A 115,343-nucleotide genomic window follows, 5' to 3' on the forward strand; every position below is an offset into this window, starting at 1 on the left:
GAACAACAAAAACCTGTAGGTAGTGGTTCTGATGATGTAGCTGGTGAATCAATGGGTGCATGGGCTATGCCATACTATAATCAAGCTGTTCAGAAGGGTGAAGGTAGTGTTGTTGGCTATAAAACGAAATCTGCTGGTGGAATCCTTGGTTTCGATGCTTTAGCAAACGAAAATCTAATGATCGGTGCTGCTGTTAGTATTGTTAGAACTGATATGAAATACAAAGATTATAAAATTGGAGAGAAAACAAACATTAATACTGTGATGCTCTCTATTTATGGATCACAACAACTTGATAAAAATTTCTTTGTACAAGGTTTGGTTTCTCTTGGTTCAAATAAAATTAAGAATAGCGATCCTAGAAAAGTTCCTACTTCTCGTAATGCTAGTGGTCAGCAAATTGCTAAAGCTAGTTATGATTCTCTGTCTTACGGTGGTCAAGTATTATTTGGTTACAATGCTAAAATGTCTGACTCAATGTCATTAATACCGATGGCTGGAATTCGTTATACAGGTTCTAGCGATGAAGGTTATAAAGAAACTGGTACAGACAACGTAAATAAGGTCGTTGCTAAGAAGACTAACAATAAAGTTGAAGCTGTGCTTGGTACTAGATTTGCAGTTTCTGTAGATACTAGTGGTATTACAGTGATGCCTGAAGCCCATGCTTTTGTTTCTCAAAAGTTATTTGGTGATTCAGGGAAAGTTAGTGCTAAATTAGATGGTATGACTAGTTCGTTTGCTACTAGATCTGACAAAGAGGCAAAAACATTATTTAACCTTGGTTTAGGCGTTACTGCTAAAGCTGGTAATATGGAGTATGGAGCTGGTTACGATGCATATTTAGCTAGTAAATATGTTGGTCACCAAGGTACTTTAAAAGTTCGTGTAAACTTCTAAACTAATCTTTTAAGTTTACTTATCTATTACTTCAAACAAAAGGGTTTTCTTTTAAAAAAGAAAGCCCTTTTTGTTTAATAAGAGTGCTTACGAATTGATTCTTCCTGATAAGCTTATCGTCAGAATTTGCTTTCTCTCCTTATATAATGGGCTAAAAAATTTAGACAAAAAAGCATGTAGTTTTGTTTCGTAATAAGATAGAATAAAAAATTATACTTAGGATAAACGAATGACAAAGAAACAAAGTAGAAATTTTAGTGCAGAAGCAAAAAACTAAGATATAGTCAATTTACCCCAATTCGGGATAAGAATTAACTAATTCTTATCCCGAATTCGCGTAATTCAGGAGGATTGGGTAGCAGGAGCGGTGGAGTGAGTATCACAACTGTTGGAAGTTAAAAAATCGTCTATTAGCGAAGTGCTGTTGTAAGGCTTAAACCGTCATTGCGAGGAGTCGCTGCAAGCGGCGACGTGGCAATCTTATGAAGGAGGTCTTGACTATCATGAAGATTGCCACAGTGCCTAACGGCGTTTAGACGATTTTTTAACTTCCAACAGTTGTGCCTTCGTGGAACATCGAGAATGTTAAATCCATATCTCATATCGATACTTAGGTTACTTTAGCATTTTTTGGATATATATTTAGTCTGAAAGTAGGAGTTTATTCTCTTAATTTACCTTGAAATTTCTCATAAGCAGTTGTAACAACTTCTTGATTTAATAAATTTAAGTCTGCTTCATTTAACGTCCGATCATCTGCTTGAAATTGCACCTTAATTGCCACTGATTTTTTACCGGAAGGTAGTTTATCTCCCGAATAAATATCAAATAGATCAACAGACTTTATCATTTTTTTATTAGAATTCTTGATATAAGCAATTATCTTGCTAACCGGCTGCTCTAGATCAACTACAAAAGCATAGTCTCTAAAGGTTGGCTGGAAGTCAGAAACAATAAACTCGTCTCTTTTAGCAAATTTTGCTTTAGCAAATGGTATATTGGCAATATCTATTTCAAAGGCAAATATCTGACAGTCAATATCAAAATGTTTTAATATAGAGGGATGAATTTGTCCAAAATAGGCTATAACATTTTTACCAAGTTTTATAAGGCTTGATTTCGTCGGATGGTAATAAGGTAAATCAATAGGAGCAAATTGACACTTATCAATCGGTAGACCTACATAATCTAAAACATTTTCTAAGTCAGATTTAATATCAAAAACATCTACTAAGCGAGCTGCAGAATGACAATCTTTTTCATTATATAGTCCGCATCTTACTGCAGAAGCAAAAATTAATTCTCCATCTGATGTACAAGAGTTAAAGATTGGTCCCAATTCCATCAAAGCAATTTCTTTAATGGATCTTGTTAAATTCTTTTGAACTAATTTAAGTAATTTAGGCATGATGCTAGGTCGCATATAATTATTATCAACATTAATAGGATTTAGCAAAAATAACTCCTCTTTTATTGGAGCAAATAATTTTGCTATTTCACTATCCATGAATGAATTTGTTACTACCTCATCATACCCATAACTGGCTAAAATTCTTTTAATATCAGAAATTCTTCGTTGCTCTTTAGGTATAATCCTTGTTAGTTGCATTTCTGGTAATTTAATCGGCTCTAATTTGTCATAGCCGTAAATACGAACAATTTCTTCAACAATATCTTCTTTAATTGTGATGTCATGTCGCCAAGATGGTATGGTAAGTTTGAGAGTATCGCCTATATCTACTATAATAAAGCCAAGATTTTTTAGAATGTTACAAATCTCTGTTTTGCTTAAGTTTAGACCGGTTATTTTAGCTAGGCAATTTATAGGGAAGTCCAAGGATTTTTGTACAAAAGCAAACCCTTCATTATACACTATATCAGAAATTTCACCTCCACAAATAGCTAAAATCATTTTACTTGCAATATTTAAGGCTTTTAAGGTAAATGCCTGATCAATATTACGTTCAAAACGATATCTAGAATCAGTATCAATCTGTAGAGATCTCCCCGTTTTAGTAATATATTTAGCAGAAAAACACGCCGCTTCTAGCAAAATATTTTGCGTCCCAAGCTCACTTTTACTACTATCACCTCCTATAATACCAGCAAGAGTAAGTACTTGCCTATCATCTTGAATTACCAAAGATTCTTCATCTAAATCATATTCTTTGCCATTTAAAGCTAGAAATTTAGTTTTCTCTTTAAGTAGTGTAATTTGCAGCTTATCTGATAATTTACTTCTATCGTAAGCATGCATTGGTTGCCCGAAACTATACGATATATAGTTAGTGACGTCCACTAGGGCTGAAACCGGTTTTAGCCCAATATTTTGCAATAATTGCTTTAACCAATCAGGGCTTGTCTTGTTTTGTAAATTTCTTATTTCCCGAAAGCAGAATAATGGGCATGCTTCTTTATTTTCTACCTGCAAGGTTAATGTAGATTCAAATTCTCCAGCAATTGATGGCACTTCTAATTCTTTAAGCGTACCAATACCCTTGCTAGCTAGGTCTCTAGCTATACCATAGACGCCAAGAGCATCACCACGATTTGGGGTAACGTTAATATCAAAAACTGGGTCATCATACCCATAATATTGTATAAGTGACTCTCCTATCTTAGCATCGGGCATCAGTTCTATTATACCATCAGAATTAGTACCCACTAATAGTTCTTCTTCAGAACATAACATTCCGCAACTTTTTTCTCCGCGAATTACTGATTCTTTAATTTTAAATTTACCATTTGGAATTTCACAACCAATTTTTGCCAATACTACTTTAATATTCTCCCTAGCATTACTTGCTCCACAAACTATTTGTAAAATTTCCTCGTTAGTTTGGACTTGACATATCTTAAGTTTATCCGCCGATGGATGGGGTTTAGTAGATAATATGTGAGCTACTTCAAAATCTTTTAGCTCCGTCCTTCTATCTACTATTTCTTCCACTTCTAGACCAAGCATGGTCAAACAGTCAGCAATATCTGCAACAGTACTCTCAGTATCTAAGAATTTTTTTAACCAAGATAAAGTAAATTTCATCTTGTTAATCCTCCAGCTAGAGTTGGCAAGTCAAAAGCAGAGAAGTTATAGTGTTTTAACCATCTTATATCTCCTTCAAAAAATTGCCTGAGATCCTTGATACCATATTTTAACATAGCAAAACGCTCAACACCTAGACCAAAGGCAAACCCTTGATAATGATCACTATCTATATTAACATTTTTAAGAACGTTTGGATGAACCATACCACAACCAAGCACCTCAAGCCATTTATTGCTACCCTGCATCTTAATATCCACTTCTGCCGATGGCTCGGTAAACGGAAAAAAACTTGGTCTAAAACGCACTTCAATATTTGTTTGTTCAAAAAAATCTTTAATAAATTCCGTGATAAGGTATTTTAAATGCCCCATATTAATATTTTCATCGAGTACTAGACCTTCAATCTGATGGAACATCGGTGTATGCGTCATATCGGAATCCGACCTATAAGTTCTACCAGGAGCGATAAACCTAAAAGGCGGTTTATCATTTTGCATGGTTCTGATTTGTATCGGTGAAGTATGAGTACGTAACAATAGGGGGTGTTCTGCCTCTTTTGCCTTTAGATAGAAAGTATCGTGCATCTGCCTTGCTGGGTGATCTTCATAAAAATTTAGGGCAGTGAAATTATACCAATCGTTCTCAATAGTTGGACCATCCTTAATGGTTAGCCCAAATTTTGTAAATACTTGAATTAATTCTTCAGTAGCTTGGGTAATGGGGTGTATGCTCCCCTTCTTATACTGCCGAGCTGGAATTGTTAAATCTGTCTTTTCTTCAGCAAATCGTTTATTTAATTCAATTTCCTCCAAGGCTGCTTGTTTTGCTTCTAGCAAATTACTAATCTGTTCTTTAAGCAGATTAACTGCCTCGCCTAACTTTTTACGATCATTTTGCTCAAGACTACCAAGCTTTCTCATTTCTTGGTTAAGTAAGCTTTGTTTCCCAAGAAACTCCACCCTAATTTGTTGCAACTCTGATAGAGCTTGAGTTAATTCTATTCTGCTTTGTGCAGATTTTAATATTTGGTTTAGATGATTCATAACAAGTTAATAATAATATCGAGCCATAAATATTAGACTATATTTTATTATATCTCTAGATTAATTAGAAGCAAATGTCAATAACATGTTATTGACAATGACTTAGAAAAAAACTTGATTATCGAGTATTATTACTGATATAGTTATTATATTAGTAATAGTGTTTTATAATAGTTTTTATTTCGCTTTTGGTTGTAAAATCATCCACTACGGTCACCAATTTTTATTTTAAAATGATTAATTTTAAAACTCTTTCAATTTACCTACTCAGGCTATATTGTAGCTATTTCATCGGTATATTGCTTCTGCTTATCGGGGTTTTAATTCTTTCAAATATCTTTGACCTTTTGCAAAAATTTAAAGCTGTATATATCCCAACACATTTTTTTTGGAAACTTGTATTATATAAAATACCTTATTTAGTTAATGAAGTAGCTTCTCTTCTTAGCTTCATTGCGATGTTATTTTTTCTAAAAAGACTAACTAAACATAACGAACTAATAACTATTTTATGCAATGGTATCCATATTTGGAGGGTTATTGCTGTTCCAGTTTTTGCAACGGTGATTTTTGGTATAATACTAATAACTATATGCAACCCTATTGGTACATTTGGTTTACAAAAATATGAATCTTTAGAAGCAAAATTGAGTAAAAAGACATCTAATAATTTGATAATATCAAAATCTGGTTTACTATTTTTTGAGAATTATCAAGGCAATAAAAGAATTATTCAGGCTGGGTCTATTGATGTAGTGAACAATAAGTTAAATAAGATTATTATATTATTTTTAGATGACAAAAATAATTTCTTAAAAAGAATTGATGGGGAATATGCTATTTTAGTTGATAATAATTTAAAACTAACTTCTGTAAAAATCTCGGATAACTATAATGTCAAACAATATGAGCATTTTACCGTTCCAACAAATTTATCAATAAGTAACTTACTAAATAGTTTTATAAATCCTGAGATGATTGCTATTTGGGATTTACCAGATACAATTAAACATTTAGTAGAATTTGGTTTGCCAATAACTAACTATCAAATTTATTTCTATAAACAATTATTTAAGCCTATAATTATGGCTACCACAGTGATTTTAGCAGCCTGCTTTTTTAGTCTCAAGCAACGTGATAATTCTCAAGAAAAAATCTTAGTAATTGGCTTATTTCTAGGTTTTATTATTTATTTCCTATTAGAGATTTTGTTTAAAATACTCGCGTATAATGCAACCCCCCCTTTCTTAGCTATTTTATTGCCAAATATATGTATATTATTTTTCAGTAATTTTGTTATTATGCATTCTCAAGAAACCTGATGCGTTAAAATGATTTGATTTTGGAGAAATAAAAATGCTAACAAACTTTTTCAGGAAATTTGTATGTGATATGGCCATAGATCTTGGTACGGCTAATACTTTAGTGTATGTCAAAGGCAAAGGAATCGTACTTAACGAACCTTCTGTAGTTGCATTGATTAAAGTGGACGGAGCATTTAAGCCATACGCATTTGGTCAGGAAGCAAAAAATATGTTAGGACGTACCCCAACAGACATTGAAGCAAAAAGACCACTAAAAGATGGTGTTATAGCCGACTTTAAGGGAGCTGAAGAAATGATAAAATATTTCATCAGAACAGTACATAATCGTAGATCATTTACTGGTCCAATGATTATAATTTGTGTACCCTCAGGTTCTACACCAGTTGAGCGTAGGGCTATTCAAGAAGCAGCAGAGAGTGCAGGAGGTAGAGATGTATACCTTATAGAAGAACCTATGGCAGCAGCAATTGGTGCCGGCTTACCAGTAACAGAAGCAACTGGTTCAATGATTGTTGATGTAGGTGGAGGGACAACAGAAGTAGCCGTCCTATCATTAGGTGGTATTGTGTATGCTAGATCAGTACGGGTAGGTGGCGATAAAATGGATGAGTCTATTATTTCTTATATTAGAAGGCATTATAATTTACTAATCGGCGAAGCTACAGCAGAAAAAATCAAAAAGCAGATTGGAGCTGCTTACGTAGATGATAGTTTAGAACCAAGAGTAATGGAAATTAAAGGACGAGATTTAATCCATGGTATCCCTAAAGAAATGCTACTAAACGAAAGACAAATTGCTGACAGTCTAATTGAACCAATTAGTCAAATTGTAGAAGCAGTAAAAGTGGCGTTGGAATGCACTCCTCCAGAGCTTTCATCCGATATTGTAGATACAGGAATTGTTATGACTGGTGGTGGGGCATTACTCCGAAACTTAGATCATGTCCTAAAAGAAGCAACTAAACTGCCGGTAATTATTGCTGATCAAGCACTATCATGCGTAGCTCTTGGTACGGGAAAAGTACTAGAAGATTTTCAAAAATTTAAGCATGTGTTATTTAAACAAGATTAACCAATGGCATTACTTGCAAACAGAATAAAGCGTTCTAGTAAAATGGTAGAGTTTGCTAGATTTATACTTGTTACTTTGAGACGTGTTTTCGTTTTATTTTTTGTTATCGCCTCACTTTACTTATTTCTTGCTGCTCCAAAAAGATTTTCTTCCATTTCTCTTGAAGTCGTTGGACATGTTATTTTTGGTGGATTGCTAATTCATGAAAACATATTTAAGCAAATTAATTTAATAACCCAAAATTTTATTTATTTACGAGACTTAGCAAGAGAAAATATCGAACTACAATTAGAAGTGGCAAGACTAAGAAAGTTACAGAGTAATATATATTTGATCCAATCTGAGAATAAAGAACTAAAAAAACTACTATCAGTTGTAGAAGAAGAACAATATAACTATGTCAGTGCTAAATTACTAAGTGTTTCATTAAACCCCTTCAGTAGAACTGCTTTAGTGTCAGCTGGAGTAAGACATGGTGTGGAAGTTGATCAGATAGTTACCAACAGTGAAGGATTAGTTGGGCGAGTAATACAAGTAAGCAACAATTACTCTAAAATAATTTTAGTTAATGACGTAAACTCTCGAATCCCGATCACTACCGTATCTTCAAAAGAGAAAGGTATCATGAGTGGTTATGGTAATGGTAGCAAAATACTCTATTTACCAAAAACTCATCTTGTCCAAAAAGGCGAAAAAGTTATAACATCTGGTTATGGTAATATTTACCCTTACGGCATAACGGTAGGTTACGTAAAAAAAGCAAATGCAGAAAAGGTTCTTGTAAAGCCTGTAGTTGACTTATCAAAAACTGAGTTTGTCAGTATATTGCTTCCTCAATGAATCTAATAATTGGCTTTTATACTGCTATGATTTCAAGAGTTGATAGACGAATAGGTCAATTTCAAGAAGAGCTATGCAGTAGCAAAGTCGAGCAGCTAGGCGTACATGAGTAACTAGGCAGCTGAAATCTTTAGACACAACGACCTTAATTCTTGAAGTTCTACCTGAGTATATTATGTTTGGACAAAATCCTAAAAGACCAGCAATATTTAATGATGGAACTAATCTAGAAATCAAAAGTATTTTTAAGACTATTCAGGGAGAAGGGCCTTTTGTAGGTATGCCTGCTATTTTTATTAGGCTTGGCGGATGCAATCTTGCTTGTAATTTCTGCGATACCGACTTTGAAGATTTTAATATATTAACTATTAACAATATTATCGAAGAAGTTGAAAAACTGGCAATTAATAGACCTCTTGCAGAATTCGCTTCTGCTAGGGAATTTGCAGGAGTCATGGAATCTCAATCCCAATCCCCAGCGTATTTAGATCTACGTGAGGGGCAGAGTACCGGTAGCACGCACAAATTACCAGCAAAAGTAGAATTATGCAAGATATCTAATATCAAATTAGTGGTTATAACTGGTGGTGAGCCTTTTCGTCAACCTATAGAATTATTGTGCTACAAATTATTAGATTTGGATTATATAGTGCAAATTGAAACTAATGGCACATTATATCGTGATCTTCCAGATAAAGTCCATATAGTTTGCTCACCAAAAGCTGGGAAAAATGGTTATGCACTATTGAGAGATGACTTGCTATCTCATATTAATGCCCTAAAATTTTTGGTGGCTAAAAATATACCCAAATACTCTAACATACCAGAAGTAGGACAAAGCAAGTATAATATACCAGTATTTATTCAGCCTATGGATCAAAATAATCTGTTGCTAAATAAAGAAAATGAACGGTTAGCTATTGATTTGACCATTAAGTATGGTCATCGCCTTTCCTTACAAACTCATAAGATTTTGGGTATTGAGTGATTATATATTAGATATCTTTGACAAACTCGCTTATGCTGAAGAATTTAAAGAAGCCACGGAATCTCAACCCGCAGCGGACGATGATGTACGTGAGGAGCAGAGTACTGGTAGCACGAATAAATTACCAGCAGAAGTAGCAGCCAAGAATATAACAGCTGATAACCAACTAAGTAGAATAGTTAGGTTCAAACATACGGAGTTTATGGGCATAAAGTTGATATCCGCTTCCTCTTGATTAATAACATTCATAATTTACTAATGCTTTTTTATTTCTATTGCTTTTTGGTCATATCGATTTTTTGCTTGTAGGACTATTTCCTGAATTTTTTTCTCAAAGACCTTAATAGGTGGCAATTCAGTCCAATATTCTGCTACATGTATGCCACTTGCTGATACATCCAAAAGCTCAATTTGAGCATGTGATTTTTCAGTGCAGAGAATAATGCCAATTGGCGGGTTTTCTCCTTCAAAGGTCTCATACTTCTTAAGCCAATTTATATAAAGCTCCATTTGTCCTTTATATTCTGCCTTAAATTTGCCAGTTTTGAGTTCAATCGCTACTAACCTTTTGAGTTTCCGGTTATACATAAGTAAATCTAAGTAAAAATGCTCATTATCTATGGTCATTCGCCTTTGACGTGCAACAAATGAGACTCCTGTACCAAGCTCTAAAATAAATTGTTCAATTTGCTGCAAAATAGCACTTTCTAGATCACTTTCATAAGGTGCATCCGGCAAATTTAAAAATTCTAATATGTATGGGTCTTTTAACACTAACTCTGGAACTAATTCATTATTTGATTTTAATAATGACAAGATTTGTCCACTATGTTTTTCAGATTTCTTGGATAACTCGCTTCTTTCATAAATCATTCTATGGATGCTAGTGCGAAGTTGCCGTACACTCCAATTACCTTGTATACACATATATGCGTAAAATTCTCTTTGGTTTTGTTCTTTCAATGGCAATAACTCTATTATATGACTCCAGCTTAATTGGTTCGACAGTGTCGAACTAATCTCTATATTCGAAAAATGATCATAAAATTGGATCATTCTTACAAGTGATATACGAGAAAAACTTTTACCATACTCTAGAGATAAATGTTGTGCTAAAAATTGGACAACTTGCTTTCCATACTCTGCTCTTTGATCTTTTAAGATTTCTTCCTTAATTCTCTTACCTACGTGCCAATATACCATAGTCATCTCAGAGTTTGCTACTCTTGCTATTCGGTTTTTGGCTTGAGTTATCAGAAGTTTTATATCCTCTATCAAAGAATTATGGTCATTCGTTATTATTTGGTTCATTTGTTTTTCCTATCATTGCATATGGTTATTTTAATTATGATTTCTTATGCTCAGCTATTCTTGCTTGAATCAACTCGTAAACTTCATGGGGATTTTAAGTTGAAAAAATCAATCCCTGCACCTTCTATACTGGCATTAGTAGTCATTGAAATTATTCCAAGTTCAAACCACCTTTGAATAAAATTTTGCTTTAAAGTGATTTCTTTAATATCTTCGTATTTAATGTTCTTTTGTTTATAATTTATAAAACTATTGATATAAGATATTTTATCTTTGTCAATTATAAATTCATCAAATAAATAAGAAAAACGAAGAGAGCAAATAAAACAAAACACTAGTACACTATAAAAAACAAAAAATAGACTTCTTTCGAAACTAGGCAATGGTGTAGAATGGTGTTATAAATATCTGATTTGAAGTAATAATGAAATTCGAACATATTAAAGAGTTAGAGGATGAAAAATTTCGTCGATTAACAGGAGTAAGGAAGGGAACATTCTCAAAGATGGTGGATATTTTGAGGCAAGCTGATGGTCTTAGAATACCTTAGAGAATACCGTACTTATTTCCATATAGGTCAGAACTATGGGATTAGTAAAAGTTCAGCATATAAAGCTGTTAAATGGGTAGAAGAGGTCCTAGTTAAACACCCAAACTTTGCTCTTCCAGGTCGTAAAGCTCTAATGAAGAGTGATATGAATTATGAAGTAGTCTTGATTGATGCTACTGAGAGTCTTATAGAAAGACCTAAGAAAACAAAAATTATACCGCTACAACGCTGATAACTCTAGCTTCTGAAGCTTATGAAACCTTCAAAGGTTCTGAAAGCCCTCAAAAACGCAAAATGATAAATTTCGTATTTCAGAACCTCAAACTAAGGGGCAAAAAACTTGAGACCTCCCTACGTTTCCCGTTCGATATTTTTGAAAAAACGACAACTTGTACCGAATGGCGGGGCGTAGTGGACAATTTCAGAACCACGATAGACATAAAATTATTAATCATTCAAACGCTTACAGTCTATTACTAAAGCTCTGTAACCTGATATTGTAACTCCATATTCTTACCGCAAAAAGCCATGCAGATTTTTAGTATTTGTTTAACATGTTGCTGCTCTTTTATTTTAGTATCATATTTCCTATCAATAATTTGTTGTAGACCAGACCCTGCTATAGTCGTTAAATCTTCTGAAGGTTTAGCGATTTTATACTCAATCACCATGGCCTTATCACCTTTACCAACTTTAGGAATCATGATTACGTCGGCTCGACCGCTACCAGACTCCTGCTCACTTGATACTATATAGTTAGAAGCTAGCATATTAACAAATCCAAGCATAAAGCCGCTATAAAATAATTCTGCTTTTTTTTCTCCTACTTGGTGAAAACTAGTGCTACTGTGCAGCAACTCCTGCATTCTTTGTTTAAACTCCTCTATCCTGCCTGCTGGTAGCAAGCTAATTAGCGGATAATATTTGCTACTACCTATTTGTAATTGCTCGCTAACCCACTGGAGTATTCTAGCACTGTATATATGCCTTACTTCTTTATTAGGAGCCGATAACTTATATACCGATAAGTCATAAATATCTTCTTCTAATATTTTAGCAACAGGACTTAAATAACCACTAAATAATAATAAGCTAAACAATCCTGCCGGATGATGGATAGTAGCAAAATTAATATGTTTAGTAATATTAGACTCTATACTTCTGCCAGCAGCCAAGCTTTGCAAATCTTCTTGTACTTCATCTGACAACAAGACATGGTCGATCCAGCCAGTTCCTCCACTATCTAGCCAGTAATGATCAAGCTTACCTTCACTTGATAAACACATCATAATTGACCAAGGGTTATAGATGACTTCTCCCCCAAAATTATAGCCATTATACCAATCCTTAATTTCTGCTGGACTGCTAGTAAGTGGCACTTTAGTTAATAACTCATCCACTTCTGTTTGAGTAAATCCATAGCTACTTGCAAAGTTTTTATCTAATAAACTATATTCTTTAACATTATTCAAACCGGAAAATAATTCAGCTTTAGCAATTCGCAAAATTCCTGTAATAACTCCCCGTTCAACTGGTAATTCTTGACTGCCAGTTTCCTTTTTAAAGGTAGATTTCATGATCCCACGAAAAATTTCTAATACTTTCTGAAATTCTGCCTCATTAGTACCAAACCATCTGTAAGCACTATTAATGGGCGTATCATATTCATCAATCAATACCCAAGGCTTTTTATTGTAATGTTTGTACAGCAAGTGGCTTAAAATAGCCAAACTATTTTTGATATTGTCTAGAGTTACTTCCTCAAATAAATATTGGTTGAAATCAGCTATCTCACTTGTTTTCAGTTTGTTACTATCACTTAAATAGCCATGTGCCTGAAACAATTTCCGTAACTGACTTTTTACTCCTTGTTCAATATCGTGATAGCTTGAGCCTTCTACGCTTTTAAAAGTGATAAATATTACGGGGAATTGGTTTTGATAATCTAGAATCAGATCTTGATACTCAGATATTTTAAGTGGCTTAAGTAACTTTTTCTTACCACTCGCTAGTCCTAAATCTACTTCTCCCCCAACAAATAATTTATAATTTACTCGTTCTTGTGGCAGCAAAGGATTCCCCTCATTGTCTAGCTCTATTTCTAGAAAGCGTCTGACCATATCCATATTAATACTTTTCCCCCAACGTCTTGGTCGAGTAATTAGAGTCACTGCTCCATTATCCTCTAGCAATTCTTTGATCATTAGGCTTTTGTCAACGAATACATCACTGTTTAATAATAATGTTTTAAAGTCATCAGTGCCAACAAACATCTTTGGTTGATAATTAATATTATTTTTATTCTTTTTTTCTGTCATTGTTTTTACGAGTTTCTACTAACTATAAATACCATTATACACCTTTTTTATTATCCACTAATAGATTATTAGTAAAATTTTTGCTAATTATACTATTTTTTTCAATATTGAAAATCAAGCCTTAACTTTTGTATTCTAGTCAGGGTAATTTAATAATTAAAAAACTTGATTATTAAATAAAAATGATATATTTGATTTATAAAGTTAATTGCTAAATGAAATTGAAGATATAAATTAATGAATACTCAGGATATAGTTTGCATAGCTCTTTTTGCTGCAATTACGGCTGCATTAGGTATCATACCTGGTATCGTAATTTCTGTTATTGGTGTTCCTATAAGTGTACAATCTCTAGGAGCTATGCTTTCTGGCAGTATTTTAGGAGCTAAAAGAGGCGCTTTATCTCAAATTCTTTTTCTAGTAATAGTATCACTTGGTCTTCCAGTTCTTGCTGGTGGGTATGGAGGCTTAGGATCAATTTTAGGACCTAGTGGTGGATTTCTTTTAGGATGGCCGATTGCAGCGTTTGTTATTGGTTTTTTATTTAAAAAAAATTGGTCTAATTTAACTAATATTAGTGCTTTTATATATATAATAATTGGAGGCATACTAATTATGTATATTATAGGTATTTTATGGCTTAATATAATTACTAATATTCCTATAAATCAAGCTCTTATTGGAAGTATGATATTCATACTAGGAGATATTATTAAAGCAATTATTGCTACTACTATAGCAATGGTAGTAAAACGTTCTTACCCTATAATACAAGATTAAGTTTTTATTTTATAATTTTAATATTAGTGAAAGTAAAGCTATAAAGTCTATATGATAAAAATTGAAAATGTTAGTTACAGTGTTAATAATTATGACATTTTATCAAATATAAGTTTAATATTAGGTGAAAGAAAGATTGGTATAGTCGGAGCAAATGGTAGTGGAAAAAGTACATTTGCAAGACTTCTTAATGGTATTAAACTACCTACTACTGGACTTGTAACAATTGATGGTTTAGATACACGTAAATTTGGTAAAGAAATAAGACGGAAAGTTGGATTTGTATTTCAGAATCCAGACAATCAAATTGTTTTTCCAATAGTTGAAGAAGACCTTGCTTTTGGTTTAAAGAATCTTGGTTACAATAAAGATAAGATTGAGCAAAGTATAAATTCAATCTTATCCTTATATAATATACATAATTTGCGTAAATCTCCATCTCATCTTCTTAGTGGCGGACAAAAGCAATTATTAGCTATTGCCGGGGTATTAGTTATGAAACCTGATTACATAGTATTTGATGAGCCTACGACGCTTTTAGATTTAAGAAATAAAAAAAATATTTTCCAAGTAATAGAAGATTTACAGCAAGTTGTTATTATGATTTCTCATGACCTTGAATTATTATCAAATTTTGATCGTGTAATTGTTTTTGATCAAGGGCAAATAGTTGGGGATGATCATCCTTCTATTACTATACCTTTATATAAAAATATGATGATATGAATTTAGATACTTATTATCAATATAACTCTCCTATCCATCGCTTATCCCCAAGGATTAAGCTATATTCTCTAGTCGTTTTTTCAAGCGGATTATTTTTAGTATCTAATTTATTTTTGCTTAGTATAAGCTTATTTTTTACATTTTTTTTATATTTTATAGCCAAAATACCACTACAAAAATTATTTATTCAATTACGCCAGATTATTATTATATTATTAATTATTCTACTTGTTCATATATTTACCAATAATTGGATAATAGGAGTACAAGTCACCATTCGATTCGCAACATTATTACTTTTTGCTTCATTGATAACACTTACAACACGTATATCTGAAATGATTGATAGCCTTAATGAAATTTTAATTTTATTATCTTATGTTGGGATTAATCATAAGAAAATAAGTCTATCCCTATCTCTTGCCATACGATTTATTCCTGTGATTGTTAGTATCTTTCAAGAAATAAGTGTAGCTCAGCGTACCCGTGGTTTAGAACGTAATTTTATTGCAACTATAATTCCTACAATTATAAAAATTCTAAAAACGGCAGAAAATATTGCTGAAGCTATTGAATCACGTTCTTGGTAATTAACTAATTATATTTATAGAATGAAGAAGAATATCATATATTTATATAATGATTTAGGAGTGTCTATCGAATCTATTAAGCACACTATGTATACATTAAAGCAAATTGTTTTACCCAACTATAAAATACATTTCATTAGTGCCGCAGAAATTATAGAAAACAAATGGTCAAATCAAGCTGCTCTATTAATAATACCCGGAGGGAGGGATTTATATTATACTAAACAACTTAATGGAAAAGGAAATAAAGCTATAAAAGATTATGTAGAAATTGGAGGTAATTATTTAGGTATTTGTGCCGGGGCTTATTACGGTTCAGGATTCGTAGAATTTGATAAAGATGGTTCTTTAGAAATCCTAGGAGAAAGAGAATTAGCATTTTTTCCTAACAAAACTATCGGTCCTGTCCTTGCAAAATACAATTATGACGATAATAGTGGTGTACGTGCAGCATTAATTAAGTTAGCTATAGACGATAATTTTTTATCTAAAAAAATTATGATTTATTATAATGGAGGTCCTTATTTTGTAGATACTCAATTATATAAAAATATAAACACTCTTGCGTACTATCAATTTCTAGACCAGTCAGTTCTACCAGCAGTTTTAAAAATCAAATATAATAAGGGAAATGTAATTTTATCTGCCGTACACTTTGAGTATTCTTCAAAGTTATTAAATATGAATGATAAATTTCATGCTCAAATTGTATCTGAATTAGAACAAAGTGAATTTGATAAAATTAAATTCGCGGGTGTTATTTTTAAATATTTAGGGCTTAGTACACGATATAAGGTTCATTTGTAAATCGTGGTTTAGCAAAAGTCGTAAAACCTCAGATTTTGGACATTATTGCCATGAGCATAACAAAATTCTCAAAAGTAAAAAAATTATTATTAGCTCCAGTAATTTGTCTTTTTTGAATTATATGAATATTTTCTATACCAGTGATAGCATACTGCTTGTAAATGAAAAGTTGATAGACGATAGAATCAAAATCATGATAGTAGCAGGCATTACCAAATCGAGGTGCTAGGCGTACATATAGTACGTGAGCATGCGAATCCATGATATTTTCAAAAAACAATTCGTAGAAGCAGAAGAGTATAATAGCAGCAGAACGAAAACTTTTAAAACCAAGCATTGGTTTAGTTCGTTTCTTGATACAGCGGTGGTCTTATTCAACTATATTATTCAGATACTTATTTTGCAAAATTTGAATCTGTTGGTCGTTTGGTACGTCTTTATTAATGCTGTTTAAAGCTGAGATATTACTACCACTTTTATCAATTACTACTTTATCAGGACGACCATTATATTTAAATACTTTACGAAAAAATGCTTTGACCGCTGCTTTATCTCGGTATTTACGTAGTAAAAAGTCTATAGTAGCTCCTAATGAATCAACTGCTCTATAAAGGTATATCCATTCACCATTTACTTTAATGTATGTTTCATCCATTCGCCAGCTATTACCAACAGGTTTCTTGTATTTTCTAACTCGCATGTCTATTAATTTTTTGAACTTAATTACCCACCTTTGTAGAGTAGCATGCTCTATTTTCTCACCCCTGATAATTGCTTCATGTACACAATAACATAATTATTTTTGGTGAAGAACAAAATTCTTTAAAATATTTTAGCAACTCTGAAGCACCAAACAAAATGCTAAGCATTATGTAATAACATAAACAAACTGTTGGTAGTGAACTATGGTAAAAATAAAACCTTCTTTAAACCAGTTTGTTAAAGCAATATGAAATGGCATAGATACATCTTTTATTTAACCTACTTTTCTACCATTTAAAACAGATGCAAACCAGTAATTGCGTATAAGTTTATTGTATATTTGCCACTAAACTTAATATCTACGTTATTTTCTATAAAAAATACTTTGCAAATTAAAAAATATACCTTACTTTATATAAAGTAAAATAAAGAGGTTTCTTAATTTTACCATTCATATATCAACAACCTTAAGATCAGTTGATTTATAATTTGTATGATTATAAATCAACCTAATTAAAAATAGATAATTTTATGAAAAATCAAGCAGGGCTACTCCAAGAGAAAAGCATAACACAAAATACTATGATTACATATAGTCAATCAGAAACTGTATTAAATTCTAGAACCAAACTTATAAATTATCATTATGACTTAATTCCTTCTACTCAACTTTTAGCTCGCGAGCAAGTTAACAATCTTATTCCTGTTCCTGATCAGTGGTACTTATATACATCAAATGGACAATCTAGTGGAATAGGACAGCACGATAGAAAATGGGAATCACCATATGGTCTTAATGTATATGCTACTTATTGCTTTTTTTTAAAACAGGAAGTTAGCACGATGGTTTTATATATACCCCCAATCGTAGGATTATCAGTTACTCAAGTTTTAGAAAGTTATGATATCAAATGCAGTTTAAAGTGGACAAATGATATCCTAATAAATCAAAAAAAAGTAAGCGGAATTTTAAGCGAATGCACAAATGAAGATAGAGGAGGTTTTATATCTGTATTAACTGGTATAGGGATTAATGTAAATTCTGAGTACAAACATTTATCTAATATATTACAACCTGCTACTTCTATGAAAATAGAAACAGGAAAAAATTATGATTTAAAAGAAGTTATTTACAAACTATCCAATATTTTTGAAACAAATATTAATTCTTTAATTATCAACAATTTTAAGATATTTAAAGTACCTATTGAACAACACTTAGAAAAATTTGATAATTTACCTATAATTTTTGATACCACATCTGACTCATCCGATCGGTATATTGTAGGATTTATAAAAGGTATAGGAAATGAAGGAGAATTATTACTAACTATTAAAAATACGGGAGAAGAAAAAAGTTTTTTTAATGGTAGAATTTTACGGGGCAAAGAAATAGAACAAGCTCTTTCAAATACATCCGTATTAGAAAAATTAATAAGTAAAATACACTTTGACACTATAGATTCAACTCAGGTATATGCTAAAAATCATCTTAATTTAATACAAAATGATTGGAAGGTAGTAGTTGCAGATTATCAAAACAAAGGTATAGGGATTTCTGGTGATTGGATTTCTCCAAAAAAACAAAGTATTTTAGCTACTTTTTTATTACCCCATCCAAATAAACTCAATGATTTACAATTAGACCAAATTACGGCTTTAAGTGTATTAAATACACTTAAAGAATGTGGTGTAACTCAAGAAATAAAAATTAAGTGGCAAAATGATGTACAAGTGCAAGGAAAAAAAGTATCAGGAATTTTAACCGAAATTTTAGATTATAATAACCATAAAATATGTCTTATCGGAATAGGAATTAATATTAATCAGGATGAAGAATCTTTAAAGGAGGTAAATCAACCTATTACTTCTTTAAAAATAGCAGTTAATTCTGAGTCTAACCTTTCTGTAGAAGAAATATTTTTACTCTTAGAAAAAAACTTATATTTAAATATTACTACTGCTAGTCAATATGGATATGAATATAGTAAGGCTGATATAGAAAGTAATTTAGCATTTTTTAACACTGTAGTTAAAGTATTTGATGAAGATACAAAAACTAACTTAATAGGTAAATTAATTGGATTAGGCGATGTAGGAAGTTTATTGATTGATTCTGATTCAATTCATGAAGTAATTAATGGTAAAATAAGTATTGATTACAACGATTCAGTATATATGTAGTCTAGTAATATAATCTGTAAAGGATTATGTGAACTTCTGAGCTAAAAATGTTTACCGACAATATATAATTATCTACAAGTTCTATAGGAAGCAAACTCTTGATAGAAGGCTTGTTATCTAATAACTGATAGCTGATTAGGTAGGGTAACATATGACTATTAAAGTAGTTGAGATTTAGTCTCAATAATAATCTGTTTTATCTTATAAATTTTACAGGGCTAAACTATGTTAAATCACTTTGATAACAAGGATTTTAAATTGCAAAATCACCATGTTGAACACTTTAAACAACATGGTTTTGTTAAGTTAAGCAAATTTTTAAACGATAATGCTATATCATTTCTACAAGAAAGAGCAGAATCTGAAATGCAGGATAGCCATTTCAAAGATTTTGTCAGTAGAATGAGATACGAGCTAACACAGCAAAAAGATAAGATGTATCAATTAATATCTCAATCATTTTTCCAAGAAACTCTATTAACTATTACAGGGCAGGAATTGTTTTTTGCTTTTGATATGGCTGTTGAGATTGAAAAAAACAAGAGTTCGGGTTTTCCTTGGCATGTGGGAACACAAACGTTTGCCATACAAAAACTAGAAAACTTTGGTTGCACTATATGGATACCACTTAACTCAATTTACGTAGAAAAACAAGCTGGAGGAATGGCTTATGTATCACAAAGCATTATTTGTGGAAAAGTTATTTATGAAAAGATTGAACCTGCAATCGTATCGACCCTTGAAAAGAAGGAAGAAAAGGGAGTAAAAACAAGCTTAGAAGATTATTATGCCCTTAGACATGGTTTTTTAAATTCTTCCGCTATATTGGACATTTTAGAAACTCATAAGATTGAAGAGGATTATGAAGTGGGAGATGTAGTCTTGTTCAATAAAAATGTAATTCATAGAAGCTCTCGTCTTAAAGATGGACCTTTGGCAAAAAGAGCCGCTTTTATTTTACGCTTTATGGGAGTTGATTCCCGTTTTAATAAACAGCAGGCCTTAAATATTGACTATCCTGCAAGAAAATATGGTGCTACTTTGTTCGCACAAACTCATAAACAAATGAACTTAGAGGACGGACAGCTTTTTATTGAAAGTAGCTATTTTGATAACATTGATAAGCGTATGATTAAGAAAATTCATAACCTTAATTAAATTAATAATAGCCTTAAAACATGTAATTTATCAGTTTATATAATAACAATTCCTCTAGCTTGACTAGCACGCTTTAGTAAGTTATCAGAGGTCGCTAGTGGTAAGTTATAATGTAATGCTAATTCTAAATAGTCGATCCGTCAAAAAGGCTGTAGACATAAGAGATAATACATGTTCGTGGTCAAAAATCACATCAAAATCCATAAGATTTTTACCTTAATTTTGTTCAAAACCTTATGGATTTTCAAAATTTTTAAGTCTAATCATAGAACAATGCCTGTCATTCCTAGCTAAAGGCGGGAATCTAAAATGGTTTCCAAAAAGCCCTGAGGTATTATAGATTCCTGCCTTCGCGGGAATGACACCTTTTGCATTTAAATATAGTAGATGTTGTGTTTTTAGACTTTTGAAGGATTGACTATTTACTTTAACGTGAATTGCCAATTAATTGCTAACCACAAAGCTGAATTTTATCAAGCCTTTGAAGGTAACTTATAGCATAAAAAGGCTCAAAATTAGCTATATTTTAAAATATAGCTAATTTTAACGAACATTTTAACTACAACTCTTACTTGTAAAGTGCTTTAAATAAGGGTTTACCTGTATAATTAATTGGCAACTCGCGTTACTTTACCAAATTTCAGGTACAAAATCTAAAATAACCAACTCAAAAGCAGTCTTGTACAAGTTCAATCTACCTTGTCAAGCAGTTTTATATTATTACAAAAACATTAAATATTTCCAATATATCTGTAATTTTTTGCCTTTTTAAACAAAGAAGTATTTTTATTAAATTTTCTAACCAATTTTCACGTTTGAGTTATTATTACAAAAAGCTTACTTTTAATAAAGTAATTTGTAATATTTTTAACTTACTACCAGTTCAATAAAATTATAGCTACTTTTTCTTAAATTTATACCGTTCTTTTTTTACACCTAACTCATATTTTCTACCTATAGCTATTTTTTAGATAAACCATTTTCTTTTTTTAATACCCTTTCTTCTATTCCCACCCACCCTACCTAAACCTATCAGGGAGATTCTGCTGCCTATATGAAGCTTGCCAATAAAATAAACTAGGTAGTTACAAGTTAGGTTTTAGCATTTGTTTTCCTTGCACCCGCACTTGGGCAAACTAGGTAAACCTAGTTTGCCTGCACTCAAAGATTCAGTTTTTTTATTGGTGATTGCTATTACCCAAAAACTTACAGCTTATAGCGGTAATAGCAATGGCAATATATCACTGTAATAAATCAGAAGTACGAAGAAGCAAAGGACAAAATGCAGTTGCAGCAAGTAGCTATATTTCAAGAAGTAAATTGCAGTTTTTTACAACTGACCGTAAAACAGGAGAAAAACGCACTATTACCTATAATTTTAACAGCAAGAAAGGACTTATTCATAGCGTAATTCTAGCTCTAGAGGGTTCTCCTAGTTGGGTGTATGATAGACAAGAATTATGGAATAGAGCAGAAAGTAGCGAAACAAGAAAAAATGCTGAAACCGCTAGAAAGCTGACCATAGCCTTACCAAAGGAATTAACTCAACAACAGAATACTGAACTTACCGAACACTTTGCTTCTGAGTGCCTAGTTAGCCATGGCATGATAGCAGATATAAACATTCATTATGACAATCCAAATAATCCTCATGTTCACATTCAGATGACTACTAGAAAACTACTACGTTTAGAAAATGGCGAAGTAATTTTTGGTGAGAAAGGGCGTGAATGGGGAAGAAGAAATTTTTTATATTATTATCGGGAAAATGTAGCCTATTTCATCAACCAATATTTAGAAAAATATGGTCATTTAGCTAAAGTATCGCATTTATCGCATAAAGCAAGAGGAATTGATTTAATACCGACTATCCATGAAGGAACAGCGTGGTATATAAAAGACTCGAAGCTAAAATTAACTAATATACAAATACTAAAAGAAAATGCCGCAAAGATTAAAGCAAATCTAGAATTAAGAGAGATAAGTAAACAATTAGTAGTAGAAGATTTAACAACAGAAAATGTTAAGGAAAGTTCTGTCCAAGATTTAACTATTTTAGCAGATGGTAGTAAGCAAGATAGTGAGGTATCTAGCACAACTAGTACGGTAGAAGAATTTAACAATTTTAGCCACTGTCTCCAGTTCAACACTGCTATAATAAATTTTACAAAAAAATCACTAATTGTGAGCAAAAAGGTGTACTTCTCGGATTAATAAAGATATGTGTGAAGATAATACTACGTGGTGTAGTGTTAAGCACCGAGGTTAGAACAAAGATCGGAAAATTTTTAAATCTAACCTCAGTGTCTATTTCCCAAACACAAAAAACAGGGATTAATTGTATGACGAGCAATGTCAAAAATTAACAACAAAATGATTCAACAAAGCTGAATTTCTAGAAAATGATAAAACCATAAAGCAAATAAGTCTTAGAGGTAATGATATTGGTGATGAAGGGACGGATATACTGGCAGGACTTCTAACAAATAATGAAATTATAAAGCAAGTGGATATTGGTAGCAATAATACTAGCAAGATATCTAAAAAATAATAACACTATAAAGAAAATATGTCTTAATAATAATATTATTGGTGATGTTGGGATTGTCCAACTTGTTAAAGCTTTGGAAACTAATAGAAGCATCAGCCAAATAGACCTTAGCTATAACAATATTACTGACAATGGAGCAATAACACTGGTGGGACTTCTAGAGTCTAATAATAAAATTACAAGCAAGATAATAATAGATTTCACAGATTTTGACAATGAAAATATTAGTTATCAAGTAGAAGAGCTGTTAACTGAGACCCTAGAAAGCTACAACAAAAAACAGGGGGTATAATTTTAAAAATATTCATCTGTATCATATCTGATACAGAATATCAATAAGGGGATTGATGTAAACAGTGGCATTCGGTTAAGTTTTTAACTTATCTATTTTAAAGCAAACCCATATAAATAAAAAGGCCCATATTTAGACTTAGAGCGTAATAATTCAAAAACTAGGCCCCCCTACCATAATGATACTAAAAAGCCGTGTAATAGCCTTAAAATAATAAATATGGATATCTATGATAAACCACTTGATAAAGTTACTCTTGCTACGAGTTAAAACAATTATTTTTACAATAACCAAAAATTATTAATGATAAAAAAATGTGACACTTGGCTCTAATACTGAGGTTACTTGGATAATTTAATGCAAACTCAACTTGACTTGTGCGGTGTTTGATATATCTCTGCTCTTTGAGTAGATACTACTTTCTAATTAAAGCAAAATTTATTATCTAAGGAAAAAATATGCCAGACAAAGCAACAAAATCAATAATTTTAGTTCGTGTTTCAACAAGGGAGCAAAAACAATTGCTACGTCAATAAAACAGTAGTGCATCGAATGATCCAACAACCATTTTATTACGGTGAGATGAGAGTAAAAGGAGAGATGTGGTCACATGGTTATCAACCTATTATAACAAGAGAGATTTTTATGGCATGTAAAGATGTACGTTTAGGTTGGAAGAAGAAGCCATTCAAATATGGTGGGAAAGATTTTCTCTTTAGAGGATTAATCACCTGTGCAGTAACTGGCAAAATGGTAACATCTGAAATTCATAGTAAAACATATACAAACGGTAAAGTGGATGAATGGACATATTTAGCTACTTGGGATCCACATAACCTAGACAAGAAAATATATATAAGAGAAGATGAGGTTTTAAAGCAAATAGAAGAGGTTTTTAAAAGAATAGGTATAAGAGACCCGGAAATGCTAAAAGAGACTCTAGCCTATTTAAAAAACACAAATGAGCTAAAGAAAGATGAACATGGGCAAGCAACAGCTGCTTTAAAGAAAGAACATACAGAAAATGAAAATAAACTAAATTCATTAATTGATTTAAGATTAAGCAGCGAACTAAGCAAAGAAGAATTCCAAGCAAAGAAACAACAATTAAAAGATCGTCAATATGAAATTGCTCGTTTACTTAAAGTTTATGAGGAAGCAGACGATAAATTTACTGATACGGCTACAATGCTAATAACTCTAGCTTCTGAAGCCTATGAAACCTTCAAAGGTTCTGAAAGCCCTCAAAAACGCAAAATGATAAATTTCGTATTTCAGAACCTCAAACTAAGGGGCAAAAAACTTGAGACCTCCCTACGTTTCCCGTTCGATATTTTTGAAAAAACGACAACTTGTACCGAATGGCGGGGCGTAGTGGACAATTTCAGAACCAAAATTGAAATAAAAATGCTCATAACACATTATCGCTCTCAGGAATTTATTAAATGACAATTATATTAATATTAATTAATATAATTGCAATAATTAGCGTTCTGTCACCTGATATTGTAAATCCATATTTTTACCACAAAAAGCCATGCAGATTTTTAGTATTTGCTTAACATATTGATACTGTCTTATTTTTACATCGTATTGCTTATCTATGATCTGTTTTAATCCCATTTGGGCTACCAAGGCTAAATCTTCTGCATTTTTGGCTATCTTATACTCAATAATAATTGCCTTATCTCCTTTACTAGATTTTGGAATCATGATAATATCAGCTCTTCCACTTCCTGACTCCTGTTCACTTGCTATTATGTAGCTAGGTGATAATATATTAACAAGTCCTAGCATAAAGCCACTATAAAATAACTCTGCCTTCTTTTCTCCCGTTTGATAAAAACTGGTAGAATTTACCAACAATTCTTGTAACCGTTCTTTAAATTCTTCTATTTTACCTGCTGCTAATAAACTGATAAAAGAGTAATATCTAGAACTATCAATTTTTAACTGACTAGTAACCCATTGGAGCATCCTTGCTTTATATATATATCTTACTTCTCGATTTGGTGCTGACAATTCATATATATTTTCTTCTGAATTTTGAACTGTAGGGTTTAAATAACCGCTGAACAGTAATAAACTGAGCAATCCTACTGGTTTGTTAATATCAGCAAAACTAATTTGTTTAGTAATAGGTGAGACAATACTTTTTCCAGCAGCTAAGATCTGTAAATCTTCCTGCATTTCGTCTGACAATAATGCTTTATCCACAAGACCTGTGCCTCCACTATCTAGCCAATAATAATCAAGCTTACCTTTATGTGCTAAACATTGCATTATTGACCACGGATTGTAAATTACCTCTCCACCAAATGTATAACCATTATACCAATCCTTAATTTGTTCAGTATTAGTGTCAAGCGGTACTTTTGTAAGCAAATCATCTACCTCTGCTTGAGTGAAACCATAGAACTTAGAGAAATCATCATCAAGTAAGGTATATTCAGTAACATTATTCAAGTCTGAGAACAAATTAGCTTTAGCAACCCGTAATATGCCAGTAATTATGCCTTTTTCTAAGTAAGGATTAGTTTTTAGACTACTACCAAATATGCCACGAAATAGTTCAAGTACTTGTTCAAATTCTTCTGATTTATCACCAAATTTAATATATGAACTATTAATCGGTGTATCATACTCATCGATCAATATATAAACTTTTTGATTAAAGTGCTTAAACAGTAGTTTACTTAAGAAAGCTAAACTAATTTTCAACTGCACTAATTCTACCTTATCTGTACCTGTTAAATAATCTTGAAAATTCTTTTTTTCTTCTACACTAAGTTTATCACTACTTTCTAGATATTTATGATGGTCATAAGCATTTTTAACATTTATCCTTATCCCACTCTCAATTTCTTGATAACTACTACCTTTAACGTCCTTAAAATTTATGGAAATAATAGGAAATTGACCTTGACGCTTCATAGCATTTGTTATATTAGCAATTTTTAACGGTTTCAGTGTTTTAGTCTCACCAAAGCCTGAATCTACTTTTCCACCAACAAACAATTTGATATTGTTCTGATACTCTAGTGCTAATGGATTTCCCTGTCCATCTATTTCGATTTCTAAGAATCTCCTAATCATATCCATGTTCAAGCTCTTACCCCAACGTCTTGGTCGAGTAATTAGGGTGACTTTACCGCTATCTTCTAATAATTCCTTGATCATTAAACTTTTATCAACGAATATATCGCTATTAATTAGCAGATCATAGAAGTCATCACTACCCACTAACATCTTTGGTTGATAATTAATATTATTTTTGCTCTTTTTCTCTGTCATTGTTTTTACGAGTTTCTATTGACTATAATATCATTATACACCTGTTTTATTATCCACTAATAGATATTAGTAAAATTTCTGCTAATCATACTATTTTTTATCAATATTGAAGTCAAATCTAATTTTGGAAAATTAGGAGTCTATTAGGTAATTTAAACTCAAGAATTTTTTCTTTATACTTCATAATTTTAATCCTTGTTGTTTAATAAGTTTATGATCATAATTACCTTAATATTCACAATAATTCCCCAATAATTCCTGTAACAAGTTTTGGTCAGAATTACATATGTAGTTAAAATCTTTACTTCCAAATAAATTAGTGAGATAATCGCTCGCGTCTATAGCCTTATTTATGTTAATGTTTAAGTTACTAGCAAGTTTCTTAAGTAATACCGAGTTATTAAGTAATGGATTATCATACTTAATGCCCTCTAGTACATTAACTGATGTATAATCATTTTGAGTTGAAATATCTACTTTAATAGGTTCTTTTATAAACTTACTTTTAACTTTTACTAACTTTAATGCTTTTTGTTTAGCAGCAGCATCTAATTTTTTTTCTAAGAAAGTATGTGGCTTTTTATTATTAATTTTTTTGGAAGCATTAGCTTTGTTAAGGTTAACTGCTTTATTCTCTCGACTACCTATTACATTATCAGCCACTTTAGCTCCTTTTTGCTCAAAAATTCTTTGGTTTTTAGTGGATATAACAGTGTTTTCAATAGTTACATCCTCTACTAATAAAGGAGATTCAGATGCTGATATTTCTTTTATTAGATGCCATACAACTTTCTTTGATTGTGGATTGGTTCTTTTCTCCCATATCTTTAATGTTGCATCATCAGAACCTGAGGCAAGGTATTGACCATCAGGAGAATAGCTTATACAACTGATTTCAGCAATGTGTCCTGTTAGATGTTTAAGTAACCTACCATTTTTAATATCCCATATTTTTATTGCCGAAGAACCTGAGGCAAGGTATTGACCATCAGGGGAATAGCTTAGACACCTACCACTAGTAGTGGATTCTTCTAGATTTTTTAGTAAACTAAAAAATTTAACACCATACCAATCCTTAATATACCATACTTTTACTGTATTGTCATTAGAACATAAAGCAAGGTATTGACCATCAGGGGAATAGCTTACACGCTGAGGACCATTGGAGTATCCCTCTAGAGTTTTGAGTAACTTACCATTTGTAGCATTCCATATTCTTACTGTTTTATCACAAGAACATGAGGTAAGATATTTACCATCATGAGAATAGCTTATACACTCAACAGCATAGGTATGTTTTTTTAGATTATAGAGTAACTTACCATTTGTAGCATTCCATATTTTTACTGTGTGGTCATAAGAACCTGAAGCAAGATACTGCCCATCAGGGGAATAGCTTATACACTTGATACTCCAAGCATGTCCCTTTAAATTTTGTAACCTACCATTTTTAATATCCCATATTTTTACTATGTGATCCTGAGAACCTGAAGCAAGGTATTGACCATCAGGGGAATAGCTTATACACTCAACAATGTCGGGGTGTTCTCTGTTCTCTTTGAGTAATCTACTATTTTCAACATCCCATATCTTTACTGTTTTATCATAAGAACCTGAAGCAAGATATTTACCATCAGGGGAATAACTTAGACAGTATACAATATTGGTGTGTTCTTTGAAATCTTTGAGTAACCTACCATCCTCAACATTCCATATTTTTACTGTACAATCCTCAGAACCTGAGGCAAGATATTTGCCATCAGGGGAATAGCTTAGACACCTGATCACATTGGTGCTGTGTCCTGCTATATTTTGGAGTAACATATAATCCTTGATATTCCATATCTTTACTCTTGGTATATCCGAATAACCTGAAGCAAGATATTTGCCATCAGGGGAATAGCTGATACACTCGACCCTGCCTAGGTGTGTTATTAAAGTTTTGAGTAATCTACCATTTTTAGCATCCCATATTTTTACTATGTTATCCTGAAAACCTGAGGCAAGGCATTGACCATCGGGGGAATAGCTTATACACGTGACAACATACGTGTGTTTTTCTAAATTGTGGAGTAACTTACCATTTGTAGCATTCCATATTTTTACTGTGTTATATATCACACTTGAGACGGCAAGGTATTGACCATCAGGGGAATACCTTATATCACGAACTACATTGGTCTGTTCATTTAGATTATAGAGTAACCTACTACCATCCTCAACATCCCATATTTTTATAGTGTGAGCTTCACTTGAGGCAAGATACTTGCCGTCAGGGGAATAGCTTATACATTTGACACCACTGGTGTGTCCTGTTAAAGTTTGGGATAATTTACTATTCTCGATGTCCCATATTATTACTGTTTTATCCAAAGAACCCGAAGCAAAATATTTGCCATCAGGGGAATAGCTTATACACGTATGTCCCTTTAGATTTTGGACTAATCTATCATTCTTATCATTCTCAGGATTCTCAACATTCCATATTTCTAATATGGGGTTCATATAACAAGAACCTGAGGCAAGCTGTTTTCCATCATGGGAATAGCTTATATACTCTACACCATAGCGTGTATGTCCTTCTAGATTTTGGAGTAACCTACCATCCTTAGCATTCCATATTTTTACTGTGTTATCAGTAGAACCTGAGGCAAGATATTTGCCGTCAGGGGAATATCTTATACACTTGATGTACCAAGTGTGTCCTTCTAGATTTTGGAGTAACTCACCATTCTTAGCATCCCATATTCTTACTATTTTATCATTAGAACCTGAAGCAAGATATTTACCATCAGGGGAATAACTTAAACAGTATACAGGAGCATTATGCTCTAAATCAGGATGTATTGATAACTTAATATCTGTCATATTAGTACCAATAAACTTAGCACCTACTAGATTTGTATTAGTTAAATTAACTTCAGTTAAATCCGCATTGCTAAAATCTACATATTGAAAAATCCCATTTCTGATATTTGCTCCTTTGATAGATATATTACTTAAATCTTCTTCAGAAAATGAATATTGTGATGCTACAAGTAATGTTATGCTATTGGCGGCTAAAGTCACTGCTTTAACAGATTTGTCTTGCTTAGTTACATCAATGGATTCCCTTAAAAAAATTTGTAATTCTTTGTTATAAACCAAGTCATCTGCTATTAATTTGATTAATTCAACATCATTAACTATGCTTTTATTACTAAGTATTTCACTTTTCTTTGATCTTGCAATTTCATCTTTGATTGCTTCAAATAAATAATAATTTTTAAATATAACATGGGCAAATCCTATTTCTACTTCTTGCTTTATTTGAACTTTAGACCCTGAAGTTTTAGTTTCAATTTTTAGCGGCAGAAGCTTTAGTATATGATATAATGCTTGTTGCGTGAATAAAGTTGATTCTTCATATCCAAAAGCCTTAAATAACTCACTGTCATCTTTAATCTTAAATTCATTTGGTAAATGTAGCTGCATAGCTATGTATTTACCTAGCTCTTTTAACAGTTGATTTAATTCTAGTTCCTGAGGGGTTTTTTTATGGTCTATATTAAGGTCTAGCAATAATTTGACCATTTCGTCTTGTTGATTTTTGTGTAGTTCTTTTACTCGCGTGCCTTGCTGAATTTTAAGATATTCATCATAAATATCTTGTCTGGTAATAGGTTTTTCTTCCGTTGAAGGTATATGTATTGAAGGTATTGTTTGCATCACAATTGTAAACATAAAACCAGTATCAATCATTGGCTCCATTTTTAATTTAGCAATTCTATCTAAATAATATTTTTCATCATGAGCTGGATCATTGTTACACTTATCAACATATTTAACATATTGGCTTACATAGTCTTCTAATTTTTGTTCATCACTATAATTAATAGGAGCAATATAACAAACTTCAAGTTGCTTTGACTCAGGCATAAACCAATTATAATCATTATTACTTGGTAAGTAGTCTGTTCTACAAGAAATTAATATTTTAGGATTTTCTAACTTTTTAATATAATCCTTAATTAATACTTCACGACTAGTAGCAATTCCTAATCCTTCGTCAAAACTATCAATATACAAATGGGCATTTTGAAGAACATTAAGTTTAAGATTAGTACCTAGTGCATTATTAATAGAATCTATGATTTTAACTAAATCAATATTACTAGCCAAATTAAAATATATTGGAAGTGGGTCACCAATCTTCCAGTTTTTTACTGCCTCAATAAACTTTAATTGTAGAGTGATACTTTTACCAGCACCAGCTACGCCAAGCAGTAACATTACCTCTTTTTGACTGCCCCAAAAACTATCTATTTTACTGGATAAAATATCGGTTTTTAACTTGGCATACCTATATGGATCAAGTCCGGTACTATAAAGTTCTATGTATAAATTTTCAGTATTTTCTATATTTTGATTGCTGACTAACTTTCTTACCTCTATATCACTTATTAAGTTTTCTATATCTTCATTAATACTTATCGATGATTTATTACTTTTAAGTCGTTCTTTGATTTTATTGATATAGTGGGTAAAAATAATATTTTTTTTATAATTGTCATCACCAACTGCTTTTATTTGTACTATGGCATCTGCGATTGAAATCCTTTGCTTTGGGTCTAGATTTGTTAAACCGCTACTTAACTTTTTAACCTCCTCTTTACTAACATCTGTGCCACCTTGTATAATACCTTCTATAATTTTACCGCAAGCAAATGACAAGGCTTTCTCAATATCAATAATTCCTTTGTTTTGTTGTAATTCTGGAGCACTAAACTCTTTTGTGTGTTGAAAGGAATATTTACGGATATTAAATTTTGTTTTCTCTTCTTCTTTGTCAATTTTAACTATTCCACCAAGATCAATGATTGTCGCCTTCCTTATATCTGTATCATAAAGAGTATTATCTGCCTTTAGATCTGTCATTGCAACATTCTGCCCTAATAAATCTTGTGTTTTTTGAAACACATCTAATAGATAAGGTTTTTGATATTCCCACTTTTGGTAGTTTGGATTTGCAAACACTTTAGTTGCTGTATTTTGTGGTAGCACTTCCATCATCAAATATCCTTTACGATGATTCTGCCCTACATTTCTATCAGTAACCAACGCCATATCAAAAACACTTGGTGCATATATTATATCTGCTACATCACTGGTAAAATAATCTCTAAGGGTTGTGTCAATAATTTGTTCATAAGATGGCTCTAGAGAGTTAATACTTTTAGTCTTTTTGATACAAATCAAATCACTAGGCTTGGATTTAGCATCAAATAAGCTTAAAGCAAACCTTACTGTACCAAAACCACCTTTACCAATTGTAATCTGTTGTTTTCTTCCTTGTAACTTATCTTTTAGGTAATCACTGCTAGCAACTTCTTTAATAACTTGTTCATTATTACTTAGGTTATTTAACAGCAAATACATACCACCATCTTCACCCATAATCACTGTACTAGGTAAATTAAACTCCTCTTTATCAAATCTGCTAGTTAAAATTGCTTCCTTCAGTTGATTAAATTTATTCTGATCACTAAAATGATTTTTTAGGGTTTTTAGTACATCAGTAGTTAGCTTAGTACTATCAACAGCAATGTTTGGGTCTTTCCATAAAAGAAACTCAATTGCTTTTTCTATTTCGGCTTTAATTGGCTTAAATAAATCTTCTTGTAAAATATCTATTGCATCTTCTTCAAACAAGATATCGCCTACTTCAAGCATTTTCTTTGCTATTCGCCAGTCTATTTGGTCATTTTCATTCTCAAATAGCAATTCTTGTACTAGTATACTTATACCACTTATGAATATGTTACGTTCTGCTCCTTTTATAGATTCTGCTTCAACCTTACATGATACATCAAAATAACATACCCATGGTTTATATAATTCGTCTCCCTGAAAAGCGTTATGCAACTCTCTCATGATCCTATTTGAATCAGATATATACTTTTCAGCCTTAGGATTCTTTAAATTATTTAGGTATTTTATTCCTAAATCCAGTCTCTCATACTTATCTAGGGATGGAGCACTTGGTACTTGTTCCAGCAGATTAAATTTCTTTTCATTACTTATATCTTTTGAATCTAAAGTAGTTTTTACTTCATTTATAGTTGTTATTTTCCCTCCTACTAGTACTGGAACAACTTCTTGCATTTGTTCTTTAGACATATTCGTACCCCAGCTATAGTAGTTAATTTATATGAAAGTCTTTATATTTTTATTAAAATTGTAACAGTATTCGTATTTGATTAGTACACTTGAATATTCATCTGACAGTCAAAACTTAACTGACAATCAGAGGGTGAATTTACAGTATCTATCAGATCAAATCCTGACTTTTGCAAAATCATATACCCACATCTTTTGAAAGCGAGACTCAATAGAATCCCTCTCTTATTCAGCAAGGATTCTACTCAAATACATTCACTACTATTATCTGCTAAACTTAGTAAACCACCTAATACAATAAAAGGGTCGTTATTTTCTATTGCCTCTTCTATTAAATATGGATTTAATTCCTTACTTAACTTTAACACCTCATTAAAGTTACCTCCCCATAATTTGCTTACATCTTTCATTAACCCTAAATTATTTAATAAAGGGTTGTCGTAAACCACTTCATTTAAAAAATGAACCTGTTTTGTTGTTTCAGCGTTAGGATTAGCCTTGTTGTATAGTTCGTTTAATAACTGTTTAATTCCAACGTCATTTTTAAACTGAGCCACTATTTTCTGACCTAATATATTAACATCTTCATTATTTCCCACAAGTTGGTCATCAGATTTAACGATACTATAAATAAATAGCACTACATCTTCCAAAACCATCTTACTTACCTCGTTTTTTGATACACTCGGTATTTTAGTAATTTTTAATTCTAGTTTGTCTAATACCTTACTTAACCATTCTTTTGCTTTATCAATTCCTTCAGGCTTTTTTTCTTTAGATAATATTACGTTTGAAGCTTTAATTTTAGCAATGTCAATTGCTGAACTTGCTAGTGCCATATCTAAATCTTTTGGAAGGATAAAACCAGATATACTATCAGCTACTTTTTTTGCCGTCCGAATTAACTTAACTTCAGTATATTTTTCATAAAAACCATTTATAACACCTATTCCTCCTCCTGCAATTCCAAGTGGTGGAAAAAACTTGCCAGCTAAACCTAAGCCGTCAGATATCTTTTTTATTATTGAACTATAATCGTCTCCCTTTCCTTTTATTAAACCAGTGCTTATCAATTTATATGCAAGTAAGCAATCGCTTAAAGTACAGTAAAACTTAGTAGCATATTCGCACACCTCTGAACCATATTCTTTTTCTAATAACTCAAATTTTTCCTTAATTTCCACCTCAGTACCTACATTAGCTTTGGTTAAAGTATCGTCAATATGAACTATCATCTTCTTTTGTCCATCCAGCTCTGTTATAATTATTTCAAGCTTATTATCAAATAAGTTGGTAATTTCAGTGGAAGTTGATTTTAATTTCTCAAACTCATCTTTTGTTACAAAACTAATTAATTGTTCTTTAATCTCTACTATGTTTTCCGTTGCTACTTGTAATCCTTCCACTACTACTTGTAAACCTTCATCTAATAATTGTACATTTGTTGCTACCTTATTCATTTTTTCGGTCAATTCCATATTGCGTGCTTCAACTAATTCATTATGATCTTCTTGCTTTAACGTATTATTTTTGACAATTTCTACTAGCTCATTATGATTTTCTTGAAGCTTGTTATATTTTTCTTGAAGTTCGTGCAATTGTTCAGCATCTGCTTTGCTTTGTATTCCCCCAAATTTTGTTTGTATTCCTTTAACTTTATTTTCTAGTTCTATGTAAGAAGCTAAAATCTCTGTGATATAAGTAATGTTCTGCTTAGTTAATCCTTCTATTTTACCTTTGTTAACTAATGTAACTGCTTCGTTAAAGCAGTTTAGACCTTCTTCTTTTCTACCTGTAATACTTAGAAGTATGCTTCCTTTATTACAATAATATAGAGGATTGGGGTTTTTAGTTCTAGCGTTAATTGCATCTTCAAAAGCTTTAAGAGCCTCCTCATTTTGTGCTTTAACCACGTAAGTTAGTCCAATGCTATTGTAAACAGCAGCTTTATCCTCTGAACTTGCTGACCTATCATTTTTATATGCTTTAAGACCTTTATCATATTGTTCAAGTGCCTCATCATACCTAGTAAGTTTACGTAAACAATCTCCTAGAGCTTTATATATATTCACTTTAGGCTTAAGTTGTTTTTCAGCAATTTCTTTATAATACTTTAAAGATTGCTCATATTCTTCGATTCCATACAATATGTTACCGTATTTATGTAAATATATGATTTCTTTTGTATCTCCTGAGGTATCATTTCTATTAGATTTCTGTATCCCAGCCACATTTTGAAGAAGATTTTTAGCTTCGTCTAAAGTCTTTGTTGCTACTTCAATATTTCCTTGTTGTTTTTCAGAGTCAGCTTGCGTAAGCAAGTTACGAATTTCATTTTTCATAATTTTACTCCTTGTTGTTTAATAAGTTTATGATCATAATTATCTTAGTATTCACAATAATTCCTGTAATAGGCTTTGGTCAGAATTACATATATAGTTAAAATCTTTACTTCCAAATAAATTAGTAAGATAATCGCTCGCATCTATAGCCTTATTCAAGTTAATGTTTAAGTTACTGGCAAGTTTTATTAAAATAATAACAGTACTTTTATATATTCTCTATAACTAATTTTAATAAAATAATTAATTTTTATTATTTTGTTTCAATTGTGATTTTTCTAACACCAAATATACCATTCTTCTTCTTTTTTACTGTCTTTTTTCCATTCCCCCACCTACACCCTGACCATTCTAGGAAGGGAGTTTTTGCTGCCTATATCAACCTTACCACAAAAAATAAACTGATTTATTTACGCACAAAGTTTTAGCATTTGCTTTTGGAATCCCTCTACCCGCACTTGGGCAAACTAGGTAAACCTAGTTTGCCTGCGCTCAAAGATTCAGTTTTTGTCATTGCTATTACCCAAAACTTACAGCTTATAGCGGTAATAGCAATGGCAATATATCACTGTAATAAATCAGAAGTACAAAGAAGCAAAGGACACAATGCAGTTGCAGCAAGTGCCTATATTTCAAGAAGTAAATTGCAGCTTATTACAACTGACCGTAAAACAGGAGAAAAACGTACTATTACCTATAATTTTACCAGTAGAAAAGGACTCCGCTCATAGCATAATTCTAGCTCCAAATGATGCTCCTAGTTGGGTATATGATAGACAAGAATTATGGAACAGAACAGAAAGTAACGAAACAAGAAAAAATGCTGAAACAGCTAGGAAGCTGATCATAGCTTTACCGAAAGAATTAACCCTACAGCAGAATATTGAGCTTATCGAACAATTTGCTTTGAAGTGTCTAGTTAGCCATGGCATGGTAGCAGATATAAACATTCATTATGACAATCCAAATAATCCTCATGTTCACATTCAGATGACTACTAGAAAACTACTACGTTTAGAAAATGGCGAAATAATTTTTGGTGAGAAAGGACGTGAATGGGGAAGAAGAAATTTTTTATATTATTATCGGGAAAATGTAGCCTATTTCATCAACCAATATTTAGAAAAATATGGTCATTTAGCTAAGGTATCGCATTTATCACATAAAGCAAGAGGAATTGATTTAATACCGACTATCCATGAAGGAACAGCGTGGTATATAAAAGACTCGAAGCTAAAATTAACAAATATACAAATACTAAAAGAAAATGCCGCAAAGATTAGAGAAGATATAGAATTAGTTTTTCAGAAATTATCAATTAACAAGCCAGTTTTTACTAAGGAAGAAATTGCTATAGCGCCGATACGTTAGCTGTAGATATTGAGTCATGGCAAGCGGATAAACAAGGATTTCAGCAACGTTTAAGAGAGATAAGTAAACAATTAGTAGCAGAAGATTTAGCAACAGAAAATATTAAGGAAAGTCCTGTCCAAAATTTAACTATTTTAGCAGTTAGAAAATGTTATAATTTCAGTGCCGCTTGCAGTTGTTATGTGTAACTCTGCTCTATCTACCTGATTCGGTATAAAAATCTTCTCGCCTAAGTGAAATTTAGCGATATCCGGCAAATGATTACTATTACTTGCGTAAACATTTTGCATGATTTTTTTAAGATTTTCGATATCTTTTGACTTGTTAAATTTGACAACAATTCTTCGCATATAATCCCCTGTAGTATCTGTATTGTAGGGGAGTTATTATATCATAAAAAATCACAATTTGCATCATATTTTATTCCCACCAAATTTTATATTCCCAAAAATTCTTTATAAACACACTTTACATATAAAAATATATTATATATTTTATACAAAGTATATAACTTTAATAATAGAACAGGACTGTGTAAGTCTAAAAAACGTCATTGCGAGGAGACAAATGAAATAACAACAGTACTTTATTGATAATTAAAAGCACTAGTCACTTTGAATCGAGATACAAAGAGAGGAGAAAATGAGCCATCTAGAAGCAATTATACGACAAATAACAACTAACTCTATTACTACTGTTGACCTGAGTTATGAGAAGATAGAAGATGTTGAGGCAAAGGATCTAGCAGAAGCCCTAAAGATTAATCATTCTATTACTACTCTTAATCTTTATGGCCAGATAGGAGATATTAAAGTAAAGGATTTAGCGGAAACCTTAAAGATTAACCAATCTATTACTACTCTTTACCTTAAAAATACCAATATGGAAGGGACTGAAATTAAAGAACTATCAGAAGCCTTAAAGGTTAATCAATCTATTACTACTCTTAACTTTTATTTTAGCCAGATAGGAGATGATGGAATGAAGGAGCTAGCAGAAGCCTTAAAGGTTAATCAAGCCATTACTACTCTTAAGCTTGAACATAACCAAATAGGAGATGTTGGAACAAAGTATCTATCAGAAACCCTAAAGATTAATCATTCTATTACTATTCTCTATCTTAGAGATAACCCAATAGGAGATGTTGGGGCAAAGTATCTAGCAGAAACTCTAAAGATTAATCACTCTATTACTAACCTTGACCTTGCTGCTAACAAAATAGGAGCTGCTGGAACAGAGGAACTCGCAGAAACCTTAAAGATTAATCAAGCTATTACTACTCTTGCACTTTATAACAATCCAATAGGAAATGTTGGGGCAAAGTATCTAGCAGAAACCTTAAAGATTAATCACTCTATTACTTCTCTTGCCCTTGATGGCATCTATATGGGAGATGCTGGAGCGAAGGATATAGCTGAAGCCTTACAGATTAATAAATCTATTACTGACCTTGGTCTTGGTGCTAGCCGGATAGGAGATGCTGGGGCGAAAGATGTAGCAGAAGCCTTAAAGGTTAATAATTCTATTACTTCTCTTGCCCTTAATCATAACGATATAGGAGATGCTGGAACGAAGTATCTGGCAGAAGCCTTAAAGATTAATCAATCTATTACATCTCTTGATCTTTCTTATAATAAGATAAGAGATGCTGGGGCAAAGGATTTAGCAGAAGCTTTAAAGATTAATCATTCTATTACTTCTCTTCGTCTTAGTAGTACTGAGATAAGAGATGCAGGGGTGAAGGATTTAGCAGAAGCCTTACAGATTAATAAATCTATTACTTCTCTTGATTTGTACTGGAGCTATTATCCAGGACATGATAAAACGAAAGCCCTAGACGAAGCCCTACAGATTAATAGAAAATTTGCTGAAAAAGCCAGACAAGAGGCTGAAAAACTAAAACAGCAACAACAAACAGAGGTAGTTGAAAAAGCCAGACAAGAGGCTTTAGCTGAGCAAGCAAGGCAGCAAGAGGCTGAGAGAGTTGAGCAACAGACAAACCTTAAAGAACAAGAAGAGGTTAAGACAATAAAAGAAGTGGTTGTTCTAATCCGAGATGGTAACGACCGCCTGCAGGAACATGGCAAAAAGGGAATATTGCTACTTGGTAATACCGGAGCTGGCAAGAGTACACTCGCTCATTTGTTTAGTGGCAGAGAACTACAGGCGATTTTTGATGATGAAACTGATGAACTGGTTATTGATGCGATGCAGCCACTTGCCAATATTGTCATTGGTCATAAACTGGCTTCCGAGACTAAAATCCCTAATAAATGTTTTGCTAAAGATATAATCATTTGGGACTGCCCTGGCTTTAATGATACTGACCCTGTTCAAGAAATCGCTAACGGCTTCTATATTAAAAGACTCTTTGAGACTACAGAGCAGCTGAAATTTGTGTTGGTAATACCTGAATTGGTTTTAAATAGTGCTAATGAAAGAGGTAGTATTTTTCTTACAACACTATCTAATTTTATAAAAAGTTTTAAGGATATTGGAGCTATAGAAAGTAGCATATCTTTGGTAGTTACCCATGTATCGCCACACAAGAATATTCAGCATATCAAAAAATCTATAGAGAAAATATTAGCAGATAATCAAGGAGCAACAGACGAGCATAAAGCACTGATTAATAAACTTAAAGAGGATGGCTCAATACATCTATTTTATAAGCCAACTGACAAAGGTGAGTTAGTTGTACCTGATTTACTTGCGGCAATAGACGGGTCATCTAAATATTCTGACGCTACAGGTGATATGGTCAACATAGCTATTTCTAAGAAAGCTATGGAGTGCTCGTCTCATCTATTAAATACTGCTAGTAACAATTTTAATCAACTATTAGAAGTGATAGTTAAAGCTATTGGTAATGCAACTAAGTGCTTAAATGTCAATCCACTCAATGCATTTTCCGAGAATTATAATCTTGTTAAAGATTGGATACCTTCATCAATTAATTACCATGAACTGAAACAACATAGTGAAGGCGAATATTTTCTAGAGCTGGAGTTATTAGCAAGATTGCAACAAGTATTTAGTAAGCCGATAGATAGCATATCAACCGCCATAATCAAATTGCAGATAGCAGTGGAGATTTTTGCTGAATATGCTGAATCTGATAATTCTCAGCTTAAGCATCAGATACAAGAGTATGGTTATTGTTTACAGCAGCAATATGACTATGTGCAATTCTTTTCTGATGTCTGTAAAGCTGCATTGCCTGATCATGCAAAGATTGCAGAGTTAATAACGGCTTGCCATACTAAAGTAACAGAAAATCTTGAGTATCAAGTTAGTAGCTTACCTATTGACAAAAACCAATCTGACTCAGCTTATTATCATGAAGCTCTAAAATACCTGAAAAATTATCAAGATTCTCCTGCCTGCAAGAATCTTAAAGCTATAGCCTATAGTTGCTTAGCTACTATTGCTGAGAAGGATGGTGGCAATGAAGCTGCATCTGTTTACTATGCAAAAGCTATCGAAGCCAATAGCCATTTACCAGACATATATGAAAAATTGGGACAGCTATTTTTTAACAAGGGAGAATATGCTAAGGCAATTGACTGTTATAAAATAGTTAATGACGAATTTAGGATAAAAGCATGTTTTAAAGCATGGCTAAAACAAGATAAAGAAAATCCAAATATAATGTTACAGCAGGCTGAGTATTTTGAGTCTATAGGTTTATTTGAGAAAGCTAAAACATATTATCACGACGCATTCAGCCTCAGTCATGATGAAAATTTTAAGGCTACGGCTTTAGAGAAAATTGGGAATATTATGGCTAATACTGCTCCTCAGAGTCAGAATTTTATCACTAGAGCAAGGGAACATGATTTTTATAATTATGAGCTGGTAAATGAAGCATTTACCCACAATTTACTTGGCGACTTAAAATGTGATTTATACTGCTAAAAGATTGCAAAGCAGTTTGCTGTAAGTATACTCAATTAACCTGAAGAGTTGGCAAAATGATTAAAAGTTATAGTCTGAAATTGGTCAGTTATAAGAGTAAGCAAATTACCTTTGTATTTATCAATATTAGCAAAAAATCTATCTATAGCTTCTGAGAATTGAGCAAAATTATGGTAAAATTTATTATTTGTTACAATTCTATGCATAAATTTCCATAATCGTTCAATCGAATTAATATTAGGGCTATAGGGTGGTAAAAATACTAATTCTATTTTGCTATTTACTAGATAATCCTTTATTTTCTTTGACTTATAATACCCAGCATTATTACAAATCAAATATATCTTCTCTTTATATTTACAACAAGTCATAAAATATTTAGATGCCATTGTTGCCAATAATAAAGTGATACTTGATGCTTTAAGTGGTAAATTTTAATAAAATTATTTACCCTTATTTTTTAAAGATTTGTAGCTATTTGAGGTAATGAAATAAAAAATTTTAATGTGTAGCGACTTGATATTTCTGATTAATGTCGCCACACATTAAATCTTAATTAGCTAAATTAGGTGTTTAATTTAATAATAATTCTATTGTCTCGAGTTTAGCATTATTATAACAAATTTTACCAAAAAATCATTGATAGAGGAAAACCTCTATACTTTTGGGAGTTAGCTAGTTTATCATTTTTTAAAGCCATTGCCACCCATCTTACTTACCCACCACAATAGGGACGAAGCTAGCAGCAATGTTAATAAGAACAGATTACCAAATATCACCTCGAGTCCAAATTTTACAATAACTTCAACTAATCCGCCTTTACCTGCAGCAATTATATATTCATTAATTTCTCGCTGCTTTTTCCTCTCTAAAATATCTTCTACTAGTGCTTCGGTAAAATTATGGTCATACTTTAAACCTGATTCACCATATTTTTGCTCAAACTCTTCCTTGGTTAATTTGTTATTATAACTTTTAAAATATTCAGCAATATCCCGTAATTCAGGATCAATAATATCTTGTGGGTCAAAAGCTCGCCATAAAGTTGATAGGCTTGGACTATCTGCATAAGCTTGCCTAGCAGATGCCCGCCAAACATCTAATTTACTACTACCTAACAAATCAACGATACTTTTATTAAATCTACGCTCCGGTAATAAGGTAGAATAGTAACACGGGTGAATTGGTTCGTTATTTGCCCGATAACCTGCGTATACTTCCTCATTTTGAAGCTTTATTTCTTGAGGATAAGTTTTTCTGAATACTTTCTCTCTTAATAACTCCTTTTTTAATCCAAGACTTTGTTCTTTGGTATTAGGATACTCATTTAATGATTGATTCAATTCTTGAAATGGACGCATTACTATGTGTAATTTTTGATGAACATTTGCTGAATCCTGGATTGGAGAATATAACTCTAGCATTGATCCCATAGTGAGTTTTAATGATGGGCTTTTATTCTCATATGCCCCTAACTCAATTGTAAAGTATGAATCATTGCTAGATTGATTTATATTTAAAATAATAGTTATATTAGTACTTGTGTTAGGACTTATCACTTTTGGTAGTAATATAGATTTAGCAGTTTTGGCACTCGGTAGGTTACTACCCTCAGCTTTACAGGTACTAATTAATATTAATTGTGCTAATAAAATATTTAATAATGATATTATCCTTGAGTTCATATGTAATTTCCTCATTGATGAATTAAGACTTTATAAATAACCTAGGGAAGTTTTAGGCTATCTGTGATAGTATCTCTTATTTCATCAAGATTTTTAATCATTTTTTATAAGTAATTCTTAGTTAGTCCAGCAATGCTAAATTGAATTGAGATCAAAGGAATATGTTGGTAAATACAGAGAGTACATCCCATTCTTTCAATACTTCCTTGATTTTAATAGCCAAATTATGTGCTTATTTAATAATTTTGGCCACTGTCTCTAGTTCAACACTACTAATAATAAATTTTATAAAAAATCACTAATTGTGAGCAAAAAGGTGTACTTCTAGGATTAATGAGGATATCTGTGAAGATGACACTACGTGGTGTAGTTGAACACTGAGATTAGAAGCAATAATCGCAAAATTTTTAAATCTAACCTCAGTGTCTATTCTCTATAAGCAAAATAGGAGTTAATTTTATGACTAACGATGTTAAAGATCAACAACAAAATAATTTAATAAATGAAAAAATAAATAATATCACTAATATTGCGGCACAAATACTTAGAGAAGTTTTGCAGAGCAATAATATAACTTATATAGAACTTATCGACGTTCGTATAGGTTTAGAAGGAATTGCAATACTTGGCAAAGTTTTAGAAGATAATAAGCTTATAACCGCAATACGTCTTTGCGACAACGATATTGGATTTGAGGAACTAAGTCTGCTTATCGAACTGTTAGAGAATAATCATAGTTTGATTAATATAGATATTGAATATAACAATATTGGGGTTCAAGGGCTAGTCATACTAGATGAATTTCTAGAAAATAATAAAACCATAAAGCAAATAAGTCTTAGAGGCAATGATATTGGTGATGAGGGAGCGGATATACTGGCAGGAGTTCTAACAAATAATGAAATTATAAAGCAAGTGGATATTGGTAGCAATAATATTAATGATAAAGGAGCAATCATACTAGCAAGACTTCTAAAAAATAATAACACCATAAAGAAAATATCTCTTAATAATAATATTATTGGTGATGTTGGGATTGTCCAGCTTGTTAAAGCTTTGGAAACTAATAGAACCATCAGCCAAATAGACCTTAGCTATAACAATATTACTGACAATGGGGCAATAACACTGGTGAGACTTCTAGAGTTTAATAATAAAATTACAAGCAAAATAATAATAGATTTCACAGATTTTGACAATGAAAATATTAGTTACCAAGTAGAAGAGCTGTTAATTGAGACTCTAGAAAGCCACAACAAAAAACTGGGGGTATAATTTTAAAAATATTTATCTTTTTTTAATAGTGAATATATTGATGTGGTTAAAAAGGTATCTATTACACCAAAAAAGATCATGTTTTGCTTGCAACAATATCACGGTACTCAAATAAAAGCCTAAATGTTATAGGGGAGATTTTTGTACATAGGTGAATTTGCAAAATTCTTTTTGCAATATCTATGCCAATTGTAGTAATCTGTATTATAGATAGCTGCATTACAAATATATGAAAACTGTTTTACCCGAACGCTCCGTGATAATTCAAGAAAGACTTGATAATATCGTCAAAGAAATTCTCGCTGTATCAAAGCACAAGATTGCGATGATTATTTTATTTGGCTCTTACGCTAGAGGAGATTGGGTACAAGATGAGTATAAAAAAGGTCACATTACCTATAGCTATCAAAGTGATCTCGATATTATGTTAGTCATGAAGAAAGGCAAACATGCCGGTCTTGCAGGGTTAGCAATAGAAGATAAAATAGAAAAAAGGTTGGAAAAGAAATCATTAAGAAATCCTTTTGAGTTATGGGTAACTTTGGTACTAGAATCAATCAAGACGGTAAATAGCCAGTTAGAGAAGGGGCATTATTTCTTTTCTGATATTAAGAAAGAAGGAATACTCTTATAATGATAGTGGCGAGTTTCAGCTGGCAGAAGCTAAAAATTTACCTTGGACAGAAAGAAGACAAATAGCTGAAAAAGATTATGAGTACTGGTTTACAAAAGGAGCAGAGTTTTTTTTAGAATGTGGATATCCTTTAGAAAGAGGTAATTATCCATTTTCAGCCTTTTTACTTCATCAAGCTACCGAAAGTTTTTATAATGCTATCCTGTTAGTTTTTTCCGGTTATAAACCGAAACTGCACGATATACGAAAACTAGGTAGTATAGCTGGAAATTACAATGAAGAACTATGGCAAATATTTCCTCATTCTAGTATTGAGCAAAGGCAATGTTTTAGATTACTTGAACAGGCTTATATTGAAGCTCGCTATAACAAAGATTATAAAATAACTAAAGAACAGCTACTTTACCTTATTGATAGAGTTAAAAAATTAAAAACAGTGACAGAAAAAATTTGCTTGGAAAGGATTAATAAAGAGGTAATTTAAGCTCCTTAATATAGACAAAGTAAGTCTATAAACGCAATGACCTATAAGTTTGAGGGTATTAGGGTATAGTAGTTTTGTTGTTATGAATTATTATAACAATCTTTGCGGTGTTGAATTACTAGTATATTAATTGTTGTATCTACTATTTGATAAATCACTCTATAATCACCAATTCTGAGGGAGCGGCAACCTTTGAAGCTATGTTTTAAAGGTTTACCAAATTTTATTGGATCAGATAATAGCTTTTTTTCAATGGTTATCTTTATTAAATATTTAACTGGTGTAGAAAGCTTAGGGATATCTTTGTGTATAACTTGATCTGAATAGAGAAGATTATACATTTATTTCCAAACATCCGTATGACGAATCCATTCCTTAGTATTACCTATCCTTTCATCTGCTAATTTAGCTAATATTTTGTCCTCTTGAAGTTCTAGACTAGTTATAATAAGGTCTTTTGCTACTTTAGATAGGGATTCATTGTTGACTTTAGCAAGACCTGCAATTTCATCAAATATTTTCTCGTCTAAAGACACTAATAATCGTTTAGCTGCCATAAGATCACTACAATTTATTTGTTATGACTCAATTGTATCATATCTGATACAGAATATCAATAAGGGGATTGATGTAAACAGTGGCATTCGGTTAAGTTTTTAACTTATCTATTTTAAAGCAAACTCATATAAATAAAAAGCCCATATTTAGACTTAGAGCGTAATAATTCAAGAACTAGGTAGATTCCTACCATAATGATACTAAAAAGCCTTGTAATAGCCTTAAAATAATAAATATGGATATCTATGATAAACCACTTGATAAAGTTACTCTTGCTACGAGTTAAAACAATTATTTTTACAATAACCAAAAATTATTAATGCTGAAAAAGAAATGTTACACTTTGCTTTAATACTGAAGAGGATCGGGTAATTTAATGCAAACTCAACTTGACTTGTGCGGTGCTTGATATATCTCTGCTCTTTGAGTAGATACTACTTTCTAATTAAAGCAAAATTTATTATCAAAGGAAAAAATATGCCAGACAAAGCAACAAAATCAATAATTTTAGTTCGTGTTTCAACAAGGGAGCAAGAAGAAGGGTATTCAATTGAAGCTCAAAAATATAGATTAGTAGAATATTGCCAACGTAAAAATCTTGAAGTTATCGAAACTTTTGAAATTATCGAATCTTCAAGCAGAGGTGATCGCAAACAATTTAAAGAGATGATCAAATTTGCTAAAAGCCATAGAGAAACAATTGCTATAGTTGCTGATAAAGTAGATCGAGTACAAAGAAGAATCTCAGAAATTTCATTACTAGAAGAACCAATAAAAGCTGGTAAGATAGAATTACATTTTAGAACAGAAGGTTACATAATAGATAAAGATTCTCAGTCTCATGCAAAGCTAATGTGGGGAATGAACGTATTGATGGCACAATCTTACGTTGATAGTTTAAGTGATAACGTTAAAAGAAGCCTAGATCATAAATTGCGTAAAGGAGAGTGGATAGGACCAGCCCCTCTTGGTTACCTAAATAGTCGAGATGAAAGAGGAAACAGTATAGTAATTCTCGATCCTGTAAGAGGTTCTATCATAAAAAAACTCTTTGAAGAATATGCAACAGGAATGTATACTCTTAGGTCTATGGTAAACATGGCTAAAGAATTAGGCTTAAGAAGTAAAAAGAATTGTCACCTAAATAAAACAGTTATACATCGTTTAATACAACAACCATTTTATTACGGTGAGATGAGAGTAAAAGGAGAGATGTGGTCACATGGTTATCAACCTATTATAACAAGAGAGATTTTTATGGCATGTAAAGATGTACGTTTAGGTTGGAAGAAGAAGCCATTCAAATATGGTGGGAAAGATTTCCTCTTTAGAGGATTAATCACCTGTGCAGTAACTGGCAAAATGGTAACATCTGAAATTCATAGTAAAACATATCCAAACGGTAAAGTGGATGAATGGACATATTTAGCTACTTGGGATCCACATAACCTAGACAAGAAAATATATATAAGGGAAGATGAGGTTTTAAAGCAAATAGAAGAGGTTTTTAAAAGAATAGGTATAAGAGACCCGGAAATGCTAAAAGAGACCCTTGCCTATTTAAAAAATACAAATGAGCTAAAAAAAGATGAGCATGGGCAAGCGACGGCTGCTTTAAAGAAAGAACATACAGAAAATGAAAATAAACTAAATTCATTAATTGATTTAAGATTAAGCAGCGAACTAAGCAAAGAAGAATTCCAAGCAAAGAAACAACAATTAAAAGATCGTCAATATGAAATTGCTCGTTTACTTAAAGTTTATGAGGAAGCAGACGATAAATTTACTGATACGGCTACAATGCTAATAACTCTAGCTTCTGAAGCCTATGAAACCTTCAAAGGTTCTGAAATGCCTCAAAAACGCAAAATGATAAATTTCGTATTTCAGAACCTCAAACTAAGTGGCAAAAAACTTGAGACCTCCCTACGTTTCCCGTTCGATATTTTTGAAAAAACGACAACTTGTACCGAATGGCGGAGAGAGAGGGATTCGAACCCTCGATACGGTTAACCCGTATAACGGTTTAGCAAACCGTCGCCTTCAGCCTCTCGGCCACCTCTCCAAATCATAACATGATTATATTATGAGTCACTTATAGCATTGAATCGTTTATATTTCTATAATTATTTTATATAAGTTCAATAGGGTAATTTAAAAATCACAATCAATAGTTGATGCACATAGTGTATACTAGGGTTCTGATACTGTCTTAAGAGTCAAGGATTAAAATAGGATTAAAGATAGAATTATTTTTAATTACTCCAAAGACAATATGTAATAATTTACGCATAATAGCAACAATAATAACCTTAGTAGGTTTACCCTTACTAGATAGCTTTTGGGTAAATTGTTTAAATATAGGGTTATAATTTTTAGCTACTATAGCAGGAAAGTATAGTGCTTTACGTAGTTTAGCTGAACCAATCTTTGATATAGCACTTTTCCCCTTAACTGATGTACCAGATACTCTATGTTTAGGTGTAAGTCCTGCATAAGCAGCAAACTCCCTAGCACTATTAAAAGAATCTAAATCTAGAGATTCTGCCAATATGGCAACAGCTGTAAGTTTAGCTATACCTAGAATGGTTTGCATGGTATCTATTTTTTGTGTTAGTTTAATATTACTAACAAGTAAGCTATTGTAAGTAAAAAGTATGATATAATAGATATTAGACTTGTATGAATTAGTCGGAGGTAAGAACGACCTCAAGCAAATGTTGATTGCAGAAAAAAATAGGTTTCAATCTCCAAGAGCTGATTTAATCAAGTCTAGTTGTGTTAAAATAATCGAAGTACTAGAAGAGCAAATTGCATCTATTACTAAAGAAATAGATGACTTAATAGCAAAAGATAAACTCTTGCAGGCTAAGAAAGAGACTCTACAAACTATTAGTGGTATAGGCACAGTAGTATCTAATGACCTTATAGCTTTGTTACCTGAACTTGGTACACGTAGTTTAGCTATTGAACCGCAAACAAATAGCATCATTACTAGGTGTTGCACCAAATATCTAATGATAGCGGTAACCTCAGCTCGATATAAGACATAATCGTCTATTTGATCTTATAGCATATAAGTAACATATTATTTGCATCTTAAAAAATAATACAGACTCAATTGATGCACGAACATTTTTTAGTTATTTCATAGATAAAAGACAAGTCTAATTCTTTACTTTCATGAATTCTTACTAATAAATGATCATCAGGTATCATGCACCTTAATTTTGACATTTCTATAATCTAAAAATCGCATTAGTTACCTAGTATTATAACATAATAGCATAATATTATTATTTTTCAAAATGTTTTCTACATTTTTTTTTGTTTATCCTATTATAGGATATGTGAATATAAAGATAAGTAGCTGTCTATTTATACAACAACAAAATGCAAAAATATTCATCTTTTTCAAAAAATATAATAAATTCCTAGTAATATTCTAATTTTTAGTTTAACTTATATATTTAAAATATAAAGTATGTTTTTTTATGGAAGAAGAAATCAATTATTGGGACAACTCAAAGTATGCACCTTGTCAATATGCTACTAGGTTACTGGACAAATTACGTAAGATGAATGAGGAAGTAAACCGCCCAATAGATATTGATGAGGTTAGAAAGGCTATTTATTACGCCAAGAAATATCATGGTAGCCAAATGCGGCAGTCAGGAGAGCCTTATTACTCCCATCCACTAGAGGTGGCTTATATGATTTCTGATTACCTTTATCGCACTGACATTATTGTTACCAGCATACTGCATGACACCATTGAGGATACAGAACTTACCGAAAAGATGATTGCTTATATTTTTGGGGAGCAGGTTGCTAGTCAAGTAGAAGATTTAAGTAGGAACAAACCACATGGTAAGATTAGCTCGGCGGAGATGATGGAATCATTATATAGACAAAAAAAATATGATACCTTAATTATTAAGATATTTGATAGGCTTCACAATATTGAGACTCTAGAAGCTAAGTCTCCGGAAAAAGCGAAGAAGATTATTGAAGAAACTTTAAAGTATTCTTTAATTTTATGTGAAGTAGTAGAGCTACCATGGCTTTGTGATATCCTATACGAGAAATGTTATAAGCACAACATAAGATTGGGAGTTATAAAAAATAAGGCTGATATTTTTACTAAACTATCTCAAGTTATTGCTTCTCCATTTTCTCAAAATAAGACACCCCTATAAAAAAGCCTATGCCCACAGGTACTAGAATTAAAAATAACCCCCAATAACCTAAGTATTCTGTAGTGAATACTAAACCAAACGAGGTTATAAAATAAGTGAGTAATTTGGCTATGGCACTTAACATGCTAGTATATGTAAATCTTTTGAAGATAGGAAAATATTTATAAAATATTGGTGATGCAGGTACATGATCAAACACAAATAAAGCAGCCAAACATTGAAAAATAAAAATATAATTCGAGTTTAGGCTATAGGATAACACCAAGGGAAATAAAATAATTGAAGCAAAAAATAAATAGAGCTTTGCTTTAAGTATCTTTAAAGGATGGATTATATAACTAAGATAAGCTAACATAACTATTCCAAATAAGTCTACTAAAGAGACCCAAAAATTTTGGTTTATAACCTCATTAGGCGAAAAACCACATTTTTGTTTTAATATGTCCCCACAATATATATAAACGAAATAAAAGCAAGGAGGTCTAGCACATTGAATTAAAAAATATGCGATTGAAGTTGAAATTGCCACTGGTTGGTTGATAATTTCTTCATTCAGCTTGTTAAATTCAATTTTATTGTCTATAAACCTATTTTTTAACATTTTTTTCTTATTCATGAATTCATTGGCTTCTTTTAAACTAGTTCTAGCAACAGAACCAATTAACGCAATGCCAGCCCCAACCCAAAAAGCTGTACGCCAGCTGAATGCATTCTGATAAATATGTGTACTAGTAAAAATTGAAGCAACTCCAAGTGCTGCTGTTGTTCCTACAGCTGAAAATACAGTTATTAAGGCAACTAATGAATATTGAATAGGTGGGCTTGAACTTTCAGTTAAATAAATTTCTGCTCCTCGTGCTTCAGCAGTTGCTGCCAAACCTTGTATCATACGACAAGTTACAAGTATCCAAGACGCAGTAATCCCTATTTGAGCATAAGTCGGTACAGTTGCAATAATAACACACGAAATACCCATCAAAAAAGTAGTTATAATTACGACAGTCTTTCTACCTAAATAATCGCCAATATAACCAAACAATAATGCTCCAAAAGGCCTTAATATGTAAGTGGAAGAAAAGGCAGCAGCCGAAAGCAATGAAGTGGTAAAAGGATCATATTTGGGAAAGAATAATTCATTTAGTAATACTGCTAAATGTACATAAAGCATCAGATCAAAATACTCTAGGAACGTCCCTATTGAAAGTAATCCCACAGCTTTTTGTTGTTCTCTTGTTAGACTGGTTTGGGGATAGATAACCCTGCCATCTTCTCGTACAAATTTGCTCATATTAGTGTTTAAACCTTTACTTTATGTTATCAATATTTACCTATATATTATCCAGCCTTTGCTGCCAAATCAGTTTTTGATTGAAAATAATTTTCTCTCTTCTTCTCCAACTTTTCAAAATGCAACAGCCCGTATGCAAACCCCACAATTGTAGGGATCATAATAACCAATAATCCCCAATAGACAAAATGGTTAACAAGATAAGTAAAGCCAAAAGCAGTAATAACATACATCAAAGCTCGAGATATAGCGAATATCATACTAGCATAGGTAAAACGTTTAAATACCGGAAAGTTTTTGTAAAAAATTGGCATAGCAGGACCTAAACAGTCCCCAAATAAAATTATAATAAATTGAATCAAAAATAACTCGTAAGGAGAATGAAGATTATTCAGCCAATACGGACAAAATACTATAAAAACAGAACATATTATGAGTATAATTCTCACGGTTAATAACGGATACACTTTTAAACTTAAACGAGATAATATTAATACTGTCAAAAACTCTATTATACAGATAATAAAATTATGATGAATAACCTCGGATATTGTATAACCAAAGCTAGCTTGTAAAATATTACCACAATATACATAGACAAAATAAAAACATACCGGGGGAACACATCGTAATAAGAAGAAAGCTAGTACTGTTTTTTTATTAACCTTTTCTGTCCAAATAGGATGGTTTTCTAAAGTACTGGTATTTGTATTAGTTTTTGCAAAAACTTTTTTTAGTTGACGTTTAGCATCAACAAATTCTGGTGTTTCTCGTAGCTTCGTTCTTGCAACAGAACCAATCAGTGCAATTACTGCACCTAGCCAAAATGCTATACGCCAATTAAAACCATAAGAAGTAACAAGTGAGGCAACTCCTAAAGCCCCTATCTCTCCTAAAGAAGAGAAAGCCCACATCAATCCCACACCTACATATTGGGCTGGTGGGTTAATCGTTTCAGTTATATAAAGCTGTGCTCCTGTTATTTCTCCCATAGAAGATATGCCTTGCACGATACGGCAGATGGTCAATATCCAAGCTGCCATACTGCCTATCTGAGCATAGGTAGGGAGATTAGCCATAACAAGACAGGATGTAGCCATCATAAAAGTTGTGATAATAACAGTAAATTTACGTCCTATATTATCGCCTAACCAACCAAATATTAACGCACCAACTGGCCGAAAAACAAATGTAGAGCAAAAGGCAAAAGACATCATTAAAGAGGTGGAGTGAGAATCAGTAGGTTCAAAAAATAACTCATTAAGAAACGCTGCCATATGAACATATAACATCAAGTCAAAATATTCTAGGAATGTCCCGATCGACAGCAACCCAACAGCTTGTTTTTGTTCTCTAGTGAGACTGGTTTGGGAATGGATAACCCTGCCATCTTCTCGTACAAATTTGCTCATATTAGTGTTTAAACCCTTACTTTATGTTATTAACATTTACCTAATATATTATCCAGCCTTTGTTGCCAAATCAATTTTTAGTTGAAAGTAATTTTCTCTCTTTTTCTCCAACTTTTCAAAATGTAATAACCCAAATGTGAATCCTATATTTATAGGGATCATAATAATCAATAACCCCCAATTTCCAAAGTATCCAATAAGATAAGTGAATCCAAAAGCACTAATACCATAAACCATTGCACGTGACAGAGCATAAATAAAACTAACACTAGTGAAACGTTTGAACACTGGAAAATTTGAGAAAAAAATGGGAATAGCAGGTCCGATATCATGCCAAAATAAAACAACAAAGGACTGAATTAAAAGTAACTCAAATGGAGAATGAAGATTAGTCAGCAAATATGGATAAAATAAAACAAAAATAGAAAATATTACCAGTTTAATTTTAAGAATTAATAATGGATACACCTTATAACTTATATATGTTGATATCAACAAACCTAAAAACTGTATTATAGAAACAATGAAATTATGATGAATAACTTCGGATGCTGTATAACCAAAGTTAGTCCTGAGAATAGCACCACAATGCACATAGATAAAATAAAAACTTACTGGCAATGCACATTGTAATAAAAAGAGGGCTATAAATGTTTTCTTACTAACCTTTTCTTTCCAAATAGGATTTTTGTCTAAAGTATTGGTATCTGTATTAGTTCGTGCAAATATTGTTTTTATTCGACGTTTAGCATCAGCAAATTCAGGCGTTTCTCGCAAGGTTGTTCTAGCAATAGAACCAATCAACGCTACTATTGCCCCAATCCAAAATGCTATACGCCAGTTAAAACCATAAGAAGTAACGAGTGTTGCAATACCTAAAGCAGCCATACCTCCTAAGGCAGAAAAAGCTACTATTAATTCCACACTTGCATATTGGGCTGGTGGGTTAATCGTTTCCGTTATATAAAGTTCTGCCCCTGTCACCTCTCCCATAGAAGATATACCTTGTATGATACGACAGATGGTTACTATCCAAGAAGCAGTAATCCCTATTTGAGCATAGGTAGGGAGATTAGCCATGACAAGACATGATGCAGCCATCATAAAAGTTGTGATGATAACAGTAGGCTTACGTCCTATATTATCGCCCAACCAACCAAATATTAACGCACCAACCGGTCGAAAAACAAATGTAGTACAAAAGGCAAAAGATGTTATTAAATAGCTTGTATGAGAATCAGTGGTTTCAAAAAAAATCTCATTAAGAAGTACTGCCATATGAACATATAACATAAAGTCAAAAAATTCTAAGAAAGTACCTATAGAAAGTAACCCTATAACTTGTTTTTGTTCTTTAGTGAGATGAGTTTGGGGATGGATAACCCTACCATCTGCTCGTACAAATTTACTCATATTAGTGTTTAAACCCTTAAGTTATATTGTCTAGAGTTGTATATAATTGTGTTAAAAAACCCCTATACCAATTGGCATAGGGGTATGGAATTGATACTACATAATTTCACAACAGACATGAAGCTTAGTACTTCCAGCTAGTGCAATATCTGCTTCCGAGTCAGACGTATCAGGGCAAGTTTCGTACGAAGCATTAAGCTGGGAAGAAGATGCCCCCTCAAATGTGTCAAGTGTAGGATATAAGGAGTATTCTACTACTTCTACAAAGTCAGCATAACCTTTTATTGACCCAGGTAAAATATTTTCTTCAAATGTTGGTTTAGAATAGGATTTTAATATTTTATCAACTAGTTTACCGTAGCCTATAGCTTCTTCATAGGTAATTTTTTTATTTCCTACTTCTCTTGCGTTTTTGTTAATCTGTGCTATACACTTATCTGCTAAATCCTTAGCATCCTTCGGAATAGGCTCATCCCCAACCAATTCAATTGATTTTTTGTCACCTAGTTTAACACCTATCGCCATAGATAAGTAACCTAAGAATTCATCTTTTGTTGTACCAAATCCCTCCCAAAAACTTGATGCCAAATAAAAAGCTGATTCTTTTACCCCTATTGATAAGTACAAAAAGAACTCCCATGCACTATCTTTATTGCTTGATATTGTTAGCCTTTTTAAGTTAGCATTAGTATTATACATCTCAGATTCTTCCGATTTTCTATTTTCATCATACACTTCTTGTAAAGTAATGAACCCCCCATTTTTATTATAGGTATCTGTCAAGTAATTATCTATTGTCTTCTTTTCCCTTGCATTATCAGGTAAATTTACTCTTTTAGTTTTCATAATAACCTCCTAGATTTAATTTATGTGATTATCTACTGCCATGTCCTGCCATCATGGCTTTTCGTCGTTGTGCAAACTTAGCACTAGCACTTTGGGTTTCCCCTTTGGCTTGTGCATGATCTTCATTTACCACTGAGCTAACTTTTGATGCTTGGCTTTGTTTTAAACTTTCTTGGATAGCTTGGGCATATTCTTTAGGATTTCTAGCAACAGGATGCTCGATAGGTTCAGGCTTATTCTCCATCAAAGAATCTTTTGTATTTTGAGGAATTGCAACTAACTGTTCAACGGGATGCTCGATAGGTTCAAGCTTATTCTCCACCGAAGAATCTTTTATGTTTTGAGGAGTTGCAGCTAGTTGTTCAACAGGATGTTCGATAGGTTCAGGCTTACTCTCCACCGAAGAATCTTTTATATTTTGAGGAGTTGCAACTAGTTGCTTAATGGGATGCTCGATAGGTTCAGGCTTATTCTCCATCGAAGAATCTTTTGTATTTTGAGGAGTTGCAACTAGTTGCTTAATGGGATGCTCGATAGGTTCAGGCTTATTCTCCATCGAAGAATCTTTTGTATTTTGAGGAGTTGCAACTAGTTGCTCAACAGGATGCTCGATAGGTTCAGGCTTACTCTCCACCGAAGAATCTTTTATATTTTGAGGAGTCACAACTAATTGCTCAACGGGATGCTCGATAGATTCAGGCTTACTCTCCACCGAAGAATCTTTTGTATTTTGAGGAGTTGCAGCTACTTGTTCAACAGGATGCTCGATAGGTTCAGACCTATTCTCCACCGAAGAATCTTTTATATTTTGAGGAGTTACAACTAGTTGTTCCTGTACTGGATAGTTCGGTTTAGGTAAGCCTAATTTTTCATGACCACCTAATGCCATAATCATTGAATGCAATTCATGATATCCTTGATGTTTTGGATCTTCCTGTCTTGCTTGATCATATTCTTTTGCATGACGTTCATGATGCTTTTTTAACCTTCTTATAGCTAACTCAGGTTGGCTACTATTGACTAATGCAAGAATATCTTTTCTACATTCTTCTCTTTCTTGTTCTTTTGGTGTAAGAACTTTTAAATCTTCTTTAAGTTCTACAATCTTTTGATTATGTACTACATTATCTTGATGTGCTTGACTTCTTACATGTTCAGGAGTACTAGGATGGTTAATTACTGCTTCGTTAACTTTAATTTGACCTTGCCTATACTTGATAGATTTATTAGCTTCATCTTTAATAGCGTAATGCTTTTTCCAACACTGGCTTAATTCTTGTTGTTTCTTTTCAGCTGCTTCTTTTTCTTGTTCACTTGCATATTGCCCCATTAAGTTGGCTTTTTCTTGAGCAGTTAAAGAATTTGGATCATTTGCTGCTTTTTTTACAAGATCATTCTCTTCCTTTGATAGTTCATCAAACCTTTTTTGAAATGTTTTAGATGTATATTCAGCAATATGTTGTTTTAATTCCTCTTCTCGTTTTTCGTTTTCTGCCTTTTCTAAAAGTGCTATGGATTCTTGTAGCTTAGCCTCCTCTGCTGCCTCTCTAATTTTTTCCTCTTGACCGTAAAGCATATACTGTTCAGCACGTTCTTTCCTTTCGTTCACAATAGCTTGTATTGTTTTCAAGCTCTCTAGTATCTTTTCCGGGATGTTACCAGTTAAAAAACTATCTATATCACGACTGAGCCTCTCTAGTTCAGCTGGGTTAGTGGAATGCATTTGGGATTTGATATTATTAATAATATTCTCAAGTTGAGCTGAACCTACCACCTCTTCTTTGCCCATATTCCCGTCATCAGAATCATCAGCCATGTTATTTTTCATTTGTATTAATAAGTTTATTTATATTACCATAATTTAATTAGAATCAATTCTAAAATATTAGTCAACTTATTTTTAATGAAAATTAATTATTTTTCATAATATAAACAATATCCAATATTCTACTCACATAACTATATTAGTTCTGATATTTAACATTCTTTGATCTTAAGCCTATATTTTTACCACTCTCTCTTTTCCCCCTTCTAATTTGTTTATAGAATTGTGATATTGTTACAACCAAGATTTATTATTTCAATTTTCTATATTATTTTTTCTTGCTATCGTTCAACCAAATCATAATATCTATTAGTATTAATAAATATATTAAGGTGAATACAATGATAGGATATCAGCAGGAACAAAAAAGCCTAACTAAAGAGCAAAAATCAGCTGTTGGGTTATTATCGATTGGGACTTTTTTAGAATATTTTGATCTGATGCTTTATGTCCATATGGCGGTATTTCTTAATGAGTTGTTTTTTCCAAAATCTGATCCTCATACTACCGCTCTTTATGCAGCTACAGCTTTCTGTTCTAGCCTTGTTTTTAGACCTGTTGGTGCAGTAATATTTGGATGGTTAGGTGATAATATAGGGCGTAAGACTACCGTTATCATCACGACTTTTATCATGGCTTTATCATGTATTATGATGGCTAATCTCCCTACTTATGCCCAAATAGGTATTACAGCCTCTTGGTTGCTCACCATATGCCGTATACTCCAAGGAATGTCCTCTATGGGAGAGACAGTAGGAGCAGCACTTTATTTAACTGAATCTATAAATCCACCAGCCCAATATCCAGCTGTTTCGTTAGTTTCGGTTTTTGCTACTTTAGGAGCAGTCGCTGCTTTAGGCATAGCATCGTTAGTGACCTCCTATGGATTTAATTGGCGTATAGCCTTTTGGATGGGAGCAGGCGTAGCACTGGTTGGCACAGTAGCTCGAAGGAGTCTTAGAGAAACACCAGAATTTGCTGATGCCAAACGTCAACTAAAAAAAACTTTTGAGCAACCTTCAAATGTTGGTAGCATAGATCTCAAGAAACTAGAAAATAATCCAATATGGCAGGAAAGAGCTAATAAAACAACAATTTTAGCGTTGTTCTTAATGGAATGTATGTGTCCTATATATTTTTATTTTACTTATATTTATTGTGGAAATATGTTAAAAACTTCTTGTGGCTACACTGCTGAACAGGTCATTCATCAAAATTTTATTGTTTCAATATTTGGTTTCTTAACCAGTTTAATATTAGCATATTTAAGTTATAGAATATACCCATTAAAAATTGTAAAAACCTTGTTATTAATATTTGGTGGATTTGTTTTAGCTTGCCCTTATTTATTAAATAATGTTAATAGCTCGTTTGATGTATTTTTAATGCAATTATTCGTTACGTTATTTGTACCTACCGGTCCTGACTTAGGATGGTCAATCTATTATAAACATTTTCCTGTCTTTAAACGGTTTAGCTGTGCTAGTCTTACCTTTGCCATATCTCGTGCCTTGATGTATGTAGTTACCTCTTTTTCAGTTGTTTACTTAACTGAATATTGGCATCATTGGGGGATAATTATTATATTGCTTCCAGTTTGCATAGGTTTTGCATTCGGACTATTTCATTTTGAAAAGTTGGAGAAAGAGGCTGGGAATTATCCACAAAATCCTTATGTAGAGGTATAGATAAATGTTGACAACATAATGCAATAATTCTTTTTGTTACTGTTGGTATTTTTAAATGCATAGATAAAGTTAAAAAATGTATTACAGTTTCTTCTACTATCTTTTTAGCTTTTTCCAGCGATTTAGCTCCTAGAGTTTCTAAATTGTGAATCCGATCAAAAAGTTTAATCAGTGCTACATCATGTTTTTTTTGCTGAATTAATAAATCTAGTGTTTCTGCCGAGCTAATCTTGCCATGAGGCTTGACCCTGGTCAGGTCTTCTACTTGACTAGCCACTTGACTGCCAAAGATGTAAGCAATCATCTTTTCGGTCAGTTGTGTATCCTCAATGGTGTCGTGTAGTAACGCAGTCACAATCATGTCGGTTCTAAACAATCGTGGAATTTCTAAGGCTGTGTACTGGGCAAGCATATACGCCACTTCAATCGGATGTGAATAATACGGCTCGCCGGACTGCCTCATTTGACTGCCATGATATTTTTTAGCATAGTAGATGCCTTTTTTGACTTCATACATGTTTATTGGTTGCTTTACTTTTTCATTTAGCAAAATTAACTCCTTAAGCAACCTCTCAGCATATGCACAATACTGGTATTTTGAATTATCCCAATAGTTATTAACATCTTCCATAAGAAACCATGATATTTTAATTATAAAGTTATAATAAACTAAAATTTTGACTATTTAAAGCATTTACTGCTTTTTATTTTTAAAAAGATGCATATTTTCTAATCTTGTTGTATAAATCACAGTTTACCCGAATTCGCGTTATTGCACAATTTCATAAGGTTAGTAAAAAATATCTTAAGTATCTATTGTCGATGAGTTTTATTTTGAATATAACTAAAAAAGTAATAATATTATTTTTGAATTGTTATTGAATAATTGTGTGATTTAATTATGAGCGAAGAACTTCTGCAACGAGATTTAATCAAGAATCTCCAAAAAATAGGGACTTGGAATTTTTATGATATTGGTGCAACAACTATTAGTGCTTTAAAAAAAGCTGGTATAATAAGAAATATAGATTATGGGGATGTATCAAACAAGAGAGTTGATGCCATATTATAGTGAGTTTAGTGATATAATAACGTAACCTCATGAATCCTAGCAAAAACTGAATAAAAGCTTGAAGAATAATCTATGAAAATATTAATCCTTGGTATAACAGGTATGCTTGGCAATGCCATGTTTAGGTTTATGGCTGAAGATCATAACCTTAATGTTTACGGGACAGCTAGGAATAATGGTGCTTGCCGTTATTTTTCTGAAGAGTCATCTAAACAACTCATTGCCCCAGTAAATATAGAAAATCATGATTCTCTTATTAAATTATTTGCAACAATTCGACCTGATGTGGTAGTAAATTGTATTGGGCTAATTAAACAACTAGAGGATGCAAATGATTACCTACAAGCACTATCAATTAATGCTTTGCTTCCTCATAGACTTAGTATAATATGTCAAGCTATAGGCTCTCGTTTTATACATGTTAGTACAGATTGTGTATTTTCCGGGTCTAAGGGTAACTATACAGAGAGTGATTTTGCAGATGCTAATGATCTCTATGGTCGCTCAAAGTTTTTAGGGGAAGTAAGTTATCCTAACACTATAACACTTCGTACTTCAATTATCGGGCATGAGTTATCAGGAGGTAAGAGTCTCATAGGCTGGTTTCTTGCACAAAAAAAACAAGTTAGAGGATTTGTTCAAGCCGTGTTCTCTGGACTTCCAACTATTGAATTAGCAAGAATAGTTCGTGACATCGTTATACCGCGACCCGATATGTGTGGACTTTATCATGTCGCAGCAAAACCGATCAATAAATATGATTTGTTAAAACTTGTGGCTAGTACTTATAAAAAAACAATCGAAATAATTCCATCTAATGAACTGGTCATTGATCGCTCACTTAATGCCGAGCTTTTTAATAAGGCAACGGGATATGCACCGCCTGAGTGGTCAGAGTTAATTCAACGTATGTATAAATTTCAATAAAAGGTAAGAATGTTTGTTAATAAAATTTTAATGATTACTGGAGGTACGGGGTCATTTGGTAACACAGTGATGAAACGATTACTAGAAAGTGATATTAAAGAAATTCGCATATTCAGTCGGGATGAAAAAAAACAAGAAGATATGAGGATTGCTTTCAATAACCCAAAGCTTAAGTTTTATATTGGGGACGTAAGAAATTATGATAGTATTTACTATGCTATGAAAAATGTTAATTATGTGTTCCATGCTGCAGCCTTGAAGCAAGTTCCATCATGTGAATTTTATCCGATGGAAGCAGTACGGACTAATGTACTGGGAGCTGAAAATATGATGAATGCAGCTATTGCCAATGGTGTTGAGCGGGTTGTGGTACTCAGTACTGATAAGGCGGTATATCCTATCAATGCCATGGGTTTATCAAAAGCAATGATGGAAAAACTGTTAATAGCTAAAGCTCGAATGAGTTCTAAAGGAGATACCGTTCTGTGTTGTACTCGTTATGGTAATGTAATGGCTTCCCGGGGTTCAGTAATACCTCTTTTTGTTAATCAAATTAAAGAGGGGAAACCGCTAACTATTACCGATCCAAATATGACACGTTTCTTAATGTCACTTGAAGATTCTGTAAACTTAGTGTTATATGCCTTTGAACATGGGCAACAAGGTGATATTTTTGTCCAAAAAGCTCCGGCTTCAACAATTGAAGTATTAGCTCATGCTATAAAAGAATTATTTAATGCTAATAATGAAATTCGTTTAATTGGTGTACGTCATGGAGAAAAGATCTATGAATCTTTGATTTCTTGTGAGGAGATGGTCAAAGCTGAAGATTTAGGAAATTATTACAGGATTCCTGCCGATAATCGTGATCTCAATTATTCAAAGTTTTTTGTAGAAGGAGATCTAAACGTTGCTACTCTAAGTGACTATACATCAGCCAATACAGAAAGATTAAATATAGAACAAGTTAAAAAGCTTTTATTAACACTTGACTTCATTAAAGAGCAACTTAATGCTTAAAGTAATGACCATTATTGGTACTCGCCCAGAACTTATTAAAATGTCTAGAGTAATTTCTGAGTTTGATGAGTATACGAACCATATTTTGGTTCATACAGGGCAAAATTTTGATTATGAACTGAATCAGATTTTCTTTGATGATCTTAACATTCGTAAGCCAAATTATTTTTTAGAAGCTGCTGTTAGTGGTAATGCAACACAAACCATTGCACGCATTATTGAAAAAACTGATGAGGTTTTAGAAAAAGAACAACCAAATGCATTATTGCTTTATGGTGATACGAATTCCTGCCTTTCGGTTATCGCAGCCAAAAGACGAAAGATACCAGTTTTTCATATGGAAGCCGGCAACCGTTGTTTTGATCAAAGAGTACCAGAAGAGCTAAATCGTAAAGTAGTTGACCATTTAAGTGATATCAATATAGTTCTGACTGAACATGCCCGTCGTTACCTTATTGCCGAAGGTGTATCGCCAGAGCGAATTATCAAGTCTGGTTCGCATATGCAAGAAGTGTTGGGTTATTTTATGCCTAAAGTACATCTATCAAATGTGCTAGATAAACTAAAACTTCAAGCCCATCAATATTTTTTAGTCAGTATTCATCGTGAAGAGAATGTAGATGTGTCAGCCAATTTACAGGACTTACTTAATACTTTACAGATGTTGGTTAAAGAATATGATATGCCCGTGGTTGTATCAACACATCCTCGTACACGTCAGCTGTTAGAAAAATTAGGTATTAAAGGTTTGGATAAACAAATTCACTTTTTAAAACCATTCGGTTTTCTAGATTACATAAAATTGCAAATGGAGGCTTTTTGCATTTTATCTGATAGTGGTACAATTACTGAGGAAGCTTCTCTTCTTAAATTACCAGCAATTACCATTCGTAATACTCACGAAAGACCTGAGGGTATGGATGAAGGTGTTTTAATAATGAGTGGTCTTAAAGTAGAAAAGGTTCTAGATGCTGTACGCATTGTAACCAAACAACATAGTAAATATAGTCATTTACAAACAATCGTTTCAGATTATAATGCTGGCTTAGTATCTCAAAAAATACTCCGTATCGTTTTGAGCTACGTGGATTATATTAATAGAGTTGTGTGGTTTAAGTGAATTAGTACCACCCTCCTAAATTGAATTGTTAAATGTACATAAAGGTTTGTATGACTAGAATATCTCAGGCTAATTTTCCCTGTAGGTTCTCTCAATCTCAAATGAAAGAGTTTGTACTACTTACGAGCAATAAGATTATTGACAAACTTCATAGAACTCTGTGGAGAAAACGTAATTTTACTAATAAGGATGATAAAATTATTTAGAGAATATAGCTAAGATTTTATGGGTAGTAGTTTAATGAAGATACTGCAAGTGAATGGATACGAATCACCAGGTCGTAGATTTAGTGGATTATCTATAACACCACTTCTCAAAAAATATGGTATTGAATCTCGTCATTTAGTTTGGGATAAGGATACTCAAAATCCAGAAATACTTACTTTTGAAGGATCAATAGCTCGAAAAATTAATCGGGTAATTAATAAAATAGAACGAATTACTTCTTTACAGTCGGTACTGCATTTGAACGTTTCGCAAATGATCAAAATGCCGGTCTTTAAAGAAGCTGATCTTATTCACCTTCATATTATAAGTTCAGGATATTTTTCCATATCAGATTTATCAAAGATTACCAAGCTAAAGCCAACGGTTTGGACTTTACATGATCCTTGGGCTATGACAGGACATTGTATTCATCCGTTTGATTGTAAACGTTGGATGACTGGTTGTGGTAATTGTCCTGACCTGACTAGCCATATGCCACTTGCTAGAGATAATACTAGATTTTTATTTAATTATAAGCGTGCAGCTTACAAGATATCTAATTTCGATATTATTGTAGCCTCAAAATGGATGCAAGATATGGTTAATAATTCACCAATGTTTGAGAATAAACTAGTTCATTTAGTGCCATTTGGATTAGATATAAACTTCTTTTCTGCTGCTGCTTGTCCAAATGCACGAAGGCTATTTGATATTCCTGAAGATACTTTGGTAATATGCTTCCGGGTAGAACAAAATGAGTTTAAAGGAGTACCTTATATTATTCAGGCACTCGAACGTATTAAGTCAAAGCAGCCCATTTGCTTGTTGACTTTGAGTAACGGGGGAGCATTATTACAGCAATTTGCCGACCGATTCCAGCTGGTAAATCTTGGTTGGACTAATGATGAAGAATTAGTGCGGGAGGCATTGGTAGCTGCAGATATTTTTTTAATGCCATCAGTTGCAGAAGCATTTGGTATGATGGCAGTTGAAGCAATGGCCTGCGGTAAACCTGTAATTGTTTTTGAAGGTACTTCATTGCCTGACGTTACTTTTGCTCCAGATGTTGGTTTGGCAGTACCTATGCGTGATGGAGAAGCTTTGTACTTAGCACTACAACACTTAATTGATAATCCGGATGAATGTAAACGGCGAGGACAAAAAGGTAGAATGATGACTGAATTGCATTATGGAGATGAAACCCAAGCTAAAAAGTTAGCTGATATTTATAATATGGTTGTTGCTAAATGAAAATTTTACTTTTAACAGATATGCCTCCTTGTCATAATTTTACTGCAGGATTAGTGCTAGACCGTTTGGTGCGGTTTCTACCGGTTGAACAAATTGCAATTTGCTCAATTGTACATCCCCACCTTAAACCAATCATACCTAAAGAATTAGAGATAATTCCTCACCTTAAATTGATAAAACCTCGGGAAATGGCTCCGAGGAGATTATGGGGCAAAGCAGGTAGATTACTAGCATTTGTCTTTGAGTTAATTCAAGCAATGCGGGTAAAATACTCAATATTACCAAAAATTGTTAATTTTGCAAAACAACAGCAAGTTGACGCATTATGGGTGGTATTGGAAGGACAAACTATTATACGTTTAGCAAAACCTCTTTCTTGTAAGTTAGCATTACCATTATTCACTCAAGTATGGGATCCTTTAGAGTGGTGGTTGCGTGAGAATAATATTGATGCATATACTAGACGACGACTTCTAGCAGAGTTCGATGAGGTCATAAAACATAGTAAGTCATGTGCATCTGCTTCATGGGCAATGTCAAAGACTTATTCGCATAAATACGGTGTGCGTAGTATACCTATAATTGCTAGTTTACCTGATAAATTTGCCAAGATCCCTGCAACAAAACCACATGAGAATAGGAATGAATTTATCATTGCTATAGCAGGACAATTATATGCACAAGATGCATGGCAATGCCTTATTAATACTCTGAATCAAGTTAATTGGTCTATAGCAGGAAGGCGAATTCGTCTTAGAATTCTTGGGGCTTACTTTCAGGTATATACTCAGTCGCCAACCAATTTCGAATATCTAGGATGGCAGTCACAAGAAGAAACCATTAATTTCTTAGAAGATTCAGATCTTCTGTACATGCCGTACTGGTTTTCAGAAGAGTATCGTCTTGAGGCTACCAATAGTTTTCCTGGAAAATTGGTCTCCTATTTTGCCGCTGGTCGTCCTGTTTTTTGTCATGCACCATATTATGCATCACCTACTAGATATATAGCCAAGCATAATGCAGGGATTTTGTGTACATCTATGGATTCTCTAGTTGTTTTGCAAAAACTAGAGCATGCTATCCTAAATACAACTTCATATGCAATAGTTACAAAAAATGCTACTGCTTGTTTTTTGATGGACTTTACTTTAGAGCATATGCAGAAAACATTTTTTGAGTTTTTAGGATTAGATAGTGCATCAAAAAATAACTTAAAGAATAAATTCTCTGAAGTATATGATAAGAATATTTTTGGAGGCTCTGTATCACGTTCTGGCGAAGGGTCTGATCTATTACAGACGGAAATTGTTAGAAACGAGATACCAAAGATTATTAGAAAATTTAAAATTAAAACCTTTCTTGATGCTCCATGTGGTGATTGGTATTGGATGCAAAAGACAGAGCTTGAAGTAAAACAATATATTGGAGTTGATATTGTAGATGCTTTGATAGAAAAAAATAAAGAAGAATTTGGTAATGCTACAAGAATATTTAAAGTTTTGAATCTAACTAAAAACACTTTACCAAGAGCTGATCTTATTTTTTCACGAGATTTACTAGTACACCTAAATTTTGAAGATGCATTTAAAGTAATAGCTAATTTTAAAAAATCAGGTGCTACTTATCTATTAACAACAACATTTGTAAATAGAGGGTTAAATGAGGAGCTTAAAGAAACTTTTTGGCGTGTTTTAAACTTGCAACAACCACCGTTTAATTTTCCAAAACCAATTTTATTAGTGAATGAGGGTTGTACAGAAGATGGGGGTTTATATTCTGATAAAAGCTTAGGACTTTGGTTATTAAAGGATATCTCATTATACCCCAATTCGGGATAAGAATTAGTTAATTCTTATCCCGAATTGCCTTTAATATAAGGAAAAATGCATTCTTAAAACGATTTTGTGAATGCATTTTAAACCTTTCTAAAGCTAAAAACATGATTTTAATTTTTAAAATCATGTTTTTAGCAAAATGGATTACCACGCTCACGTATGTTCGCTCGCTAATAGACATATACGTCTATAAAACGTCTATTACGAGGAGAGCGTAGGTCGACGAAGCTAAGTTACGTGATTTAACTAACTCTGCAGAAGCAATAAAAATTTAAACCAAATTTATTTAAATTTTTATTGCGAACATAGTTGATCTATAATTTCGCGTAAATTACCATGATGAATAAATACAGTTTAGACAAGTCATGTGAGGTGTTTCAATGAGCAATAGCATCTTTTACCCAAAGGTTTCACTTGTTATTCCCGTTTACAACGGCACTAATTATATGCGCGAAGCAATAGATAGTGCAGTTGCTCAGACTTATAAAAATTTAGAAATTTTAGTTGTTAATGATGGCTCAAATGATAATGGTGAAACAGAACGCATAGCTTTATCTTATGGTGATAAGATTCGTTATTTCTCTAAGACAAATGGTGGTGTGGGCTCAGCCTTAAATTTGGCAATTAAGGAAATGAAAGGAGAGTATTTTTCGTGGCTTAGTCATGATGATGTTTACAATCCAAATAAAATTGAACATCAAATTAATATTCTCAATACTCTTCCCAATCGTAATACGATTATTTACGGAGGGTATGAGGTTATAGATCATAACTCTAAGTCACTGTATTTTATGAGACTAGATAAAATATTATCAGTAGAAAAATGTAATATCCCATTATTCCCTCTTATGCGAGGATTAATTCATGGATGTACTCTTTTAATACCAATAAAATATTTCCGTGAAATTGGTACTTTTGATGAAACATTATTAACTACCCAAGATTATGCACTTTGGTTTGAGTTTTTACGGATAGCACCTATTCATTTTGATGATCGTATTTTAATTAAAAGTCGCACTCATCTAGATCAAGGAACCCATAAAATTGCTAGCCACATGAATGAATGTAATGAATTATGGTCTAGGTTTCTCAGAAGGTTAACTTTAGAAGAAATGACTATAATGCAAGGATCACCTTATTTATTCCTGCATCGTACTAGTGTTTTTCTTGCAAATGCTTCTTGTTATCAAGCATCCGAACTAGCTAAGTCAATGGCTAAGGATATCTTAACCGATATTAAGATTAGTGTAATTATGCCAATTTATAATAGAGTTGATTTGGCAATTGAGTCTATAAAAAGTGTTATTGCCCAAACTCATAAGTGTTTTGAGTTGATTTTAGTAGATGATGGCTCTGAAGATGATGTATCTAGGTTGATTGAGGAGTGCAATAAAGATAGTAGAATTAAATATATTCGTAAGGAAAATACAGGACCAGCAGCGGCACGTAATCTAGGTATTAAACATGCATCTGGGCAGTACATAGCGTTCATTGATTCTGATGATTTGTTTTATGACAATAAACTTGAGGTTCAATTGAAGTTTATGGAGGATAATAGTTTGTTATTCTCACATACTTCTTACCATAGGATAGATTGGACTGGAAATTTGATAAAATATATAAGCTCTGGTACTTTTAGCAAGCAAGTCTTTCCAAACATTATTACTAAATGTCCAATAGCAATGTCTAGTGTGATAGGAAAAACCTCCCTTTTTATGTCAAACAAATTCCCTGAAAATATAAAGATTGGTGAAGATATATGTTTGTGGATATCTATAGCAAGCAAACATGATATAGAAGCAATTGATTTAGCCTTATCATGTGTTAGGGTTAATTATGGAATTAGTAATTGTTTCAATAATAAAAAAATGACAATAAGGTTAATTAATATTTCCTTATTTGTTATGAATGATGAATATTTAAGTCAATTTGATAAGCAAGTTAAACCTTTACTATTATCCGCAACAAAGATACCTAGCTTTTCATCAAGTAAATTAATAAAATTTAATGACGTACCTACTGTATTATTTAAGAGTTACAAACCTAATATAATAGTACAATTAATTTTGATGTTCGTAAGATCGCTGCGTGTAGATGGCTTTAGAATAACATGGGACAAAATTTGTAAGAAACTAGGTATACTCCAATGATGGTTTTGATACTGTCTTAAGAGTCAAGCATTAAATTAGGATTAAAGTAATTCTTCAGTAACCCAAGCTCCTCCTACTTTACTCTCAAAAGAGCAATTAAAATCAATTTATTTGCAGCTTTTCAGTGGAGAAAATGCTAGAATAGTCTTAGAAGATTTAGCCTACATGAGTGGTGTGTATCGCAGCAATTTCATACGGCAAGAAAGCAACTACACCGCTTTCAATGAAGGCATGCGAGCTTTGTTTTTGTACATATGCTTGCAAGCGTCTAGAGATGATGGAGTTGATGATATTGAAGGAAATTTATAATGAGGATAGCTTATGAGTACGAATAGTAAAACATTGGTATCGTTAGACTATGCGATTAAATATCTACTCAAAGATAAAGGTGATTATGAAATAGTCGAGGGCTTTATTTCGGCTATACTTAAAGATGCTGGTTACTTACCAGTAAAAATTACCGCTTTACTAGAGAGTAAGAGTAATAAAGAACGTAAAGACTTAAAGAAAAGCGTAGCTGACGTTATCGTTGAAGACCAGCAAGGTCATAAATATATTGTGGGAATAGATCGTTCAACTACCCACACTTTTCTCCACAAAGCTTGCTTTAATAGTTGTCGGTTGATTGTTGATAATATCAGCTCAGATCAGGATTATAGTGATATCAAAAAAATATTTCATATCAACTTAATATATTTTGTGTTGAGCGATATAAGCTCTCCATTATATCACGGTCAGACTATATTTAGAAAAATGGACAGGGAACATCCAGTAGACTTACATCTTGCTGATATGGGTTGTAGGTTTTTTGATGTTCACAATGTATTTCCTGAATATTTTGTTATTTCCGTACCGCTTTTTGATGGTATTATAAAAGATGAGTTGGATGAGTGGTTATATTTTGCCAAACATTCTGAGGTTAAAGATGATTTTAAGTCGCCTTATATGAAGAAAGTAGCAGAACGTCTGAGTGTTCTAAAAATGACTCCAGAAGAACGTCAGCACTATCAGAATTATGTCAATGAATCGCTAAAAGAACGTGATTATATAGTTGCAGCTAGAACTGAAGGTAGAGCTGAAGAAAAAATAGCAATGGCAAAAAAAATGCTAAAAGAAAATTTTTCTATAGAAACTATAAGTAGAATAATAGAACTATCCATAGAAGAAATAGAAGTGCTACGTGAGAATTTGGCTGAGGACACAACTACTGTACTTGACGAAAATTAAATAGGAAGGGTATTGAATTGCTGTATTGGAAAAATAGAACGACCGTTGTTCATAACTGTTGAAAGTTAAAAAAGATATTATTTTTGTAAAAACATATTAGTGGAAGAAATTTTTGGTATATACTGCAAAAAATTGAAGAATTTAGAAGAGAAAATATCTATGTGGATCAAAAACACTAACATTAGTATGATAGTTATGTGGTCAAAACGATGTCATAGTTGGTTAACAATAATATTTTGTTTAATAATTAACAGCTATTCAACTATTCATGCTTCCAATACAAATATTGAAAATAGATTTGCAACAAGGATTGCTATTGTAGATATACACTCTATTCTAGAACATTCTGTAGCAATCCAGTCTATAAGAAAATCTGTAGACCAAATAAGCGAAAAAATTCGACAAGATCTATCAAAGAAGGATGGAGAACTAAAAGAAATAGAAAATCTATTAATGGGAAAACGTAATTCTTTAAGTGAATCAGCTTTTGAACAAGAATTTAGTCTTTTTGAAAAGAAAATAAATATAGCACAAAAAGAAATACGAGATAGAAAAGTACGACTTGAGCAAGCCCATGCTGAGGGTATAGGGAAAGTACAAGAAGCAATAACAAAAATTATAAGTACTTTAGCAGAAAAGTATAATCTTGATCTAGTTATACCTAGTACTCAAATTTTATTTGCTAAAAATAGTCTAAATATTACGCAAGAAGTGATAGCAGAACTAAATAATAAATTAAAACATGTTACAATTAAATACGAATAATTTGTTATAGAGGTTTATCAATGACAGAATTTACTCCTATTACAGTAGCTTATGGTGATGGTATAGGTCCAGAAATAATGCAAGCAGTACTGTATATTTTAAAAGAAGCTGAAGCAAGAATACGTATAGAGGTAGTGGAAGTAGGAGAAAAATTATACCAAAAGCACTATACCTCAGGGATAGCAGAAGATACTTGGCAATCATTAGCAAGAACTAAGGTGCTTCTAAAAGCTCCTATTACCACTCCTCTAGGTGGTGGGTATAAAAGCTTAAATGTAACTCTTAGAAAAGCCCTATCTCTTTATGCCAATATTCGCCCTGCTATTTCTTATGCTCCTTTTGTTAAGACACTGCATCCAAATCTAAACGTGGTTATAGTACGGGAAAATGTTGAAGATTTATATGCAGGCATCGAATATCGTCAGACTCACAATGTTTATGAGTCTCTTAAACTAATTAGCCGGGTTGGTAGTGAAAGAATTATTAGATATGCTTTTGAGTATGCGATAAAGAACAATCGTAAAAAGGTCACATGTTTCAGTAAAGATAATATTATGAAACTGTCTGATGGGATTTTTCATAAAGTTTTTGAGGAAATTGCTAATGAATATAAGCAAATTCAAAGTGACTATTACCTTATAGATATCGGTACTGCAAGACTAGCAGCTCAGCCAGAATTATTTGACGTCGTTGTAACTTCAAATCTGTATGGTGATATTATATCGGACGTATCTGCAGAAATTTCTGGTTCGGTAGGACTCGCTGGCTCTGCTAATATAGGTCAAAATTATGCTTTATTTGAAGCTGTACATGGCTCTGCCCCAGATATTGCCGGTCGCAACCTAGCTAATCCTTCTGGTTTACTTAACGCAGCAATTATGATGCTAATTCATATCGGGCAACAGGATATTGCTACACTAATAGAAAATGCCTGGAAAAAAACCATTGAGGACGGAGTCCATACTGGAGACATTTACAATGAAGAAATATCTAGCAAAAAAGTTGGTACTAAGGAATTTGCTGATGAAGTAGTAAAAAGACTAGGCTCAAAACCTTCTACCCTCAAAGCAAACGAATATTCATCTCCAGCTGCTCAACAACAGACTACTGAGCAGATATATTCGATTAATAGTAAAGAAGTTAAAGAATTGGTAGGTAGTGATATATTTATACAAATGACAGCTTTGACTGCTCATGAGGTAGCAGAAAAAATTCAAACTGTCAGTTTAGGTGACTTAGAATTAAAAACCGTATCTTCCATGGGACTTAAATTATGGCCTAGGGATGAGAGGTTTGAATTATTATCAGATCATTGGTGTTGCCGTTTTATGGCAAAGAAGGATGGAGAAAAAATAACCCATTCATCTATAGTCCATTTACTTGAATCGCTAAGCCAGGCAAAAATAGATTTTATTAAAATTGAGAATCTATTTGAATTTGATGGGAAAGCGGGTTACTCGCTTGCTCAAGGAGAATAGAATATTTATGTTTTTTGTTATTGGTTATGGATTAATCTTACTCGGAATTATAGCAATATTTTCTGGTATTGTTGGACTGTTCAGGTTTCCTGACTTTTATACAAAAATTCATGCTGCCAGTGTAATTGAATGTTGTGGAGTACCTTTATCCCTTGTTGGCCTTGCCTTTTTACAACATGATTTTACTAGCTCTTTTAAATTAGTTTTTGCTGCCATATTGATTTTAATATTAAACCCGGTATCTACTCATGCAATTGGCAAGGCTGCTTTATTAGGAAAAACTAACCTAAAATAATTGATTGTTTATTTATGATACTAGAAATAATAAATTTTCAACTAGCTAGCTGGTTGCTTATGGTAATCCTTATAATGCTTGCCATAGTATCAATTAAGATTATATTTTGTAATTCTTTATTAGAAATAGTAGTAATAAATTCTAGTTTTAGCTTACTTATTGGTTTATCATATCTTCTTATGGACGCTCCAGACGTGGCAATGACTGAAGTAGCTCTAGGTAGCTGTTTGTCTAGCTGTGTTTTCCTAAGCTTTCTTACTAGATTGCAAGACATACAGAAATGTGATCTTAAACCAACACGAGTAATAAGTTCATCAATTATATGTTTAATATTCATAGTAACATTTAGCTTTGCAGGACTTGATTTACTAGAATATGGATATATAGATTCTCCTATGCAAAGTCACTTAACCAAATATTATATTGAAAATACTAAAAGTGATATTGGTATTCCCTCTTTTGTAGCAGCACTACTAGCTAGTTACAGAGGTTATGATACTCTTGGAGAAACGGCAGTTATTTTAATTGCTGGAATATCGGTATTATTGCTATTTTCACAAAAAAGTAATGAACATGCTTAAAGATTTTATCATTATAAAACATTCTACTCTTTTTATCTTACCTTATATATTTTTATATTGTCTATATATTCAAATTAATGGTGATGCATCACCAGGAGGCGGATTCCAAGCTGGGGCTATATTTGCTTCTATGATAATTGGTTTTGATTTAGTTCATGGTCAGTTCAAATTAAAACAATATTTTTCTACTGATTTACTAGTTGGTATGGCTACTATCGGGGTACTTATCTATGCCATGACCGGTATGATATCAATATTATTTGATGATAATTACTTAAACTACTATTCTCTTGCAAATGATAAATTATTAGCTCAACATATTGGTATTTTTATCATTGAAATTGGCGTTGGACTTTGCGTTGCATCGGTTATGTGTTTAATATATTCCATAATGAAATATGCATAAACTAGTACAGCTAATAAAATGGGAATATTTAATTCAAAATCGTATTAATAATCTTAGCAAATATCTATTTATATTTTTTTTATTTTGTATTTTCAGCACGGCTTTAATCAATGACCAAGCAGATATTAAGAAATTTGGGGTTATTTTTTCAGTAATTTTTTTACCAATAGCTCTAATTGGCTTCTCTAGTCTAATATTAAAGCAAGATGTGGAAGATGGAAGTTTAGAGCTACTATTATCCAGTTTCAGTGAGAGTGAGATTGTTACATCTAAATTATTTGCTATATTTTTTAGTTCGCTTACTAGCTCTTTATTAAATATCCCGATAATTTATATTATTTTTGATCTTGATCTAATAACAGTAACCTATCTTTTTATCACTCTAACTTTGCTATTAACATTGTCCAGTAGCCTACTAGTTTTAATTGGATCTATTCAAAGCTATTTTAGGTCAAATACTAACATGCTAGCAATATTAATCATGCCACTATTAATACCCAACATAATACTTACCGGTCTTGTTTTACAAAATCTTGAGAATATAAGCCTAATTTTTGTTATGATTGGTATCAATATGCTTCTTTTACCAACCATATTTTATCTCTCATCATATCTAATTAAGAATATTTACAACATTTAATTTTTATTATACACCATACTGACCCCTGCACTAATAAAAAAATTGTTATTTTTTTATTATTCATGTAATTTAGTCGTAGTTTTTTAACCATTTTTTGGTAGTTATATATGTGGCAAGCTTTAAGAAGACTAATAGCAGCTAACCCTATGGGGGTGTTTTTATGGAGTATCATAGCTAAATGGTACTTTATGATAGCAGTTGCCTCTTTGATAGTATTATTTTGGGTAGCCAAGGGTCTTGAACAAATTGGATTTATAAAATATATGACCAATGCTACAATTGAAATTCTTGATACATCTAAATCAATTGCACAAAACTGTACTACAAAATTAGGTCCCAACTTTGAGAGCTTAACCAATTTTTGGAAATGTTTAGGAGACCCGCCAAAATACGAGATTAGAGAAAAAGAAACAGGTGAAAAAGTTTTAGAGGAGGGATTAAATAAGTTACTACCTAAAGACGGAACTGTACCGGAAATGCTTCCTTATCGTAATCCTTATGATTCTCCTAGCGATTCTACAGATAGTGATGGTAAATAAACCAAATTAATATTTGGCTAAAATCATGTTTTTAGCTTTAGAAAGGTTTAAAATGCATTCGTGTTAGCCGCTTTAAGAATGCATTTTTCCTTATAAGCAAAATTAGGGTAATACTTCACTGTTAATTGTTGAATTGCTGAAGCTACCCTTGATTTTTTGTTACTTTTCCAGTAGTCTATTATATTAAATATAATAATAAATATCAAGTTTGTGCAAAAAGTGAAAGCCACTACTATAGAACCTAGCTTCTATAGTTGCACTCATTATAAAATAATTCCCTACTTCAAGTAGTTGTGAAAACAACTATTGAAGTAGAAGAGGTATACTAGTCAGTTTATGTCAAATACTAATGATTATGATAAGGCAACTCGTAGGGATTTTATAACCTTAACTGCCAGCAGTATGGTTGTGGTTGGAGCTGCATGTGCTACCTACCCTCTTGTTGATTCATTCAACCCTTCAGCGGATGTTCTTGCCCTATCTTCAATAGAAGTGGATTTATCTCACATCCAACCAGGTCAAACTCTTACTGTTAAATGGCAAGGTAAACCGGTTTTTATTACTAATAGAACTCCAGAGAAAATTGCTGAAGCAAGAAATGTAAACCTTTCCGAGTTAATAGACCCTGAACTTGACCAAGACAGAGTAAAATCTGGGCATGATAAGTGGTTGGTAACTATAGGCATTTGTACACATTTAGGTTGTGTACCGCTTGCCAATCAGGGTGATTATGATGGCTGGTTTTGTCCATGCCACGGCTCTCAATACGACTCATCTGGTCGTGTTCGTAAAGGACCAGCTCCTTTAAATTTGGCTGTCCCACCATATGAGTTTATTTCCGATACAAAAATTAAAATCGGATAGTTATTTATGAATGAAACTAATGATCCTAAAAAATCAAACCCCATTATAGAATGGATAGACTATCGGCTACCTATTTTCTCATTCCTTAAACATTTAGGCGAATACCAAACACCCAAAAACTTAAGTTACCTATGGAACTTAGGGTCAATAGCTGGTATCGCTTTAGTAATTCAGATAATCACTGGCATTATTTTAGCTATGCATTACACTCCTCATGTTGATTACGCCTTTGAGAGTGTTGAAAAAATTATGCGTAATGTCAATTACGGCTGGTTAATACGTTATATACATTCAGTTGGAGCATCAATGTTTTTTGCTGCAGTTTATCTACACATCTGTAGAGGGTTATATTATGGGTCATACAAAAAACCTAGAGAATTATTGTGGCATATAGGTATAATAATTTTTCTTACCATGATGGCTACTGCATTCATGGGATATGTACTACCTTGGGGACAAATGAGCTACTGGGGAGCAACTGTAATCACCAATTTATTTTCAGCTATACCTATTATTGGCAAATCGATAGTTACTTGGCTTTGGGGAGGATTTTCAGTTGATAACCCTACACTTAACAGATTCTTTGCTTTACATTATTTATTGCCGTTTATCATAGTGGCTTTAGTACTACTCCATTTAGTAGCACTACATATTCATGGATCAAATAACCCTAAAGGGATCGATGTTAAGTCATCTAAAGATACTATTCCTTTTCATCCGTATTATACGGTAAAGGACTTCGTTGGATTCGGTGTTTACTTTTTAATATTTGCCTTTTTTGTCTTTTACCAACCAAATTATCTAGGGCATCCTGACAATTACATACCAGCTAACCCTTTAGTTACTCCGGCTCATATAGTTCCAGAATGGTATTTTCTGCCATTTTATGCCATTTTACGGGCAGTACCATCAAAGCTAGGCGGGGTAATATTGATGTTTTCTAGTATTTTGCTATTATTTGTCTTACCTTGGCTTGATAGCTCAAAAGTTAGGAGTAGCAATTATAGACCAATGTTCCGCATAGCTTTTTGGCTGTTCATATTTGATTGTTTGGTACTTGGATATCTTGGAGGACAACCAGCAGAAGAACCTTATATTACCTTAAGTCGATTTGCTGCTACTTACTATTTCTTTCATTTTCTCATTGCAGTGCCACTAATTAGCAAGTATGAAAAAACTCTGCCATTACCGGATTCTATATGAAAGATCAGAAAATTATGGCTAACCCAATTAACATTACTCCGTCATTGCGAGGAGCTACTTTAGTAGCGATGAAGCAATCCAAAGGAATGATTAGGAATGGATTGCTTCGTTGGCTTATGCCTACTCGCAACGACATAAGTATCAAATTTTTCCTGTGTTTATTAGACTTGCTGCATAAATCAAAGATAGTTGAGGGATTTTTAGGAGAAACGAAGCCGAGCACCGCAGCGTACACAGACGTACGTGAGGAGCGGAGGCGAGTTTCGACGACAAAATCACCAACTAGATTGACTTATGCAGTAAGTCTATTAATTTTGTTAATATCAAATATTGTTACTGCCAATAACGATGCACTACCTACAAAAAAGATTGCTTGGCCATTTGATGGAGTTTTTGCTAGCGTTGATAGGAAAGCTGCACAGCGTGGCTTCCAAGTATATAAAGAAGTATGTAGCGTGTGTCATGGTCTTTATAATTTATATTATCGTAATCTTAAAGAGCTAGGATTTTCAGATGAAGAAATTAAAGAAATAGCCAAAAATTATACTGTACAAGATGGTCCAAATGATGCAGGAGAAATGTTTGAAAGACCTGCCCTACCCTCCGATCCATTTGTTCGTCCCTACCCTAATGAACAAGCAGCAAGAGCTGCTAACAATGGAGCAGACCCACCTGATTTATCCTTGATTATCAAAGCAAGACCTGATGGAGCAAATTATTTATATTCTATACTCACTGGTTATAGTGATCCTCCTGAAAATTTTAAACTAATGCCAGGATTAAATTACAACCCATATTTTCCACATAGTCAGATTGCCATGCCAGCTCCTTTGTCAGATGGACAAGTAAAGTATATAGACGGAACAAATTCATCAGTCGAACAAATGGCTATGGATGTTACGATATTTTTACAATGGGCTGCTGAACCTGAAATGGAAAACCGTAAATCCATGGGTTTGAAAGTGACGATGTTCTTAGTAATTTTTATAATTTTCTTCTATATCTCTAAAAATAGAATTTGGAAGAATCTAGAAACAGAAGAGTATAAATAACAAATCTTTAGGTTCTTATATCTTAAAACATGTTATAACTACTTATAACATGTTTTAAGATATAAGAACCTAGTTATCCTGAATTCGCGTAAATTACCGCATATTAAACCTATCATAAGTAATCTTATTCTCTACCGATTCAATCAATGTATCAGAGAATTCTTGCACGAAATCTTGCCTTACCATACCCAACCTCTTCTTAAGCCACGATTGTTTAGCAGATATATATTTAATAGTTACATCACCATATTTCTGTTTTATAAAACTATACATATCATCTATACCATCAATTAAACCAAAATCAACAGCAGTTTCCCCAGACCAAAATGCTCCATTAAATAAAATATCATCTTCTTGCGTTAACTTACCAATACGACGCTCCTTAACATGATCTATAAAATGCTCGTGAATCTGTTTTTGTATATGCTTAATAATTTCAATATCTTCTTCTTGCACTGGTTGAAATGGATCGAGAATAGATTTATTTTTACCTTCTGCATAAACCCTCCTTTCTACTCCAAGCTTATTGATAGCCACAGGAAAACCAAAACCAGCCGAAACCACCCCTATACTACCAATAATTGAACTCTTAGATGCATATATTTGGTCACCAATACAAGCAAGCCAATATCCACCAGATGCTGCTACATCTTCTACAAAACTATAAATTGGTATTTTCTTTTCCTCAGCTAATGACCTTATACGTTTGCTAATCAGTTCAGATTGTACAGGTGAACCACCTGGAGAATTGATAGTTAAACACAAAGCTTTAAGATTTTTGATCTCAAAAGCTTTGTCAATTAACTCATGTAGCGATTCTATGCTAAGCCCTGATTTTACTGGGCTTACTTTACCTATAACCCCACTAAGGCGAAGAACAGCAATTACCGGCTTTGATGCCTTAGAACCTATTCTAGGTAGTAATGAAAGTAATTGATCTAACTTACCTATTTGACGTTTAGCAATTACCTGATCAAATTTTGCCTCAGCAATTAAACTTTTATTATGTTCTATGTACATTAGTTACTCCTTATTATCGTTTTTAGAAGCATTATTTTCCTCATTATTCTGTTGTATTTTTGGTTTTTCATCTTTGTTTTCCTGCTCTTCAGCCTTTAACTGTTTATTAACCGGTTGATTAAGCGTTTGTTCCCGGTAACTATTTTTAGGTTCTGGGTGGTTTCCAGGAATATTTGACAAAATAATATTGCGAATTTCTTCATCATACCAATTAATAGTACCAACAAAACTTACTAACATTTTTCCATCTGGATTAATTAGAATAGCAGTTGGTAGACCAACTATTGAAAAAGCTTTAAATAGTTGATTCTTAAAATCATGGTAAATTGGCAGATATCTTATATCATAATCTTTATAATATTTTTGGATAATTTCTATTCCTTGATAGTCTTGTGATACAGGGATTATTGCAAATGGCAACTTTCTAAAATCTTTTTGCAATACATCTAAATCCGGCATTTCTTTAATACAAGATGCACACCATGTTGCCCAAAATACCAATAATATCGTTTTTCCTTCAAAATTATCAAGAGAATATTTTTCTCCTTTATCATCAAAGAAAACCACCGTATCAGGAACACTAGATAAATCAAGCATTTTAACACCTGATTTGATCTGATCTAATGCAAAACTATTAGTGCTGATCAACAAATATGTTACAATCAAAAAAAATCGTTTACTATATTTTCTAATATGCATATAAATAACAAATATATTTCCAATTAATTTATTGATCATCATGAAAAACAATATTTTTTTACCTCTAATATTATTAAGCTGCTTAATCTTAACTTCTTGTGGATTAAAAAAACCATTAGAAAACCCCCCTTCAGAAAATCCAGTTGCAGAAGATTGTTGCGGAGGGTGTGAAAATTCAAAACATTAATATCTTTTGAAAGTTCGTCCCAGCATTACTACGTCAAATTCATACGTTTTAATGCCATCTAGTGCAGTGGACAAAGCATGACTAACTTCTCCGCAATTTTCTAAATTAACCCTTGAATTAGATAAATATAGCTTTGTTTGTAGCTGTCCAAGAATTAGGTGGTTGACTCTAATGTTTACATTAGGCGTTTCACGCAAAATTCCACTAGGATATATAGTAATAAAATAAAATTCTCCTTTATTATTAGTAGTAGCAATGCCAGATCCGGTAAAACTTGATTTACTTACAAGGTTTAGCATCTTTTTATTGATACGAGTACGAAGTGGTATGTATGGATATTTTCCGTCACTTCCAACCTGCCATAAATATATTTTTGCATCTGCTACTGGAACGCAATCTTGGTCTAATAATCTACCCTTTACTATAATTTTTGTACCACGATAGACTGCTTGTTGTCCTGTCTTTCTAAGTAAGTTATTGGATAATTGGAATTCTTCCGGTTCGTAATCATTCATTGTACTCTTACTGATCTTACAACAATTAAGCTTATTAGGGTAAAACTTAGATTCACTGGCTATAGCAATAGTGGAATACAAACAGATTAAAAATAACAAATTTTTCATTTTTTACCATTTATGTTTAACAACTCCTATTAGAAGATGGATATTCCAAATTTTCTTATAGAGATTTAAATTATCGTATCCTTTATTCTTTTACAACTATATTAACCTCAGTTTTGGATTAAAATTAAAAATTTTAATCCAAAATTGGCTATAATATCAGAAAAATACATTCTTGAAGCACTTACTATAAATACATTTTAATCTATTATCGCTAATAATCTTATTTTTATTGGTATAAAAATAAGATTATTAGCAAATGAAATATTTAACAATCAGGCGTCAAAGCACTTTAAGCCTGATTGTTTACATTCTCATTCCAATTTCGGATTAATCAAATTAATCCGAAGTTGAGGTTACATTATATTTATTTTGTTAATTTAAAGAACAGGGCTATCCTTTACATCACGTTGTTCTTATGGTACACTAAAGCTAAACTACTTGAAATAGTAAAAAATAAAATCATTTATGAAAACACACTTAAAACAAACTATTATTGGCACAATGTTAGCTTTATTTCTTTTTCCAACTTCCACAATTGCAAAGAATAGAGACTATCCCAAAACTGTGCAAGAAAGAAAGATGGATGAAATCGGGTCAATAGTTGGAGGAGAAGGCTTGGTGTTTAGACCAAGTAGAATCAAAAATGAATCTACCAAAACTGTAGGCTGTAACGTTAATAAATATTTATGGCAAGCTTCTATAGAAACTTTAAGTTTTGTGCCTCTTGCTTCAACCGATTCAGTCGGTGGAGTCATTATTACTGAATGGTATAGTCCAAAAGGACAAACAAATTTTCGATTTAAAATAAATATTTTTATTAAAGATAACGTTATTAGTCCGGATGCCATCCAAGTAAAAATATTTGAACAAACACTTAAAAATGGTAATTGGCTAGACAATCATACTACTTCAGACCTAGCTAATAGCATAGAAGATAAAATTTTAAGAAAATCTAGAGAATTATATATTAGTGCTGAAAGAAAAGAATGATATACTTGCTACAATAAGGATAGTTTACGATACAAATTATGAGAGATATTGAAAAGAAATGGCAAAGAATTTGGCTTGAGGAAAAAGCTTTTGCTGCAACAAACAATAGCGACAAGCCTAAATATTACGTACTTGAAATGTTACCATACCCTTCTGGAAAGATTCATGTCGGGCATTTGCGTAACTATTCTATCGGAGATTGCATAGCTCGTTTTATGAAATTACAAGGCTATAACGTATTACATCCTATGGGTTGGGATGCTTTCGGCTTGCCAGCAGAGAATGCTGCCATTAACAATAACTCTAATCCTAAGGACTGGACTTATTCAAACATCGCAACTATGCGAGATCAGCTAAAATCCATTGGCTTTTCATATGATTGGTCACGAGAAATAACAACTTGTGATCCGGATTATTATAAGCATGAACAAAAATTCTTTTTAGAACTCTATGAGAGAGGTTTAGCCTACCAAAAAGAATCTTTAGTCAATTGGGATCCTGTAGATAATACTGTGTTAGCTAACGAACAAGTAGTAGATGGTCGTGGATGGCGTTCGGGTGCTTTAGTTGAAAAACGACAGCTAAAACAATGGTTTCTAAGAATCACTAATTACGCTGAAGAACTGTTAAATGAAATTGCAAAACTGGACTCTTGGCCTGATTCTGTTAAATCTATGCAGGAAAAATGGATAGGCAAATCGGAAGGAGTAAATTTTAGTTTTAAAATACAGGATCATGATGCCAATATTGAAGTGTTTTCTACTAGACCAGAAACTATCTTTGGAGCAAGCTTTGTTGCGATAGCCTATAACCACCCAATAATTGAGCAATTAGTAGATAAAAATGATGCTATAATATCTTTCATTGAAAAATGTTCGCAATTAGACACTAATGTTGTAGTAGATAAAGCTGAAAAAGAAGGGGTATTTACTGACCTTTTTGCTATTCACCCATTTGATCCTACAATTATTATTCCTGTGATAATAACAAATTTTGTACTAATGGATTATGGGACTGGAGCAGTTTTTGGATGCCCAGCCCATGATGAAAGAGATCATGCATTAGCCAAGAAAATGGGATTACCAATAAAGCAAGTAGTAATTAATAAGGATGTTCCAATAGATGTACACTCGGAATCTTACACTGGTGATGGTATCATGATCAACTCAGATTTTTTGAATAATCTTGCTATCCAAGATGCTAAGCAAAAATCTATAGAAGAACTTGAAAAACGTGGTTTAGGCAAACGTACCATTAACTACCGACTGAAAGACTGGGGAGTGTCAAGACAAAGATACTGGGGTTGCCCTATTCCAATAATCTATTGCTCGGATTGTGGAACTGTGCCAGTAGCTGAAAAAGACTTACCTATAACTTTACCAAACGATGTTACATTTGATGGCCATGGCAATCCTCTTGATTCACACTCTACTTGGAAACATACTAATTGCCCAAAATGTCAGAAACCAGCTATTCGTGAAACTGACACGTTAGATACATTTTTTGAGTCTTCTTGGTATTTTACCCGTTATTGTAATGTAGATGCAAAAGATATGACTGACAAACAAGCCTGTGATTATTGGTTACCTGTTGATCAGTATATTGGTGGGATTGAACATGCAGTAATGCATCTTCTTTATGCAAGGTTTTTCACTAAAGTAATGAACGAACAAGGCTATCTTAGTATTCGTGAACCCTTTAATAGTTTGCTGACTCAAGGTATGGTGTTACATGCTACCTATAAAGATAGCAATAATAATTGGTTATACCCAAATGAAGTAACAAAACAATCTAATAAGTGGGTTAATAAGAATAATGGAGAAGAAGTATTTCAAGGGCGAATAGAAAAAATGAGTAAATCCAAAAAGAATGTCGTGGATTTAGAGTCAATATTGACCAACCATGGTGCAGATGCTATCCGGCTATTTGTACTCTCCGATAGTCCGCCAGAGAAAGATTGTGAATGGTCGGCAAATGGTCTTGAAGGGTGCAGCCGTTTTATCAGTAAGTTAGAAAATATGGCTGAGATACTAATTAATAATAAAATAACAGAGACTCCTAGAAATAGACTGGATAAACTAACAAAGCTTACTCATCACACTATTAAGCATGTTACCAGCGAAATAAGGGAGTTTAAGCTAAATAAAGCCATAGCAAGGATGCGGGAACTATTTAATGCGTTGTCAGATGAAATATCTAAGGGCAAGGAAGCTAATATTGATAGTGTTAAAGAAGGTTTCAGCATCTTGATTATATTACTTAACCCATTTATTCCACATATTACAGAGGAAATTTGGCAAGAATTAGGCAATAAGGAAAGATTATACCAAACTTCCTGGCCTTCTTTCGATGAATCATTGTTGGAACTAGAATCTTATATCATGGCTATCCAAGTTAATGGTAAACTAAGGGCTACGCACGAATTTGCTAATGTAACGAGTAATATTGAGATTCAGAATATGGTAATGCAATTACCCGAGATACAAAAACATTTAAGCGGCAAAGAACCTAAAAAATTTATCATAATACCCTCGAAAATAGTAAATATTGTGGTGTGAATAAGGATGAAAGGAAATGTTAATAAAAGATGCTACTGTTAAAACACCGAAACAAAAAGAATCTGCGTTAGACAGTACGCTTGTTTCGTTATTTGCCGGTGCAGGTGGTATGGATATTGGTTTTGCAAAAGCTGGGTTCAAGACAATTTGGGCAAATGAATATGACAAAACAATTGCTCCTTCTTATCAAAACTACTTTCCTGAATCAAAGTTTGATGGGCGTTCTATTTTGGATATTCCAAATAAAGATATTCCATTTGGTGCAACTGGTGTCATTGGTGGACCGCCATGTCAATCATGGTCAGAAGCTGGGGCTAGGCGTGGAATTGACGATTTAAGAGGTCAATTATTTCATGAATATATAAGGATTATTAGACATGTACAACCAAAGTTTTTTGTTGCAGAAAATGTTCATGGAATAATCCATTCAAGAAATATTAAATCCTTTATGAATATCATAGATATGTTCAAAAAAGAAAACTATGAGGTTAGTTGGAAATTGTTAAAAGCAAGTGACTATGGTGTGGCACAAGATCGAGAGCGTGTTTTTATAATTGGCTATCACAAATCTTTGAACAAAAAATTTGAGTTTCCTAAACCTTTGGGAAACAAAGTTACTTTAAAACAGGTGATAGGTGACCTAGCTGATCTAAAAGTTGGAACAACCAAAAAAGTTAAAAATCATGAGCTAATTGATTCTGGTTATTCCCCAATTTTTATGTCGAGAAATCGAGTACGAGGTTGGGATGAGCAATCATTTACTATTTTAGCAACAGATAGGCACATTCCATTTCATCCGCAAGCTCCTAAAATGATAAAAGTTGACGGACAAGAGTTGAGAAAGTTCGCTCTTGGTTATGAAAACAAATATCGAAGATTAACCGTTCGAGAATGTGCACGAATTCAGACATTTCCAGATGATTATGAGTTCATTTATACCAATATCAGAAATGGCTATAAAATGGTTGGTAATGCTGTACCAGTAAATTTAGCATATTGGGTAGCCAAATCAATTAGAGAAGATTTAGGGGGGTAATGGCTACGCAGACAAATAATGGCAGAGCTTTTGAGTGGGCAGTGGGTTTAGTACTTAAATTACAAACCAATATGCCAATTGCAGAAAATGCCTATTCAGAAATTAATGAGAAAGCATTTTATGAACAGTCTTTTGTATTTAAAGTACATTCACATAGCCTATCTAAAAATAAAGAAGTAATATCAAAGGAACAACACTTAACTTTCCATTGGGAAAAATTTAGCAACCTAGCACATAAAAATTTTTTGCCAACCGGTATGTATGATTTCTTAAAAGAATACGAGGAACAAAAACAACCAAAGTTTCTTTCTCTTATAAAAGATCAATTTACTACCAATTATTAAGCAATTTGTAATTGAGACTATTTTGTAACAAAAAAAGCTCCCCTTAAGGTTTTCTACTAATATTCCTCCCAAAAACTTGAAAAATAACTTAGTGTTCTCAGGTTTTAGTAATACACTAAAAATGGACTGTGTAATAAAGTTACGTAAGAAGTTTAATACAAAAACTTGGAAAGTACTCTAATTAGGGTACTTTCATAAAAACAACTCAACAAACTTCTTAGAACATTAAATTGCTAATAAAATGAAAAAATTAACTACGCAAGAAGCATGTAATGTTTTATCAGCTTGGACTGTCTTGGAAATATTAACGCCCCAAACATTTAAAAAACCAGAGGATTTAGTAGGAGGAAATAAAGAATTAGTTGTTTTATTAGATAATAGACTACCTTGGGAGAATGGCGGCGAACAATTGCCTCATTATCTCCAATTATTCTATCAAATAATAATAGGTTCAATTAATCTTAAGAATGTATTTTCCGCTCTAACTAAAAAGTATGGTGACACAAATGTAGAAGCAAAATATGTATCAGGGGAAGCCATTATGGGTGTAATTATTGTAGATCAATATGGCCATCTTATTAAAAACGACAGTTCTGTTAATATTTCAAGTTTTGCATGGGGTGCTCCTCAAGCTTTAAAAGGAAATCTTAAAAACTTAGGTAAATGGTCATCAACTGAAAAAGATACCGAAATAGCTCTTGAAACAATCTTGTGTAAAAGAGATAAAAATGGTCAAAAGCTTCCCTTGAATAAAATAGTAATAGATGAGGCTCTTAATTACCTTACTAATACTTTTGAGATACCAGCAGAAATACTAGTAAATAAACAATTTGCTATCAAAACTTATGAATCAAGTAAAAAAGATACCCCTACTAAAACTTTATTACTTAACAGCTTTTACCTAAATGATCTAATTAAAGCTAGTAGTTTAATTCAAAAGCCAAATGTTCAAACAAACCTCTTGCAGTATTTAGGTGTGAATATCCCATTAAAGCGTTATAATATCCTAGATACTTCTGTTTTACAAAATATTCTTTCTCCCAAAAACATTCCTACAGCAAGATGGCCTGGATTAGGACGATATCCTTTAGTATTACTTCAACAGGCTGTAGTTAATTTATCCATGACTGAACTAAAAGACAGTGGAATTCTTGCAATTAATGGACCACCAGGAACAGGAAAAACAACTTTATTACGTGATATTGTTGCAAAATTAGTTACAGAGCGAGCAGAAGCGTTACTGAAGTTTGCTGATCCTGAAAAAGCTTTTACCGATTCAGGACACAAAATAAAAACGGGACAAAGTTGGTTAAATTTTTATAAATTAGATAAGAGTCTAAAAGGTTTTGAAATATTAATTGCATCTTCTAACAATAAGGCTGTTGAAAATATTAGTGCTGAATTACCTAGTTTAAAAGCTATTGCAAACGATGCGAATGATTTGCGTTATTTTACAGTTCTATCTGATTTAGTATTTGGATGCAAAAGTTGGGGTTTGATTTCAGCAGTACTTGGAAATATTGCTAATTGTAATAATTTTTGGTGGAATAATGATCTTGGGCTTTTAACATATTTAGCAGAAGCAAGCGGAATACCACAGATATTTGAAATTACAGATCCAAAAACCGGCAAAATCCTTAAACGTAGAAAACCGAGAATTATTGAAGAAAGTGATCCCCCACATAATCACAGTGATGCTTTAAGACGTTGGAGACAAGCTAGTACAGATTTTAAACATGTATTACAAGCAAGCCGAACTAGACTTGCTGAATTACAGGAAATAAAAAATCTAGTTCAAGATTTAGCAAATCTAGAAAGCGGATCAGAACAGGGGCAAACGTTAGAAGAACTTTTATTAGAACATTATAAATCAAAACCACATGTTATTTGGCGTATTCTAAATACTCCTTCATTTCGTGCTTGGCAAAAAGAAGGGCAAAGGATCGCCCATAAAGAAAGCCAAAAGCTTGTTCATTTTGATTATATAAAAAGAATTGTACCTAGATTTTCTAACAAACTTGGATCTCATTTTATTGATAATAATTTATTTTCAAAATCCCATGAAGAAAGGCATATAGTTTCCCCATGGTGTGACACGCAAACACAATCCTTACGCGATGAGGTATTTATTTCTGCTATAAAGCTGCATAAAGCTTTTATAGATGCAGCAGCAAAACCTTTACGTCACAATCTTGGAGTTCTGATGAGAAATTTTGGTGGCTCTTCTAGTGAAATAGATAAAAAAACCGTGGAACTTTTGCCAGATTTATGGTCATCTTTTTTCCTTGTAGTACCTAGTGTATCAACAACTTTTGCATCTGTAGGAAGAATGTTAAAGGATCTCCCTACAAATTCTCTTGGATGGCTTCTTATTGACGAAGCTGGGCAGGCTTTACCGCAAGCCGCTGTAGGAGCTATAATGAGAACAAAACGTGCTATAGTTACAGGTGATCCTTTACAGATAGAACCAGTGGTTACGTTGCCTAACAATTTAACAAAAAGTATCTGTGAACAATTTTTGGTAGACCCAAATCGTTTTAATGCACCAAAAGCATCAGTTCAAACCCTATCAGATACTGTAACTTCATATTTTTCGGAATTTAATACCAAAGACGGGAGTCGTTTAGTCGGTGTACCTTTATTGGTTCATAGGCGTTGTGCAGATCCTATGTTTAGTATTTCCAATGCAATTGCCTACGGAAATTCAATGGTACAAGCAAAGAGTCCCAACAATTCTCCAATACGTAACTGTCTTGGTCCTTCTATGTGGTTTGATGTTCAAGGTCAAGCACTAGATACATGGTGTCTAGAAGAAGGAAAAAAGGTAGTTGAACTATTATATAAATTAAAGAGTGCCTCAATATTCCCAAACCTATATATTATAAGCCCTTTTAAACTTGTTGCAGGTAATTTACGCAAAATTATAAAAGATCATCATGTTTTAGATTCTTGGATAACTACGGATACGAATCTTTGGCTTAATGAACGAATTGGAACAATACACACTGTACAAGGACGAGAAGCTGAAGCAGTAATTCTAGTATTAGGGGCTCAAGCACCAAACCAAAATAAAACTCGGATATGGGCAGGTAAATCTCCTAATATCTTAAATGTAGCAGTTACACGTGCTAAAGAAGTTATCTATGTTATAGGAAATAAGAGCTTATGGAAAGAAACAGGAGTATTCAGAGAACTAGACTGCAGAATACATTGATGTGTTCAGCCCATCAGCTTCAACTTGTTGCTAATTGATAGTTGTTTTTAACGTTTGACTTTAGATTTTTAGATTTAAATGTTGTATAACTTTGTGCAAAATCCGTTTGAAACGGCTCTATATTAATTTATAATAACCTCAAGTATCTATGTAATAAATTAATAGTAGGCTCAAGTAATCACCACCATTAGGGGTGATATCACCCCTGCTTTCGCAGGAAGAGTATCGCGGATTCAAATTTCACCACTCTTATCAGATACTTATCAGGGATTTAGAACATTCTGTGACTCTGCACAAAAACTTTTCTGTTGCTTTTCTATTGCTCTTACACCAAAGTTGCCGAAATACGACCACAAAAAAACTATCAATTCTTTAAACAAAAAAATAGGCAAGACGAAATCGATCATTAATATAGAAACCTTCACAACCTAAAAATTAAGTTGAATATAAACTATTAACAAGCTAATATGCAAGGTACTAAAAATTAGATACAATATTAGATAAAATAAAATGATTACTATTACTTTTCCAGATAGAACGCAAAAACAATTTGAAAAAAATATTACGGGATTGGAGATAGCTAGTCAAATTTCTACTTCTCTAGCAAAGAATGCTTTGGTTGTTGAAGTAAATAACGAACTAAAGGACTTAAGTTTACCTATAGAATCTGATTGTAATTTGAGGATTCTAACCTATAAAGATTCTGAATGTTTAGAGGTAATACGCCATGATGCTGCTCATATAACGGCAGAAGCAGTTAAAGAATTATTTCCAAATGTCCAAGTGACCATAGGTCCAGCTATCGAAAATGGCTTTTTTTATGATTTTGCTAAAGATAAACCGTTTGCCCCGGAAGATTTGGTGATGATAGAAGCAAAAATGCATGAAATCGTCAAAAGAAACGAAAATATCACTAGAGAAGTATGGAATCGCGATCAAGCCATAGAATTCTTTAAGTCAATAGGCGAGCATTATAAAGCCGAGATAATTTCAGAGATTCCAGCAAGTGAGGAGATTACATTATACCGCCAAGGTAACTTTGTTGATCTCTGCCGTGGTCCGCATAGCCCGTCAACGGGCTTCATTAAACATTTTAAACTAATGAAAGTGGCTGGAGCGTATTGGCGTGGTGATAGTAAAAATCCTATGTTACAAAGAATCTATGGGACAGCTTGGGCAACAAAAGAGCAGTTAGACAGTTATCTTTACATGCTTGAAGAGGCAGAAAAGCGTGATCACAGAAAACTAGGTCGAGAGCTTGGATTGTTTCACTTTCAGGAAGAAGCTCAAGGTATGGTATTTTGGCATGATAAAGGTTGGAGTATATATCGCATTATCGAGCAATATATCAGAAATAAAATCAGAAAAACTGGATATATCGAGGTGAAAACTCCTGTGCTTGTTGATAAAAGCCTGTGGGAAGCTTCTGGTCACTGGGAAAAATTTAGGGAGGACATGTTTGCTCTAAATCTTGCTGATGATAAAACATTAGCCATGAAACCAATGAATTGTCCATGTCATGTGCAGATTTTTAAGCAGGGTATCAAAAGTTATCGAGAATTACCACTACGTATGTCTGAATTTGGTTTATGTCATAGAAATGAAGCATCTGGTGCATTGCATGGTCTGATGAGAGTAAAGGCTTTTCGACAAGATGATGCACATATTTTTTGTACTGAGGAACAAATTAACAGTGAGACAGTAAAGTTTTTTAGCCTCTTAACCGAGGTTTATAAGGATTTTGGTTTTTCTGATATTAAAATTAAATTCTCAGATCGTCCTAAAATACGAGCTGGCAGCGATGAAGTTTGGGATAAAGCAGAAAATGCTCTAAAAAATGCCGTAAAAGAAGCCGGTTATTCTTATATATTAAATCCCGGTGATGGTGCGTTTTATGGACCAAAACTAGACTTTTGTCTTAAAGATTCAATAGGTAGAGAATGGCAGTGCGGCACTCTGCAAGTTGATTTTGTTTTACCGGAACGTCTTGACGCTCATTATATTACTGTAAGCGGTGAGAAAAAGAGACCAGTAATGTTGCATAGAGTTGTAATTGGTTCTTTTGAACGGTTTATAGGCATATTAATTGAAGAATATGCTGGACGCTTTCCTTTATGGTTAGCCCCTGTACAAGTAGCTATTGCCACCATTACAAGTGACTTAAATGACTATGCATTGGAAGTACACAAATTGTTGATTAGTGAAGGAATACGGTCAGATGTCGATATTTCGCCTGAAAAGATTAATTATAAAATACGCTATTTTTCTAATAATAAAGTACCTATAATAGCCGTTGTTGGTAAACAAGAAATGCTAAATAATACTGTGACTATAAGACAACTAGGATCAGATCAGCAGGAAATTATTTCTCTACAAAATCTAGTAAAGCTTGTAAAAGATCAGAATATTCGCTATTTAACATAAATACGCGAATTTGGGATAAGAATTTGTCAATTCTTATCCCAGGGGTATAATGGAAGCAACTGTGTCGTACGTGTAAAAAGTACACAAAAACACAACAATAACTAATAACAATTTTTATGGAGAAAATATCATTTCTGGAATTAAGAATAGTAATTTTCCGAAGGCTAATAGGGAAATTAGGGCTAGTCAAGTTCGTTTAGTCGATGAGAATGGTGAGATGCTTGGCATCGTTAGCATCAAGAATGCTCTAGAACAAGCTGAAAAAGCTGGTTTAGATTTGGTAGAAATTTCACCAAATGCCGAACCACCTGTTTGTAAGATTTTGGATTTTGGTAAATTTAAATATGAGAGTAAAAAGCGTGTCCAAGACAGTAGGAAAAAACAAAGGGTTATTGTCCTTAAAGAAATGAAGTTTAAGCCAAACATTAGTCAAGGTGATTTTAATGTGAAACTTCGCAAGATCAAAGATTTTTTGAAGGAAGGTGACAAAGTAAAAATTTCTCTATGGTTTAAAGGCAGAGAGATTATCCATAACGATATTGGTATGAAGTTATTTGACCGCATATCGTTAGAACTAGAGGGCTTAGCTAAGATTGATTCCGCTCCTAAAATGGAAGGTAAACAGATAATTATGTTAGTCAGCCCTGATCCAAGTAAAATACCAACTAATTAGAACTATTTATGCCAATTAAAATTCTAATGCCTGCTTTATCTCCAACTATGACTGAAGGAAATATTGCAAAATGGCTTAAAAAAGAAGGGGATAAAGTTGTTCCAGGAGATGTTGTAGCAGAAATAGAAACAGATAAAGCTACTATGGAAGTGGAAGCTGTAGAAGAGGGAATTTTTGCTAAAATAATTGTGCCGCAAGGTACAGACAATGTGCCGGTGGGTTCGCTTATCGCTATATTACTTGAAGATGGTGAAGATGCAAACTTATTGGATAGTTTTATAGCAAGTAGTGATAATTCTGCTAAACCATCTACAGGACCAGTAATATCTATAGAAGAAACTAAGCCGGTTAAGTACGATCAGCAACCGCAAACAATGAATGTGAAAGCTTTAGGCAGGATATATGCCTCACCTTTGGCTAAAAGACTAGCTGCTATTGATAATATCGATCTGTCAAATATTCAAGGTAGTGGACCTCATGGCAGAATAATAAAAAAAGATGTGTTATCATACTTAGTGCTACCCACAAATAGTGGTAAGATTAGGGCGGTGAACAGAAATAAAGAAGAGTACAAGTGCGTCCCCAATAATAATATTCGTAAAATTATTGCTAAACGTTTGCTTGAATCTAAACAAACCATACCGCATTTCTATCTTTCAATAGAATGTAACATGGATAAGTTATTGGACATTAGAGAAGATATAAATAAATCACTTGTAGAAGAGAGGAAAATTAAAATTACAGTTAATGATTTTGTTATTTTAGCAGTGGCAAAAGCTTTAAAAGCCGTCCCAGAAGCAAATGTTAGCTGGGATGAGTCTGCTATTCGGTATTATAATAATGTTGATGTATCGGTTGCTGTGGCAATTGATAATGGTCTTATAACGCCTATAGTCAGAAATGCCGATCAAAAAGATATAATTACATTATCGCAAGAATTACAAACTCTTATAAAAAAGGCTCGAGATAATAAACTAACTCCTGAAGAATTTCAGGGTGGAAGTTTTTCTGTCTCTAACTTAGGTATGTACGGTATTAAGAACTTCAGTGCTATAATAAATCCGCCACAAAGCTGTATCTTAGCAATAGGAGCAAGCTCAAAACGTGCAATAGTTGAAAATAATCAGATAAAAGTCGCTACTATCATGGATGTTACTCTTTCTTCTGATCATAGAGTCGTTGACGGTGCTGTTGGAGCTAAATTTTTAGCTTCATTTAAAAAATTTATGGAGAGTCCTGCGTTAATGCTCATATAACGTTTGATTGACACCCTACCCTCACCATAACTTAAAACTTAAATCATAGAATAAATTATGAGTTTTTCCGATAATCTAGCAAAAATCTTGAATAAACATGAAGAATTATCGAAAAAGTTGGCCACTGGTATAGTCGGAGATGAGTTTATAAAAGCATCGAAGGAATATGCCGAACTAGAGCCTATTGTTCAAACAATTAATGAATATAATAAATCTGTATCTGAATTGCATGACATCAAAGAGATGGCTCAAGAAGCAAATTTGGACAATGATACACAGACGATGATATATGATGAGGTGCATCGTTTAGAGATACTGATGCCTAAATTAGAAAGGGCAGTAAAACTCTCTTTGTTGCCAAAAGATGAAGCTGATACAAAAAATGCTATTATTGAGGTAAGAGCTGGTAGTGGTGGAGAAGAAGCAGCGTTATTTGCTGCAACTTTATTTAATATGTATCACAGATACGCCGAATTAAAAAGCTGGCGTTTTGAAATATTATCAATCTCAGATACTGGTATTGGTGGATATAAAGAAGCGTCAGCACTAATTCAAGGACGAGATGTGTTTTCCAAACTTAAATTCGAATCAGGTGTACACCGAGTGCAAAGAGTTCCTGAGACTGAGTCAAGTGGGAGGATACATACTTCTGCGGCTACCGTTGCTGTCTTACCTGAAGCAGAAGATGTAGACATTAAGATCGATGACAAAGATTTACGAATTGATACATATCGGGCATCGGGTGCTGGCGGACAACATGTCAATACCACCGAATCAGCTGTAAGGATTACCCATTTACCAACTGGTATTGTTGTTGCCTTACAAGATGAAAAATCACAGCATAAAAATAAAGCTAAGGCTATGAAAATTCTTCGTTCTAGAGTTTATGAAGCAGAGCGATATAAAAAAGATATGGAAAGAGCCGAAGTGCGTAAAGGTCAAGTTGGTTCTGGTGATAGGTCAGAAAGAATTCGCACCTATAACTTTCCACAAGGTCGAGTTTCTGACCATAGAATTAACTTAACTCTTTATAAAATAGAAGATATTGTAAAAAACGGGCAATTAGATGACTTTATTGAAGCTTTGATATCGGCTGATGAAGCAAGAAAACTTTCAGAAGTTTAGGTTATATACAATACAAATCTTATATTTTTTAAAGGCTACACCATTTTGGGTATACTTATTATTTGGTTACTTAATTTTTAGAGGGATTAGAGCAACTAAGCAAACAGTTATATTGCCATCAAGATTATTTATTGCTCCTGTTATTTTCTTGTTACTTTATATAAAAGGATTTTCTAATAATGTACAAGACTTAATATTATTTTGTATATTGCTAATTATCTCAATAATTATTAATTGGCGATTTTGTGACAAACCTCTTATACAGGTTAATAATAATTAAATAATTATTCCAGGTTCATGGCAACCTCTTATATTGATACTTATCATTTTTTCAATAAAATATTTTTTTGGATATATGAGAGCTATAAATCTAGAACTAGCCCCAAAATATAAAATAATGGAATTAATAATATCAAGTTGGGTGCTGGGGATCATGTTTTTTAAAGCAATATATTGTTATAGCTATGCAAACAAAATAAATAATCAGAAAAATTGGACCAAAAAGTCCTAAATTAATTAAAACTTTTTCAAGTATTATAAAATTTTTACTAGACTTAGAAAGCTAATAATTATATAAACCTTAACGACCATTATAAAAGGGCCTGTAGTTCAGTTGGTTAGAACCCACCGCTCATAACGGTGTTGTCGCAGGTTCAAGTCCTGCCGGGCCCACCATTCTTCGATTTTAGTGCATTTCACGAATGTATCAAATGGTGAACGTAGCATAAAGTCTAGCTTTCCGTCTTTTAATTCTAGGTTACCAAACACTAAATTTATCAATTTACGTTTTCTCTCAATAGTAGCACCTTTGAAGGCTACGAACGCTCCAGAAGCCAGTTCTACTAGGTTAATCAAGAGTTCTGAAAATTTATCATCAGCATTTGTATGATTCTCTATTTCTCTAATAATATCTTTACGTTTTTGTATTAATTGTTTATGTTTTGCTTCATAAGTATTTTTGTCAATATCACCATCTAAAAATAAATCAGTCAATTTATCCACACGTGTCGTAATCTTTGCATGTTCACAATTAAGTTCCTTAATACGTTGTTGATAATATTCTTGCTCCGCATTGACACCGCTTTTAATATGTGATATCACATTTTCTACTTCTTCTAATACTTTTTCTTCTTTTACGTATATTATCTTATTAGAGTTAGTGGAATCCCAAGTTCGTAAATATGTCCATTCTCCAATCTGACCATTAATGTAGGTTTTCTTTTTAGTAGCAGCAGTGACTATTCGGTCAGTAGCAGCACATTTTATTAACCCCCTAAATATATACTCTTTTCCTCCATATTTAAACGGTTTTTTATTCCAACCAAGGCGTACTGCTTGACAAGCATCAAATAACTCCTTACTAATGATTGGTGGATAAATATGCGGGTATTCTTTTTTAGTTTTTAGTACTCGCATTACTCCGTAATAAAATGGATTGGTAATAATAGAATGAATATGAGAATGACACAAATAACCTTGATGACCTCTAGAATTACGCAGCCCCCATTCTTTGGTTTTCTTTAGTATTTCGGGAAGAGTATGACTACCTGTAGCATATGTTTCAAATATTTTTTTTATTAAATGTGAGCGTTCCTGATCAACTATTATTTTCCCCTTACCTCGATCGTTACTATTACCACTTTTTACATGCAAGTAACCAATGGGAGCAGTGCTTATCCACTCTCCTTGACGTAGTTTTTGGGCTATACTGCGGTTTACGTTATCTTTAGGGCTGTCAACGTAATTTTGAGCCATCATTACAAACATATTCCATATCATCCTATCTTGCGAAGTAGAATGCTTATGGATAATACAATTTTCCGTGTAAAAATGTAGTTCGATTTTTGCTCTTTCAATTAGATCATTTAGTAGAGGTGTTTCTTTATAACTACGTTGTAACCGATCTACCTTATCTGCTACTACTGCTATAACTTCTTTTTGTTTTTTAGCAAAGTCTATAGCTTCCTGAAACTTTTTACGATTACCTACTGTTGACGACTCCGAGAATTCAAATATCTTTAGAATTGCTAAACCTTTACGCATACAATATTCTTGCAATCGGTATTTTTGTGCTTCAATAGAGTAGCCATCTTCTTGTTCTTTTGTTGAAACGCGAGCAAGTAAAATAGCTTTAACAGCTTTTAATGGTTTTTCTATCATATTTTCTATCTCCAATTACATATAGTTGTTTTAACAGAAGATTTAACTTAAATTCTCTTAATAGTCAATTTATTTCTATCTTATTCTATCTTTGATTAAAATGAAGCAAGATTTTAACAAATTCTATCAAATTCCTAGCTGCCGTATGTGCTTCAACGTCGGATAATTTGCCGTTATATTTTACTCTAATTTTGTTAACTATCGATTCATATAATTCATCTTTACTCCTTTTATCTTGGTTGATATGTGAGTGTTGTTTGTATGCTGTCGTTGGTTTTTTGTCCATTATTCTTTCCTTAATTATATTTCGATATAAATTTCTTAAAACGTAAATATAGCATGCCTCCTCCTTCAAATCGCTTTAGCTTGAAAGTGGTTGTACCAAAGGTAATACGACCTGTTGGATCTCGTATTGCCCAGCCTAGGGTAGTGCCAAGGTCAAGTGCTAGGATAGTTTGAAGACTGTGTTTAATGTCATTGGTCATCTTGTTTTAATTCTTTTAATAATTCTTGTTCAAGAAATTCACCCGTAGTTCCGTAAAAATCATTTGGTGTTACAGCTCCTCGAGTAGTTATAAAAATCTTCAACATAATTTTTTCTCTTGGAATAGCTGCTTCATAAAGATATCTGTAAATATGGGTATGAGTTATTTCAAATAAGCGAGCAGCTGTAGTAGTATTTATTTTATTTACTGACATCCAAGTTGAAAGTTTCATAATCTTCTTAATTTTAATTGTAGGTTATAAAATCTAGCTAACTATCATATATAGAAAATATTTTTATTAAATCAAAAGTTCTATATACGAGTTTTAGAAACATGCTGAGTCATGGAGTGATTTCTAATTATGGATACTGTAATTAAAAATTATAAACCTGTGGAAAAACGTTATAAAACAAAACAAGAATAAAGGGGCTTTTTGCTTGATCTGTACTAGATATCCGGTTTAAACAAGTTATTTTTAATAACTTAAGGTTGTAAAAGTTGAAATTTCAAGGAATTCTATTAAAGCCGTTTTATATTTCAAATAGGAGATTAATGATGAATAAAGATAACGTTTTACACGTACCAATTGGCTCGCTGGCAAAATACCCAATACAAGATTTGTGCCAGTTATTGCAGCAAGTATCAGAGCAACTTGAGCAAGCAAAAAAAACTAAAGAATGGCTTTTGTCTGCCATTAGCTTAAAGTATGGCGAATATGTTAGAGCTAAAAGGCTACGCCTTGAGAAGGATACGGGCGTTATCCATCTCGAGGATAATGGCTTTAAGATTAGTTGCGATGTTGTTAAAAAAAATATGGCAGCTAATTGGTCTTTACAGTGAGAAAAACAATAATCGCTGGGGTGCTATGGGTCGCAGTTTTATCCGCTCTATCTTAAATTCAGCTAAAGGGTTTAGTGATAAGGATAATTGTGAAGCTGCACAAAATGCTAGAAGAATTGACAGTTTTGCTGACCTTAATGGACTGGAGTTTGTGGTTAGAATAGATGTTGAACAAGATCAGGATGGTAATAATAGAAACGTAATCAAATGTGCCATTGGTCTAGAGCATAAGGACTATGCTGCTGTAATGGGTCTTAGTACCATACCAAGTTGGGGCTGATTATGCTGGATTTTAATAGACCAATCAATACATCTATCAGTAGTGCCATTAATGAACAGTTGAATCTATTGCTGGATCAGGCTTTAACATTAGAGAGAAAAACGCTGCCAAAACGTAAGTATTTAGGTGCTTCTAGCCTTGGTCATCCTTGTAGTAGAGCGTTGCAGTATGAATATCTTAGTGCTGTACATCATGAAACTTCAGGATTTAGCGGTCAAACGCTTCGTATCTTTGAAGCTGGGCATTTATTTGAAGCACTAGCGGCAAGATGGTTACGCCTAGCTGGATTTGAGCTGATTACTGTTGATGACAACGGTAAGCAATTTGGTTTTATGGTAGCTGATACTCGAATAGCTGGACATATCGATGGGATTATTAAGACTGCTCCTAGCGGAATCAATATCACATGCCCTGCCTTATGGGAAGCAAAATCAATGAACAATAGAGCATGGAAGGAAACTGCCAAAAAAGGGCTAACCTTGTCTAAACCACTTTATGCTGCTCAGATTGCTTTATACCAAGCTTATATGACAGAGACTATTCCTAGTATTTCAAAGAATCCATGCTTATTTACAGCTGTTAACAAAGATAATGCAGAAATTTACCATGAATTAATACCATTTGACGGGGAACTTGCCCAAAAAATGAGTGATAAGGCAGTAAATATTATCAGGGCTATAGAAGCTGATGAATTACTGCCAAGGACTTTTTCCAGCAAGGATTATTTCGAATGTAAAATGTGCCATTACCAAGATAAATGTTGGGGTTCATAAAGAGAACTATGTTACAACCATCAAGTGATTATATAAAAACTTACTTTTACGTAGTATTTGGCTATTTAGAAGGTTTTATACCATTGAGGTCTTTTGCTGAAAAGGGTAATAACAACAGCCGACCACCAAGTAACATGTGGATAAAGGCTGATGATGAGGTGGTAGAGCATGCTGCTAATTTTGCAAAGTTAGCTAATCAACGAAGCTCTGCTTTTTATGTTGTCCCCGGCACTGTTTCTAAAGCTGGAGTAGCTGGTAGTATTGATGTCATCCAAATGCAAACATTGCTTATCGATATTGATGTAGGCGATACTGAAAGCAAATTAACTAATTTAACTGCAGCTTTAGGTGAACCAACTATGGTTGTTGAATCTGGAGGTATTACTGATTCAGGTCATGCCAAGCTACATATTTACTGGCAGTTAACCAAGGCAGTAACAGGTGATGATTTGCAAAAGCTTCTAAAACTTAGATACCAAATTGCCCTAGTTTTCGGTGGTGATAGTCACTTTAAGTCAGCTCATCAACCAATTAGGGTCGCTGGTTCAATCTATCATAAAGGGGGTAAGCATCATCTAGTTAAGATTAGGTCGTATAATCCCAGTAGAATATGAAATAGAAGAGCTAATAACACGTGCTAGCTATCTTCCTACATTAAATAATAATATTGCTGTTAACGCTTTAAAACTATCAAATAATAATACATTGCCTTTTAATAGTTTACTAACCAATAAAGTCCATGAAGGAGGTAATGGTGAGCATACTAGGTTTAACCATTTAAGTCGGGTAATTGGCTATTGGTTACGACGTTGTCATGATGGATTAATTAGCAAGGATGAGGCTATTGAGGAAATTCATAGCTATAACCTATCTAATGTAATTCCTTCTTGGTCTCTCGAAAAAATCAAACAGACGGTTAATGGTCTTTGGAAGTTGCATTTGCAGAAATATGGCGAACCGAAAAAGGTAAACTGTAAAGAAAATAGCAAATTGCCTATAATTAAAAGCTTTTCATTTGAGTCTCTTTTAGGGGACAAAAGTAGTCTACCTGAAGACCTAATTGCCCCACGTATTTTAACACTAGGTGGCATGCTTGTGTTTGGTGGTTCACCTAAAGTTGGCAAAAGCGACTTTTTGTTGTCACTACTTGTGCATATGGCAGCTGGTCGGGAATTTATTGGCTTTGTGCCACCAAGACCACTGAGGATTTTTTATTTTCAGGCAGAAATTGGTTATCATTACTTGCGGGAGCGACTGCAAAATATGCAATTATCAGAAGAGTTAATTAATCTAGCTAAAGATAATTTATACATTACTCCAAATTCAAAGTTGAGTTTGGATGAAAAAACGATAGAGGCATTGGCTGAACACATTAAGCAGGTATTTCCTGATAAACTAGACATTATCGCAATTGACCCTATTCGTAATGTTTTTGATGGCGGCAGAAATGGAGCTACTGAGAATGATAATGATGCGATGTTATTTTTTCTGCAAAAGAGGATTGAGTTACTAAGAGACCAAGTAAATCTAGATGCTGGTATTATACTAGTGCATCACACTAAAAAAATCACTAAAACTCAGTTTGACGAAGATCCATTTCAAGCTTTTAGCGGTGCTAGTAGTTTGCGTGGTTATTACACTACCGGTACTTTGTTATATAAGCCTGATCTTGAAAGCAACGACCGCCACCTAATCTTTGAACTGCGTAATGGCAGGGAGATACCAACTAAAATCATTTGTAAGAAAGATGGACGATGGGTGGAAGAATCTATTCCAAATAATAAAAGAATAGCATTTAAAAAAAGTGGTTTGTTATTTGATAGAGAACGACAGAGAAGGGTTATGGTGATCCTCAATTTGCTTGAGTCTGAAGCTATCAAAGGCAAGTTTTATTTAATGAAGCAATTTGGTGAAAAGTTTCGTAATACTAATGATTTAGGAAATAAAAGAGCTATTTGTGATGATTGTTCTGCAGCTGCTACTAAAGGACTTATTAAGTTTTTTGATAATCCAAAAGATTATGGTTTAAAACTTGTCAAAGAAGGAAAAGCAAATTTTGGTTTTATGTGTACTGAAGGGATGAGAATGTATTTAGGTGAATCTATAGATGCCAACACTGGTGAAATATCCAAAAACTATAAAGCGATACTGCCCACACATTATAAACGTGACGGTGATGGCAAAAAAGATGATGTACTTAATCCTAAAATTTGGCACATAGATTTAGAAGAAAGCATGAGGATTAAATGAAGATAAAATACGGAACAAACAATTGCCAAAAAACAAAAGTGCAATAAAGATGTAGAAATTTAAAGACGCAGCAAAAAATACTGCTCTTTTGGACTACCTGCAAACCCTTATATTACAAAGCTTTCAGGGGATAGCAAAAATGCATTTTAAAACGCAGCAAAGATGCAGTAAAAAAGCACTGCTCTTTTGGATTACCCGCAAACCCTTTTAGAAACTGGGATACAAGGCAGACCAAAAAAGCAGTACGCTTTTAAATAAAAATGCGTTTTTGGACTACCCGCAAGACCTTATACTACAAGCCTTTCAAGGCAGGCCAAAAAAGCAGGATTTTGTATATATATAGCAGACTTATAAAAAGTCTGCCGTAGATATATATTTTTGCTTCTGCTGGCAAAGTGGAACTGCAATAATTTTTACAAGGTAACGAACATGAAACATCATAAAACTGAAAGAACAGAATTAAACAAATTCGACAAAAGACCAATAGCTAGGTTTTATCGTTGTTGGTTGGAGGATGAGGCAAATGGAGTAGCAGAAGGTAAAAGGCATGGGATCAACCATGAGCAGTTTAGGGCAGCTGACCGCTTAGCTTGTAATTACCAAAGAACAACCATGTTTGGTGGTAGCGGTATAATCCAAATTGAGGCAAACAAGGACTTTACCAAAATGCTGGGGTTGGAGAGGCAAGTACAGGCGGCTCGCATTCATAAACGAATATTTGCTCAGCTTGGTAGGAAGTCACAGGAGATAGTTGAGCATTTTTGCTTACTGGAGCTGCCGTTGCGACAATTTGAGCTAAAGCAAATGCCACAGTGGCCTAAAGGTGCGGGCAGCACTAGATTACGTGAGGCACTAGATGATTTGATTGAGGCTTATCGGCAAGAGGGGCTAAAGAATTCTAGTAAAAGTGTAACTTAAAATAACATTTTTTGCCTTGAAATCAGCATAACTCTAAGGCTGGGTAGTAACTTACAGTAACTTTTATTAAACACTATTGCAAGCTGGTAAACCTTGGGATATAATAAAAGGCAATAATGGGATAGTAGGTTTGATAGCTTGGTGTAAGGGGAAGAGAGGGATAAATGGCGATAACAAGAGAAGAAAAAACTAATAGCAAACTGCAGCAATTGTTAGCACCAGTAGCAATTAATGCAGATAAACTTGATGTAGAGGCAGTGGATGTATCAGGTTTTGAAAGTGGTATTTTTACGGTAACGGTAGGAGCAGCTAACGTGAATCCGAATGATGACAGGCATGTACAAATCAGGTTGCAACATTCAAACGACAATGTTAATTTTACTGATTGCCTTGATACAGAGATTATAGGAGCTGTGCTTGGGGATAATACTGGCACTTTCGCTTACCTTAAAACTAGACCTGATGATACTACTGCTTTTATGGCAGGTTATATTGGTGATAAGAGGTTTGTAAGACCAATAATTAAAGTAACAGGTGACCTTGGAGAGGGGGTTTTAATGGGTGTTGCTGCAATATTGCACGGTCCTAAATATCGTCCGGTAGTTTAAAAATTAGAAAGGTTGCAGTTATGAGTTTTACTATTGATGTGAGAAGTGATATAAACAGGATAGCTCGTTATATGGATAATATCGAGAAGAAACATTTACCATTTGCAGTTAACCTAACCTTGAACAAAATAGCATTGCTTGTGCAAGAACAAATCTGCAAAAGAGTACCAATCATATTCAATAACAGTAAAAAATGGTGGGACAAACACCAAAGAACTGGTATCAAGGTAGCATTTGCTAGTAAATATGCCTTAGTATCTGCTGTGTACACTAAGGCTCATTTTGCCTACATTCAGGAAGAAGGTGGAATTAAAGTGCCATATCGTGGCAGTATGATTGCTGTACCAACTAGTAATGTACCAAAAAAGCAAAGAAGTTCAAAAGCTTTGAGAGATCAACAGGGGAATAGAAGCATCTTTAAACTTGGCAAATCTATTTATCGTAGAGTTAGTAGTCAAAGACTGGAAAGGTTATATGGTCTAACCCATGAAGCTAAAGTTATCCCAAGGTTTGGGTTTAAGGCTACAGCAGTTAATACTTTTAATAGCCGCTTTGATAAGGTGTTTACGACTTCTTTTAACTTTGCCTTAGACACAGCAAAATAAAGGAGACAGAAGCAATTTAACAAATAGTATGGAAAAAACGAAACGAAACAAGGTACTTTCTAGGCTTGTCGAACCTGGGTGACTGACCACCCCGACCCTTTCCTAGCGATAAAAATTTTTGGTATATTTCGTTTCTTTTAATTTAACAAAAGCTCTGTAACTCATTAAATATAAGACTCTTACATTTAATGAGCTGTAGTAAAAAGCGAAATTAAGTATGAACTTGTAAGCCATATATCTATTTTTAAACATTGTCTATACATAATAGTTAAACACATTGCATTAGGTGAAAAGGTAATTGATGTAATCAGTTGATTGTACGAGCTATCTTTATAATTTTTGTCACCTAATTCAGTGTATTTAACTATATAATAAAATTTAGTTAAATCTTAGTTTTTAAGAAGAATTAGAGAAAAGGAATGCAAATAGCAAGTATACATGAAGCGAAAATTCATTTTTCTGACTAATTAAAAAAGCTCAAGAAGGAGAAGAAGTAATTATTTGCAAAGCAGGCAGACCAACAGTTAAAATAATAAAATATAATGCTTTATCAATTCCACGTAAAGCCGGAGCATGGAAAGGAAAAATAAAAATTGCTAAAGATTTTGATCAATTGCCACAAAACTTATTTAACTATAATTACTAGAGATAATAAAATAACTCAATATTCAGTTCCTATTATTATTGCATAAGTATAATTTTAAGAATTGTTTTTTGAAATAAACCAAGTTTAATGAATAACCATAAAGTATCAGACATTGCCAAAGCTTTGCAATTAAGTGAACGTAGAGTGCAACAATTGGTTAAGGAAACTATACTGCCTGCCCCAGTAGCTGGTAAGTATGATTTAGCTGACTGCATAAAGTCTTATGCACGGTATCTTGAATCAAGACCAGTTGGCAAAAATACCTCTGATAATTTAAACGCCCAAAAACTACGCTTACTCAAGGCTCAAGCTGATAAAGCAGAATTAGAAGTACAAATACTGGAAGGCAAATACTTAGCTAGCAGTGAGGTGGCACTTCATTGGTCTAATTTGATCATTGCCTTTAGAGCTAGGATGCTGAGTCTTCCAAACAATATAGCTCGACAAATAATAATACTTGATAATGATTTTGCGGCTATTGTGCATTGCTTAGAGGCGGAGATACATAAGGCACTTTTGGAACTAAGCAAATATGGGACTGTTGTAAACTGATTCAAAAAATTTTTATCTTACAACAATCCCATTATGCCAACAAGCCAAATAATTTGGAGTCAGATTACCAAGAAAATAGCCAAACTAGTAGCACCACCACCAAAGTTAAGCGTAAGCCAGTGGGCGGATAATTACCGTAAGCTGTCAAGTGAGTCTTCGGCTGAGCCGGGTAGCTGGCATACTAGTAAGACTCCGTATCAGCGTGAAATTATGGATGCAGTAAATGATCCAAAGATAGAGATGATCGTAGTAATGTCATCAGCACAAGTTGGTAAAACTGAAGTGATCAATAATATTGTTGGCTATCATATCCATCAAGACCCAGCACCAATGCTGATAGTGCAACCTACTGAAAAGCTAGCAGAAAGCTGGTCAACGGATCGTTTAACTCCTATGCTGCGTGATAGTGAGGTATTTAAGAACTTAGTCAAAGAACCAAAAAGTAGAGATTCCGGTAATAAGATATTATACAAGCGTTTTCCGGGTGGACACATTACCATGGCTGGTAGTAATTCACCCTCTTCACTGGCAAGCAGACCAGTCAGGATTGTGCTATGTGATGAGGTAGATCGTTATCCTGCTAGTAGTGGTTCAGAAGGAGACCCAGTTAATTTAGCCAAGAAAAGAGCTACAACTTTTTGGAATAGAAAAATTATTTTAACTTCAACTCCAACCATCAAGTATTTTAGCAGAATAGAACTAGCTTATCTGCAAAGCGATCAAAGACGTTATTATGTTCCATGTAAATTATGCGGTGAGTACCAAACCTTAAAATGGCCTCAAATACGATGGTCTAAAGATAAACCTGAAGAAGCACATTATGTTTGTGAGGTAAATGGCTGCATTCTGCACGATAATGATAAAATGTCGATGCTACAGCGTGGTAAGTGGATATCTGAAGCTAAAGGAGAAAGTAACAATATTGCTGGTTTTCATTTAAGCGAGATTTATTCGCCTTGGGTTACTTGGTCTAGAATGACGGCAGAATTCCTGAAAGCGAAAATGATGCCTGAAACCTTAAAGACTTGGGTTAATACCAGTCTTGGTGAAACTTGGGAGGAAGGAGGAGATAAGGTAGATGAGACTTCACTATTATCGAGAAAAGAAAATTGGGGCAATGTTGTACCTAACGGGGTTGTTATTATTACTGCTGGCGTAGACGTACAAAATGATCGACTTGAAGTGGAAATAGTTGGTTGGGGTGTAAAAGAAGAAAGCTGGTCGCTTGATTATAGAGTAATCTATGGTGATCCTGCTAGGAGTGAGATATGGGATGATCTTGATAATATCCTAGAGCAGAACATTAAACACCAAAGCGGCATTAACCTTAGGATTGCCTCAGTTTGTGTTGATTCAGGCGGTCATCATACCCAAGCAGTTTATGCTTACTGTAAGAAAAGACAGTTACGTAGGATATTTGCCATAAAGGGTTCATCAATAGCAGGTAAAGCCTTGGTTAGTAGACCATCAATTGCCAATAGAATGCGGGTTAAGTTGTTTTCTATTGGCACTGATACAGCCAAAGAAATGATCTACAGCCGGTTAAAGATTACTGAACTAGGACCGGGATATTGTCACTTCCCAATAAATTATGACGCGGAATATTTTAAACAGCTAACGGCAGAGAAAATCGTTACTTATTATAATAAAGGCTTTCCAACCCGCAAATGGGAGAAGCCAGCTGGTAAACGTAATGAGGCACTTGATTGTAGGGTTTATGCCTTAGCAGCCTTGTACATACTAAACCCAAATTTAGAACTTTTAGCAAATAAAATGCTTGAGCAAACAGCAAAAGTAGAAGTTAAAGAAACTGAGAAAAAGCTGAGTTTAAACTTTATCAAGCCAATCAGAAAAACAACTAGCTTTGTCAAAAATTGGTAAATTTAAATCCTGAAATATTATGCATTGCCGCCTTTATGTAATTCTTCATCATCGAAATCTATTGTTGCTTTAGCAGCATGCATTATAATGTTAAAATATGAGAAACAGAATTTTAATAAATAATGCTCCGTTATTATGTCAGTTGCTAAAAAATTATCAAATTTATCTTTTTCAGTATTGGAGGTATGCAATATATTTTCTTGAATATAAAGCCTATTAATCAGCTTAGCTTCTAATAAAGTAGTAATTACCACCCAAGTTACGAAATAACAAATATTACCAAATATACTGTCATCGATGATTAGATTGATAGGACTATTATAATTATTTTGTTTGCTTACTGTATAAATTAATTCGCGAAGTATACTGTCATCGTATTTATTTGGTGCGTCGATAATTTTTATTATTGTAAAATTATTTTCCTTACAAAAATTGATCAAAGATTGCCTTATGAGTTCAAAACGGGCATGTGATGAATATAATAAGATAATGGCTTGTTGGTTGTTCATATGCGACCCCTTCTCTAATGTTTTAATAATTAAGAGTTTTGATCGCCAAAGATAAAATGATAAAAGAAAATTTTATAGGTTATATATATCTTGGCGATCGGGGGTTCGAAAAACCGCATAACACAGCTACAATAGCCTTTAGGCTTGAGATTTACACCCCAAGCCTTGAACATAGCTATCATCACCCCGATCATGTAATCGAGGAACATCATTTTTACGGTTGATGTTTTACCGGTTATGCTGGAGGTTTCGATACCCCAAAGTAACTTTGCAGTTACTTCATTTTTAATTTTAAACTACAGTTAGCAAAAGTCAATAATAAGTTTTTTCAATTACTAATTATATCTTACGGTGATTTCTGAACCAACATCATTTACTGCAGGTGAAACTGTCAAGTGGCAACGATATTTAAACAAATATCCTGCTACTGAAGGCTGGAATTTGTCTTACAGCTTTCGTAATTATACCACTGGTTTTGACGTTGCTGCTATTGCTGAAGATGATTATTACCTTGTGCTGCTAGGTTCTGAAATAACAACTGCTTACCAAGACGTGCTAGATGGTATTAAAAGTAATATATCAGTAGGCTATTGTTATTTAGCAAATGGCATAATACTTGAGCAAGAAGCAAAAGGGGGTAATCCTAACATTTATCGGCTCAACAAATGGAAACCACTAGAAGTATCATTAGTATCAATACCAGCTGATACTATATTATTTGGCAATTTTGCTGATCTAATTATTGGACAATGGGGAGTGCTGGATGTATTAGTAGACCCTTACACTTTAGGAACTAGCGGTGGCATTAGAATAAGAGTCATGCAAGATGTAGACATTGCAGTTAGACACGCTGAGAGCTTTGCAATGCTAACTAGACAATAATTATAGGTAATTATTTTTGATATCACGATAAGAACTTATAACCCGCAAAATTTGCAATGGCTTTGTTTTAGGATTATATATTATGTAGTAGCTATAAACTAACCAAAAACGTACAGGTTTATCAGTTAAATCTTCACGTTTACTTCCAATGTCAGGATTTGCAGCTAGTTTTAAAAACGCTTGTTCAAAAAGATTGGCTATTTCCTCAGCAGCTTTGGGATTACCTTTGGCGATATATAACCAAATATCCTTAATATCTTGCTCTGCTTGAACAGTTAAGCAAAAATTATTTTTACTCATGAGACTTTAATTTATCTCTACGAAAATCCCTAAAATTTTGCAAAGCTTGGTCACCTGAAATAACCTTACCTTCAGCTGCTTGGTCAAGACCTATTTGAATTTCCTGATTAAGCCACATTTTATAGTTTTCAAAACTAGTATTGTGAGTTTCTGATTTAATAAGTAAACGTAATGCAGCTCTTATAACTTCACTGGAAGAATGATAAAAACCACTTTCTACCTGTTTATCTATATATTTTTCGAGTTCTGGTGTTAAGGACACGTTCATAATTATCAGCCATAATAACAATAATTGATATTACAATAACATAAATAGTTATGGTCTTTCAAGAAGATTTTGCTGAGTTTTTAGATACAGAGCAAGGGTTTGCAGTAGAGGCAACAGTAACGCCAAAAGATGGAGTAGCTTACCAACTCAAAGGGATATTTGTTAGCAACTACTACCCTATAGATATTGGAACAAGTGGCTTTGTCGGATTCAATCCAAGCTTTGAATGCTGTGAGGAAGAAGCAAGAGAAATCAATGATGGAGATATACTAACTGTCCGGCAAATAAAGTACAAAATTGTTGAAATCAAACAAGATAATGCTGGCTGGGTAGTGCTAGGACTAGAGCGACAAAGCTGATAAGGCAAACTTTTGTGGATATCCTTAAAGGAAAAACGGCAGCAAAAGATAAAGTTTACGATAGCCGGTTATATAGCATGAATGACAGCACTTTGCCGGGGATTATCATATTTTCTAGCCAAGAAGAAATAGTAACCAGCACTATCAGTCCACCAAGATGTCAGAACAGGACGGCACGAATAACGGTAGAATGTTATGCCAAGGCTACTACTTCGGTCAATATCATAGTTGATAATATGACAGCTGAAGTGGAAAGTTTAGTATTAAATAATCCTGAACTAAGAGGTACATTTGGTGAAATGTTTGGCGGCGGAGGAAGTTTGGGTGGGATAAGCTCCATTTTTGGAGGTGTGTTTGCAAATGGTGGTACGGTAAAGCCCGGTAAAGCACATGTGGTTGGTGATGGTGGTGAGCCTGAGTTATTTATTCCCAATAGTGTTGGTAGTATTGTACCCTTTAGCAAACTGGAAGCATCGGGTGCTAGCAACAACAATATTGTAGTTAATATGAATATTCAAACCCCGGATATTAGCTCATTTAACCAAAGCAGAAGTCAAATTGCCGCTGATATGGCAAGGCAGATAGCAAGGAGTTCTAGGAATTTGTGACATATAACTTGATAAAAATTTGTACGTAACGTACATTTAAGTAGTAGATTAAAGAGGGTTACAATCCTACTATGAATTTTATTACCACTGTAGAAGCAAGAGAACATTTTTCGGAAGTACTGAATCGTAGTGCTTATGGGAAAGAAAGAATCATTTTTACAAGGCGAGGAAAAAACCTTGTTGCTATAATACCTATGGAAGATTTAAATTTGCTTGAAGCTCTTGAAGATAAATTAGATGTAGAGGATGCAAAAAAATCCCTAGAAGAAGGCAAGCAACATGGCACTATGTCTCTAGCTGACTTTAAGAAAAATGAAGATATTTAGAAGATATATATAATAATCTTAACTCTCTGATTAATGATAGTCTTTGCTGAGGTGCAATTTCCGCCTGAGATATCTTATGGTTCTAAGGGTGGACCAATATTCTCAACTAACATCGTTACAACATTTAGTGGTCATGAGCAACGCAATATTAACTGGCAAATGGCAAGAAGCAGATATGATATAGGGAGTGGTATCAAGACGCAAGCCCAGTGGCAAGAGTTAATAAGTTTTTTTCGGGCAAGACGTGGCAGAGCTATAGGTTTTCGTTATAAAGACTGGTCTGATTATCAAGGTATAAATCAGTTATTAGGCAAAGGGGACGATCAAACAAAAAAATTCCAATTAGTTAAAAATTATATTAGTGGTGGATATATTTATGCTAGAATTATAACTAAACCAGTAAAAAATAGTTTTTGCAAGATTTATCTTGATCCACTGTGGGCTAGTCCAAACATTGATTTTGTCGGTATTGATGCCTATTTTCCGCTTACTGAAGATTTGCCACATTCTCAGATTAGCGAAGAGCTTATTAAAAAAGGTTGGGAAAGTGGTGAAGGATGGGACTATTATTGGGACTGGCAAAGGAAGCAAAAACATTATTTTGCCGCTGAATCACCACAAACCCCTGATAAATATGCTTGGAAAAATTTACAACATTGGTGGACAACTGCACATCACAACCCGGATGGTAGAGCTACTAATTGGCAACCGAAGATGAAGCCTATATGGTTTACTGAATTTGGTTTTCCGTCAGTAGATGCTTGCACTAATCAGCCTAATGTATTTTATGATCCGACTTCCATTGAGTCGTACTTTCCTAGAAATTCTAAAGGTAGAGTAAATTTTTCAGCTCAACGTCAAGCACTAAATGCTACACTGGATTATTTAGCAGAACGTAATAGTAAAGAAGGCTGTGAGCAACTGATACCAAAAAGATTTGTTTGGACTTATGATGCAAGACCTTTCCCTTTTTGGCCTGACTTTAAAAGCATATGGCAAGATGGAATATTATGGTCAACTGGTCACTGGATTAACGGTAAGCTGGGAGCTTCAAGCCTTGGAGCTATTGTTGCTGAAATTTTAGCAAGTGTTGGATTAAAACCTACTGATTATGATGTATCTAGACTGACTCAAGATGTTTATGGCTATATTATCAATCAGCATATAACGGCAAGAGAAGCAATAGAACAACTGCAAAATGCCTATTTTTTTGATGTAGTAGAAAGTGACGGCATCCTTAAGTTTATGCTAAGACTTGAATCTATGAGTAACATAGATATAGAAGAAGACAATTTAGTTACAGTAGGTACAGATACCAAAACTACTATAGAAATAAGCATTACTCAGGAATTAGAGCTACCACAAAAAGTCAGTGTTACTCATATCGACTGCCAACAAAATTATGATTTAGTCACTGTCCAATCACAACGGCAGGCAGTTCAAACCACAGAACAAGTAAATTTTTCATTACCAATAGTGTTAGATGATCAATTAGCCAAACAAATTGCTGATATTACCCTATATAATGCTTGGCAGGAGAGAATTAGTTACCAACTAACTTTGCCTCCCCAATATGGCTTTTTAGAACCAACAGATATTATCAATGTGATCTGTAAAGCAGACGACAATCAAGTGCAGCATCAGTTAAGGATTGTTAAAACCGATATGCAGCGTTCAGGGTTGATGAAGATTTTTGCTACTAGCTTTAATATGGCTATGTATGACTTTCATAGCGACACAAATTATCTTACGTCAAATTATGAATTACCAAAACCAGTAGCTGCAACCATCATGGAGCTAATAGAGACACCTACACTGCCAACTGACGCCAAATCAAACCAAGCAATGCTACGCATAGCCATAGTGCCTGATGGTAGCAACTGGCAAGGAGCAGCTATATATAACAGTAGGGATGATGGTTACGATTACAAATTGCTAGCAACTACTACTGTCCCCTCAGTTATGGGAGTGGTAATAAATAGGCTTTCTTTTGGAACTACAGTAATTTTTGATTGTTATAACGAAATAATTGTACAATTGCTTTATGGATCATTATCAAGCGTCAGCGAACTTGCGTTACTAAATGGATCAAATGCTGCCTTGATAGGTGATGAGTTAGTACAATTCCAAAATGCTGAATTAATTGGTGACCATAAATATAAATTAACAAAGCTACTGAGAGGTAGGCAAGGAACAGAATGGGCTATTAATAAACACCAAGTTGCAGATAAATTTGTTCTTCTAAATTCAGCAGTTATGGCAGTCAATCTAAATCGTCACTTAATTGGTCAGAAGTTACTCTACAAACCCGTGTCAGTCGGTAATTCATTTGGTGAAACTAATACTATAGAGAGCAAGTTTATGGCTAGAAATCTTAAACCTCTTGCACCAGTGCATAGCAAGTCTGAAAAAGATAAGCAAGGTAACATTATTATCAGCTGGATTAGGCGGAGTAGAATAGATAGTGAATGGCGTGATTATGTTGATGTACCACTTGGCGAAGAGTTTGAAAAATATCAGGTTGATATTAAAAGTGGTAATAATGTTATTAGAACCCTTGAAACCTCAAGCCCAAATGTTATATACAGCAGACAAGCACAAACAGCTGATTTTGCCTATGCATCAGAACTACCGGTAAACTTAAACGCCAGCATTTACCAACTCTCCAGCCAAATCGGTAGAGGCTATGGAACAACTTTAACGTTGCTCTAAAAATTACTATGTCTTACACTTCTAGGTTAAAGTTACCCTATATCCATAGTGGGCAGGCACAAAAGGAGATTACTCATAACGAAGCACTAACTTTACTCGATATCCTCATTAATCCAGTGGTAGAAGCTACTCAAGTAGCTATGCCACCTCAAGATGCAACTGCTGGACAGTTGTACATAGTTAGTCAAAATCCTCAAGGTGAGTTTATCAGCCATGCAAATAAAATAGCCCAAAAGTTGGAGATTGGTTGGAAGTTTGTTACTGTTCCTAAATGGCTAGAAGTAATACTTGATAGTAATGGCAGCAAATACCGCTTCGATGGAAATAATTGGATAAAATCATAGTCTAAATTCCCAATCTAAATCTAACCCTTAACCAAAATTCTAATTCTAATCTAAACAATAGGTCTAATAACAACTAATGAGAAATTATTATGAACATACTCCAAGGTTTTAAAACTATTACCTTTAATATAGTAGCAATAGCAGCAAGTTGGCTTGCTAGTGAGCATGGTATTGAAGTACCAAAAGATCATCAAACCGCAATTACTATCACAATTGTATCCCTTGTCAATATTGTCTTACGGTTTCTTACTAACACTCCTATAGGTCGTAGAAAAAACAAACATCAAAAATAAGCTTCTCATGAGATTCACAGAAAAACGCATATGCAAAGCCTTAAGAAGAGAAATATTATTAAGTATAGAGGTACATCTTGAAAAAGCCATAGAGAAAGGCGTGATAAGTGCTTTAAAGTCCTTTGGTGCAGATGTAGACAACCAACAAGAAGTACAATGTGATTTTCATTTTTTAAGGAAACTTCGCAAACGCTCGGAAGAATCAAGTCACATGCTGATACGGGCTGTAATTTCGGTAACCATAGGGACAGCAGCTGTAACCTTGTGGGAAGGCGTAAAGATAATATTACTTAAATAAATAATAATAGTATGAACAGCAAATACTACCTACCATACTTTACTCACCAAGAACTAGCTTGCAGGCAAACTGGTCAAATCATTTTAGCTGCAGGTTTTGCTGAAAAATTAGTTGTTTTGCGTAGCAAATTTAACTGTCCCATGCAGCTTACCTCAACCTGTCGTTCTAAAGAATACAACCGTAAAATCGGCGGTGTGCCAAATTCTTTCCACATCTACGACTATCCACGTTATGGCTTTACCGGCTGCTGTGCTATTGATGTAGCTACTTCAGACAATACCATTAAAGGAAACCTTATCTCACTTGCTTGGCAGCTAGGCTGGTCCATCGGCATCAACAAAAACTTCACCCATTTGGATAGACGGATTGATTATACAAACCTGAAACAAACAATTTTTCTTTATTAAATTACACACAGTTCAAGTAACCACTATATTCCTTTGCTCTTAAAAATTGATAAAATTACTCAGACGTTTCTTGTATTATAAGTGAATGTACTAATGTATTAACTGCTTGTTGATGTTTTGGATTACGAATTTTCATAAAATTTCTTGATACTTCAATACATATAAGTTGGTGTTGGGTAAGTATTGGTTCAGCACTACCTGTATTTCCCAACCCTTCAAGAAAATAATCAATATTTTTATCTAATGCCTTGGCGATAAGCATTAATCTACCTGTGGATATTCTATTAATGCCTTTTTCATATTTTTGTAATTGTTGATGGGTTACTTCAATTAAATTAGCAAGTTGTTGCCGTGCGTAACCTTTTGCCAATCTCAGAGAAGAAATTTCTCCTCCAATAAGTTGATCAACTTGCTTTATGTATTGGTTTTTTCTTGCCATTCTAGTGAATCAGTTATAAACTCATGTCCATATAGTAACATATGAAATAGCATAATTCAATCATGAATTTCACATAATACATATTTAGATTACAAATACAATAGAAATAATAACCTGTAGCTTTAATTACTAACTATGTCACCAAGTAAATTGTGGGTAAATGCTTCATTTACCAGCTTATAATTATAAAAATCATGTTCCCTTGCTCTAGTGATAAAATTCTGACTCTGAGGAGCAGTATTAGCCATAATATTCCCAATTTTCTCTAAAGCCGTAGCCTTAAAATTTTCATCATGACTGAGGCTGAATGCGTCGTGATAATATGTTTTAGCTTTCTCAAATAAACCTATAGACTCAAAATACTCAGCCTGCTGTAACATTATATTTGGATTTTCTTTATCTTGTTTTAGCCATGCTTTAAAACATGCTTTTATCCTAAATTCGTCATTAACTATTTTATAACAGTCAATTGCCTTAGCATATTCTCCCTTGTTAAAAAATAGCTGTCCCAATTTTTCATATATGTCTGGTAAATGGCTATTGGCTTCGATAGCTTTTGCATAGTAAACAGATGCAGCTTCATTGCCACCATCCTTCTCAGCAATAGTAGCTAAGCAACTATAGGCTATAGCTTTAAGATTCTTGCAGGCAGGAGAATCTTGATAATTTTTCAGGTATTTTAGAGCTTCATGATAATAAGCTGAGTCAGATTGGTTTTTGTCAATAGGTAAGCTACTAACTTGATACTCAAGATTTTCTGTTACTTTAGTATGGCAAGCCGTTATTAACTCTGCAATCTTTGCATGATCAGGCAATGCAGCTTTACAGACATCAGAAAAGAATTGCACATAGTCATATTGCTGCTGTAAACAATAACCATACTCTTGTATCTGATGCTTAAGCTGAGAATTATCAGATTCAGCATATTCAGCAAAAATCTCCACTGCTATCTGCAATTTGATTATGGCGGTTGATATGCTATCTATCGGCTTACTAAATACTTGTTGCAATCTTGCTAATAACTCCAGCTCTAGAAAATATTCGCCTTCACTATGTTGTTTCAGTTCATGGTAATTAATTGATGAAGGTATCCAATCTTTAACAAGATTATAATTCTCGGAAAATGCATTGAGTGGATTGACATTTAAGCACTTAGTTGCATTACCAATAGCTTTAACTATCACTTCTAATAGTTGATTAAAATTGTTACTAGCAGTATTTAATAGATGAGACGAGCACTCCATAGCTTTCTTAGAAATAGCTATGTTGACCATATCACCTGTAGCGTCAGAATATTTAGATGACCCGTCTATTGCCGCAAGTAAATCAGGTACAACTAACTCACCTTTGTCAGTTGGCTTATAAAATAGATGTATTGAGCCATCCTCTTTAAGTTTATTAATCAGTGCTTTATGCTCGTCTGTTGCTCCTTGATTATCTGCTAATATTTTCTCTATAGATTTTTTGATATGCTGAATATTCTTGTGTGGCGATACATGGGTAACTACCAAAGATATGCTACTTTCTATAGCTCCAATATCCTTAAAACTTTTTATAAAATTAGATAGTGTTGTAAGAAAAATACTACCTCTTTCATTAGCACTATTTAAAACCAATTCAGGTATTACCAACACAAATTTCAGCTGCTCTGTAGTCTCAAAGAGTCTTTTAATATAGAAGCCGTTAGCGATTTCTTGAACAGGGTCAGTATCATTAAAGCCAGGGCAGTCCCAAATGATTATATCTTTAGCAAAACATTTATTAGGGATTTTAGTCTCGGAAGCCAGTTTATGACCAATGACAATATTGGCAAGTGGCTGCATCGCATCAATAACCAGTTCATCAGTTTCATCATCAAAAATCGCCTGTAGTTCTCTGCCACTAAACAAATGAGCGAGTGTACTCTTGCCAGCTCCGGTATTACCAAGTAGCAATATTCCCTTTTTGCCATGTTCCTGCAGGCGGTCGTTACCATCTCGGATTAGAACAACCACTTCTTTTATTGTCTTAACCTCTTCTTGTTCTTTAAGGTTTGTCTGTTGCTCAACTCTCTCAGCCTCTTGCTGCCTTGCTTGCTCAGCTAAAGCCTCTTGTCTGGCTTTTTCAACTACCTCTGTTTGTTGTTGCTGTTTTAGTTTTTCAGCCTCTTGTCTGGCTTTTTCAGCAAATTTTCTATTAATCTGTAGGGCTTCGTCTAGGGCTTTCGTTTTATCATGTCCTGGATAATAGCTCCAGTACAAATCAAGAGAAGTAATAGATTTATTAATCTGTAAGGCTTCTGCTAAATCCTTCACCCCTGCATCTCTTATCTCAGTACTACTAAGACGAAGAGAAGTAATAGAATGATTAATCTTTAAAGCTTCTGCTAAATCCTTTGCCCCAGCATCTCTTATCTTATTATAAGAAAGATCAAGAGATGTAATAGATTGATTAATCTTTAAGGCTTCTGCCAGATACTTCGTTCCAGCATCTCCTATATCGTTATGATTAAGGGCAAGAGAAGTAATAGAATTATTAACCTTTAAGGCTTCTGCTACATCTTTCGCCCCAGCATCTCCTATCCGGCTAGCACCAAGACCAAGGTCAGTAATAGATTTATTAATCTGTAAGGCTTCAGCTATATCCTTCGCTCCAGCATCTCCCATATAGATGCCATCAAGGGCAAGAGAAGTAATAGAGTGATTAATCTTTAAGGTTTCTGCTAGATACTTTGCCCCAACATTTCCTATTGGATTGTTATAAAGTGCAAGAGTAGTAATAGCTTGATTAATCTTTAAGGTTTCTGCGAGTTCCTCTGTTCCAGCAGCTCCTATTTTGTTAGCAGCAAGGTCAAGGTTAGTAATAGAGTGATTAATCTTTAGAGTTTCTGCTAGATACTTTGCCCCAACATCTCCTATTGGGTTATCTCTAAGATAGAGAATAGTAATAGAATGATTAATCTTTAGGGTTTCTGATAGATACTTTGTTCCAACATCTCCTATTTGGTTATGTTCAAGCTTAAGAGTAGTAATGGCTTGATTAACCTTTAAGGCTTCTGCTAGCTCCTTCATTCCATCATCTCCTATCTGGCTAAAATAAAAGTTAAGAGTAGTAATAGATTGATTAACCTTTAAGGCTTCTGATAGTTCTTTAATTTCAGTCCCTTCCATATTGGTATTTTTAAGGTAAAGAGTAGTAATAGATTGGTTAATCTTTAAGGTTTCCGCTAAATCCTTTACTTTAATATCTCCTATCTGGCCATAAAG

At 33.3% G+C, this 115,343-nt stretch carries 103 protein-coding genes, 2 tRNA genes and 4 pseudogenes (2 of these 109 running past the window's edge); 75 read left to right on the plus strand and 34 right to left on the minus strand.

Going from position 1 to position 115,343, the window contains the following annotated elements; all coding sequences use genetic code 11:
- Positions 1–900: the end of an autotransporter outer membrane beta-barrel domain-containing protein gene (locus tag AAGD36_RS00760; RefSeq protein ID WP_341755513.1), read on the plus strand. The gene continues 3,882 nt to the left of window position 1, outside the view; the window shows 900 of its 4,782 coding nt (coding positions 3,883–4,782); the start codon falls outside the window, past its left edge; it ends in the stop codon at positions 898–900.
- Between the two features lie 661 nt (positions 901–1,561).
- Here the strand turns inward: AAGD36_RS00760 and pheT are convergent.
- Positions 1,562–3,943: a phenylalanine--tRNA ligase subunit beta gene (pheT, locus tag AAGD36_RS00765; RefSeq protein ID WP_341755514.1), complete on the minus strand. Its 2,382-nt coding sequence runs from the start codon at positions 3,941–3,943 to the stop codon at positions 1,562–1,564.
- A complete protein-coding gene (gene pheS, locus AAGD36_RS00770) occupies positions 3,940–4,989 on the minus strand; it encodes a phenylalanine--tRNA ligase subunit alpha (protein WP_341755515.1) in 1,050 nt (349 codons plus the stop codon). Before pheS ends, pheT begins: the two co-directional genes overlap by 4 nt.
- A gap of 233 nt (positions 4,990–5,222) precedes the next feature.
- On the opposite strand from pheS, the gene AAGD36_RS00775 reads away from it, so the two are divergent.
- The 5 genes from AAGD36_RS00775 to AAGD36_RS00795 all read left to right on the plus strand — a co-directional run bounded on the left by AAGD36_RS00775 (position 5,223) and on the right by AAGD36_RS00795 (position 9,449).
- Positions 5,223–6,311: an LptF/LptG family permease gene (locus AAGD36_RS00775; protein ID WP_341747837.1), complete on the plus strand. Its 1,089-nt coding sequence runs from the start codon at positions 5,223–5,225 to the stop codon at positions 6,309–6,311.
- 34 nt (positions 6,312–6,345) lie between these two features.
- Positions 6,346–7,386 carry a rod shape-determining protein gene (locus tag AAGD36_RS00780; RefSeq protein WP_341751642.1) on the plus strand — a complete coding sequence of 347 codons (1,041 nt, stop codon included), beginning with the start codon at positions 6,346–6,348 and terminating at the stop codon, positions 7,384–7,386.
- A 3-nt stretch (positions 7,387–7,389) separates the two neighbouring features.
- Complete coding sequence (mreC, locus tag AAGD36_RS00785) at positions 7,390–8,226, plus strand: rod shape-determining protein MreC (RefSeq protein WP_341755516.1); 837 nt, start codon at positions 7,390–7,392, stop codon at positions 8,224–8,226.
- A gap of 175 nt (positions 8,227–8,401) precedes the next feature.
- The gene (locus AAGD36_RS00790) at positions 8,402–9,214 is read left to right on the plus strand and encodes a radical SAM protein (RefSeq protein ID WP_341755517.1); all 813 of its coding nucleotides are present in this window, start codon (positions 8,402–8,404) and stop codon (positions 9,212–9,214) included.
- The gene (locus AAGD36_RS00795; RefSeq protein ID WP_341755518.1) at positions 9,207–9,449 is read left to right on the plus strand and encodes a palindromic element RPE1 domain-containing protein; all 243 of its coding nucleotides are present in this window, start codon (positions 9,207–9,209) and stop codon (positions 9,447–9,449) included. Before AAGD36_RS00790 ends, AAGD36_RS00795 begins: the two co-directional genes overlap by 8 nt.
- A 20-nt stretch (positions 9,450–9,469) precedes the next feature.
- Here the strand turns inward: AAGD36_RS00795 and AAGD36_RS00800 are convergent, their stop codons facing one another.
- On the minus strand, positions 9,470–10,525 hold the full coding sequence (locus AAGD36_RS00800; RefSeq protein WP_341755519.1) for a YhcG family protein: 1,056 nt from the start codon (positions 10,523–10,525) through the stop codon (positions 9,470–9,472).
- Between the two features lie 83 nt (positions 10,526–10,608).
- Complete coding sequence (locus tag AAGD36_RS06925; protein WP_375331921.1) at positions 10,609–10,860, minus strand: PH domain-containing protein; 252 nt, start codon at positions 10,858–10,860, stop codon at positions 10,609–10,611.
- Positions 10,861–10,949: 89 nt separating this feature from the next.
- On the opposite strand from AAGD36_RS06925, the pseudogene AAGD36_RS00805 reads away from it, so the two are divergent.
- A pseudogene (locus tag AAGD36_RS00805) lies at positions 10,950–11,280 on the plus strand (helix-turn-helix domain-containing protein); the annotation flags it as partial.
- 89 nt (positions 11,281–11,369) lie between these two features.
- A complete protein-coding gene (locus tag AAGD36_RS00810; protein ID WP_341755520.1) occupies positions 11,370–11,555 on the plus strand; it encodes a hypothetical protein in 186 nt (61 codons plus the stop codon).
- Here the strand turns inward: AAGD36_RS00810 and AAGD36_RS00815 are convergent.
- A complete protein-coding gene (locus AAGD36_RS00815; protein WP_341755521.1) occupies positions 11,552–13,393 on the minus strand; it encodes an AAA family ATPase in 1,842 nt (613 codons plus the stop codon). The two genes, AAGD36_RS00810 and AAGD36_RS00815, sit on opposite strands and share 4 nt — an antisense overlap.
- Positions 13,394–13,630: 237 nt before the next feature.
- On the opposite strand from AAGD36_RS00815, the gene AAGD36_RS00820 reads away from it, so the two are divergent.
- The 4 genes from AAGD36_RS00820 to AAGD36_RS00835 are packed head-to-tail and all read left to right on the plus strand — an operon-like array spanning position 13,631 to position 16,296.
- Positions 13,631–14,173 (plus strand): biotin transporter BioY, encoded by a 543-nt coding sequence (locus AAGD36_RS00820; RefSeq protein WP_341755522.1) that lies wholly within the window; start codon positions 13,631–13,633, stop codon positions 14,171–14,173.
- Between the two features lie 51 nt (positions 14,174–14,224).
- The gene (locus tag AAGD36_RS00825) at positions 14,225–14,899 is read left to right on the plus strand and encodes an energy-coupling factor ABC transporter ATP-binding protein (protein ID WP_341755523.1); all 675 of its coding nucleotides are present in this window, start codon (positions 14,225–14,227) and stop codon (positions 14,897–14,899) included.
- A complete protein-coding gene (locus AAGD36_RS00830) occupies positions 14,896–15,489 on the plus strand; it encodes an energy-coupling factor transporter transmembrane protein EcfT (RefSeq protein ID WP_341755524.1) in 594 nt (197 codons plus the stop codon). The genes AAGD36_RS00825 and AAGD36_RS00830 overlap by 4 nt, the downstream gene beginning before the upstream one ends.
- Before the next feature lie 21 nt (positions 15,490–15,510).
- Positions 15,511–16,296, plus strand: a complete 786-nt coding sequence (locus tag AAGD36_RS00835) for a BPL-N domain-containing protein (RefSeq protein WP_341755525.1) — start codon at positions 15,511–15,513, stop codon at positions 16,294–16,296.
- 295 nt (positions 16,297–16,591) lie between these two features.
- Here the strand turns inward: AAGD36_RS00835 and AAGD36_RS00840 are convergent.
- Positions 16,592–17,165, minus strand: a pseudogene (locus AAGD36_RS00840) (IS6 family transposase); the annotation flags it as partial.
- Positions 17,166–17,529: 364 nt separating this feature from the next.
- Here AAGD36_RS00840 and AAGD36_RS00845 point away from each other — a divergent pair.
- The 5 genes from AAGD36_RS00845 (at position 17,530) to AAGD36_RS00865 (ending at position 24,632) form a co-directional block, all read left to right on the plus strand.
- Positions 17,530–19,182 carry a biotin--[acetyl-CoA-carboxylase] ligase gene (locus AAGD36_RS00845; protein ID WP_341755526.1) on the plus strand — a complete coding sequence of 551 codons (1,653 nt, stop codon included), beginning with the start codon at positions 17,530–17,532 and terminating at the stop codon, positions 19,180–19,182.
- A gap of 225 nt (positions 19,183–19,407) precedes the next feature.
- Entirely contained in the window at positions 19,408–20,340 is a 933-nt protein-coding gene (locus tag AAGD36_RS00850) for a hypothetical protein (protein WP_341755527.1), read from the plus strand.
- Between the two features lie 1,230 nt (positions 20,341–21,570).
- Positions 21,571–22,554 carry a MobA/MobL family protein gene (locus tag AAGD36_RS00855; protein WP_341755528.1) on the plus strand — a complete coding sequence of 328 codons (984 nt, stop codon included), beginning with the start codon at positions 21,571–21,573 and terminating at the stop codon, positions 22,552–22,554.
- A 299-nt stretch (positions 22,555–22,853) separates the two neighbouring features.
- The gene (locus tag AAGD36_RS00860) at positions 22,854–23,183 is read left to right on the plus strand and encodes a hypothetical protein (protein ID WP_341755529.1); all 330 of its coding nucleotides are present in this window, start codon (positions 22,854–22,856) and stop codon (positions 23,181–23,183) included.
- Between the two features lie 552 nt (positions 23,184–23,735).
- On the plus strand, positions 23,736–24,632 hold the full coding sequence (locus AAGD36_RS00865) for a hypothetical protein (RefSeq protein WP_341755530.1): 897 nt from the start codon (positions 23,736–23,738) through the stop codon (positions 24,630–24,632).
- Positions 24,633–24,668: 36 nt separating this feature from the next.
- Here AAGD36_RS00865 and AAGD36_RS00870 read toward each other — a convergent pair whose 3' ends face one another.
- From AAGD36_RS00870 to AAGD36_RS00880, 3 genes are all read right to left on the minus strand, one after another.
- A complete protein-coding gene (locus AAGD36_RS00870) occupies positions 24,669–26,477 on the minus strand; it encodes an AAA family ATPase (protein WP_341755531.1) in 1,809 nt (602 codons plus the stop codon).
- Positions 26,478–26,705: 228 nt separating this feature from the next.
- Entirely contained in the window at positions 26,706–32,636 is a 5,931-nt protein-coding gene (locus AAGD36_RS00875; protein ID WP_341755532.1) for an NACHT and WD40 repeat domain-containing protein, read from the minus strand.
- Between the two features lie 245 nt (positions 32,637–32,881).
- Positions 32,882–34,978: a tetratricopeptide repeat protein gene (locus AAGD36_RS00880; RefSeq protein WP_341755533.1), complete on the minus strand. Its 2,097-nt coding sequence runs from the start codon at positions 34,976–34,978 to the stop codon at positions 32,882–32,884.
- Positions 34,979–35,584: 606 nt separating this feature from the next.
- Here AAGD36_RS00880 and AAGD36_RS00885 point away from each other — a divergent pair.
- Positions 35,585–36,349 carry a MobA/MobL family protein gene (locus tag AAGD36_RS00885; protein ID WP_341755534.1) on the plus strand — a complete coding sequence of 255 codons (765 nt, stop codon included), beginning with the start codon at positions 35,585–35,587 and terminating at the stop codon, positions 36,347–36,349.
- 134 nt (positions 36,350–36,483) lie between these two features.
- Here AAGD36_RS00885 and AAGD36_RS00890 read toward each other — a convergent pair whose 3' ends face one another.
- Complete coding sequence (locus AAGD36_RS00890; protein ID WP_341755535.1) at positions 36,484–36,699, minus strand: hypothetical protein; 216 nt, start codon at positions 36,697–36,699, stop codon at positions 36,484–36,486.
- Between the two features lie 292 nt (positions 36,700–36,991).
- Here AAGD36_RS00890 and AAGD36_RS00895 point away from each other — a divergent pair, with 292 nt between their 5' ends.
- Positions 36,992–40,267, plus strand: coding sequence for a hypothetical protein (locus AAGD36_RS00895; RefSeq protein ID WP_341755536.1), 3,276 nt, complete (start codon positions 36,992–36,994; stop codon positions 40,265–40,267).
- A 35-nt stretch (positions 40,268–40,302) separates the two neighbouring features.
- On the opposite strand, the gene AAGD36_RS00900 is transcribed toward AAGD36_RS00895, so the two are convergent.
- Both AAGD36_RS00900 and AAGD36_RS00905 read right to left on the minus strand, forming a co-directional pair.
- The gene (locus tag AAGD36_RS00900; protein WP_341755537.1) at positions 40,303–40,656 is read right to left on the minus strand and encodes a transposase; all 354 of its coding nucleotides are present in this window, start codon (positions 40,654–40,656) and stop codon (positions 40,303–40,305) included.
- Positions 40,657–40,950: 294 nt separating this feature from the next.
- Positions 40,951–41,952 carry a hypothetical protein gene (locus AAGD36_RS00905; RefSeq protein WP_341755538.1) on the minus strand — a complete coding sequence of 334 codons (1,002 nt, stop codon included), beginning with the start codon at positions 41,950–41,952 and terminating at the stop codon, positions 40,951–40,953.
- Between the two features lie 459 nt (positions 41,953–42,411).
- Here AAGD36_RS00905 and AAGD36_RS00910 point away from each other — a divergent pair, with 459 nt between their 5' ends.
- The 3 genes from AAGD36_RS00910 (at position 42,412) to AAGD36_RS00920 (ending at position 44,345) form a co-directional block, all read left to right on the plus strand.
- A complete protein-coding gene (locus AAGD36_RS00910) occupies positions 42,412–43,227 on the plus strand; it encodes a hypothetical protein (protein ID WP_341755539.1) in 816 nt (271 codons plus the stop codon).
- Positions 43,228–43,456: 229 nt separating this feature from the next.
- On the plus strand, positions 43,457–43,861 hold the full coding sequence (locus tag AAGD36_RS00915) for a nucleotidyltransferase domain-containing protein (RefSeq protein WP_341755540.1): 405 nt from the start codon (positions 43,457–43,459) through the stop codon (positions 43,859–43,861).
- Between the two features lie 61 nt (positions 43,862–43,922).
- On the plus strand, positions 43,923–44,345 hold the full coding sequence (locus tag AAGD36_RS00920; protein WP_341755974.1) for a HEPN domain-containing protein: 423 nt from the start codon (positions 43,923–43,925) through the stop codon (positions 44,343–44,345).
- Positions 44,346–44,425: 80 nt separating this feature from the next.
- Here AAGD36_RS00920 and AAGD36_RS00925 read toward each other — a convergent pair whose 3' ends face one another.
- On the minus strand, positions 44,426–44,686 hold the full coding sequence (locus AAGD36_RS00925) for a type II toxin-antitoxin system RelE/ParE family toxin (RefSeq protein WP_341755541.1): 261 nt from the start codon (positions 44,684–44,686) through the stop codon (positions 44,426–44,428).
- On the minus strand, positions 44,687–44,902 hold the full coding sequence (locus AAGD36_RS00930) for a hypothetical protein (protein WP_341755542.1): 216 nt from the start codon (positions 44,900–44,902) through the stop codon (positions 44,687–44,689).
- Positions 44,903–45,380: 478 nt separating this feature from the next.
- Between AAGD36_RS00930 and AAGD36_RS00935 the strand changes: the two genes are divergently transcribed.
- A complete protein-coding gene (locus tag AAGD36_RS00935) occupies positions 45,381–46,916 on the plus strand; it encodes a recombinase family protein (protein WP_341755543.1) in 1,536 nt (511 codons plus the stop codon).
- Here the strand turns inward: AAGD36_RS00935 and AAGD36_RS00940 are convergent.
- Both AAGD36_RS00940 and AAGD36_RS00945 read right to left on the minus strand, forming a co-directional pair.
- Positions 46,878–46,968 (minus strand) — tRNA-Ser (locus tag AAGD36_RS00940). The genes AAGD36_RS00935 and AAGD36_RS00940 overlap by 39 nt on opposite strands.
- Positions 46,969–47,115: 147 nt before the next feature.
- On the minus strand, positions 47,116–47,499 hold the full coding sequence (locus tag AAGD36_RS00945) for a transposase (protein WP_341755544.1): 384 nt from the start codon (positions 47,497–47,499) through the stop codon (positions 47,116–47,118).
- Positions 47,500–47,581: 82 nt separating this feature from the next.
- On the opposite strand from AAGD36_RS00945, the gene AAGD36_RS00950 reads away from it, so the two are divergent.
- Both AAGD36_RS00950 and AAGD36_RS00955 read left to right on the plus strand, forming a co-directional pair.
- Entirely contained in the window at positions 47,582–47,956 is a 375-nt protein-coding gene (locus tag AAGD36_RS00950) for a hypothetical protein (protein WP_341755545.1), read from the plus strand.
- 441 nt (positions 47,957–48,397) lie between these two features.
- Entirely contained in the window at positions 48,398–49,102 is a 705-nt protein-coding gene (locus AAGD36_RS00955; protein ID WP_341755546.1) for an HD domain-containing protein, read from the plus strand.
- On the opposite strand, the gene AAGD36_RS00960 is transcribed toward AAGD36_RS00955, so the two are convergent.
- The 5 genes from AAGD36_RS00960 to AAGD36_RS00980 all read right to left on the minus strand — a co-directional run bounded on the left by AAGD36_RS00960 (position 49,062) and on the right by AAGD36_RS00980 (position 55,889).
- Positions 49,062–50,390: an MFS transporter gene (locus tag AAGD36_RS00960; RefSeq protein WP_341755547.1), complete on the minus strand. Its 1,329-nt coding sequence runs from the start codon at positions 50,388–50,390 to the stop codon at positions 49,062–49,064. The genes AAGD36_RS00955 and AAGD36_RS00960 overlap by 41 nt on opposite strands.
- Positions 50,391–50,437: 47 nt before the next feature.
- On the minus strand, positions 50,438–51,802 hold the full coding sequence (locus AAGD36_RS00965) for an MFS transporter (RefSeq protein WP_341755548.1): 1,365 nt from the start codon (positions 51,800–51,802) through the stop codon (positions 50,438–50,440).
- A gap of 48 nt (positions 51,803–51,850) precedes the next feature.
- Positions 51,851–53,215, minus strand: a complete 1,365-nt coding sequence (locus tag AAGD36_RS00970) for an MFS transporter (protein WP_341755549.1) — start codon at positions 53,213–53,215, stop codon at positions 51,851–51,853.
- 96 nt (positions 53,216–53,311) lie between these two features.
- Complete coding sequence (locus AAGD36_RS00975; protein ID WP_341755550.1) at positions 53,312–54,061, minus strand: hypothetical protein; 750 nt, start codon at positions 54,059–54,061, stop codon at positions 53,312–53,314.
- Between the two features lie 28 nt (positions 54,062–54,089).
- Complete coding sequence (locus AAGD36_RS00980; protein WP_341755551.1) at positions 54,090–55,889, minus strand: hypothetical protein; 1,800 nt, start codon at positions 55,887–55,889, stop codon at positions 54,090–54,092.
- A gap of 338 nt (positions 55,890–56,227) precedes the next feature.
- Between AAGD36_RS00980 and AAGD36_RS00985 the strand changes: the two genes are divergently transcribed.
- A complete protein-coding gene (locus AAGD36_RS00985) occupies positions 56,228–57,574 on the plus strand; it encodes an MFS transporter (RefSeq protein ID WP_341755552.1) in 1,347 nt (448 codons plus the stop codon).
- On the opposite strand, the gene AAGD36_RS00990 is transcribed toward AAGD36_RS00985, so the two are convergent.
- Positions 57,468–58,205 (minus strand): HD domain-containing protein, encoded by a 738-nt coding sequence (locus tag AAGD36_RS00990; RefSeq protein ID WP_341755553.1) that lies wholly within the window; start codon positions 58,203–58,205, stop codon positions 57,468–57,470. The genes AAGD36_RS00985 and AAGD36_RS00990 overlap by 107 nt on opposite strands.
- A gap of 270 nt (positions 58,206–58,475) precedes the next feature.
- Between AAGD36_RS00990 and AAGD36_RS00995 the strand changes: the two genes are divergently transcribed.
- From AAGD36_RS00995 to AAGD36_RS01080, 18 genes and pseudogenes are all read left to right on the plus strand, one after another.
- The gene (locus AAGD36_RS00995; RefSeq protein WP_341755554.1) at positions 58,476–58,646 is read left to right on the plus strand and encodes a hypothetical protein; all 171 of its coding nucleotides are present in this window, start codon (positions 58,476–58,478) and stop codon (positions 58,644–58,646) included.
- A gap of 72 nt (positions 58,647–58,718) precedes the next feature.
- Positions 58,719–59,573, plus strand: coding sequence for a dTDP-4-dehydrorhamnose reductase family protein (locus AAGD36_RS01000; RefSeq protein WP_341755555.1), 855 nt, complete (start codon positions 58,719–58,721; stop codon positions 59,571–59,573).
- A gap of 9 nt (positions 59,574–59,582) precedes the next feature.
- Complete coding sequence (locus AAGD36_RS01005) at positions 59,583–60,593, plus strand: polysaccharide biosynthesis protein (protein WP_341755556.1); 1,011 nt, start codon at positions 59,583–59,585, stop codon at positions 60,591–60,593.
- Positions 60,586–61,713, plus strand: a complete 1,128-nt coding sequence (wecB, locus tag AAGD36_RS01010; RefSeq protein WP_341755557.1) for a non-hydrolyzing UDP-N-acetylglucosamine 2-epimerase — start codon at positions 60,586–60,588, stop codon at positions 61,711–61,713. The genes AAGD36_RS01005 and wecB overlap by 8 nt, the downstream gene beginning before the upstream one ends.
- Before the next feature lie 50 nt (positions 61,714–61,763).
- Positions 61,764–61,919: a hypothetical protein gene (locus AAGD36_RS01015; protein WP_341755558.1), complete on the plus strand. Its 156-nt coding sequence runs from the start codon at positions 61,764–61,766 to the stop codon at positions 61,917–61,919.
- Between the two features lie 19 nt (positions 61,920–61,938).
- Positions 61,939–63,171, plus strand: a complete 1,233-nt coding sequence (locus AAGD36_RS01020; protein ID WP_341755559.1) for a glycosyltransferase family 4 protein — start codon at positions 61,939–61,941, stop codon at positions 63,169–63,171.
- Positions 63,168–65,009, plus strand: a complete 1,842-nt coding sequence (locus AAGD36_RS01025) for a hypothetical protein (protein ID WP_341755560.1) — start codon at positions 63,168–63,170, stop codon at positions 65,007–65,009. Before AAGD36_RS01020 ends, AAGD36_RS01025 begins: the two co-directional genes overlap by 4 nt.
- Before the next feature lie 377 nt (positions 65,010–65,386).
- Positions 65,387–67,156, plus strand: a complete 1,770-nt coding sequence (locus AAGD36_RS01030; RefSeq protein WP_341755561.1) for a glycosyltransferase family 2 protein — start codon at positions 65,387–65,389, stop codon at positions 67,154–67,156.
- Positions 67,157–67,477: 321 nt separating this feature from the next.
- Positions 67,478–68,383: a PD-(D/E)XK nuclease family transposase gene (locus tag AAGD36_RS01035; protein ID WP_341755562.1), complete on the plus strand. Its 906-nt coding sequence runs from the start codon at positions 67,478–67,480 to the stop codon at positions 68,381–68,383.
- 99 nt (positions 68,384–68,482) lie between these two features.
- Positions 68,483–69,148, plus strand: a complete 666-nt coding sequence (locus AAGD36_RS01040; RefSeq protein WP_341755563.1) for an OmpH family outer membrane protein — start codon at positions 68,483–68,485, stop codon at positions 69,146–69,148.
- 20 nt (positions 69,149–69,168) lie between these two features.
- Positions 69,169–70,626 carry an NADP-dependent isocitrate dehydrogenase gene (locus tag AAGD36_RS01045; RefSeq protein ID WP_341755564.1) on the plus strand — a complete coding sequence of 486 codons (1,458 nt, stop codon included), beginning with the start codon at positions 69,169–69,171 and terminating at the stop codon, positions 70,624–70,626.
- 7 nt (positions 70,627–70,633) lie between these two features.
- A complete protein-coding gene (locus tag AAGD36_RS01050; protein WP_341755565.1) occupies positions 70,634–70,921 on the plus strand; it encodes a Na+/H+ antiporter subunit G in 288 nt (95 codons plus the stop codon).
- A gap of 14 nt (positions 70,922–70,935) precedes the next feature.
- Positions 70,936–71,908, plus strand: a pseudogene (locus AAGD36_RS01055) (DUF4040 domain-containing protein).
- The gene (locus tag AAGD36_RS01060) at positions 71,901–72,548 is read left to right on the plus strand and encodes a heme exporter protein CcmB (RefSeq protein ID WP_341755566.1); all 648 of its coding nucleotides are present in this window, start codon (positions 71,901–71,903) and stop codon (positions 72,546–72,548) included. Before AAGD36_RS01055 ends, AAGD36_RS01060 begins: the two are co-directional and overlap by 8 nt.
- 107 nt (positions 72,549–72,655) lie before the next feature.
- Positions 72,656–73,087 carry a DUF2670 domain-containing protein gene (locus AAGD36_RS01065; protein ID WP_341755567.1) on the plus strand — a complete coding sequence of 144 codons (432 nt, stop codon included), beginning with the start codon at positions 72,656–72,658 and terminating at the stop codon, positions 73,085–73,087.
- Positions 73,088–73,423: 336 nt separating this feature from the next.
- A complete protein-coding gene (petA, locus tag AAGD36_RS01070) occupies positions 73,424–73,951 on the plus strand; it encodes a ubiquinol-cytochrome c reductase iron-sulfur subunit (protein ID WP_341755568.1) in 528 nt (175 codons plus the stop codon).
- 6 nt (positions 73,952–73,957) lie between these two features.
- Positions 73,958–75,154, plus strand: a complete 1,197-nt coding sequence (locus AAGD36_RS01075) for a cytochrome b/b6 (protein ID WP_341755569.1) — start codon at positions 73,958–73,960, stop codon at positions 75,152–75,154.
- Between the two features lie 311 nt (positions 75,155–75,465).
- Positions 75,466–76,206 (plus strand): cytochrome c1, encoded by a 741-nt coding sequence (locus tag AAGD36_RS01080; protein WP_341755975.1) that lies wholly within the window; start codon positions 75,466–75,468, stop codon positions 76,204–76,206.
- A 93-nt stretch (positions 76,207–76,299) separates the two neighbouring features.
- On the opposite strand, the gene AAGD36_RS01085 is transcribed toward AAGD36_RS01080, so the two are convergent.
- Positions 76,300–77,226, minus strand: a complete 927-nt coding sequence (locus AAGD36_RS01085) for a S49 family peptidase (protein ID WP_341755570.1) — start codon at positions 77,224–77,226, stop codon at positions 76,300–76,302.
- Between the two features lie 3 nt (positions 77,227–77,229).
- A complete protein-coding gene (locus tag AAGD36_RS01090) occupies positions 77,230–77,925 on the minus strand; it encodes a TlpA disulfide reductase family protein (protein WP_341755976.1) in 696 nt (231 codons plus the stop codon).
- Between the two features lie 40 nt (positions 77,926–77,965).
- On the opposite strand from AAGD36_RS01090, the gene AAGD36_RS01095 reads away from it, so the two are divergent.
- Positions 77,966–78,112: a hypothetical protein gene (locus AAGD36_RS01095; protein WP_341755571.1), complete on the plus strand. Its 147-nt coding sequence runs from the start codon at positions 77,966–77,968 to the stop codon at positions 78,110–78,112.
- Here the strand turns inward: AAGD36_RS01095 and AAGD36_RS01100 are convergent.
- Positions 78,109–78,735: a dioxygenase gene (locus AAGD36_RS01100; RefSeq protein WP_341755572.1), complete on the minus strand. Its 627-nt coding sequence runs from the start codon at positions 78,733–78,735 to the stop codon at positions 78,109–78,111. The two genes, AAGD36_RS01095 and AAGD36_RS01100, sit on opposite strands and share 4 nt — an antisense overlap.
- Before the next feature lie 465 nt (positions 78,736–79,200).
- On the opposite strand from AAGD36_RS01100, the gene AAGD36_RS01105 reads away from it, so the two are divergent.
- From AAGD36_RS01105 to AAGD36_RS01155, 11 genes are all read left to right on the plus strand, one after another.
- Entirely contained in the window at positions 79,201–79,725 is a 525-nt protein-coding gene (locus AAGD36_RS01105; protein WP_410521238.1) for a DUF3576 domain-containing protein, read from the plus strand.
- 38 nt (positions 79,726–79,763) lie between these two features.
- Entirely contained in the window at positions 79,764–82,283 is a 2,520-nt protein-coding gene (leuS, locus tag AAGD36_RS01110) for a leucine--tRNA ligase (RefSeq protein WP_341755573.1), read from the plus strand.
- Between the two features lie 16 nt (positions 82,284–82,299).
- Positions 82,300–83,319: a DNA cytosine methyltransferase gene (locus AAGD36_RS01115; protein ID WP_341755574.1), complete on the plus strand. Its 1,020-nt coding sequence runs from the start codon at positions 82,300–82,302 to the stop codon at positions 83,317–83,319.
- On the plus strand, positions 83,319–83,663 hold the full coding sequence (locus AAGD36_RS01120; protein ID WP_341755575.1) for a hypothetical protein: 345 nt from the start codon (positions 83,319–83,321) through the stop codon (positions 83,661–83,663). The genes AAGD36_RS01115 and AAGD36_RS01120 overlap by 1 nt, the downstream gene beginning before the upstream one ends.
- Before the next feature lie 241 nt (positions 83,664–83,904).
- Positions 83,905–86,877: a DEAD/DEAH box helicase gene (locus AAGD36_RS01125; RefSeq protein ID WP_341755576.1), complete on the plus strand. Its 2,973-nt coding sequence runs from the start codon at positions 83,905–83,907 to the stop codon at positions 86,875–86,877.
- A gap of 510 nt (positions 86,878–87,387) precedes the next feature.
- Positions 87,388–89,301 carry a threonine--tRNA ligase gene (thrS, locus tag AAGD36_RS01130; RefSeq protein WP_341755577.1) on the plus strand — a complete coding sequence of 638 codons (1,914 nt, stop codon included), beginning with the start codon at positions 87,388–87,390 and terminating at the stop codon, positions 89,299–89,301.
- Between the two features lie 217 nt (positions 89,302–89,518).
- Positions 89,519–89,974, plus strand: coding sequence for a translation initiation factor IF-3 (infC, locus tag AAGD36_RS01135; RefSeq protein ID WP_341755578.1), 456 nt, complete (start codon positions 89,519–89,521; stop codon positions 89,972–89,974).
- 8 nt (positions 89,975–89,982) lie between these two features.
- Positions 89,983–91,230, plus strand: coding sequence for a pyruvate dehydrogenase complex dihydrolipoamide acetyltransferase (locus AAGD36_RS01140; RefSeq protein WP_341755579.1), 1,248 nt, complete (start codon positions 89,983–89,985; stop codon positions 91,228–91,230).
- Between the two features lie 57 nt (positions 91,231–91,287).
- Positions 91,288–92,355 (plus strand): peptide chain release factor 1, encoded by a 1,068-nt coding sequence (gene prfA, locus AAGD36_RS01145; RefSeq protein WP_341755580.1) that lies wholly within the window; start codon positions 91,288–91,290, stop codon positions 92,353–92,355.
- Positions 92,327–92,635: a hypothetical protein gene (locus tag AAGD36_RS01150; protein WP_341755581.1), complete on the plus strand. Its 309-nt coding sequence runs from the start codon at positions 92,327–92,329 to the stop codon at positions 92,633–92,635. The genes prfA and AAGD36_RS01150 overlap by 29 nt, the downstream gene beginning before the upstream one ends.
- A 318-nt stretch (positions 92,636–92,953) precedes the next feature.
- Positions 92,954–93,030: transfer RNA gene (locus AAGD36_RS01155), tRNA-Ile, on the plus strand.
- 714 nt (positions 93,031–93,744) lie between these two features.
- On the opposite strand, the pseudogene AAGD36_RS01160 reads toward AAGD36_RS01155, so the two are convergent.
- The 4 genes and pseudogenes from AAGD36_RS01160 to AAGD36_RS01175 form a co-directional block, all read right to left on the minus strand.
- Positions 93,745–94,515 (minus strand): annotated as a pseudogene (locus AAGD36_RS01160) (recombinase family protein); the annotation flags it as partial.
- 85 nt (positions 94,516–94,600) lie between these two features.
- Complete coding sequence (locus AAGD36_RS01165) at positions 94,601–94,801, minus strand: hypothetical protein (RefSeq protein WP_341755582.1); 201 nt, start codon at positions 94,799–94,801, stop codon at positions 94,601–94,603.
- Between the two features lie 10 nt (positions 94,802–94,811).
- Complete coding sequence (locus tag AAGD36_RS01170; protein ID WP_341755583.1) at positions 94,812–95,000, minus strand: hypothetical protein; 189 nt, start codon at positions 94,998–95,000, stop codon at positions 94,812–94,814.
- Positions 94,990–95,232, minus strand: coding sequence for a hypothetical protein (locus tag AAGD36_RS01175; protein WP_341755584.1), 243 nt, complete (start codon positions 95,230–95,232; stop codon positions 94,990–94,992). Before AAGD36_RS01175 ends, AAGD36_RS01170 begins: the two co-directional genes overlap by 11 nt.
- 323 nt (positions 95,233–95,555) lie before the next feature.
- On the opposite strand from AAGD36_RS01175, the gene AAGD36_RS01180 reads away from it, so the two are divergent.
- The 10 genes from AAGD36_RS01180 (at position 95,556) to AAGD36_RS01225 (ending at position 104,353) form a co-directional block, all read left to right on the plus strand.
- The gene (locus AAGD36_RS01180; protein WP_341755585.1) at positions 95,556–95,840 is read left to right on the plus strand and encodes a hypothetical protein; all 285 of its coding nucleotides are present in this window, start codon (positions 95,556–95,558) and stop codon (positions 95,838–95,840) included.
- Positions 95,776–96,120 (plus strand): hypothetical protein, encoded by a 345-nt coding sequence (locus tag AAGD36_RS01185; protein WP_341755586.1) that lies wholly within the window; start codon positions 95,776–95,778, stop codon positions 96,118–96,120. Before AAGD36_RS01180 ends, AAGD36_RS01185 begins: the two co-directional genes overlap by 65 nt.
- 2 nt (positions 96,121–96,122) lie before the next feature.
- Positions 96,123–96,893: a hypothetical protein gene (locus tag AAGD36_RS01190; RefSeq protein WP_341755587.1), complete on the plus strand. Its 771-nt coding sequence runs from the start codon at positions 96,123–96,125 to the stop codon at positions 96,891–96,893.
- Between the two features lie 8 nt (positions 96,894–96,901).
- Positions 96,902–97,507, plus strand: a complete 606-nt coding sequence (locus tag AAGD36_RS01195) for a hypothetical protein (RefSeq protein ID WP_341755588.1) — start codon at positions 96,902–96,904, stop codon at positions 97,505–97,507.
- Positions 97,508–97,598: 91 nt separating this feature from the next.
- The gene (locus AAGD36_RS01200; RefSeq protein ID WP_341755589.1) at positions 97,599–99,143 is read left to right on the plus strand and encodes an AAA family ATPase; all 1,545 of its coding nucleotides are present in this window, start codon (positions 97,599–97,601) and stop codon (positions 99,141–99,143) included.
- A gap of 429 nt (positions 99,144–99,572) precedes the next feature.
- Positions 99,573–100,061, plus strand: coding sequence for a DUF6456 domain-containing protein (locus AAGD36_RS01205; RefSeq protein ID WP_341755590.1), 489 nt, complete (start codon positions 99,573–99,575; stop codon positions 100,059–100,061).
- Between the two features lie 164 nt (positions 100,062–100,225).
- Positions 100,226–100,669: a hypothetical protein gene (locus tag AAGD36_RS01210; protein WP_341755591.1), complete on the plus strand. Its 444-nt coding sequence runs from the start codon at positions 100,226–100,228 to the stop codon at positions 100,667–100,669.
- A gap of 20 nt (positions 100,670–100,689) precedes the next feature.
- A complete protein-coding gene (locus AAGD36_RS01215; RefSeq protein ID WP_341755592.1) occupies positions 100,690–101,274 on the plus strand; it encodes a hypothetical protein in 585 nt (194 codons plus the stop codon).
- A 733-nt stretch (positions 101,275–102,007) separates the two neighbouring features.
- Positions 102,008–102,472 carry a hypothetical protein gene (locus AAGD36_RS01220; protein WP_341755593.1) on the plus strand — a complete coding sequence of 155 codons (465 nt, stop codon included), beginning with the start codon at positions 102,008–102,010 and terminating at the stop codon, positions 102,470–102,472.
- A 33-nt stretch (positions 102,473–102,505) separates the two neighbouring features.
- On the plus strand, positions 102,506–104,353 hold the full coding sequence (locus AAGD36_RS01225) for a phage terminase large subunit family protein (protein ID WP_341755594.1): 1,848 nt from the start codon (positions 102,506–102,508) through the stop codon (positions 104,351–104,353).
- Between the two features lie 17 nt (positions 104,354–104,370).
- Here the strand turns inward: AAGD36_RS01225 and AAGD36_RS01230 are convergent, their stop codons facing one another.
- A complete protein-coding gene (locus tag AAGD36_RS01230) occupies positions 104,371–104,862 on the minus strand; it encodes a hypothetical protein (protein WP_341755595.1) in 492 nt (163 codons plus the stop codon).
- A 351-nt stretch (positions 104,863–105,213) separates the two neighbouring features.
- Between AAGD36_RS01230 and AAGD36_RS01235 the strand changes: the two genes are divergently transcribed.
- Positions 105,214–105,744, plus strand: coding sequence for a phage major capsid protein (locus tag AAGD36_RS01235; RefSeq protein WP_341755596.1), 531 nt, complete (start codon positions 105,214–105,216; stop codon positions 105,742–105,744).
- On the opposite strand, the gene AAGD36_RS01240 is transcribed toward AAGD36_RS01235, so the two are convergent.
- On the minus strand, positions 105,745–106,044 hold the full coding sequence (locus tag AAGD36_RS01240) for a type II toxin-antitoxin system RelE/ParE family toxin (RefSeq protein WP_341755597.1): 300 nt from the start codon (positions 106,042–106,044) through the stop codon (positions 105,745–105,747). It lies immediately after the preceding gene.
- Positions 106,037–106,312: a type II toxin-antitoxin system ParD family antitoxin gene (locus AAGD36_RS01245; RefSeq protein ID WP_341755598.1), complete on the minus strand. Its 276-nt coding sequence runs from the start codon at positions 106,310–106,312 to the stop codon at positions 106,037–106,039. Before AAGD36_RS01245 ends, AAGD36_RS01240 begins: the two co-directional genes overlap by 8 nt.
- Positions 106,313–106,362: 50 nt before the next feature.
- Here AAGD36_RS01245 and AAGD36_RS01250 point away from each other — a divergent pair, with 50 nt between their 5' ends.
- The 8 genes from AAGD36_RS01250 to AAGD36_RS01285 all read left to right on the plus strand — a co-directional run bounded on the left by AAGD36_RS01250 (position 106,363) and on the right by AAGD36_RS01285 (position 111,659).
- The gene (locus tag AAGD36_RS01250; RefSeq protein WP_341755599.1) at positions 106,363–106,671 is read left to right on the plus strand and encodes a hypothetical protein; all 309 of its coding nucleotides are present in this window, start codon (positions 106,363–106,365) and stop codon (positions 106,669–106,671) included.
- A gap of 14 nt (positions 106,672–106,685) precedes the next feature.
- Positions 106,686–107,279 carry a hypothetical protein gene (locus AAGD36_RS01255; protein WP_341755600.1) on the plus strand — a complete coding sequence of 198 codons (594 nt, stop codon included), beginning with the start codon at positions 106,686–106,688 and terminating at the stop codon, positions 107,277–107,279.
- Positions 107,280–107,350: 71 nt separating this feature from the next.
- Positions 107,351–107,605 carry a type II toxin-antitoxin system Phd/YefM family antitoxin gene (locus tag AAGD36_RS01260; protein WP_341755601.1) on the plus strand — a complete coding sequence of 85 codons (255 nt, stop codon included), beginning with the start codon at positions 107,351–107,353 and terminating at the stop codon, positions 107,603–107,605.
- A 33-nt stretch (positions 107,606–107,638) separates the two neighbouring features.
- Positions 107,639–110,317 carry a TIGR02217 family protein gene (locus tag AAGD36_RS01265; RefSeq protein ID WP_341755602.1) on the plus strand — a complete coding sequence of 893 codons (2,679 nt, stop codon included), beginning with the start codon at positions 107,639–107,641 and terminating at the stop codon, positions 110,315–110,317.
- An 8-nt stretch (positions 110,318–110,325) separates the two neighbouring features.
- On the plus strand, positions 110,326–110,661 hold the full coding sequence (locus tag AAGD36_RS01270) for a DUF2793 domain-containing protein (RefSeq protein WP_341755603.1): 336 nt from the start codon (positions 110,326–110,328) through the stop codon (positions 110,659–110,661).
- Positions 110,662–110,750: 89 nt separating this feature from the next.
- Positions 110,751–110,954, plus strand: coding sequence for a hypothetical protein (locus tag AAGD36_RS01275; protein WP_341755604.1), 204 nt, complete (start codon positions 110,751–110,753; stop codon positions 110,952–110,954).
- 7 nt (positions 110,955–110,961) lie between these two features.
- Positions 110,962–111,252 (plus strand): hypothetical protein, encoded by a 291-nt coding sequence (locus AAGD36_RS01280; RefSeq protein WP_341755605.1) that lies wholly within the window; start codon positions 110,962–110,964, stop codon positions 111,250–111,252.
- An 11-nt stretch (positions 111,253–111,263) separates the two neighbouring features.
- On the plus strand, positions 111,264–111,659 hold the full coding sequence (locus AAGD36_RS01285) for a D-Ala-D-Ala carboxypeptidase family metallohydrolase (RefSeq protein WP_341755606.1): 396 nt from the start codon (positions 111,264–111,266) through the stop codon (positions 111,657–111,659).
- Positions 111,660–111,714: 55 nt separating this feature from the next.
- Here AAGD36_RS01285 and AAGD36_RS01290 read toward each other — a convergent pair whose 3' ends face one another.
- Both AAGD36_RS01290 and AAGD36_RS01295 read right to left on the minus strand, forming a co-directional pair.
- The gene (locus tag AAGD36_RS01290) at positions 111,715–112,098 is read right to left on the minus strand and encodes a helix-turn-helix transcriptional regulator (RefSeq protein WP_341755607.1); all 384 of its coding nucleotides are present in this window, start codon (positions 112,096–112,098) and stop codon (positions 111,715–111,717) included.
- 122 nt (positions 112,099–112,220) lie between these two features.
- On the minus strand, positions 112,221–115,343 hold the 3' portion of the coding sequence (locus AAGD36_RS01295; RefSeq protein ID WP_341755608.1) for a hypothetical protein. It continues 144 nt past the right edge of the window; 3,123 of the gene's 3,267 nt are visible here — the last part of the coding sequence; its start codon lies off the right edge, out of view; its stop codon occupies positions 112,221–112,223.

The organism is Candidatus Tisiphia endosymbiont of Ptychoptera albimana (assembly GCF_964026605.1).
Lineage (GTDB): Bacteria > Pseudomonadota > Alphaproteobacteria > Rickettsiales > Rickettsiaceae > Tisiphia.

Excerpts from the sequence above, each read along its gene's own strand:
- pheT (WP_341755514.1), bottom strand. The coding sequence starts at position 3,943 with ATGAAATTTACTTTATCTTGGTTAAAAAAATTCTTAGATACTGAGAGT.
- pheS (WP_341755515.1), bottom strand. The coding sequence starts at position 4,989 with ATGAATCATCTAAACCAAATATTAAAATCTGCACAAAGCAGAATAGAA.
- AAGD36_RS00775 (WP_341747837.1), top strand. The coding sequence starts at position 5,223 with ATGATTAATTTTAAAACTCTTTCAATTTACCTACTCAGGCTATATTGT.
- AAGD36_RS00780 (WP_341751642.1), top strand. The coding sequence starts at position 6,346 with ATGCTAACAAACTTTTTCAGGAAATTTGTATGTGATATGGCCATAGAT.
- mreC (WP_341755516.1), top strand. The coding sequence starts at position 7,390 with ATGGCATTACTTGCAAACAGAATAAAGCGTTCTAGTAAAATGGTAGAG.
- AAGD36_RS00790 (WP_341755517.1), top strand. The coding sequence starts at position 8,402 with ATGTTTGGACAAAATCCTAAAAGACCAGCAATATTTAATGATGGAACT.
- AAGD36_RS00800 (WP_341755519.1), bottom strand. The coding sequence starts at position 10,525 with ATGAACCAAATAATAACGAATGACCATAATTCTTTGATAGAGGATATA.
- AAGD36_RS00810 (WP_341755520.1), top strand. The coding sequence starts at position 11,370 with ATGATAAATTTCGTATTTCAGAACCTCAAACTAAGGGGCAAAAAACTT.
- AAGD36_RS00815 (WP_341755521.1), bottom strand. The coding sequence starts at position 13,393 with ATGACAGAAAAAAAGAATAAAAATAATATTAATTATCAACCAAAGATG.
- AAGD36_RS00820 (WP_341755522.1), top strand. The coding sequence starts at position 13,631 with ATGAATACTCAGGATATAGTTTGCATAGCTCTTTTTGCTGCAATTACG.
- AAGD36_RS00825 (WP_341755523.1), top strand. The coding sequence starts at position 14,225 with ATGATAAAAATTGAAAATGTTAGTTACAGTGTTAATAATTATGACATT.
- AAGD36_RS00830 (WP_341755524.1), top strand. The coding sequence starts at position 14,896 with ATGAATTTAGATACTTATTATCAATATAACTCTCCTATCCATCGCTTA.
- AAGD36_RS00835 (WP_341755525.1), top strand. The coding sequence starts at position 15,511 with ATGAAGAAGAATATCATATATTTATATAATGATTTAGGAGTGTCTATC.
- AAGD36_RS00845 (WP_341755526.1), top strand. The coding sequence starts at position 17,530 with ATGAAAAATCAAGCAGGGCTACTCCAAGAGAAAAGCATAACACAAAAT.
- AAGD36_RS00850 (WP_341755527.1), top strand. The coding sequence starts at position 19,408 with ATGTTAAATCACTTTGATAACAAGGATTTTAAATTGCAAAATCACCAT.
- AAGD36_RS00855 (WP_341755528.1), top strand. The coding sequence starts at position 21,571 with ATGGCAATATATCACTGTAATAAATCAGAAGTACGAAGAAGCAAAGGA.
- AAGD36_RS00865 (WP_341755530.1), top strand. The coding sequence starts at position 23,736 with ATGATCCAACAACCATTTTATTACGGTGAGATGAGAGTAAAAGGAGAG.
- AAGD36_RS00870 (WP_341755531.1), bottom strand. The coding sequence starts at position 26,477 with ATGACAGAGAAAAAGAGCAAAAATAATATTAATTATCAACCAAAGATG.
- AAGD36_RS00875 (WP_341755532.1), bottom strand. The coding sequence starts at position 32,636 with ATGTCTAAAGAACAAATGCAAGAAGTTGTTCCAGTACTAGTAGGAGGG.
- AAGD36_RS00880 (WP_341755533.1), bottom strand. The coding sequence starts at position 34,978 with ATGAAAAATGAAATTCGTAACTTGCTTACGCAAGCTGACTCTGAAAAA.
- AAGD36_RS00885 (WP_341755534.1), top strand. The coding sequence starts at position 35,585 with ATGCAGTTGCAGCAAGTGCCTATATTTCAAGAAGTAAATTGCAGCTTA.
- AAGD36_RS00890 (WP_341755535.1), bottom strand. The coding sequence starts at position 36,699 with ATGCGAAGAATTGTTGTCAAATTTAACAAGTCAAAAGATATCGAAAAT.
- AAGD36_RS00895 (WP_341755536.1), top strand. The coding sequence starts at position 36,992 with ATGAGCCATCTAGAAGCAATTATACGACAAATAACAACTAACTCTATT.
- AAGD36_RS00900 (WP_341755537.1), bottom strand. The coding sequence starts at position 40,656 with ATGGCATCTAAATATTTTATGACTTGTTGTAAATATAAAGAGAAGATA.
- AAGD36_RS00905 (WP_341755538.1), bottom strand. The coding sequence starts at position 41,952 with ATGAACTCAAGGATAATATCATTATTAAATATTTTATTAGCACAATTA.
- AAGD36_RS00910 (WP_341755539.1), top strand. The coding sequence starts at position 42,412 with ATGACTAACGATGTTAAAGATCAACAACAAAATAATTTAATAAATGAA.
- AAGD36_RS00915 (WP_341755540.1), top strand. The coding sequence starts at position 43,457 with ATGAAAACTGTTTTACCCGAACGCTCCGTGATAATTCAAGAAAGACTT.
- AAGD36_RS00925 (WP_341755541.1), bottom strand. The coding sequence starts at position 44,686 with ATGTATAATCTTCTCTATTCAGATCAAGTTATACACAAAGATATCCCT.
- AAGD36_RS00930 (WP_341755542.1), bottom strand. The coding sequence starts at position 44,902 with ATGGCAGCTAAACGATTATTAGTGTCTTTAGACGAGAAAATATTTGAT.
- AAGD36_RS00935 (WP_341755543.1), top strand. The coding sequence starts at position 45,381 with ATGCCAGACAAAGCAACAAAATCAATAATTTTAGTTCGTGTTTCAACA.
- AAGD36_RS00945 (WP_341755544.1), bottom strand. The coding sequence starts at position 47,499 with ATGCAAACCATTCTAGGTATAGCTAAACTTACAGCTGTTGCCATATTG.
- AAGD36_RS00955 (WP_341755546.1), top strand. The coding sequence starts at position 48,398 with ATGGAAGAAGAAATCAATTATTGGGACAACTCAAAGTATGCACCTTGT.
- AAGD36_RS00960 (WP_341755547.1), bottom strand. The coding sequence starts at position 50,390 with ATGAGCAAATTTGTACGAGAAGATGGCAGGGTTATCTATCCCCAAACC.
- AAGD36_RS00965 (WP_341755548.1), bottom strand. The coding sequence starts at position 51,802 with ATGAGCAAATTTGTACGAGAAGATGGCAGGGTTATCCATTCCCAAACC.
- AAGD36_RS00970 (WP_341755549.1), bottom strand. The coding sequence starts at position 53,215 with ATGAGTAAATTTGTACGAGCAGATGGTAGGGTTATCCATCCCCAAACT.
- AAGD36_RS00975 (WP_341755550.1), bottom strand. The coding sequence starts at position 54,061 with ATGAAAACTAAAAGAGTAAATTTACCTGATAATGCAAGGGAAAAGAAG.
- AAGD36_RS00980 (WP_341755551.1), bottom strand. The coding sequence starts at position 55,889 with ATGAAAAATAACATGGCTGATGATTCTGATGACGGGAATATGGGCAAA.
- AAGD36_RS00985 (WP_341755552.1), top strand. The coding sequence starts at position 56,228 with ATGATAGGATATCAGCAGGAACAAAAAAGCCTAACTAAAGAGCAAAAA.
- AAGD36_RS00990 (WP_341755553.1), bottom strand. The coding sequence starts at position 58,205 with ATGGAAGATGTTAATAACTATTGGGATAATTCAAAATACCAGTATTGT.
- AAGD36_RS00995 (WP_341755554.1), top strand. The coding sequence starts at position 58,476 with ATGAGCGAAGAACTTCTGCAACGAGATTTAATCAAGAATCTCCAAAAA.
- AAGD36_RS01000 (WP_341755555.1), top strand. The coding sequence starts at position 58,719 with ATGAAAATATTAATCCTTGGTATAACAGGTATGCTTGGCAATGCCATG.
- AAGD36_RS01005 (WP_341755556.1), top strand. The coding sequence starts at position 59,583 with ATGTTTGTTAATAAAATTTTAATGATTACTGGAGGTACGGGGTCATTT.
- wecB (WP_341755557.1), top strand. The coding sequence starts at position 60,586 with ATGCTTAAAGTAATGACCATTATTGGTACTCGCCCAGAACTTATTAAA.
- AAGD36_RS01015 (WP_341755558.1), top strand. The coding sequence starts at position 61,764 with ATGACTAGAATATCTCAGGCTAATTTTCCCTGTAGGTTCTCTCAATCT.
- AAGD36_RS01020 (WP_341755559.1), top strand. The coding sequence starts at position 61,939 with ATGGGTAGTAGTTTAATGAAGATACTGCAAGTGAATGGATACGAATCA.
- AAGD36_RS01025 (WP_341755560.1), top strand. The coding sequence starts at position 63,168 with ATGAAAATTTTACTTTTAACAGATATGCCTCCTTGTCATAATTTTACT.
- AAGD36_RS01030 (WP_341755561.1), top strand. The coding sequence starts at position 65,387 with ATGAGCAATAGCATCTTTTACCCAAAGGTTTCACTTGTTATTCCCGTT.
- AAGD36_RS01035 (WP_341755562.1), top strand. The coding sequence starts at position 67,478 with ATGAGTACGAATAGTAAAACATTGGTATCGTTAGACTATGCGATTAAA.
- AAGD36_RS01045 (WP_341755564.1), top strand. The coding sequence starts at position 69,169 with ATGACAGAATTTACTCCTATTACAGTAGCTTATGGTGATGGTATAGGT.
- AAGD36_RS01050 (WP_341755565.1), top strand. The coding sequence starts at position 70,634 with ATGTTTTTTGTTATTGGTTATGGATTAATCTTACTCGGAATTATAGCA.
- AAGD36_RS01060 (WP_341755566.1), top strand. The coding sequence starts at position 71,901 with ATGCATAAACTAGTACAGCTAATAAAATGGGAATATTTAATTCAAAAT.
- AAGD36_RS01065 (WP_341755567.1), top strand. The coding sequence starts at position 72,656 with ATGTGGCAAGCTTTAAGAAGACTAATAGCAGCTAACCCTATGGGGGTG.
- petA (WP_341755568.1), top strand. The coding sequence starts at position 73,424 with ATGTCAAATACTAATGATTATGATAAGGCAACTCGTAGGGATTTTATA.
- AAGD36_RS01075 (WP_341755569.1), top strand. The coding sequence starts at position 73,958 with ATGAATGAAACTAATGATCCTAAAAAATCAAACCCCATTATAGAATGG.
- AAGD36_RS01085 (WP_341755570.1), bottom strand. The coding sequence starts at position 77,226 with ATGTACATAGAACATAATAAAAGTTTAATTGCTGAGGCAAAATTTGAT.
- AAGD36_RS01090 (WP_341755976.1), bottom strand. The coding sequence starts at position 77,925 with ATGCATATTAGAAAATATAGTAAACGATTTTTTTTGATTGTAACATAT.
- AAGD36_RS01095 (WP_341755571.1), top strand. The coding sequence starts at position 77,966 with ATGAAAAACAATATTTTTTTACCTCTAATATTATTAAGCTGCTTAATC.
- AAGD36_RS01100 (WP_341755572.1), bottom strand. The coding sequence starts at position 78,735 with ATGAAAAATTTGTTATTTTTAATCTGTTTGTATTCCACTATTGCTATA.
- AAGD36_RS01105 (WP_410521238.1), top strand. The coding sequence starts at position 79,201 with ATGAAAACACACTTAAAACAAACTATTATTGGCACAATGTTAGCTTTA.
- leuS (WP_341755573.1), top strand. The coding sequence starts at position 79,764 with ATGAGAGATATTGAAAAGAAATGGCAAAGAATTTGGCTTGAGGAAAAA.
- AAGD36_RS01115 (WP_341755574.1), top strand. The coding sequence starts at position 82,300 with ATGTTAATAAAAGATGCTACTGTTAAAACACCGAAACAAAAAGAATCT.
- AAGD36_RS01120 (WP_341755575.1), top strand. The coding sequence starts at position 83,319 with ATGGCTACGCAGACAAATAATGGCAGAGCTTTTGAGTGGGCAGTGGGT.
- AAGD36_RS01125 (WP_341755576.1), top strand. The coding sequence starts at position 83,905 with ATGAAAAAATTAACTACGCAAGAAGCATGTAATGTTTTATCAGCTTGG.
- thrS (WP_341755577.1), top strand. The coding sequence starts at position 87,388 with ATGATTACTATTACTTTTCCAGATAGAACGCAAAAACAATTTGAAAAA.
- infC (WP_341755578.1), top strand. The coding sequence starts at position 89,519 with ATGCTTGGCATCGTTAGCATCAAGAATGCTCTAGAACAAGCTGAAAAA.
- AAGD36_RS01140 (WP_341755579.1), top strand. The coding sequence starts at position 89,983 with ATGCCAATTAAAATTCTAATGCCTGCTTTATCTCCAACTATGACTGAA.
- prfA (WP_341755580.1), top strand. The coding sequence starts at position 91,288 with ATGAGTTTTTCCGATAATCTAGCAAAAATCTTGAATAAACATGAAGAA.
- AAGD36_RS01150 (WP_341755581.1), top strand. The coding sequence starts at position 92,327 with ATGAAGCAAGAAAACTTTCAGAAGTTTAGGTTATATACAATACAAATC.
- AAGD36_RS01165 (WP_341755582.1), bottom strand. The coding sequence starts at position 94,801 with ATGGACAAAAAACCAACGACAGCATACAAACAACACTCACATATCAAC.
- AAGD36_RS01170 (WP_341755583.1), bottom strand. The coding sequence starts at position 95,000 with ATGACCAATGACATTAAACACAGTCTTCAAACTATCCTAGCACTTGAC.
- AAGD36_RS01175 (WP_341755584.1), bottom strand. The coding sequence starts at position 95,232 with ATGAAACTTTCAACTTGGATGTCAGTAAATAAAATAAATACTACTACA.
- AAGD36_RS01180 (WP_341755585.1), top strand. The coding sequence starts at position 95,556 with ATGAATAAAGATAACGTTTTACACGTACCAATTGGCTCGCTGGCAAAA.
- AAGD36_RS01185 (WP_341755586.1), top strand. The coding sequence starts at position 95,776 with ATGGCTTTAAGATTAGTTGCGATGTTGTTAAAAAAAATATGGCAGCTA.
- AAGD36_RS01190 (WP_341755587.1), top strand. The coding sequence starts at position 96,123 with ATGCTGGATTTTAATAGACCAATCAATACATCTATCAGTAGTGCCATT.
- AAGD36_RS01195 (WP_341755588.1), top strand. The coding sequence starts at position 96,902 with ATGTTACAACCATCAAGTGATTATATAAAAACTTACTTTTACGTAGTA.
- AAGD36_RS01205 (WP_341755590.1), top strand. The coding sequence starts at position 99,573 with ATGAAACATCATAAAACTGAAAGAACAGAATTAAACAAATTCGACAAA.
- AAGD36_RS01210 (WP_341755591.1), top strand. The coding sequence starts at position 100,226 with ATGGCGATAACAAGAGAAGAAAAAACTAATAGCAAACTGCAGCAATTG.
- AAGD36_RS01215 (WP_341755592.1), top strand. The coding sequence starts at position 100,690 with ATGAGTTTTACTATTGATGTGAGAAGTGATATAAACAGGATAGCTCGT.
- AAGD36_RS01220 (WP_341755593.1), top strand. The coding sequence starts at position 102,008 with ATGAATAACCATAAAGTATCAGACATTGCCAAAGCTTTGCAATTAAGT.
- AAGD36_RS01225 (WP_341755594.1), top strand. The coding sequence starts at position 102,506 with ATGCCAACAAGCCAAATAATTTGGAGTCAGATTACCAAGAAAATAGCC.
- AAGD36_RS01230 (WP_341755595.1), bottom strand. The coding sequence starts at position 104,862 with ATGAACAACCAACAAGCCATTATCTTATTATATTCATCACATGCCCGT.
- AAGD36_RS01240 (WP_341755597.1), bottom strand. The coding sequence starts at position 106,044 with ATGAGTAAAAATAATTTTTGCTTAACTGTTCAAGCAGAGCAAGATATT.
- AAGD36_RS01245 (WP_341755598.1), bottom strand. The coding sequence starts at position 106,312 with ATGAACGTGTCCTTAACACCAGAACTCGAAAAATATATAGATAAACAG.
- AAGD36_RS01250 (WP_341755599.1), top strand. The coding sequence starts at position 106,363 with ATGGTCTTTCAAGAAGATTTTGCTGAGTTTTTAGATACAGAGCAAGGG.
- AAGD36_RS01260 (WP_341755601.1), top strand. The coding sequence starts at position 107,351 with ATGAATTTTATTACCACTGTAGAAGCAAGAGAACATTTTTCGGAAGTA.
- AAGD36_RS01265 (WP_341755602.1), top strand. The coding sequence starts at position 107,639 with ATGATAGTCTTTGCTGAGGTGCAATTTCCGCCTGAGATATCTTATGGT.
- AAGD36_RS01270 (WP_341755603.1), top strand. The coding sequence starts at position 110,326 with ATGTCTTACACTTCTAGGTTAAAGTTACCCTATATCCATAGTGGGCAG.
- AAGD36_RS01275 (WP_341755604.1), top strand. The coding sequence starts at position 110,751 with ATGAACATACTCCAAGGTTTTAAAACTATTACCTTTAATATAGTAGCA.
- AAGD36_RS01280 (WP_341755605.1), top strand. The coding sequence starts at position 110,962 with ATGAGATTCACAGAAAAACGCATATGCAAAGCCTTAAGAAGAGAAATA.
- AAGD36_RS01285 (WP_341755606.1), top strand. The coding sequence starts at position 111,264 with ATGAACAGCAAATACTACCTACCATACTTTACTCACCAAGAACTAGCT.
- AAGD36_RS01290 (WP_341755607.1), bottom strand. The coding sequence starts at position 112,098 with ATGGCAAGAAAAAACCAATACATAAAGCAAGTTGATCAACTTATTGGA.